Consider the following 113,321-nt stretch of genomic DNA (forward strand, 5'->3'; position numbering starts at 1 on the left):
ATTGTCTCCAGCATCCGGTATCGCACTACGCCGGCGAACTCTTCTCGTGTGAGAATCGACTTATCCAGTAGCTCGGCAAGCAGGTCAAGTACGTCGTCCGCGGCGATCTCGCCGCCGGTGCATACTTCCTGAACCGCCTCGAGGTCGCACGATCCGGAGAACACCGACAGTCGAGCCCACAAGATCTGCTCTTCTTGCGAGCATTGCTCATGACTCCAGTCGATGGCTGCTCGCAAGGTCTGATGCCGCGGCAGCGCGGCGCGGCGTTTGCCGACCAGTAGCTGAAAGCGATCCTCCAGTCGCGTGAGGATCTGCTCGACGGACAGCGCCCGCAACCGCACTGCGGCCAGTTCGATCGCCAATGGAATGCCGTCGAGCTGTTGACACAGTCGAGCCACCGTCGTGCAGTTATCGGGCGTAAGCGTAAAAGACGGAGCAGCGGTCGCTGCTCGCTCAACAAAAAGTTGAACCGCCTCGTATTTGCGGGCCTGCCCTACCGTAAGATGGTGGTTCGTCTCCGGTACTGACAAGGGGGGCACCTGGAAGACGAACTCGCCCTTGATGTTAAGAATCTGCCGACTGGTCGCCAGAATTCGCAGCCGCGGAGCCGCCGTAAGCAACTTCTTGGTCAGGATGGCGCAGTCGCGAAGTAGATGCTCGCAATTATCTAGCACCAGACAAAGGTGCTTGTCTTCGAGATGCTCCTCCAGCATGGCCATCGGAGATCGGGTTGAATCCTCCCGCAGCCCAAGAGCCGCCGCGACCGATCGCGCCAGCAGACCGCCATCCTGGAGCGGCGCAAGATCGATAACCCACGTGCCGTCCGCGAACGCCCTCCGCCTCTCATTCGCGATCTGGAGGGCCAGCCGTGTCTTCCCCACGCCACCAGGCCCGGTCAACGTCACCAGGCGAGTCGCGGAGAGCCTCCGTATGACCTCTGACATCTCGCGCGGACGGCCCACGAAGCTGGTCAGGTCACATGGCAGCTTTCCGGTCTTCCGCATTCCGGCGGCCATACCTCACACTACGCCGCCGTACCGGCCGGCGCCGCAGTACGCGGGCTAGGTGTTCCGCGCCGTGAAAGAGCGGTGAAAGCACCTTGGTCCGACCTGGCCAAGGGGGTTAGCTTCGTCGATTGCCCGGAAAACGCTTTCCTCGTCGGTCGGAAGAGGAGAACCTCGATGGGACGTCCACGAAGCACGCGACAACGCCCAGGGCGGCGGGCCGGAGCGGTCGCGATCGCCCTCGCCGCCGGGACGGCGATCGCGGGTGGTGTGCAACTGCCCCGGCACGACGCGCTGGCGGTGACCGCGCGTCAGGTGGAGAAACTGAACCGCGGCCTGGTCAGCGTACGGTCCGGCAGCGGCAACTTCGTCAGCTGGCGGCTGCTCGGCACCGATCCGTCGGGGGTGGCGTTCAACCTCTACCGCGGCTCGACGAAGGTGAACTCCAGCCCGATCACGAACTCGACGAACTACTACGACGCCGGAGCGGATGCGGCGGCGTCGTACACGGTGCGGCCCGTGGTGAACGGCACGGAGCAGTCGCCGTCGGAGTCGTCGCTGCGGTTCGGCAACGGCTACCTCGATGTGCCGATCCAGCCGCCCGCCGGGGGCACGACCCCCGACGGCGTCTCCTACACCTACAGCGCCAACGACGCGAGCGTCGGCGACGTCGACGGCGACGGGCAGTACGAGATCATCCTGAAATGGGATCCGTCCAACTCGAAGGACAACTCCCAGTCCGGCTACACCGGCGACGTGTACGTGGACGCGTACCGGCTGAACGGCACCCGGCTGTGGCGGATCGACCTCGGCCGCAACATCCGGGCGGGCGCGCACTACACGCAGTTCCAGGTGTACGACTACGACGGCGACGGCAAGGCCGAGGTCGCCATGAAGACCGCCGACGGCACCAAGGACGGCACCGGAAAGGTCATCGGCGACGCCTCCGCCGACTACCGCAACTCCAGCGGGTACATCCTGTCCGGGCCGGAGTACCTCACGATGTTCAACGGGCAGACCGGCGCGGCGATGCAGACCGTCGACTACGTCCCCGCGCGTGGCACCGTCTCCAGTTGGGGTGACGGCTACGGCAACCGGGTCGACCGGTTCCTGGCCGGCACCGCGTACGTCGACGGGCAGCGGCCGAGCCTGATCGAGGCGCGCGGCTACTACACCCGTACGGTGATCACCGCCTGGGACTGGCGGAACGGCGCGTTCACCCGCCGCTGGACCTTCGACACCAACAGCTCCACCAACTCCGGCAAGGGCTACGACGGCCAGGGGGACCACCAGCTGTCGGTGGCCGACGTGGACGGCGACGGCAAGGACGAGATCGTCTACGGCGCGATGTGCGTCGACGACAACGGCGCCGGCCTGTGGACCACCAAGAACGGCCACGGCGACGCGATGCACGTCGGCGACCTCGACCCGAGCCGTCCCGGCCTGGAGGAGTTCAAGGTAGACGAGAACTCGTCCGCGCCGAGCTCCTGGTTCGCCGACGCCCGTACCGGCCAGGTCATCTGGAAGACCGATCCGAACGGGGACAACGGACGCGGCGTCTCCGGCGACATCTGGGCGGGCAGCCCCGGCGCCGAGTCCTGGTCGGCGCGCGCCGACGGCCTGCGCGACACCCACGGCAACGTCATCGGCCGCAAGCCCTCCTCGATCAACTTCCTCGTCTGGTGGGACGCCGACCCCGTACGGGAACTGCTCGACGGCACGCACATCGACAAGTACGGGACGAGCTCCGACACGCGCCTGCTGACCGGCTCCGGCGTGGCGTCCAACAACAGCACGAAGGCCACTCCCGCCCTGTCCGGCGACATCCTCGGCGACTGGCGCGAGGAGGTCATCTGGCGGACCACCGACAGCACCGCCCTGCGGATCTACACGACGACGGCGGTCACCGACCGGCGCATCGTCACGCTCATGCACGACACGCAGTACCGCACGGCCATCGCCTGGCAGAACACCGCCTACAACCAGCCGCCGCACCCGAGCTTCTTCATCGGGAACGGCATGGCCGAGCCCGCCCGCCCGAACATCTACACCCCCTGACGGGAGCTCCCATGGACCACATCAGCCGAAGGACCGCGCTCAAGGCGGCCGGCGCCGGCGCGGCGGCGCTGGCACTGCCGTCCCTGCTCCCGGCCACGCCCGCGTCGGCGGCGACGTTCGTCAAGGGCGCCGACGTCAGCTGGCTGCCGCAGATGGAGGCGAACGGCTACACCTTCTACGACAGCAGCGGCGTCCAGCGCGACCTGCTCACCATCCTCAAAGGCTACGGAATCAACGCGATCCGGCTGCGGACCTGGGTCAACCCGTCGAGCGATCCGAGCAACGGCCACTGCTCGATCGACGAGACCGCCGCGATGGCCAAACGGTGCAAGAGCGCCGGCCTGCCGGTCGACATCGACTTCCACTTCGGCGACACGTGGAACTCCGCCGGGGTGCAGAACCCGCCCGCCGCCTGGGCGAGCATGTCCTACAGCCAGATGCTGCAGGCAATGTACGACTACGTCTATCACTCGATGAACGTCATCAAGGCCAACGGCGTGACGCCCGGCTGGGTGCAGATCGGCAACGAGACCAACGGCGGCATCTGCCACCCGGTCGGCAGCGTCAGCAAGCCCGCGCAGATGACGGGGCTGCTCAACGCGGCCTACGACATGGTGAAAGAGGTCTTCCCGAGCACTCCGGTCCTCGTCCACCTGGCTCAGCCGCAGAACCTGAACAGCGTCTACGGCTTCCTCGACGCCTACAAGAGCAACGGCGGCAAATGGGACATCACGGCGCTGTCCTCGTACGCCAGCGGCTCGAACGTCACCGGCGTTCTGTCCAACATGGCGGCGATCCAGTCGAAGTACGGGAAGCCGGTGATGCAGGTGGAGTTCGGCGGGCGCTACGACCGGCCGGACCGGACCCGCACCGACATGCAGACCTTCATCACCGGCCTGAAGAACTTCGGCGGGCTGGGGCTGTTCTACTGGGAGCCCGAGGTGTACTCCCCGTTCAACTCCTACGCGTCGGGGGCGTGGGATCCGGCCACCCGGCGTCCCACGACCGCGCTGAACGGCTTCCTCAACGCCTGACCGGGCCGATGAACCCGGCCCGACGAACGGCCGTGGCGGGGATGCCCGCCACGGCCGTTCGCCCCGCGTCCGGTCGGGTCAGATCTTGCCGACGCCCGCGCCCGCGGTGACGGTCGACTTCACCGACGAGGCGGCCTCGGCGGAGTAGGAGTAGGGGATGCTCGCGACGCTGGAGGCGTTGCGGGTGGTGACGCTGCCCGAGCCCACCAGGTAGTTGCCGTCCGCCTTCAGGTTGCCGTCCGGCGAGTCACCGGTCTGGATGACCGTCGGATTCGAGACGTTGTCGAAGTAGTTCTTCTCGACGAACACGCCGGCGTTGCAGGTGGAGGCGACACCGTAGCTGGTGACGGCGCCGTAGTAGTTGTTGAAGACGTGCACCGGGTTGCCGAAGCGGACCCGCGGGTGCCGCTGGGTCGTCCCGTCGAACCAGTTGTGCACGTAGGTCACCCGCAGGTGGCCGATGTCCTCGGACCCGTTGCTGTCGGAGTGGCCGAGCAGCGCGGTCTTGTCGTGGTTGTGGTAGTGGTTCCACGACACGGTGACGTAGTCGGACGCCCGCTTGATGTCGGTCAGGCCGTCGTAGGCGTTCGACAGGTCGTTGTGGTCGATCCACACGTTCGTGGAGTACTGCACGTTGATCGCGTCGTCGGCCGAGCCGGTGAACGTCAGATTCCGGATGATCACGTTCTTGGCGCTGGCGACGTTGAGTCCGTATCCCGTGATCTTCCCGGCGGTGCCGACGCCGATGATCGTCTTGTTCGAGGTGACCTTCGTCATCGACGACAGCGAGATCGAGCCGTTGACCTTGATGACGAAGGAGCCGCTGCGCGAGGCGTAGTCGGTCAGCTGCGACGCGGTGGTCACGGTGACCGTCGTGCCGCCGGCGCCGCCGGTCGTGCCGCCGTTCAGGCTCGCGAACCCGACCGGGCTGGACTCGTACGCCGCGGCGGCGGCCGGTGCCGCCGTGCCGGTCGTAGCGGTCGCTCCCGTGCCGGTCAGCGCACCGGTACCGAGTGCGAGACCGAGGGCGGCGGCCACGCTCAGGGGGCCGAGCGGAAGCCGCCGGGTCCGGGCCGTTCCTTGCGAGTTCCCCATGGTGGACCTCCTCCAGGGGTAGGTGGTGCGGTGGGAGCGCCGGAAAAGCTTTTCCTAACCGTCAGGGTCGCGCCGTCATCACCGAACCGTCAACGACGGGCGCGCGGAGCGGTGTGCACCGATCGGCTCGGTGGTCACGCGGGCATCCCCGGCATCGGGTCACCAGGGGAGACGCGGTGCGGAAGACCGGCGCGCGGCGGGCGGCCACCATGAAAGTTTCACCGGTGGTCCGGCCGGGGGGCGTGCGCCCGCCGGGAGTGCGAGGTCTCCGTCGATCCGAACGGGCCGCCCCTTGCGGCGGAGGATGGCGCTGCGGACGCCAAATTGTCGCTAATGGTCCGTTAAGTGGAACGTGCCGGGTTGAGGTGGAATGCGATCTGAAGTGAGATGGTTGTGCGAGCTAACGGCCGGCCGCTCCTCTCGGGAGGGCCGGTCTCGCGCTGCCGGGAGAAAGGGACACCCACGTGACGACGACAAGGCCCCCGTCGATGGCAGAGGGAGTGGGCCTGCGATCCGAACGGGGACCCGTGCTCGCCGCGCTCATGCTCAGCACCGGGCTCGTCGCACTGGACAGCACGATCATCGCGACCGCGGTGCCGTCCGTGGTCCACGACCTCGGCGGCTTCACGCAGTTCCCGTGGCTGTTCTCGATCTACCTGCTGACCCAGGCGGTCACCGTGCCGCTGTACGGGAAGCTGGCCGACGTCTTCGGCCGCAAGCCGATCATGTTCTTCGGGATTGGAGCGTTCCTCCTCGGCTCCGTGCTGTGCGGGGCGGCCTGGAGCATGGTCAGCCTCATCGTGTTCCGCGCCGTGCAGGGAATCGGCGCGGGCGCCGTCCAGCCGATGAGCATGACGATGGTGGGCGACATGTACACCGTCGAGGAACGCGCCCGGGTGCAGGGGTACATCGCCAGCGTCTGGGGCGTGTCCTCGGTCGTCGGCCCGACGCTCGGCGGCGTGTTCGCCGACTACCTGTCGTGGCGCTGGATCTTCTTCGTCAACCTTCCGCTGGGGGCGCTGGCCGCCTTCATGCTCGCGCGGCGGTTCAACGAGGCCGTCGAGCGGCGCTCGCACCGCATCGACTACCCCGGTGCCGTCCTGCTCACGGCCGGGTGCTCCCTGATCATCCTGGGCCTGCTCGAAGGTGGGGTGGAGTGGGGCTGGGCGTCGGCGCCGAGCCTTCTGATCTTCGCGGTCGGCGTGGTCGCCCTCGTGGTCTTCCTCCTGCTGGAAGGGCGCGCGGCCGAACCGATCCTGCCGCTCTGGGTCTTCCGCCACCGCATCCTGACCGGAGGGAATCTCACGGCCGTCACCGTGGGCGCGGTGCTGATCGGGCTCAGTTCGTACGTGCCGACGTACGCCCAGGGAGTGCTGGGCACCAGCGCGCTGGTGGCGGGGTTCGCGCTCGCCGCGCTCACGGTGGGCTGGCCGATCTCCGCCTCGCAGTCCGGACGCCTCTACCTGCGCATCGGATTCCGTGACACCTCACTGATCGGCAGTGTCGTGGTGGTGGCCGGGACGCTCCTGTGCGTTCCCTTCGGCACGGACACGAAGCTCTGGCAGGTCGGCGGCGCGTGCTTCGTGATCGGCGTCGGCCTGGGCTTCACCTCGAGTCCGACCCTGGTCGCCGTGCAGTCCGTCGTCGGCTGGGAACGCCGTGGCGTCGTCACCGGGACCAACATGTTCGGCCGCTCGCTCGGCAGCGCGGTCGGCGCGGCGGTGTTCGGCGCGATCGCCAACGGGACCCTCGCGAGCCGGTTGGCCCATCCTCCGGCCGCGCTCGTCGGCCGGCTGGGCAAGAACGCCGACGCCGCCAGCCTGGTGTCGGCCGGCCGGGGCGGCGCGCGGGACGGGGCGACCACGGCGTTCGTCCGGTCCTCGCTCTCCCACGCGGCCCACAACGTCTTCCTCACCCTCGTCGTGCTGGCCGTCCTCGGCGTCATGGCGGTCGCCGTGATGCCGCGCCGGGCCGAGCCGCTCGCCCTCGACTGAGGAGCCATGGGCGTGCCGGCCTCACCCGGGCGGATTCACGGCCGCGACTCATTGGGCGAGGGTGGGCGCCTTCCGTGACCAGCGGCGTTCTTCCAGCTCGCGGACGACGAAGCGGGCGAGGTCGGTGCGGGCGATCATCCGGCCTCGCGGCGGGGTGACGCCCTCGCCGACGCGGTACTCCTCGGTGGCGGGAGTGTCCGTCAGCCGGGTGGGACGGACGAATGTCCAGTCCAGAGGACTCTCGCGGATGATCGTCTCCATGCGGCGCATGTCGCCGTAGAGCTCTTTGAGCAGCGTGTGAGCGACGGCGCGGTACCACAGCGGGAAGCCCGGGTCGTCGTCGCGGACTCCGGCGGAGGAGATGGTGAGCAGCCGGCGCACGCCCGTCGCCGTCATCGCGGCGACGAGCGATCGGGCGGCGCCGGAGTACAGGCCATGCGCACTGCGGCCGGCCGGCCCGATCGCGGAGACGACGGCGTCGTGGCCGGCCAGAGCGGCACGGGCCTCGTCCGGATCGAGCACGTCCGCACGGGCCACCGAAACGCGTCTCGCGGCCTCCACCGGCAACTCGGGGCTGAAACGGCCAGGGTCGCGTACGGCCGCGGTGACGGTGTGACCGGCGTGCAGCGCTTCGCGGACGATGACCTCCCCGGTGCGTCCGGCGGCACCGAAGACGATGAGACGGCTCATGACGCCCTTTCTTCCGTGTGAGCGATCGTGGCGGCGCTCGGGCCGCGAGGGCGGCGCCCCAGGAACAGAACGTACAGTAACAGTAAGAATCCTGTGGCTATAAAAATATAGTGGCGGTACTTCTGTTACCGTGGTTCCGGCCGCGTACCGGTGACGAGGAGGAGATGGGGTGGCGGAAGGGCTGCGGGAGCGCAAGAAGCGCCAGACCCGGCAGCAGATCTCCGACACCGCGACGGCCCTGTTCTTCGAGCGGGGGTTCGACGCGGTGCGGGTCGTCGACGTGGCGGCCGCCTGCGGGGTGTCGGAGAAGACCGTCTACAACTACTTCCCGACCAAGGAATCCCTGCTCCTGGACCGCGAAGCCCACCTCTCCGACATGCTGCGTGAGGCGTTGGGCCCGGCCGCGCCCATCGCGTCGCCGATCGAGGCCGTGAAACAGGCGTTCATCGCTGAGATCGGCGCCTTCTTCGATCGCCCGGGGACCGCGGGGGGCGACTTCCGGCAGGTGCTGCGCCTGGCCGAGGTCATCGAGTCGTCACCGTCGCTGCGGGCGGCCCAGCGCGACATGATGGACCGCCTCGCTCAGGTCGCCGCCGAGGCGATGGCCCGGCGGGCCGGACTGGACCCCCTCGACCCGGCACCGCAGATCGCCGCCAACGCCATCACCGGCCTGTGGGCGGTCGCCTTCCGCGCCCTACGGCGCGAGGCGGAGACCGCGACGGATGCCGCCGGCGCCCGTGCCGCGGTCGTCGCCGACATCGAACAGGCGGCGAGCCTGCTGGAGACCGGACTGTGGTCCTTCGCCCTGCTGGTGCAGGGGCAGGACGACCCTGATCATCTCGCCGGCGCGGCGCGGGCCTGTGATCGGTCGCGGGAGCACGTGCTGACCCGCATGCGCCGTGCCCGCGACGCCTGGGCGGGGGCGCGGCAGGCCGACGCGCCCGGCTCTTCCGGGCGGTGAGCCGTCCGGTTCCGCCGCGCGATCCCCGCTCTGACCCGGCCGCCGTCCACCGGGGCGAGCTACCGGCGGCCTTCGGCGTCATGGCGATGGCCCCGGCGTCGCGTCGGCTAGACTGAGCGCTCAGAGGCGCGTCGCCGTCGCGTGTGACGGACGAGGGTCCGGCCGGCCGCGCCGGACCCGCATGCTCGATGACGCCTCGTCAGGCCGCCTTCGGGGGGATGCGACGCGTGACGTCGGCGCGGAGGGCGGCCAGGTCGACGCCGGCCTCCACGAGGGCGCGCACGGCCAGGCCGTCGCCCCCGCGGAGCAGGCCGAGCAGGAGGTGCCCGCTGCCGATGTACTTGTGCCCGAGGGCGAGGGATTCGCGCAACGAGAGTTCCAGCGTCTTCTTGGCGCGTTTGGTGAATGGGATGTGCCCCTTCGGCATCACCCGGCGCGCCTTCGGGTCGAGCGCCCCCGGGCCGAAGCTCGCCTCGGTCGCCTGGCGCACCTGGTCCAGGTCGATGCCGATGACGGCGAGTGCGTCCGGGTCGAGGGCGTCATCCGCCGGCGTGGTGATCCGGGTGATCCAGCCGTGCAGATCCGTCAGGGTGAGGCCGTGGCCGATCAGAGCCTGCGCGGCCGGGCCGTGTCCCTCGTCGAGGATGCCCAGCAGCAGGTGCTCGGTGCCGATCCACGGGTGGCGCAGGCGCCGTGCCTCCTCTTGGGCGAGCTTCACCACCTGGCGAGCGTCGTCGGTGAACCGTTCGAACATCGCTACCGCTCCTTTCCGAGGATCCGCCGGCCCCCGCCGTGCTTCTTGTGGACCGCCTGCCGGCTGACGCCGAGGCAGACGGCGATCTCCTGCCAGGACCATCCCTGGTCACGCGCGCTCTCGACCTGCAGCGTCTCCAGGCGCTCGGCGAGTTCGCGCAGCGCGCGTACCGCTCGCAACCCGATCGCCGGGTCGCGGCTGCTCGCCTCCTGGGCGAGCTGGACTCCATCGCTCATACCGTCAACATAGGTTGACAGCAGGGCGACTGTCAACCCAAGTTGACGCGTTACTGGAACGTGGCGTGCGTCGGGCGCATCACCAGGACCACCCGTCGGTCGGCGTCGGGCAGCGGCGGCTCGTAGGACAGCCCGTAGCGGCGGGCGAGGACGTCGAAGAACGTGCCTTCGGGGTCGGGCTCGACGCCCTCGACGACGCCGCGCACCTCCAGATAGCGGTACGGCCGGTCGGGATCATTGACGGAGATCGCGACGTCCGGCTCGCGCTGGACGTTCCGGCACTTCTGGCGATCGGTCGTCGTGGTGAACCGCAGGTGCTCGCCGTCCCAGAGCATCCACACCGGGGTGACCTGCGGGCGTCCGCCGGGCCCCGCCGTGGCCAGATGGGCGAACAGCGGGCGTTGGAGGAGGTCCCGATGGCTCTCGGGAATGGTGGTGGTCATCGATCGCTCCCGGTCAGGTGTCGGGCGAGCCGGTCGGCCGCATGGGGAAGCCAGGTCCATCGGGCGTTGGCCACCAGGTGGTCGCCCTCGGGGATCAGGAGGTACTCACCGCGCGGCGCGTGCCGGGCGAGGTCCGCGCCGTTGGTCGCGCCGGGGATGACGTCCCGGCCGCCGTCGACGACCAGGAGCGGCTGCTCAATGCGCTCGGGCACGCCGGTCGCGTCGACGCGGCGGGCGAACTCCCGGGCGGCGTCCACACTGCCGGTGCGCAGCGTGAGCGTCTCGGTGACGAACGGTGGGAGCGCGTCCCAGTCGAGCCGGGTCACGCCGCTGACCAGCACCCCGCTCCGGAGCCGCGGCTCGGCGGCCAGCGACAGTGCCCCGTAGAAGCCGCCGAGGCTGAGGGCGATCGCGCCGATCCGCCCGGTGTCCAGGTCGTCCCGGCCGTCGATCGCGTCGATCGCGGCGGAGGTGACCTTGTCGTAGTCGGGTCGTGGTGCGGTCCGGGGAGCGAGCTCGCCCTGGCCCGGCCCGTCGATGGCCAGCGTCGCCAGGCCCCGCCGCAGCAGCGCGTCGGCGATGGAGACGAACTCCTCCTTGCCGGAGTCCATCCCCGGGATCACGACCACGAGCGGCGGCGTCGGCACTCCGGCCGGCCGGCGCAGGGTCCCGACGAGGTCGCCGGCGTCGATCCGCTCCCAGGTGGGGTCCAGGCAGGTGAGCGCCCGGCGCATCGCGTCGGCGGACTCGCCGTGGCCGTTCCGGTCGGGGTGGGGGATCGTCGTGGCGAAGTGGAACCACAGCGCGGCGTCCCGGTAGGCCTCGCCCGCCGAGACGAGCCGGCCCTCGTTCTCGGCCCGTTCACCCGCCTCCAGGTGCTCCCGGCCGGCTCGGCGGAAGGCCGTCGGCCAGTCGCGCAGGGTGGTCAATGGCGCCGTGACGGCGTCGTACTCGCAGGCGTCCACGCCCGCGGACACCGCGCGTGAGCGGGCCGAGGCGATGAACGCCGGCAACGCCGCCGGATCGTCCAAGAAGGTCAACACGCACCTCCATGTCGTTCGGATGGGTACGGGGCTGAAACTTATCAAGGTCTTGATATCTGTCAAGACACGAATGATTGATCGGGTCTGTATGATCCGGGACATGGGCATGCCGTTGGACGAACGCCTCGGAATGGACCTCAAGCGGGTGGAGCAGGAGCTCATGGCGGCCAAGCACGCCGCCGTCAAGGTCGCCGGGCTGACCGTCCCGCAGTACGCCGCCCTGTACGTCCTCGCCGACAACCCCGGCATGTCAGGCGCCGCCCTGGCCCGCGCCTGCGTGGTCACCCCCCAGGCGATGACGGGCGTGCTGAAGAACCTCGAGGAGCGCGGCCTCGTCGAGCGCACCCCACACCAGTGGCACCGCAACGTGCTGGAGACGCGGCTCACCGAGGAGGGCCGGGCGGCGCTCGAGAAGGCGGACGCGCGGGCCTCGGCGATCGAGCGCCGCGTCTCCGAGGAGTTCACCCCCGAGGAGCGCGACACTCTCCGCGCCTTCCTCGCCCGGTTCGCCAAGGCCATCCAGGCCGAGGCGGCCGAGCAGGCGACCGAATGAGCCCCGGCGGGCGGCTGACCGAATGAGATTCGACTCACGGGCCCGGCGATCTTCCGCCGCGCCGGTGTGGTTGGCCATACTCGACGGACGGGGGCCCGGAGCCCTCGGTGACGGAGGGATGGGATGACGGTTCTCACCAGCGCGCTCGACACCGCCGGCCCGGCCTATGCCGCCCGGCGGGCGGCGATGCTGGCCAAGCTGGCGGAGCTGGACGCCGAGCACGCCAAGGCGGTCGCGGGCGGCGGTCCGAAGTACGTCGAACGGCACCGGAAGCGCGGCAAGCTGCTGGCCCGGGAGCGGATCGAGCTGCTGATCGACCCGGACTCGCCGTTCCTGGAGCTGTCGCCGCTGGCCGCCTGGGGCACGGACTTCACCGTCGGTGCGAGCGTGGTCGCCGGCATCGGCGTGGTGGAGGGCGTCGAGTGCGTGATCGGCGCCAGCGACCCGACCGTACGCGGCGGGTCCAGCAACCCGTGGACGATGCGCAAGTCGTTCCGGGCCGCCGAGATCGCGCTGCGCAACCGACTGCCGCTGATCAACCTGGTCGAGTCCGGCGGCGCGGACCTGCCGACGCAGAAGGAGATCTTCATCCCGGGCGGCCGCACCTTCCGCGACCTGACCCGGCTGTCGGCCGCCGGCATCCCGACGATCGCCCTCGTGTTCGGCAACTCCACCGCCGGCGGCGCGTACCTGCCCGGCATGAGCGACTACGTCGTCATGGTCAAGGACCGCGCCAAGGTCTTCCTCGGCGGCCCGCCGCTGGTCAAGATGGCCACCGGCGAGGAGTCCGACGACGAGAGCCTCGGCGGTGCCGAGATGCACGCCCGCACCAGCGGCCTGGCCGACTACATGGCCGCCGACGAGCACGACGCGCTGCGGATCGGCCGCCGCATCGTCGCCCGGCTCGACTGGCACAAGCAAGGACGCGAACCGCTGCCCGCGCGCCCGCCCGCGTACGACGAGGACGAACTGCTGGGCATCGTCCCGGACGACCTCAAGGTGCCCTTCGACCCGCGCGAGGTGGTCGCGCGGATCGTCGACGGCTCCGACTTCGACGAGTTCAAGCCGCTGTACGGCGACAGCCTCGTCACCGGCTGGGCGACGCTGCACGGCTACCCGATCGGGATCCTCGCCAACGCGCGCGGCGTGCTGTTCGGCGAAGAGGCGCAGAAGGCCGCGCAGTTCATCCAGCTGGCGAACCAGAGCGGCACGCCGCTGCTGTTCCTGCAGAACACCACCGGCTACATGGTCGGCGCCGAGTACGAGCAGGGCGGCATCATCAAGCACGGCGCGATGATGATCAACGCGGTGTCCAACAGCCGGGTACCGCACCTCACCGTGGTCATGGGAGCGTCGTACGGGGCGGGCAACTACGGCATGTGCGGCCGGGCGTACGACCCGCGCTTCCTGTTCACCTGGCCGAGCGCCAAGTCCGCCGTGATGGGCCCGGCGCAGCTGGCCGGCGTGCTGTCCATCGTCGGGCGCCAGGCCGCCCAGGCCCGCGGCCAGGCGTACGACGAGGAGGCGGACGTTCAGATGCGCGCGATGGTCGAGCAGCAGATCGAGGCCGAGTCACTGCCGTTCTTCCTGTCCGGGCGGCTGTACGACGACGGCGTGATCGACCCACGCGACACCCGCACCGTCCTCGGCCTCTGCCTGTCCGCGATCAACAGTGCCCCCGCCGCCGAGCCCGCGCAGGGCTTCGGCGTCTTCAGGATGTAGGCGATGATCTCACGACTGCTCGTCGCGAACCGTGGCGAGATCGCCCGCCGGGTGTTCCGCACCTGCCGCGATCTCGGCATCACCACGGTCGCCGTCTTCTCCGACCCCGACGCGTCGCTGCCGCACGCCGGCGAGGCCGACCTGGCGGTGCGCCTGCCCGGCGCGACCCCGGCCGAGACGTACCTCGACCAGAAGGCGATCATCGCGGCGGCCAAGGCCTCCGGCGCGGACGCGATCCACCCCGGCTACGGCTTCCTGTCGGAGAACGCCGCGTTCGCCGACGCGGTGGTCGCCGCCGGACTGACCTGGGTCGGTCCGTCCCCGGCGGCGATCGCCGCGATGGGCTCCAAGATCGAGGCCAAGCGGCTGATGAAAGCGGCGGGCGTGCCCGTCCTGCCGGAGCTGGACCCCGAGACGGTGACCGACTTCCCGGTCCTGGTCAAGGCGTCGGCGGGCGGCGGCGGCCGGGGCATGCGCGTCGTCCGGGCCGCCGAGGAGCTACCCGACGCCGTCGAGTCGGCGCGGCGGGAGGCGGCCTCGGCGTTCGGCGACCCCACGGTCTTCTGCGAGCCGCTGCTGACTGGCGCCCGCCACATCGAGGTGCAGGTCCTCGCGGACTCCCACGGCACGGTCTGGACGCTGGGGGAGCGGGAGTGCTCCATCCAGCGGCGCCACCAGAAGGTGATCGAAGAGGCCCCGTCCCCGGCCGTCGACACCGCCCTGCGGCAGCGCCTGTCGGAGGCGGCGTCCGCGGCGGCCCGCGCGATCGGGTACACCGGCGCGGGCACCGTGGAGTTCATGCTCGCCCCCGACGGCGGCTTCTACTTCCTCGAGGTGAACACCCGGCTGCAGGTCGAGCACCCCGTCACCGAGTGCGTGTACGGCGTGGACCTGGTCGCGCTGCAGATCGAGGTGGCCGAGGGCGCCGTGCTGCGCGACCCGCCCCGCCCGCGCGGCCACGCGATCGAGGCGCGGCTCTACGCCGAGGACCCCGCCGAGGGGTACCGGCCGCACAGCGGCCCGCTGCACGCGTTCGCGATCCCGGGTGTGGACGCCGAGTTCGCCGTCCCCTCGGGGTACGGGCTGCGGCTGGACTCCGGGGTCGTCTCCGGCAGCGTCGTCTCCACGCACTACGACCCGATGCTCGCCAAGGTCATCGCCTACGCGCCCACCCGCGCCGCGGCGGTGCGCCGCCTGGCCACCGCCCTGGCCGGTGCCCGCGTCCACGGCCTCGTCACCAACCGGGACCAGCTCGTCACCACGCTGCGGCACGAGGCCTTCCTCATCGGAGCGACCGACACCGGCTTCCTGGACCGCCATCCCACGACCGCGCCGCTCGCCGGCGAGGAGGCCGTACGCCTGTCGGCGCTCGCCGCCGCCCTCGCCCGGGCCGCCGCGAACCGCCGGGCGGCCCCGGTGCTGCGCGACCTGCCCGGCGGCTGGCGCAACGTCCCGTCCCAGCCGCAGCGCGCCGTCTTCGAGGAGGCGGAGGTCGCCTACCGCCTCACCCGCGACGGCCTGACCGCCGAGGGCCATCCAGGCGTCGCGCTGGTGTCCGCCGAGCCCGGCGAGGTCGTCCTCGACGAGGATGGCGTACGGCTCCGGTTCGCCGTGGCGTCGTACGACCGGCGCGTGCACGTGGACTCCGTCCTCGGGCCGGTGACCCTCACCGCGGTCGAGCGGCTGCCCGACCCGGCCGAGCAGGTCGCGCCGGGCACGCTGGTCGCCCCGATGCCCGGCTCGGTGGTCCGGGTCGCGGTGCGCGAGGGCGAGACCGTCGAGCGCGGGCAGCCGGTGCTGTGGCTCGAGGCGATGAAGATGGAGCACCAGATCCTCGCCCCGGCCGCCGGGATCGTCACGGCACTGCACGCCGAGGTCGGCCGCCAGGTCGAGACCGGCGCCGTCCTCGCCGTCGTCGCCGAGAGCTGAACCCGGGCGCCGAGGCGGCGCCCGGGGCGCCGGGGAGAAGCCGCCGCGGGAGAGGCCACTCCGGCGACGGGGGAACCCGTCGCCGGGACCGCCCCCGGTCCTCTCGACGCCGGGGCTTGACCCCGTCCTCACCGGAACCGTCCAGGCCCCTCGACGCCGGGGCGTGACCCGGTCCTCACTGTCGGCACGCCGCGGTCCGTGTACCCCGTGGCGCGCCCGGTCCGCCGATGCACCAGGATGTGATCCATGGAACCGCTCGTCCGTCTCACCGCCGAGGGCGGCGTCGCGACCGTCACCCTCGACTCGCCGCGGAACCGCAACGCGCTGTCCCGCCGGCTCGTCACGGAGCTGCGCGAGACGCTCGCCGCCGTCACCGCCGACGATGCCGTGCGCGTCGTCGTGCTCACGGGCACCGGGCCGGTGTTCTGCGCGGGCGCGGACCTGAAGGAGCAGTCGGCGGGCGAGCCTCCACCGGACGTCCCGGGGCTGCTGACGCTCGTCTGGGACAGCCCGAAGCCGGTGGTCGCGCGGCTCAACGGGCCCGCGCGGGCCGGCGGGCTCGGGCTGGTCACCGCCTGCGACATCGCGATCGCGCCCGACACGGCGACGTTCGCCTTCAGCGAGGTGCGGCTCGGCGTCGTGCCCGCCATGATCGCGGTGACCTGCCTGCGCCGCATGGATCAGCGTGCCGCCGCCGAGTACTTCCTGACCGGGGAGGTCTTCGACGCCCGGCGGGCGCAGGAGATCGGCCTGCTCAGCCGCGCCGTGCCGCCGGAGGAGCTCGACGCGACCGTCGCCCACTACACGGGGATGCTGCTGCGCGGAGCGCCGGAGGCCCTCGCCCTCGCCAAGCGGCTGCCGCGCACGGTGCCGGGCCCGTCGGTGGAGGAGGACTTCGCGCGGATGGCCGAGCTGTCCGCGGAGCGGTTCGCCTCGGAGGAGGCGCGGGAGGGCATCGCGGCGTTCCTGGAGAAGCGCGACCCGCGGTGGATCCCGTGACCGTCGCCGACGTCCGCGCCGAGCCGCTGAGCCGGCGGCTGCTCACCGCCGAGATCTGGGTCGTCTTCGCGGTCTCCCTCGGCGCGAGCGGCGTCCAGGCCCTGCTGCAGCTGATCGCCTCGCTCACCCGGCCGAAGGCGCTGTCGCACCAGAAGGCCCTGATCGTCGGCTCGTACGCGCCCGGACGGCCCTGGATCGACCTGACGTTCCAGCTGTTCGGTATCGCGAGCGCGCTGGCGCCGGTCGCGCTCGTCGCCTACCTGCTGGCCCGTTCGGGCGAGTCCCTCAGGACGCTGGGCGTGGACCGCCGCCGGCCGGTGCAGGACCTCCTGCGGGGCGCGGCGCTGGCCGCCGTGGTCGGGGGTACGGGCCTCGCGTTCTACCTCGCGGCGTACTACTCGGGGGCCAACCTCGCCGTCGTCCCGGCGCAGTTGCCGGCCGTGTGGTGGCGCATCCCGGTGCTGCTGCTGTCCGCCGCGCAGAACGGCATCCTCGAAGAGGTGATCGTCGCCGGGTACCTGCTGCACCGGCTGTCGCAGCTCGAGTGGTCGCCGGGCCGGGCCCTGACGCTGAGCGCCGTGCTGCGCGGCTCGTACCACCTCTACCAGGGGTTCGGCGGCTTCGCGGGGAATCTGATCATGGGGTTGCTGTTCGGTGTCCTGTACCGGCGATGGGGCCGCGCCATGCCGCTCATCGTCGCCCACACCCTGATCGACGCCGTCACGTTCGTGGGCTACACGCTCCTGCACGGACACGTGTCCTGGCTGCCCTGAACGCCACGTCTTTCTTCCCCTTTCATGGATTTTCACGGCGGATCAGCGGTCCGTCCGGACGGCTCCGCGGGCAACCCTCCTGCTCTGCCGCAGGGCCGGACGTGCGGTGATCGCCGCTAGGAAACTCCGCGTTTACACGGTTGATACATTCCTCTTGACAACCCTTTCGCGCGCCTTGGATGGTGGGAGCGCTCCCACACCCCCGCCACTCGAGCCGTTAGCGCTTGAAGGGAGTCATTTCCGTGAACGGAAGGGAACTCTCCGCACCCTCCTGCACCGCCGTCGAGACGCCGACGCTCGCCCACGTCGCCGCCCTCGCCGGAGTTTCACCCGCCACAGCGTCACGCGTCATCAACGGCACCGCCCGCGTCAGCCCGCGTGCCCGCTCCCGTGTCGAAGAGGCCGTGCAACGGCTCGGCTACGTGCGTCACCGCGCCGCCCCCGCGGATCGCCGTAGCGGGTCGATCGCGGCGGTCGTCTGCGAGGACGACGCGCGCGTCTTCACCGACCAGTTCTTCGCCCGGTTGTTCTCCGGCGTCCGGCGCGAGCTCGGCGACGAACGTGAGCTCGTCGTCCTGGTCGTCGGCCGCGCCGGTCGCTGGGGCACCGTCGCCGAGTACCTGCGCGGCGGCCGTGCCGACGGCGTGCTCCTCATCAGCGCGCACGGAGCCCCCGCCATGGCCCTCCGCCAGACCGGGGTCCCCGTCCTGCTGGCCGGGCGTCCCCTCTGGACGACGCCGCTGCCGTACGTCGACGCCGACAACCGCGGCGGCGCCCGTACGGCGGTCGACTACCTGCTCAAGTGCGGGCGCCAGACGATCGGCACGATCGCCGGGCCGCCCGACCGCGCCGTGGGGGTCGACCGTCTGGCCGGATACCGCGCTGCCGTCGGCGACGCCGGCCTGCCGACCTCCGGGTTGATCACCTATGGCGACCTGCACCAGGCGTCGGGCGAACACGCGATGAACCGCCTGCTGGACCGCAGGCCCGACATCGACGCCGTACTGGCCGCCTCCGACCAGATGGCCGTGGGCGCACTGCGCGCCCTGCGGCGCACCGGCCGGCGGGTGCCCGACGACGTGGCCGTCGTCGGCTTCGACGACTCGCCGATCGCCGGGCGCGTCCGTCCACGGCTGACGACCGTACGTCAGCCGATCGAGGACATGGGCGTCCGGATGGCCCGCGAGTTGCTCGGCCGCATCGCCGGGGACGCGTCCACCGGCCAGGGTGTCGTGCTCAACACCAAGTTGATCATCCGCGACTCCGCGTGACCCGGCCCGTACGGCCGACCCCCCAGCAGCCGGCCCAGCGGGCCGGTGGTGCCCCCCGTCAGGAGGAATTCCGCCCATGAAGAGACGGCAGAGGTGGCGACCGCTCATAGTCGTCCTGTCGCTCCTGGCCGGCGTGCTCGTCGCCGGCACCGGAGCGCACGCCGCCGATGTGCAGTGCAAGGTCGACTACTCGGTCAACGACTGGGGCTCGGGCTTCACCGCCAACATCACGATCACCAACCTCGGTCCGGCGATCAACGGCTGGACCCTGAAGTACTCCTACGCCGGAAACCAGACCCTGCAGCAGGGCTGGAGCGGCACCTGGTCGCAGTCCGGCAAGGACGTCACCGTCGCCAGCCTGAGCTACAACGGCGCGATCGCCACCAACGGCACCGTCAGCGTCGGCGGCAACTTCACCTACAGCGGAACGAACGCCAACCCGACGTCCTTCTCCCTCAACGGGACCACCTGCACGGGTGCGCACAAGGCCCCGACCGCGGAGCTGACCAGCCCGGCGGCCGGCTCGACGTACAGCTCGGGCGCGACGATCCCGCTCGCCGCCACGGCGAGCGCGAACGACGGCGCGACGATCAGCAAGGTCGAGTTCTACAACGACACGACGCTGCTCGGCACCGACACCTCCGCGCCGTACTCCTTCGACTGGGCGAGCGTGCCGGCCGGGGACTACTCGCTGTACGCCAAGGCCTATGACAGCCAGGGCGCCACCGCCGAGTCCACGCCGGTCGGCGTGCACGTCGCCAGCGGCCCCGCCGTCGTCGCGAGCCCGGCCGCGCTGGCGGTCCAGCAGGGCACGACCGGGACGTTCGGCGTGAAGCTGTCGAGCCAGCCGTCCGGCAACGTGACCGTCACGGTCGCGCGGGCGAGCGGCAACACCGGCCTCACGGTCTCCGCAGGCGGCACCCTGACCTTCACCTCGTCCAACTGGTCGACCGCGCAGAACGTCACGGTCACCGCGGACGCCTCGAGCACGGGCGCGGCCACCTTCACCGCCAAGGCGACCGGGTACGACTCGGCGAGCGTCACCGTCACCGAGACCAAGTCGAACGGCGCGTACGAGGACCGCTTCCTCACGCTCTACAACAAGATCACCGACCCGGCCAACGGCTACTTCAGCAAGGAGGGCATCCCGTACCACTCGGTGGAGACACTGATGGTCGAGGCGCCGGACCAGGGGCACGAGACCACCTCCGAGGCCTACAGCTACCTGATCTGGATGCAGGCGGTGTACGGGAAGGTCACCGGCGACTGGAGCAAGTTCAACAACGCGTGGGCGCTCATGGAGAAGTACATGATCCCCACCCACGCCGACCAGCCCACCAACAGCTTCTACAACGCGAGCAAGCCCGCGACGTACGCGGCCGAGCACGACCTGCCCGACCAGTACCCGTCGCAGATCGACTCCAGCGTCTCCGTCGGCCAGGACCCGATCGCCGCCGAGCTGAAGTCGGCGTACGGCACCGACGACGTGTACGGCATGCACTGGCTGCAGGACGTCGACAACACCTACGGCTACGGCGACACCCCCGGCGGCGGCTGCGAGGAGGGCCCGAAGACCAACGCGCCGTCCTACATCAACAGCTACCAGCGCGGGCCGCAGGAGTCGGTGTGGGAGACGATCCCGCAGCCGACCTGCGACAAGTTCGCCTACGGCGGCAAGAACGGCTACCTGGACCTGTTCATCAAGGACTCCAGCTACGCCAAGCAGTGGAAGTACACCGACGCCCCGGACGCCGACGCGCGCGCCATCCAGGCCGCGTACTGGGCCGACACCTGGGCCAAGCAGCAGGGCAAGGGCTCGGACGTGTCCGCCACGGTCGCCAAGGCGGGCAAGATGGGCGACTACCTGCGGTACTCCTTCTTCGACAAGTACTTCAAGAAGATCGGTAACTGCACCAGCCCGAGCTGCCCGGCCGGCACCGGCAAGGACAGCGAGCACTACCTGCTGTCGTGGTACTACGCCTGGGGCGGCGCGACCGACTCCAGTGCAGGCTGGGCGTGGCGGATCGGCGACGGCGCCTCCCACTCCGGCTACCAGAACCCGATGGCGGCGTACGCCCTCACCACCGACACGGCGATGCAGCCGAAGTCGGCGACCGGCGTCGACGACTGGAAGAAGAGCCTGCAGCGGCAGTTGGAGTTCTACCGCTGGCTGCAGTCCTCCGAAGGCGCGATCGCCGGCGGGGCGACCAACAGCTGGGGCGGGGCGTACGGCACGCCGCCGGCCGGCGACTCCACGTTCTACGGCATGGCCTACGACTGGGAGCCGGTCTACCACGACCCGCCGAGCAACCAGTGGTTCGGCTTCCAGGCGTGGTCGATGGAGCGGGTCGCCGAGTACTACTACGTCACCGGTGACAGCACCGCCAAGACCCTGCTGAGCAAGTGGGTGAGCTGGGCGACGGCCAACACCAAGCTGAACGCCGACGGGACCTACCAGATCCCCTCGACGCTGCACTGGAGCGGCCAGCCCGACACCTGGAACGCCTCCAGCCCGGGTACCAACGCGGGCCTGCACGTCACGATCGCCGACTACACCAACGACGTCGGCGTGACGGCGGCGTACGCCAAGACCCTGGCGTACTACGCGGCCAAGTCCGGCGACACCACCGCCAAGTCGACCGCGCAGACCCTGCTCGACGACATGTGGAGCAAGGACCAGGACGGGATCGGCATCTCGGTGCCCGAGACCCGTACGGACTACAACCGGTTCAACCAGGCCTACAGCACCTCCAACACCAACCACGACGGCGTCTACGTGCCGTCCGGCTGGACCGGGACGATGCCGAACGGCGACAAGATCGACAGCAGCGCGACGTTCCTGTCGATCCGCTCCTGGTACAAGCAGGATCCCGCCTGGTCGAAGGTCCAGTCGTACCTGAACGGCGGGGCGGCGCCGAGCTTCAACTACCACCGGTTCTGGGCGCAGTCGGACATCGCCATGGCGATGGCGACCTACGGCCAGCTGTTCGACCAGTGAACGAGCGCTCCGGGGACGCGGCCCGCGTCCCCGGGGCCCGGCTCGGCGGCCCCGATGGCCGCGGAGTCACGCAGATGGGAGCGCTCCCAAAACTCTCTGAGGAGGAAACATCCCGATGAAGGTCAACCCCCACCGTGGCCTGGCGCTGCGGATGGACCGGGCGGGCGTGGCGATCGCCGCGCTCCTGCTCGGCCTCGTATCCGTACTGTTCGGCATGGGCCGGGCACACGCGGCCGTCGGCTGTCAGGTCACCTACTCGGTGAACCAGTGGAGCAACGGCTTCACCGCCAGCGTCGGCATCACCAACCTCGGCGACCCGATCAGCTCCTGGACCCTGGAGTGGGACTTCGCCGGCAACCAGCAGATCAGCCAGGGCTGGAGCGGCACGTTCTCCCAGTCCGGCAAGCACGTCACGGTTCAGAGCCTGTCCTACAACGGCAGCCTCGGCACCAACGCGTCGACGTCGCTGGGCTTCAACGCCTCCTACTCCGGGACGAACGACGCCCCGACGTCGTTCAGCGTGAACGGCACCACCTGCAACGGGACCCCCGGCGGTGGCGGCGGCTCGACGCCCACGCCGCCACCGAGCGGATCTCATGTCGACAACCCGTTCGCCGGCGGCAAGGGCTACGTGAACCCCGAGTGGTCGGCCGAGGCCAAGGGCGACGGCGGCACCGCGATCGCCAACCAGCCGACCGCCGTCTGGCTGGACCGCATCGTCACCATCGCCGGGACGAGCAGCAGCATGGGCCTGCGCGCCCACCTCGACGCGGCGCTCTCCCAGGGCGCGAGCTACGCGCAGTTCGTCATCTACGACCTGCCTGGCCGCGACTGTGCCGCCCTGGCCTCCAACGGCGAGCTCGGCCCGACAGAGCTCAGCCGCTATGAGACCTCGTACATCGACCCCATCGCGTCGATCATGAGCGACTCGAAGTACGCGAACCTCAAGATCGTCACCTACATCGAGCCCGACTCGCTGCCGAACCTCATCACCAACGTCAGCGGCAACACCGCGACCAGCGAGTGCCAGACGATGCAGCAGAACGGCAACTACGTGAAGGGCGTCCAGTACGCCCTGAACAAGCTGCACGCGATCAGCAACGTCTACACCTACCTCGACGCCGCGCACCACGGCTGGCTCGGCTGGGACACCAACTTCGCCCCCGCCGCGCAGCAGTTCGCCACCGTCGCCAAGGGCACCACCGCCGGCGTGAACAGCGTTGACGGCTTCGTCATCAACACCGCCAACTACTCGGCGACCACCGAGCCGTACCTGACGGTCACCGACCAGACCCGCCAGTCGAAGTGGGTGGACTGGAACCGGTACGTCGACGAGTCGACCTACGGGACGTCGTTCCGCCAGCAGCTGATCTCGGACGGCTTCCCGTCGTCCATCGGCATGGTCATCGACACCTCCCGCAACGGCTGGGGCGGCGCGGCCCGCCCGACCGGGCCGAGCTCGGCCAGCGACATCAACACGCAGGTCAACGCCGAGCGCGTCGACCGCCGGCCGCACGTCGGCGACTGGTGCAACCAGTCCGGCGCGGGCCTCGGCGCACGGCCGACCGCCTCTCCGGCCGCCGGCTTCGACGCCTACGCGTGGGTCAAGCCGCCGGGGGAGTCCGACGGCTCCAGCAAGTCCATCCCGAACGACGAGGGAAAGGGCTTCGACCAGATGTGCGACCCGACCTACGGCGGGAACCCGCGCAACGGCAACAGCCCGACCGGTGCGCTGGCGGACGCGCCGCTGTCCGGCCACTGGTTCTCCGCGCAGTTCCACCAGCTCATGCAGAACGCCTACCCGCCGGTGTCGTAAGACGCCGGTGACCGTCACGCGGGTCTGACCCGCGCCACCGACGCCGGGCGGAGGTGCTGCCTCATGGCGCCTCCGCCCGGCCCTCCACGGGGGACCCGCTCCCCGCGGGGCGCGCCGCCTCGTCCCGCACTCGAACCGCCGGAGGGAGTCTCGTTGACCTCGCCGCTCAGACGCGTTCCCAGCGTCGTGACCACCATCGTCGCCCTGCTCGCCCTGGCCCTCGTACCCATCGTCGGACGGGCCGGCCCGGCGAGCGCCGCCGGCACCGGCTACTGGCACACCAGCGGCCGGCAGCTGCTCGACTCCCAGAACCAGCCCGTCCGGATGACCGGCATCAACTGGTTCGGCGCCGAGACCAGCACGTACGCGCCGCACGGCCTGTGGAGCCGCGGCTACAAGGAAATGCTCGACCAGATCAAGGGCCTGAAGTACAACACGCTGCGGCTGCCGTACTCCAACCAGCTCTTCGACTCCGGATCCACGCCGAACAGCATCGACTACAACAAGAACCCCGACCTGCAGGGGCTGGGCGGCCTGCAGATCCTCGACAAGATCATCGCCTATGCCGGGCAGATCGGACTGAAGGTCCTGCTCGACCGGCACCGGCCCGACTCCGGCAGCCAGTCCGCGCTCTGGTACACCAGCGCCTACCCCGAGTCGCGGTGGATCTCCGACTGGAAGATGCTCGCCCAGCGGTACGCGGGCAACAGCACGGTCGTCGGCGCGGACCTGCACAACGAGCCGCACAGCCCGGCCTGCTGGGGCTGCGGCGACCAGTCCACCGACTGGCGGCTCGCCGCCGAACGCGCCGGCAACGCCATCCTCGCGGTCAACCCCAACTGGCTGATCATCGTCGAGGGCGTCGACAGCTACAACGGGAACGGCTACTGGTGGGGCGGCAACCTCCAGGGCGCCGCCTCGGCCCCCGTGCGGCTGAACGTCGCGAACCGCCTCGTCTACTCCGCGCACGACTACGCGACCTCCGTCTACCCGCAGCCGTGGTTCTCCGACCCGAGCTTCCCGAACAACCTAGCCGGGATCTGGGACAAGAACTGGGGCTACCTGTACAAGAACAACGTCGCGCCGGTCCTCCTCGGGGAGTTCGGCACGACCCTGCAGGACCCGCGCGACCAGACCTGGCTCAAGACGCTGCTCGCCTACCTCGGCCAGGGCGCCGGCGGGATGAGCTTCACGTACTGGTGCTGGAACCCCAACTCCGGTGACACCGGCGGGATCCTGAACGACGACTGGACCACCGTCAACACCACGAAGCAGGCCTACCTCACCCCCTACCTGATCCCTCCGAGCTGACCGGAGGCCGGGGGCTCGCCTCTCGGGAACGGCGCGTCGCCGTCCCCAGGAGGCGACCGCCAGACGGGGCACCGGGGTCGACCCAACGGTGGGAGCGCCGCGATCCCGGTGCCCTTCCGGCATGTCCAAAAAATCGCGATCCGATGGCAACCTTCCGCGCACCTGGAACGACTGGACGAGTGGAACGCCGGGGCCACCACCGAACGGTGTGGGAGCGCCGGGCGGCCCCGGCGTCCCGTTCACGACCCGCTTGCCGCTGGGTCTGCGAGCCCAATGCGGAGCGGTGAGATTGAGACCGCGGCCCCTGGTACCGGTTCTTCCGGTCGCGAGAATGTGATCACATGAAGAATCTTCGGATCACCCGCACGGCGCTCGCGAGTCTGGCGATGACGGCCGGGCTGCTGGCCACCGTCTCCCCGGCCGCACACGCCGATCCGCATTGGCGCTGTGGCACATCGACGGCCAAGCAAGCCGGCGGCAAGATCTCCATGCACTACCACAACTGCGGTGACTTCACGATCGCGAAGGTGCCCATTAACACCAAGACCCTGAAGTTCGGCGGCAAGTGCCATTACGTGAAGCGCGGCAAGACGATCGCCTGGATCATCAAGGCCAACACCACGAAGTACTGGACGACGTACACCTGCACCCCCTGACGCCGAGACGGTGCGCCCGGACGGCGGTGCCGCGCTCCGCGCCTGACGGCGGCGGGCGGCACCGTCGTTCACCGCTCGTCGGGGCGGAGGTGGATCGCGAGGCCGCCGGCGCCGGCCGGCTCGAGGCCCGGCTTGAGCTCCATGCTCCGGGTGTAGTCGCCGCCCTTCAGCGGACGGTACGGCACCGGCTCGGTCGTGAAGAGGGTCCGGAGCCGCTCTCCGTAGGCGTCCGTCAGCCGCCCGAACCGCTCGTCGTCGACCGTGAGGGAGTCGAAGACGGCGAACGGCGGCAGCACGTCCATCCCCGTGTAGTAGAGGATGCCGTGCTGGATGGGGAACAGCAGGTCGTCCAGCCGCCCATGGACGCCGCGGGCCGAGAACGACGGCTCGTCCGCGCCGATCGTCAGCGAGAGCATCGCCCGCCGCCCGGCGAGCGTTCCGTCGCCGTACAGCGCGCGGCCGACCTTGCCCGTGCCGTACCCGAACCGGTAGGTGAGGACCCGGTCCGCCCAGCCCTTGAGGATCGCCGGCATCGAGAACCACCACATCGGGAACTGGAGGATCACGGCCTCGGCCCACAGGAGCTTGTCCTGTTCGGCGGCGATCTCCGGCGACAGGCGGCCCTCGGTGTAGGCGCGGCCGGAGGCGCCGATGACGTCGAGTCGTTCGCCCGGGTCGTGGTCGAGGAAGTCGTCCGCGTCGACGGCGGGCTTCCACTTCATGGCGTACAGATCGGAGACCAGTACCTCATGCCCCGCCCGCCGAAGCTCGTCGGCGGCGAACGCGGCGAGCGTGCCGTTGAGGGAACGGGGCTCGGGATGGGCGCTGACCACGAGGATGTTGCTCATGGTCACCGTTCTCCCGCACGCGGTCGGACGTCGCCAGAACCCTGTGCTTCCGGCGGATTCGCCATCCTGGTACTGACAGGGCCGGTTTCGGGCGTTCCCGGACGTGCATAGTGGTCGGTATGAACGACGACGGTCGGGAACTCGGGGCGTTCCTCCGCGCGCGCAGGGCACGGGTGAGCCCCGAGAGCATGGGACTTACCACCAGTCCGCGCCGCCGGGTCGCGGGGTTGCGCCGGGAGGAGCTGGCGCAGCTCGCGGCGATCAGCGTCGACTACTACGTACGGCTGGAGCAGGGACGCGCGACCCAGCCGTCGGATGAGGTGCTCGACGCCCTGGCCGACGTGCTGGACCTCGACGCCACCGAACGCGATCATCTCCGCCGTCTGGCCAGGACCCGGCGGGCGCGTCCCAGCCCTGTCTCCAGGCAGGAGCGGGTGAGCCCGGATCTGCGGCGCGTGCTCGACGGTATGACCGGCATGCCGGCCGTCATCATGGGAGGCCGGCTGGACCTGTTGGCGTGGAACCGGCTGGGCTCCGAGCTGTTCGGCGGGCTCGAGGACGGCGCGCGCGACCGTAACCAGGCCCGGTACCTGTTCCTCGATCCCCGGTCGAGCGAGACCTTCCCCGATCGTGAACAACGCGCCCGGGAGACCGTGGCCGTCCTGCGCCTGGCCGTGGGGCGGGACCCCGACGACCCGGGACTCGCGGAGCTGGTGGCAGAGCTGACGGCGCACAGCCGGGAATTCCGGTCCCTGTGGGCGGCCGGCGACGTCATGGTCTGCGAGAACGGGCTCAAGGGGTTCCGTCACCCGGCGGTGGGGGAGCTGTGGCTGCGGTACGAGACGCTGCACGTTCCCGCTCCGGACGGGCAGCCGGGCCGGCAGCTGGACGTCCACCTGCCGGAACAGGACGGCGACGCGGAGACCGCCCTGCGGCTCCTGGGCACCTGGACCGCACCGGCCGGAGACGAACGGCGGGCCGAGCGCGGGTAGCCCCCGTCAGATCAGGGACCCGCGCCGGACCCGGTCACCCAGTCCGGCAGGGGCTCGCGGGCCGCCAGCCAGGATTCCGGAATGCCGCCGGCGCCGGTGTGGGCGGCGACGATGCCGCCGGTGATGGCCGCCGTCGTGTCGATGTCCCCGCCGACGGCCACGCAGGTGCGCACCGCCTGCTCGTAGTCGGTGAGATGGCGCGCGGCGACCCACAGGCAGAACGGCACCGTGTCGTGCGCGAGGACCCGTGCGCCGTTGCCGAGCTCGTACGCCGCCTCCTCGCGGGTCCGGTCGAGCAGCCCGGCGGCCCGCTCCACGCCGTCACGCACGGTGCCGTTCGGAGTGTGCGCGAGGACGGCGTCCATCAGCCCGTCCGCGTCACCGCGCGTGACGTACGAGGCCGCGACCGCCACCGCGACGGCGCCGGCGATGCCCTCCGGGTGCGCGTGCGTGACGACGGCCGACGCCGCGGCCTCCAGCGCCACCCGTTCGAGGTCGCCGGGATAGTACGCGCCGAGCGGTGCGGCCCGCATCGCGGCGCCGTTGCCCATCGAACCGCGACCGCCGAACTGGGCGGGGGAGACCGCACGCCACGACTCTCCGTCGCGAAGCGCCCTCAGCAGGACCACCGTGCCCGGCCCATATCCGCGGTAGGGGTCGTAACGATCCGCGAACGCCGCGGCGAGGGCGTCGCGGTCCACCTCCCCGTGCCGATGCAGGACATCGACCAGATTGCAGGCCATCTCCGTGTCATCCGTCCACGGCCAGGGAGCGGGCGGCGTCGCCGTCTCGTCGGAGAGCAGCCGCCTGTTCTCGGTGGCGAAGAACTGGGCGCCGAACGCGTCACCGACGGAGAGCCCGGCAAGAGAGTCCAGAGCGGTCATCGCCCGCCACGGTAGCGGACGTCTCGCCGCTACCGTCTGCGGACGGCACCGCCGGCACGCCTTCCGAACGTTCCCGCCGTCAGGGCTTGCGGGCGACGCCGCCCATCGTCGCCACCTCGGCGGGAGGGCCGAACGGGTCGGGCTCCGGACGCCAGCGCTGGATCGGCACGATGCCGGGCTCGACCGGCTCCAGTCCGGCGAAGAAGCCGGTGATCTGCTCCGGTGTCCGCAGGTGGTAGGGCACCGCGCCGCTGTCCTTGTAGTTCCGGGCGGCCTCCTGGTGCGCGGCTCCGACGTTGATGCTGTCGGCGAGCGCCAGGAAGCTGCCGGAAGGCAGGGCGTCCATCAGCCGCCGAACGATCGACCGCGCTTCGTCGTAGTCGTCCATGTGGCCCAGTACGCCCATGAGCATCAGCCCGACGGGACGGGTCAGGTCGAGGGGCTCGGCCACCGCCTGAGCGATCTTCTCGGGTTCGCGCATGTCGGCGTCGATGTAGTCGGTCCGGCCCGCGGGCGAGCTGGTCAGCAGCGCGCGGGCGTGCGCGAGGACCAGCGGGTCGTTGTCGACGTAGACGATGCGGCACTCGGGCGCGACCCGCTGGGCGACCTCATGGGTGTTGTCGACCGTCGGCAGTCCCGTCCCCACGTCGAGGAACTGCCGGATGCCCTCTTCGCCGGCCAGATACCGGACGGAGCGGGCGAGGAAATGGCGGAACGCGCGGGCCGTGTCGATGATCCCGGGGAAGATCTCGCGGTACCGGTCACCGGCGGCCCGGTCGACCGGATAGTTGTCCTTCCCGCCCAGCCAGTAGTTCCACACGCGCGCCGAGTGCGGCACGGTGGTGTCGATCTCCGGCGTGGGGGCTGGTCCAGGGCTGGATGAGCTGTCGGTCACGGGGCCCTTCCTCGATGCCGTTCGACGGGCGGAGTCCCATCCTGCCGGTTCCTCCGCGTGTACCGCTATGCCGCCCTTGACGGCGGCGGGTCTCGAGCTCATTATGAACACACGTTCATGAACGTGTGTTCATATCGTTCGGAAGTGAGGGGGCCTCGATGGCTCAGATCGTCAACACCGCCCAGGCGGAGGCGTGGAACGGCTACGAGGGCGAGCACTGGGCGGGTCATGCCGACCGCTACGACGCCGTCAACGATGGGTTCAACCGGTTCATCCTCGACGCGGCCACGATCACCACGGAGGGGCAGGTGCTGGACATCGGCTGCGGCAACGGCCGGCTGACCCGGCTCGCCGCCCGCGCGGCCCGGTCCGGGCGAGCCCACGGGGTCGACCTGTCCGCGCCCATGCTCGCCACGGCGCGCGCCCGCGCGGCCGAGGAGGGCGTGGCCAACGTCACCTTCGAGCAGTCGGACGCCCAGGTCCACGCGTTCCCGGCGGGCGGTTTCGACGCGGCGATCAGTCGGTTCGGGGTCATGTTCTTCGCCGACCCGGTGGCCGCGTTCGCCAACATCGGCCGGGCTCTCCGGCCGGGCGGGCGGCTCGCGTTCGTGTGCATGACCCGGCTGGAAGGCACGGACCTGGGCGCCGTCTTCGGGGCGATGGCCGCCCATCTGCCGCAGCCGACGGGACCGGACGGCACCGGCCCGACGTCGTTCGCCGACCCCGCGCATGTCCGGGCGGTCCTGTCCGATGCGGGATTCGGCGAGGTCGGCTGCACGCGCGTCGAGGCGGATCAGGTCTGGGGCCGGGACGGCGCCGACGCGGCCGAGTTCATCGGCGGCTGGGGGCCCGTCAAGCACCACATGGACCAGGCGGGCCCGGAGGCGGCGGCCAGGGCCCGGGACGCGCTCACGGCCGCCCTCGGGTCCTTCGCCCGGCCCGACGGCGTCCGGCTGCGGGGGACGGCATGGCTGGTGACCGCGCGCCGCCCCGCCGGATCCTGACCCGGCGCTCCGCCCGTACGATGCCTGCTGATGTCACCGAGAAGAGCTGCGGTGCTCCGCGACGGCGGCGGCGAGCGGAGCCTGCGCGAGCATCTGATCGCCACCGCCGAACGCATGATCTCCGAACGCGGGACGATCGGGCTCACCGTACGAGGGATCGCGCGTGAGGCCGGGGTGGCGGACGGCGTGCTGTACAACCACTTCGCCGACAAAGAGGAGTTGCTGGCGCACGCCCTGCGGGCCCGGGTGCGGGCGGTCGAACGCGGCCTGCCGGCCCTCCCAGAGCCGGGCAGCGACACGATCGAGGCCAATCTGCGTGCCTACGTCACCCACGGAATGGCGCTGCACCGGACGATCCTGCCGGCCATGGCCGGGCTCCTCGCCCAGCCCGAGACCCTGACCAGGTTCGCGGACCTGGTCGGGTCGGGGGAGACCTGGCGGGGCCGGCTGATCGGTTATCTGCGGGCGGAGCGGGACCTGGGCCGCCTGGCCCCGGACGCGCAGGTCGACGCCGCGGCGAGGATGATCGTCGGTGTCTGCCATGAGGCGGTCCTGTCGCTCCTGTTCGGCGGCGGCCTCGTGCCGGAGGCGATGCCGGTCGAGCCGACGGAGGTCGACGCGCTGGTCGCCGCCGTGCTCGCCGGTATCGGCCGCTGACCTGCGCCGTTCCGGCTGAAACTTATTACGTAAAGGCGGGCGCTCGCGCTCCGGCGTCACCTCTGTCCCGCCACCGTGCGGCGACGCTGTGTCATGAATCTCCGTCTCGGGTCTTGACGGCGACGGTTTCCGGCCGGTTTCATACTCCTCACTTCCGTAAACGTTTACGGCTCCGGTGTGGGCCGTCTGTAAACGTTTACGGTGACTAGATCGACCTTCGTGAGCGCTTCGTCGTCTCACGCACGAGGCGGGGAGGACGCCGTGGCCCAGGTGCCGACGATCACGACGATCGCCACGCGTGCGGGCGTCTCGATCGCGTCGGTGTCACGCGTGCTGAACGGGCTGCCGACCCGCGAGGACACCGTGCGGAAGGTGCTGGCCGCGGCCGACGAGCTGGGCTACGTGCCGAACGCCGTGGCCCGCTCGCTGAAGTCCAACCGCACGCATCAGGTGGCGTTCGCGATGGCCGACATCGGCAACCCGACGTACGTCGCGATGGTGCGGGAGATCCAGCCCGTGCTGAAGACCGCCGGGTACCGGCTGGTCCTGCACTCGACCGGAGGCGACGTCGACGACGAGGTGGACGTGCTCCGGCGGCTGGGCGAGCGCTACGCCGACGGGCTCATCATCAGCCCGCTGCGCGGCATCACGGAGAAGCATCTCGACCTGCTGATCGCCGCACGGGCGCCGGTCGTCGTGATCGGCTCGATCCCCGAAGGGGCGCCGGTCGACAACGTACGGACCGACTCGCGGGCCGGCGTGCGGCTGGCCCTGGAACATCTGTACGGCCTCGGGCGGCGGAGCATCGGCTTCCTCAACGGCCCGCTCGACACGGTGCCGGGCGCGGCGCGGGCCGCCGCGTACGCCGACGCGCTCGACGGCCTCGGCCTGCCGTACGACCCGGACCTGGTGGAGGTCGGCGACTTCTACCGCGCCGAGGGCGCCGCGGCGGCGCATCGCCTCCTGGAACGGTCCCGGCCGGACGCCATCCTGTGCGCCAACGACCTGATCGCGCTCGGCGCACTCGACGTGCTGCGCGCGGAGCGCCTGCGCGTACCGGAGGACGTCGCGCTCGTCGGCATGGACGACACCGAGCTCGCGACCGCCGCGTGGCCGACGCTCACGAGCGTCGGGCTCGGGTCGGCCGAGCGCGGCCTGCGGGCCGCCGAGCTGCTGCTCGACCGGCTGGACAACGGCGTCGCCGAGCCCCGCATCGTCACGGTCGAGCCCACGCTCGCCGTGCGCGCCTCGACGGAGGGAGCCGCATGACCGCCACGCAGACCGCGGTCCGGCCGCCCCGGGCCGGGCGCCCGGCGCCTCGGGCGAACGCACGAGGTAGACGCGATGGGGGCACACTGCTCCTGCTGCTCCCCGCACTCGTCCCGGTTCTGGTGCTCAGCGTGGGGCCGCTGCTCTACGGCATCTACCTGTCGTTCACCGACGCGCAGGGCGGCCGGAACGCCGTCATCTCCTTCATCGGCCTCAAGAACTTCGGCGATGCCCTCACTGATACGGACTTCTGGTCCTCGTTCAAGATCGGCTTGACCTGGGCCGTCGGCGTCACCGTCCTGCAGTTCCTCGCCGCCCTCGGCCTGGCGCTGCTGCTCAACCAGAACCTCCGGCTCCGCGGGCTCGCCCGCGTGCTGGCGATGGCCCCGTGGGCGATGCCGCCGATCGTGATCGGGCTGATGTGGCGGCTCGTGTACCACCCCAACGCCGGCATCCTCAACGCGACGCTGCAGGACCTGCACCTGCTGGACCACAACGTCGACTGGCTGAACGAGTTCGGCACGGCCCTCCCGGCGATCATCGTCGTGGGCGTCTGGACCGGCATGCCGCAGACCACCGTGGTCCTGCTCGCCGGGCTGCAGGGCGTGCCGAAAGAGCTGACCGAGGCCGCCGCCGTCGACGGCGCGAGCGTGTGGCGGCGCTTCCGGAGTGTGACGCTGCCGCAGCTGCGGCCGGTGATCGTCGCCATCACCTCGCTGGACTTCGTCTGGAACATCAACCAGTTCGCGATGGTCTACGCGCTGACACAGGGCGGTCCCGGCGGCCGTACGCGCCTGCCGATGCTGTTCGCCTACGAGGAGGCGTTCCGCTACGGCTTCTTCGGGTACGCGGCCGCGCTCGGCGTCGCGATCACCCTCGTGGTGCTGGTGGTCCTCGGCTTCTATCTCTGGCGGCAGATGAGGGAGAGCGCCCGGTGAGAGCCACGCTGAAGTACGCCGCGCTGCTCGGCTACCTCGTCTTCCTGGCGTTCCCGCTGCTGTGGCTGGTGTCGACGGCGTTCAAGACGCCGCGCGAGATGGCGAACCTGCATCCGCGCTGGATCCCGCACCACCCGACGCTGCGGAACTTCAGCGACGCGTTCGCCGCGCAGGACCTGACCGGTGCGGCCATCCGCAGCCTGGTCGTCGCCGTCTCCGTCGCGGTGCTCACCGTGGTGATCGCGCTGCCGGCGGCGTACGCGCTGGCCCGGCGCCGCTCCGCGCTGAACCGGATCGCGATCGGATGGGTGCTGGTCAGCCAGGTCTTCCCGGTCGTGCTGACCATCATCCCGCTGTTCATCATCATGCGGCGGCTGGAGCTGGTGAACACCCTGCCCGGCCTGGTCCTCGTGCACACCACGTTCGTCCTGCCGTTCGCGCTGTGGATGCTGCTGGGCTACGTCCGGAACGTGCCACGCGAGCTGGAGGAGGCCGCCGCGGTCGACGGCGCCGGGCGAGTGAAGATCCTCGCCAACGTGATCGCGCCGCTGCTGGCGCCGGGGGTCGTCGCCACCCTGCTGTTCGCCTTCATCTCCTCATGGAACGAGTTCTTCTTCGCCCTGGTGATCCTCAAGGACCCGGACAAGGCGACCCTGCCGCTGACGCTGATGAGGTTCACCGGCGCGGAGCAGGCCGCCCGGCTGGGCCCCCTCGCCGCCGCGTCCCTGCTCGCCACCCTTCCCAGCCTCGTCTTCTTCGCCATCATCCAACGTCGGCTTCGCTCGGGCCTCACTGCCGGCGCCGTCAAGGGTTAACTAGGAGGTATCCATGCGTCGCGGTCCTCGCTCCGCGCTCGCGATCGCCGCTGCCACCGTCATCGGCCTGGCCGCCGGTTGTTCGGGGGGCGGCAACGCCAAGACCATCGAACTGAAGTTCCTCAGCCTGGCCTGGCAGAAGGAGTCCATCGCCGCCAACAAGAAGCTCGTCAGCGAGTGGAACTCGTACAACCCGAAGATCCAGGTGGAGTACGACCCGGGCAGCTGGGACACCGTCAACGACCAGTTGGTCACCTCGTTCGAGGGCGGCGACCCGCCGGACGTCATCCACAATGACTCCTCCGCGCTGGCGAGCTTCGCGGCCAAGGGATACCTCACGGACCTGACCAAGCTCATCCCCCCGGCGCTGAAGAGCGACATCCCGGATGCCGCCTGGGGCACCGCGACCTTCGACGGCCGGGGCGGGCAGGGGATCTACGGCGTGCCGTTCCTGCAGGAGTCGCAGGTCATCCTCGCCAACAAGACGATGCTCGACCAGGCGAAGGTGCGCATCCCCACCGCCGACAATCCGTGGACGTGGGACGAGTTCGAGCAGATCACCAAGAAGCTGACCGTCGGCAAGCGGTACGGCATCGCCTGGCCGCTCAAGGCCCCGGTGAACAAGGTGCTCAACCTCTCGCTGAACTTCGGCGGCACCTTCTTCCAGACCTCCGGTGGCAAGACCACCGTCAAGGTCGGCCCGCAGGAGAAGGAGGTCCTGCAGCGAATCCACGACCAGCTGTACAAGGACAAGACGGCCGACCCGTCGACGCTCGGCATGGGCACCACCGATCCGCTGCCCGGCTTCTACGCGGGCAAGTACGCGATGGTGCCCGCCGGGATCTATCTGCGCCAGAACGTCGTCGAGGAGGCGCCCAGCGGCTTCCAGTGGGTGACGATCCCGCCGCTGAAGGGCCAGACGGCCCAGCAGGGCGCGATCTCGCAGACGCTCTCCGTCGCCGCCGACAGCAAGCACCCCAAGGAGGCGATGCAGTTCATCTCCTGGTTCCTGAACGGGCGGCACCAGGCGGACCTCGCCAAGGGCGACTGGCTGATCCCGACGAGCAAGACGGCCGCGCAGGACCCGACGCTGACCGGTGACAAGTACGGCTGGAACGTCGCCACGGCCTCGGCCAAGAGCCTCATCCTGGCCCCGTACCTGAAGGTCAACGGGTTCGACGAGTTCAAGAGCAAGGTCGCCACGCCGGCACTGCAGTCCTACTTCGCCAACAAGATCAGCCTCGACGACCTGGCGAAGAAGCTGACCGACGACGGCAACAAGGTCCTGGAGCGCTACAACAAGTGAGCGAGGGGGAGTTCCGGGACCGTGCCCGGGGGTGTCTGCTCGGCCTGGCGGCCGGCGACGCCCTCGGGCGGCCCGCCGAGAACCTCACGCCCGAGGAGATCACGCGGCGCTGGGGCCGCCTCACCGAGCTCGAACCGGGGCCGGACGGCGGCCCGGCGGGCACCGACGACACCGAGTACGCCATCTTCGCGGCGACGCTGCTGCAGGCGCACGGCTCGGCGCTCACGTGCGAGGATGTCGTCGCCGCCTACCGGGAGCACGTCCTGCCGATCGACGGGCCGATGAAGGGCGCGGGCTTCTCCGAGCTGGGTACGGCCCAGGCCCTGCGGCAGGGTCTGCTTCCGCCGCTGACCGGCCGCTGGCACCAGCACGGCTGGTCCGACGGACTGGCGATGCGCGCCGCGCCGTACGGGATCTTCGCCGCGGGTGACCCTGCCGAGGCGGCCCGCCTCGTGGCCGTCGACGGCGCTGTAAGCCACAGCGGCGAGGGAGTCCACGGCGGCCGGGCCGTCGCGGCGGCGGTCGCCGTCGCGATGACCGGCGCCGCGCCCGGCGAGGTCGTGGCCGCCGGTCTGGCCGTCGTCCCGGACGACTCCTGGACCGCCCGCAGTGTCCGTGCGGCCGTGCGGATCGCGGCGGACCCCGACCGGCACCGGCTCGCGGCGGACCTGCACGAAGCCGTGGTCGTGCGCCACTACCCCTGGACCGACCTGGCACCCGAGGCGGTCGCCCTGGCGTTCGCCGCGTACCTGGCGGGCGGCGGTGATGTGGAGGAGTCCGCGGTGACGGCGGTGAGCCTGGGCCGTGACGCCGACACCACCGCCGCCATCGCCGGGGCGCTGGCGGGCGCGGGGCGGGGCGAGGGCGGCGTACCGGAGCGCTGGGCGCGGGCGATCGGCCCGGTCCGGGGCGCCTGCCTGCCGTTCGTGGCGGGCCGGGACGTCCGCGAGGTCGCCGACGCCCTGGCGGACGCCCGCGAGACCACCGCATCACCGGACGCCCGCGGGGCCGCCGCATCACCGGACGCTCGCGAGGCTGGCGCATCGCCGGAGACCCGGCAGGCCGCCGACGCGTCGGCGGACGCCGACACGCGGAACGGCTAGGGGAGGAGGACACAGATGTCATCGGGGGACCGACGCGATCGGATTCGCGGGGCCTTCGCCGGCCTGGCCATCGGCGACGCCGCCGGCTGGCCCGCCGCACGCCACCGATGGGCGCTGCTGGCGCCGTGGACCCGCCGGCTCGGCCGCGAGCTCGATGGCTTCGCCGAGGACCATCGGGTCACGACCCTGCCGGTGCCATTCGCGCTGAACCAGCCGGTCGCCGCCCTCGCCGTAGGCCCGTCCGACGACGCCGAGTGGCTCGCCTGGACCGCGCGCACGCTGGGCACCGACCGCCGCGCGGCGTTCGCGGCGCTGGGCGAGGACGTACGGGCCAGGATCTCGGTGCGCACCGCGCTGGACAACCTGGCGCGCGGCGTCGGCCCGCCCGCCAGCGGCCACGACAACCCACACTTCTTCGACGACGCCGCCGCCGTGCGGGCGGTCGCGTTCGGGGCCGCGCACCCGGGAGATCCGGATGCGGCGGCCCGGGCCGCCCGCGCCGACGCGGAGATCACCAACGCCGAGGACGGGGTGCACGGGGCCGGGGCGATGGCCGCGGCGATCGCCGTCGCGGTGGCGGGAGCGCCGGTGGGCGACGCCGTCGAGGCCGCGCTCGCGGAGCTGCCCGAGGGCACCGCGATCCACCGGGCGGCGGCCCTCGCGCTCGATCTGCCCGGTGACGCGTTCGCGCTCGTCCCGAGCCTGGACGCGGCCCTTCAGGACCACGTGTACAGCTACGGCGTCGCGGCCGCGCAGACCGTGCCGGTGGCGCTCGCCCTGGCCCGCGCGGCGGGCGGCGACCTGGCCGAGGCCGTGCCGGCCGCCGCCTGCCTCGCCGCGCTCGCCGACTCGGCGCCCGCGCTGACCGGCGCGCTGACGGGAGCGGCCACCGGCTGGGCCGACCTGCCGGAGACCTGGCGGGAGCGCGCCCGGCATCTGGCGGGCTGCTGCCTGCCGGAGCTGCGGGGCGCCGATCTCGTCACCATCGCCGACGGACTCAGCGGCCCGTTCGGGGCCGCTCACCAGGAGGGATCGCAATGACTCCGTTGCAGGACAGGGCCGTCGGCGCGCTCGTGGGCGCCGCGGTCGGGGACGCGCTCGGCGGGGCGACGGAGGGATGGACCCCCGAGCAGATCCGGGAGCGCTACGACGGCTGGGTGACCGGGATCGTGCCGCCGTACTTCGCCGACTGGCGCAACGCGCGCCCGATCGCGCCGTACCACAAGGGCGACGGGCACGTCACCGACGACACCCTCATGACGCACGCCCTGGTCCGGGTGTACGAGCGGGCGGGCGGCCATCTGGACGCGTACTCGGCCGCGGAGTACCTAGTGCCGGAGATGATGGGGGAGAAGCGCTGGATCCCCGAGCTCGAGGCGGAGGCGCTGCCGCTGCAGCGGGTGTTCCTCGCCGAGAAGTGGCTGGCGCTGCGGCTGCACTACGGCCACGTCGACCCGCGCGAGGCGGGCGTCGGCAACATCGTCAACTGCGGGGCGGCGATGTACATGGCCCCGGTCGGCATCGTGAACGCGGCCGATCCTGACGGCGCGTACGCCGAGGCGATCGACCTGGCCGGGGCGCACCAGTCGAGCTACGGCCGGGAGGCGGCGGGGGTGCTCGCGGCGGCCGTGGCGGAGGCGATGCGGCCCGGGGCGACGCCGGACTCCGTCGTCGCGACGGCGGTGCGGCTGGCCAAGGACGGCACCAGGGCGGCGATCGAGGCCGCGTGCGAGCGGGCGCGCGGCTACGCGCAGTGGGAGGGCTCGTTCGAGGGCCTGCGCGACGCGGTCCGGCCGTTCGACACGGTCGCCGACACCTACCGCGACCAGGGCCTGGGCGCACGGCGGCCCAGCCGCACGCACAGCATCGAGGAGCTGCCGCTCGCCCTCGCCTTCCTGCTCATCGCGGGAGGCGGATACCGCGACACCGTGCTCGGGGCGGTCAACTACGGCCGCGACGCCGACTCGATCGCCAGCATGGGCGGCGCGATCGCCGGGGCGCTGGGCGGCGCGGTCGCCGTCCCGGCCGACTGGCGGAACGACGTCGCCGTCGCCAGCCGCCTCGATCTGGAGGCGCCCGGCCTGGCGATCGCGGCCGTGGCGGAGCGCGTGCACAAGGCCGACGTGGCCCGGCGGCGCGCGCACGAGCAGGCGTTCGCGGAGCTGCTGTCATGAGGCTGACCTGGGTCCAGCCCGAGGACCTGATCGGGCACGAGCTCCGCCAGGCCGCACAGGACGGCCGGGACGTCGCCGAGATCGCGGCGCGCTGGCACGCGGCCGGCGGTCACGACGCGCCGCCGCGCGCCGGCGCCTCGCCGGAACCGGCGTCACCGCAGCTGCGCGCCCTGGCCGAGCAGCTGCTCGACGAGCTCGCGGCGGTGCCGTCGCCGTACGACGAGCCGACCGAACTGGCGGAGATCGTCGCCGCGTGCCCGGACTGGCCCGCGGGCGACCCGCGGCCGGCCGCGTACGACCGGATGCACGGGGCGTGGCTCGGCCGCGCCGCCGGGTGCGTGCTCGGCAAGCCCGTGGAGAAGATCCCGCGCGAGGGCATCCGGGAGATCGCCGAGGCGACCGGGAACTGGCCGATCCGTGGCTGGTTCACCGCCCAGGGCCTGGCCGCGGAGGTCGCCGAGCGCTGGCCGTGGAACCGCCGCAGCGCGGCCAACAGCCTCGCCGAGAACCTCGACGGGACCCCGGAGGACGACGACCTCAACTTCCCGATGCTCGCCCTGGCCGTCCTCGAGCGGTACGGGCGCGGGTTCACGACCGACGACGTCGCGCAGGCCTGGCTGGACGAGCTGCCGGGCGGGCGGGTGTTCACCGCCGAGCGGGTCGCCTACCGCAACCTGCTGCTCGGTGTCGCACCGCCTCGGACCGCGTCGTACCGGAACCCCTTCCGGGAGTGGATCGGCGCGCAGATCCGCGCCGACGTGTACGGCTGGGTGAACCCCGGCGACCCGGCGGCCGCCGCGTCGATGGCGCACCGGGACGCGCGGCTCAGCCACACTGCCAATGGCGTGTACGGCGCGATGTTCGCCGCCGCGATGTGCGCGACCGCCCTCGTCGCCGGCACCGTCGACGAGGTGATCGAGGCGGGCCTGGCGGTGGTCCCGCCCCGCTCCCGCCTGGCCCGGGCCGTACGGGAGGCCGTCGCGTCCGCCCGTAAGGAGGACGACTTCGAGCGGGTCGCCGACGGGCTGCACGAACGCCACGGTGACCTGCACTGGGTGCACTCGATCAACAACGCCGCCCTGGTCGCCGCCGCCCTCGTGCACGGCGGCGGGGACTTCACCCGGTCGATCGCGGCGGCGGTGGCGGGCGGCTGGGACACCGACTCCGACGGCGCGACCGTCGGGTCGGTCGCCGGGGCCCTGCTCGGCGCCGGACGCCTGCCCGATCAGTGGACGCGGCCGCTGCGCGACCGCGTGGCCAGCAGCCTGACCGGCTTCGACGGCGTGCGCCTCAGCGACCTCGCCGCCCGTACGGCCGCGCTCGCGGAGCCGCGATCATGACCCGCCCGCTGGACGGAGTCCGCGTCCTGGACCTGGCGACGCTGTTCGCCGGGCCGATGGCCGCGATGTTCCTCGGCGACTTCGGCGCCGAGGTCGTCAAGGTCGAGCACCCCAGCAGGCCCGACCCCGCGCGGGGGCACGGCGCGGCCAAGGACGGCATCGGCCTGTGGTGGAAGATGCTCGGCCGCAACAAGCACACGATCACCCTCGACCTGTCCGCGCCCGAGGGCCAGGAGGTCCTGCTCCGCCTGGTCCGCGACGCCGACGTCGTGATCGAGAACTTCCGGCCCGGCACCCTCGAACGCTGGAACCTGCCGTACGAGCGGCTCCAGGAGGCCAACCCGGGTCTCGTGCTTGCCCGGGTGACCGGATTCGGCCAGTTCGGCCCGTACGCCCGGCGCCCGGGGTTCGGCACGCTCGCCGAGGCGATGAGCGGGTTCGCCGCGATGACGGGCGAGCCGGACGGGCCGCCGACGCTGCCGCCGTTCGGGCTGGCCGACGGCATCGCGGCGATCGCCACGGCGTACGCGGTGATGACGGCGCTGCGGGCCCGCGATCTCACCGGCAACGGCCAGGTCGTCGATCTGTCCATCCTCGAGCCGATCCTGACGGTGCTCGGCGGCCAGCCGACCGGGTACGACCAGCTCGGCCTCGTCCCGCCGCGCACCGGGAACCGCTCGGTCAACAACGCGCCGCGCAACACCTACCGGTGCGCGGACGGGTCCTGGGTCGCCGTCTCCACCTCCGCGCAGAGCATCGCCGAGCGCGTCATGCGGCTCGTCGGCCGCCCCGAGCTCGTCGACGAGCCGTGGTTCGCCACCGGCGCCGGCCGGGCGCAGCACGCCGACGAACTGGACGCGGCGGTCGCCGCGTGGGTGGGCGAGCGGACCCGGGAGGAGGTCCTCGCCGAGTTCGAGAAGGCCGAGGCGGCGGTCGCGCCCATCTACGACGTGCGCGACATCATGGCCGACCCGCAGCTCGCCGCGCTGGAGGCGATCACGACCGTGGACGACCCGGACCTCGGGCCGCTGCGCATGCAGAACGTCCTGTTCCGCCTGTCGGCCACGCCGGGGGCGCTGCGGTGGACCGGGCGCGCGCACGGCGCCGACACCGACCGCGTCCTCGCCGAGACCGGCCTGACCACCGGCGAGATCGACACGCTGCGCGCCCGCGGGGTGATCTGAGGTGCCGCTGCGCCGTGGGCTCGGGAGTGAGCCGAGATGCCGACCCTGCCGTGTCATCGAGGGGCAGACCGCGCTGCGGGACCGGGGGTGAGCTGAGGTGCCGACCCTGCTGTACGTCCCGGCGGACCGGCCCGACCGGGTGGCCAAGGCGCTCGCCACCGACGCCGACGTGGTGATCCTCGACCTGGAGGACGCCGTCGCGCCCGCGCACAAGGACCAGGCCCGGGAGCACGTCGCCGGGCTGCTGGCGGACCCGCCGCGCCCGGTCCAGGTCCGCGTCAACGACGTCCGGACCCCGTGGGGCCGCGCCGACCTGGCGGTCCTGCGTGACCTGCTCCCGGCGACGAAAGGCGTCCGCCTGCCGAAGGTCGAATCCGTGGAGCAGGTACGGGAGATCGCGGCCCTCGTCCCCGGCACCGCCCTCCACCTGCTGCTGGAGTCAGCGCTGGGCGTCGAGCGGGCCCATGAGCTGGCGACCGCCGATCCCGCGGTGGCGAGCGTCGGGCTCGGCGAGGCGGACCTGAAGGCGGACCTCGGCGTGACCGACGAGGGCGGCCTGGCCTGGGCACGGTCGCGGATCGTCGTCGCCGCACGGGCGGCCGGCCTGCCGGCCCCGGTCCAGTCCGTCCATCCCGACGTGCGGGACCTCGACGGGCTCGCGGCCTCCTGCCGGCTCGGCCGTGCCCTGGGCTTCCGCGGCCGGGCCGCGATCCACCCCGCCCAGCTACCGGTGATCGCCGAGGTGTACCGCCCGACCTCGGAGGAGGTGGCCGCCGCCCGGCGGATCGTCGCCGCCTACGAGGAGGGCGAAGCGGCGGGGACCGGGGCCGTCGCCCTGCCCGACGGCGGATTCGTCGATGTCGCCGTCGTTCGCCAGGCGAGAGCCGTGTTGGCCGAAGATGACCGCTTTGTGAACGGCGGGCGACACACCGCCTCGACGGTTGGATAGCGTGCGGGCCATGAGACTGGGTGTCCTGGACGTCGGATCGAACACGGTCCATCTACTGGTGGTCGACGCGCACCACGGAGCCGCGCCGCTGCCGGCCTTCTCCCACAAGGAGGAGATGCGGCTCGCCGCGCATCTGGAGGACGGCGACCGGCTGTCCGAGCAGGGGGCGGCGCTGCTGGGGCGTTTCGTCGACGAGGCCATGCGGATCGCCGAGGACAAGGGCGTCGAGCGGCTCATCGGGTTCGCCACCTCGGCCGTGCGCGAGGCGGCCAACGGCGAGGACGTCCTCGCCAAGGTACGCGCCGACAGCGGTGTCGACCTTCAGGTGCTGTCCGGGGATGAGGAGTCGCGGCTGACCTTCCTGGCGGCCCGGCGGTGGTTCGGCTGGTCGTCCGGGCGCCTGCTCGTCCTGGACATCGGAGGCGGCTCCCTGGAGATCGCCGCGGGCGCCGATGAGGACCCGGACTTCTCCACCTCGGTGCCGCTGGGCGCGGGGCGGCTGACCCGGGACTGGTTCACCGCCGACCCGCCGCCGGCCGACGAGGTCCGTGCCCTGCGCAAGTACGTCCGTGCCACGATCGCCCGGCAGGTGTCCGGGGTGACCCGGCGTGGCACGCCGGACCACGCGGTGGCGACCTCCAAGACGTTCAAGCAACTCGCGCGGATCGCCGGCGCAGCCCCGACCGGCCAGGGCTCTCTGGTCCAGCGGGTGCTCAGTCACCGCGACCTGACCGAGTGGGCAGGGCGGCTCGCCGAGATGAGCGTGGAGGAGCGCACGCAGCTGCCGGGGGTGTCGGAGGGGCGGGCGCCGCAGCTCCCGGCGGGCGCGATCGTCGCGGACGCCGCGATGGATCTGTTCGACCTGCCGGAGGCCGTCATCTGCCCGTGGGCGCTGCGCGAGGGCGTGATCCTGCGCCACCTGAGCACCCTCCCCGACCCGGACTGACCCGGCCGCCGTTGTGGCTCAGCTCGGGGCCATCTCGGCGACACGGCCGTTGGTGACGTGGAGACGGCGGGTGGTGTGCACTGCGTTGATCATCCGGCGATCGTGGGTCACCAGCAGGAGGGTCCCGGGAAAGGAGTCGAGCGCGGACTCCAGCTGTTCGATCGCCGCCAGGTCGAGATGGTTGGTCGGCTCGTCCAGAACGAGGAGGTTCACGCCCCGCGCCTGAAGCAACGCCAGGGCCGCCCGGGTGCGCTCACCAGGGGACAACGTCGCCGCGGGGCGGGTCACGTGCGCGGCGCGCAGGCCGAACTTCGCCAGCAGGGTACGGATCTCCGCCGGCGACAAGTCGGGAACCTCCGCGCCGAAGGCACTGAGAAGGGAACCCTCCCCGAGGAACAGCGCTCGCGCCTGGTCGACCTCACCGATGACCACGCCCGGACCGAGCGCGGCGTGGCCTTCGGTGAGAACGGCCCGGCCCAGCAACGCCGACAGCAGCGTCGACTTGCCCGCCCCGTTGGCTCCGGTGATCGCGACCCGTTCGGCCCAGCCGATCTGCAGGTCGACGGGGCCCAGAGTGAAGTCGCCGAGCCGCAGCACCGCGGAGTTCAGGGTCGCCACTACGGCACCGGCGCGTGGCGCGACGGCGATCTCCATCCGCAGCTCCCACTCCTTGCGGGGCTCCTCGACCACGTCGAGGCGTTCGAGCGCGCGCTCGGTCTGGCGGACCTTGGAGGCCTGCTTCTCACTCGCGTCGGCGCGGAAGTTCCGGCCGACCTTGTCGTTGTCCCCGCCGTTGGCGCCCCGGGCCTTCTTCCTGGCGTTCCGGACGCCCTTGGCGGCCCAGTCCCGTTGCGTCCGGCCCCGCTGCTCCAGCGCGGCGACCTTACCCGCGTACTCCTCATAGTCGGCGCGGGCATGCCTGCGGGCGACCTCACGCTCGGCCAGGTACGCGGCGTAGCCGCCGCCGTAGACGTTCACCTGCTGCTGGGCCAGGTCCAGCTCCACCACCCGGGTGACCGTTCGGTCCAGGAACTCGCGGTCATGGCTGACCAGCACCGTGCCGGCCCGCAGGCTCGTGACGAACCGCTCCAGCCGCTCCAGCCCGTCCAGATCCAGGTCGTTCGTGGGCTCGTCGAGCAGGAAGATGTCATAGCGGCTGAGCAGCAGCGACGCCATCCCCGCGCGGGCCGCCTGCCCGCCGGACAGCGAGGTCATCCGCTGGTCGAGGTCGGCCGCCAGCCCCAGCTCGGCGGCCACCTCCCCGGCCCGGTCCTCGAGATCGGCGCCTCCCAGGGCCAGCCATCGCTCCAAGGCGGAGGCGTATTCGTCCTCGGCCCCCTCACGCTCACCGACCAGGCCCTCGGTCGCGGCGTCCAGCTCCCGCTGAGCCCGCGCCACCCCGGTACGCCGGGCAAGGAAGCCGATCACGGTCTCGCCGTCGCGCCGCTCCGGCTCCTGCGGCAGGTAGCCGACGACCGCCGACGACGGGCTGAGCGCCACGGAACCGCCCTCGGGGGTGAGCAGCCCCCCGAGAGTCCGCAGCAGGGTGGACTTCCCCGCGCCATTGACCCCGACCAGCCCGATGACCTCTCCAGTGGAGACGACCAGGTCGAGCCCGGAGAACAAGGCACGGTCGCCGTGCCCGGCGGCGAGATCTTTCGCGACAAGGGTTGCTGTCATAGAACGCCAACGCTATCCGCCGCCCGGCGTCCGGGCGCACTGACCGGGCATCGCCACTATTCCGCCCGCAGCCGGGTGTATATCGTCCGAGGGGTCCGCCAAGGAGGTCAGGGTGACCGTGTCAGCAGAGCGTGCTGAGATCCACCAGTGGTGGGCGCGACGATCCGGTCTCACGGACCAGGCGGCGGCCTTCCGGATCGCCGGGAGCGCCTACGATCAGGTCACCCCCGCCGGTGTCGACAACCCGTACTGGGAGATCGTCCGGCAGCTGCCGTCGGTGCGTGAAGCCGGGCAGGGGATCTGTCCCGACGGTTTCGCCCGCGGGCTTCCCGTCGGGCATCACCTGCTGACCAAGCGCTACTCATGGGCGATCCCCTCACCTGGCGATATCGCCTGGCTCGCCCGGATCCTCCGCGGGCGCGGTCTGGTCGAGATCGGTGCGGGCTCGGGGTATTGGGTGTGGCAGGCGATACAAGCCGGCATCGACGCCATCGCCTATGAGCCTGTCAGCTCCTCCGCCAACACCTACACCGACGGAACCGAATACTCCGTCATCCGGCGAGACGGCCCGACCGCCGCCCGGCGCCATCCGGACCGGGCGCTGCTGCTGTGCTGGCCGTCTCACGGCGACCCGTGGGCGAACAAGGCCCTCCACGCCTACACGGGCGACCTGCTGATCTACATCGGGCAAGGTGCGGGCGGCCGCTGTGCCGATGACGACTTCTTTCGGCGTCTCGCCCGGGCATGGACGCCGATCGGTTCCAGCAGCCACCACGTCACCTGGCGGCACATCCACAGCGCGATGACGGCCTACAGCCGCAGGACGGATGCGCCGCCGCAATGATCGCGGCCCGAGCGGAAGACCACCCGGCACGCGTGGGATCGACAACCGCCGCGGGCATGCCCGCGGCGGCAGCAAGAGTCGGCGCGGCGCTACGTCTCTGCTGGTAGCGCCGGCCGTCTCACAACTTGACGAGCTTGGCGTAGGGCGTCGGGATTCGTTCCGTCTGCGAACCGAAATCCACGGTCACCGCGATGCCTTCCTCGACATCGATGACCACACCGAGGCCGTACTTGTCGTGGCTCACCTTGTCCTGCAAGGCGAACTGCTCAACAGGCGGCGGGGCGGCAGGGGCTTTGAAGGGACTGGTGGGCAAGTGGCGCCGAGCGGCGGAGTGGGAGCTTTTCATTTACCTACCAGTATGCGCCATGTTCGCCGATCATGGCCGTGCTTTCGCCTACCTCATCAGCACGAACTCCCAGGTCGGCATCCTGATGACCGCAGCCTCGCCGGCGAATCGGCGGGCCGGGCGAGCGTCGCAGCCACGGTCCGCGCGATGCTGCCGATGTCGCCCGTCGTCCGGGTGGCGTACCGCTGGTGCCCGTGAGCCCAGGCGTCGTCGATCGCGAACCAGTCGATGGACTTCGGGGCGCGTCCGGCGGTGAGGGCGGCGTCGAGTTCGCCGAAGTAGGTCTTCCAGCGCTGCCGGTACAGTCCGCCGATCAGGCCGGCCCATTCACGGTTGGCGTACTCGTGCAGGCCCTGCTCGCTGCTGTCGCGGCCTCCCCAGGTCGTGATGATCGAGCGGGCGTCGTACTCCAGCCGGTCCTTTTCGGCGGTGGTCGATCCGGCCGCGCGGGCGGCGGTGAGCCAGCGGCCCAGCAGGTGCTGCCCGTCCGTCGCGACCACCTGGTCCATCAGCGTCATCCAGCGCAGCTCCCGGCGGGCGCGATCGTCGCCGACGCCGCGATGGACCTGTTCGAGCTGCCGGGGGTCGTCATCTGCCCGTGGGTGCTGCGCGAGGGTGTGATCCTGAGCCGAAAGATCTATGTATTACAACTATGAATCTACCGCAGCAAGCATTTCATCATGCCCCATGGAGGTTCTAGTGTGAAGACCACGGTCGCGTAGAAATTCTCCGGAGCGGCAGGCCCCCAGGTGTAAGCCAGGTTGCTTATGACCCCATGAACCCCGAAGTCTGTGCACTGCCAGGGAGTGCCATGACCTTTAATCGTGGTGTCGAGTCACTCGATGCAAACTGCTCAGGTCAACGTCCGCACTCCATCCGGTGATGAATTCCGGAATCCAATCCAACGACATAGAGGGGGCATATCGTGTCCATCATCTCATGCGATATGCGCGAAGGCCGCAGTGATGAGCAGAAACGTAAGCTGGCCACCGGGCTGATCGAGGCCGTCCGGAGGGCGACCAACGAGCCGATCAGTGAGTTGTTCCTGGTAATTCGTGAGGGTCGCGGCATAAACTTCGTCGAAGCCGGCGAACACCTTCCTGACTTCGTGCCCGGCAATCTCAACGACGGAGCACTTCTGGAGAACCTGCCTCGTCGGCGGTAACCCCGGTATCCCAGACAGACCAGCTCGGCGCCATCGGCGGCCGAGGCGTCAGCGAGGAGACGTTCCTGATGCCGTTTATCCAGATCAGTATCCCGATGAGGCTCGAGGACGACGCAAAAACCCGGCTCATCCAAGAGGTGATCGATCGAACCCACGAGGCCGTGGGATCGGATCCGGCGATCATCAACGTCGTGGTCCATGAGCTCCCGCAGAGCAATATGTCCGTTTCCGGGAAGATATTCGCCGACTGACCATCGCTGCTAGGCACTCAGTCGAGGGGATCCGATGTCTGATTCGTACATGGTCGATGAGCTCGGCCGGTTCGTTGTCTCGGCGAATATTGATGACATGTCCGATAGCGCCCGTAGTGCCCTCAAGCGCAACGTGCTTGACTCGCTGGGTTGCGCGCTGGCGGCGCTCGACGGCGAAATGGCCACCTCGGTCCGTGACCACGCCGAATCAATGGGGACCCGAGGGGACGCCACTCTGATCGGCGGTGGGCGGGCCGGCATTGACCAGGCCGCGCTGGTCAACTCGGTACTAGTGCGCTATGTCGATCTGCTCGACACCTACTTGACCCCCGGCGGGTTGTGTCATCCGGCCGACAATTTCGGTGCGGTTCTCGCCGTTGCAGAACGTCAACGTGTCAGCGGGCAGGAGTTCCTTCTGGCGCTGGCCCTGGCGTACGAGATTCAGTGCCGCTTCAGCGCGCAAGTGCCGGTGATGGCCCGAGGCCTGAATCACGCACTGCAACTTTCGATTTCCATCGCCGCAGCAGTATCACGGCTGCTAGGGCTGGATGCCGAGCGCACTGCGCACGCTATCGCGATCGCGGCAGTGGACAACGTCTCGCTCGCGGCGGTGCACTCGGAGCCGGTATCCAACTGGAAAGGCATCTCCCCGGGCATTACCGCGCAGCGTGCTGTGTACACCACCGAACTGGCCGAGCGGGGCATCACCGGGCCACGGGGACTCTTCGAGGGACCGAACGGACTGAATCGGCTATTCGATCAGAGTATTGATCTCAATCTATCCGACCGTTCACTCGTTGTCGTTGAGCAGACTCATTTGAAGAAATACTGTTCGCTCATTCACGGCCAGCCAGTAATCGAGGCGGTTCTCCATCTGGTGAGCGAGCACAATTTGGACTACCGGATCATCGCCGGTGTCCAACTTGAGGTGTTTCAGACCGCCTACGACATTGCTGGCGGTGGTGCTTTCGGGGATAAGGAGGTTGTGCGCACCAAAGAACAAGCCGACTACAACCTCAAATACCTTGCTTCGGTTGCTCTGATCGACGGTCGGGTGGGCCCCGAGCAGCTGCGCGAAGATCGGATCACCCGTGACGACGTTCAGGCGCTGCTGCGGCGGGTAGAGGTCGGTCCAGATGATGGGTTGACCGCCGGCTACCCGCAGATGACGCCGGTCCGGGTGCATATCCGGCTCGACAATGGGCAGCGACTTTCACGCGAACAGGTCGACTTCGAGGGAGCTCGCAGCCGTCCTCTTTCCTGGCAACGGGTGGTGGAGAAATTTCATTGGCTTAGCGAACCATATACCGATGCCACCTTGCGCAACGACATCGTTGCAGTGGTAGGCGAACTGGACACCCAGCCCTTAAGTATGCTGACTGACCTGCTCGGCCTGGTCAGCGCCAAACCGCGGCGGGCTCGTACCCGCCGCTTCGTCTAGTCGGCGAGCAGACTCGAATTAAATCGGAAGGTTCGGGAGGTAGGGTATGCCGTTGTTGCAGTTCCATCTGGTGAGAGGCCGCAGGCCAGAGGAAGTTAGAAGCCTACTCCAATCTGCCCATGCCGCGGTAGTCGAATCGTTTGGCGTCCCGGAGCGTGACTGCTATCACGTGGTGGACAACCATAGCCCCGATGAGGTTATTGCTCTGGACACGGACCTTGGGATCGAGCGGACGGATCGCTTGGTCATCATTCACGTCATAAGCCGGCATCGTACGCGGGAGCAGAAACAGAGGCTCTACGAGTCGCTGGCGACCCGGTTGCAACATGATTGTGGGCTCGCGCCGAGTGATCTAATCGTCTCTATCACCGAGAATGGAGACGAGGACTGGTCCTTCGGACATGGCCGTGCCCAGTTCCTGACCGGTGAGTTGCAGTGACGCAAGGGAATCCCGATGGGAAGAAGACATGTCATGGCTTCCCCACTGACCGCTCTCGGGGCGAGCGCCCCGATTCTGGCCGCGCCGATGGCGGGCGGCCCCAGCACGCCGGCCCTGGTCACCGCGGCGGCCCGGGCGAACGGCCTCGGGTTCCTCGCCGGCGGCTACAAGACCGCTGACGTACTGGCCGGGCAGATCGCCACGGTCCGCTCTGACGGCGTCGGCTTCGGGGTCAACCTGTTCGCGCCCAACCCCGTCCCGGTTGATCCGGATGCCTTCCGCCGCTACGCCCGCACTATCGCGCCTGAGGCCCAGGCCTACGACATCGATCCACTGGCAGCTGAACCCGTCGAAGACGATGACCATTGGTCGGACAAGATCGACCTGCTGCTGTCCGACCCGGTGCCGGTCGTCAGTTTCACCTTCGCCATCCCGGAGACGGCCGTGATCGCCGCGCTGCGCGCCGCTGGAACCCTGGTCATCCAGACGGTCACCTCGCCCGCTGAGGCTCGCTCGGCCGTGGAAGCGGGCGCCGACATGCTGGCCGTGCAGGCCTCTGCCGCGGGAGGGCACTCCGGAACGGTCACCCCGCAGCACATTCCGGCGTCCATCCCCCTGACCGACCTGCTGGGCCAGGTGAGCCAGGCGGTATCGCTGCCGCTCGTCGCCGCGGGCGGGCTGGCCACCCCGGCCGCCGTGACCGGGGCGGTACGTGCCGGAGCCGCTGCGGTCATGGTCGGCACCGTCCTGCTACGTGCGGACGAGGCCGGCACCTCACGTCCCTACCGGGCCGCGCTGGCCGACCCGGAACGACGCGAGACGGTAGTGACCCGGGCGTTCACAGGGCGGCCCGCGCGGGCACTGCGCAACCACTTCACCGACCGCTACACCGACCTCGCCCCGGCCGGCTATCCCGCGCTGCACCACCTGACCAGCCCGATACGCAAGGCCGCCGCTGCCGCGGACGACTCTGAACGAATCAATCTGTGGGCCGGCACCGGGCATCGCAATGCCACCGCCGAGCCCGCCGCGCAGATCCTGCGGCGGCTGTCCTCCCAACTCTGACATGCACCCCGCACACCTGGCGAAACTGGCTCATCTCAACCGGATGCGCGGTCGAGATGAGCCATTCGCCGAGGCCTGGGTTCAGTTTCCGGTGACGCTGAGGTGGTGGAACTGGGCCATGCCGCGGGTGCCGGTCCAGCCGTTGGCGGCGGTCATGAACACCCCGGCGTCCTGCGTCGCGGTCGCGCCGGCGACGGTGACCGTTCCGAGGGTCCGCCACGTCGTTCCGTCGGTGCCGCACTGAGCGGTGTACTCCGCGCCCTTGCGGGCCAGCCGTAGGTAGGCCGGGGCGGCGAAGGACGTGTCCTGCTTCACCGAGTCGAGCCGGCCGTCGCCGTCGGAGTCCCAGGACAGGACGCAGCCGTTGTCCGGGGTCACCGCGAGGTTCAGGTAGCCCGCCGCACCGTTCTGTGTCAGGTCATCGCGGACGATGATCCCGGCGCGGGCCCAGCCGCCGGTCCGGTCCTGAGTGACGACCTTCGTGGTGACGGTGCCGTCCGTGCCGAGGGAGTCGTCGAGGTAGGCCGCTCCGAACTCGTTGGTGCCGCTCCACAGGTCGGCCCCGGCGCCCTCGATCGCGAGATCGTCGCCGGCCTGCCCGAAGACCGCGTCGTTGAACGAGACCGTCTTCAGCGGCGGTCGTACGCCGGTGGCCGCCATGACCTTCGCCGCCCCCGACGTCGAGCCGTTGGTTCCGCCCGTGGTGTAGGTGGCGGTGACCGGCAGGGCCTCGACCACCTCGTCGCCGGCGCCGGTCAGGGTGACCTTCCAACGGGCGGTGAACGTCTCACCGGGCCCGACCGAGGCCGTTGTGACCGCGCCGAGCGGTTCGGCGGTCATCCCGGCCGGGAGGGCCGGCGACAGCTTCACGTTCCGGGCCGCGGCGAAGCCATCACGGTCGGTGAAGGACGCGGTCAGCGTGACCGACTGCCCGGCGGCGACGGCCGTCCGGTCGGCGGACGCGGTCAGCGTCGTCTGGTGCGGGTCCCGGGCGAGCGTCGCAGCCACGGTCCGCGCGATGCTGCCGATGTCGCCCGTCGTCCGGGTGGCGTACCGCTGGTGCCCGTGAGCCCAGGCGTCGTCGATCGCGAACCAGTCGATGGACTTCGGGGCGCGTCCGGCGGTGAGGGCGGCGTCGAGTTCGCCGAAGTAGGTCTTCCAGCGCTGCCGGTACAGTCCGCCGATCAGGCCGGCCCATTCACGGTTGGCGTACTCGTGCAGGCCCTGCTCGCTGCTGTCGCGGCCTCCCCAGGTCGTGATGATCGAGCGGGCGTCGTACTCCAGCCGGTCCTTTTCGGCGGTGGTCGATCCGGCCGCGCGGGCGGCGGTGAGCCAGCGGCCCAGCAGGTGCTGCCCGTCCGTCGCGACCACCTGGTCCATCAGCGTCATCGAGCGCAGCCAGACCGAGGTCAGCTCCTCGAACCGCCGGCGATCCCCCGCGTCGTACGCCGCTTTGAGCTGCGGCAGCAGCAGGCGGCTGCGATTCGACAGCACCTGCCGTGTGACGTCCATGAGGTCGTACCGGTAGGCCGAGCTGTTCCGCAGCGCCGGCGCGACCTGCAGCAGTTCGGTGAGCGCCCGGTCGAACGCGGTGGGGTCGTAGCGCATCTGCTGCGGCGAGTACGCGGCGGCGGTCGTGGCGCTCAGGCTCGGCCGTGCCGCGAACAGGCCGTCCTGGCCCTCGCTCCAGGAGTCGGCGCGCGTGGTGCCGTACGCGGTCCGGCGCAGCACCTGCCAGGCGGCCGCGGCGTGCGGGTCGTCGCCGCCGTACCGCGCCCTGGCGTAGCCGGCGAACCAGGCGTCCAGCCCGATCGTGCCGGGCGTCCAGGCCAGCTCGGTGAACAGCGCCATCGCCGCTGGGTTGTTGTCGGCGCCCTCGGGCATCATCGCGATCCCCGCCAGCTTGCTGCCCGCTTTGTCGCGCCACTGTGGGTACAGGCTCACCCAGTCAGGGGTGTTCGCGCCGAGGGTGGTGTGGCCGCCGAAGTTCCAGATGCTGCCGAAGGCGTACGGCGTGCCCTGCCAGTCCTTCTCCCGGTCGGTGACGGACGGGAACCGGTCCGACAGCCCGTCGACGATGAACACCTTGCTCCGGTCGACCGCGGACAGGATGTCGGGGCGCGGGTTGGACTGCCAGCCGAGCAGGGTCCAGATCGCTCCGGGGTGCGCCTTCTCCAGTGCCGCCTGCACCGCCCGCGCGGCGTCCCCGACCGGGACGTCACCGGGCTGGCCGCCTTCGTGCAGGAGGTCCATCTTGTACATGGTGCTGTCGCCGTACCGCTCGCTCTGGTGCCGGTAGAAGTCCGCGGCGACCTGGGCGAACAACGGGTTGCGCGGGTCCAGCCAGTCGGGGCGGGTGAAGGCGCCCCAGGTGCCCTGGGGGACGACCCGGGCACCGGGGTTCTTGGCGACGAAGCCCGGTGGCACGGTGCCGTAGTAGCCGGGAAGCACCGGCGTCATGCCGAGTTCGCGCAGCCGTCCGATGATCTTCTTGGCGAGGGCGGCGCGTCGCTCGATCAGGCTCTTGGAGATGGGGCCGCCGAAGCCGGACATGTTCTGCAGCAGCCACCACGGCTGGTGCGCCGGGGCCGGGATCCACGCGCGGATCTCGGCGTCGGAGTAGCCGAAGTCGCGGAGAGTGTCGTAGTACGTCGCGTCGGCGCCGGTGTAGACGAGCACCTCGTTGATGCCGTGCAGGGCCAGCACGTCGATCTCGCGCTGCCAGTCCGTCCAGGTCCGGTACGGCCCGGTGTAGCCGTCGTCGGTGTCGTTGAGCGCGAACCGGTGGGGGACGTTCGCCGCGCGGGTGACCGGCGCGGACGGCGCGGGCAGCACGGCTGGCAGATTCAGCTGCTCGCCGTTCCAGGAGATGTCGGCGTGCGCGACGTTCTTGAGGTACCAGCCGAAGCCGGTGAGCAGGACGGCGGAACCGGTGCCCTCGATCACGACGTGCCCGGCCCGGCCGGAGACGCGGAAGGCGTCCTCGGCGCCGCGAGCCATGGGGACGAGTTCGACCTGCCGGTCGCGCCCGGGGATGAGGCGGGCCAGCGCGGCGCGGGCGGGACCGACGTCGAACGAGCCGCCGGCGGGCGTCGCGGACGTGCGTCCGGGCGGCGGTGCGGCGCGCGCTGCGGGAGACACGACTCCGAGGAGCAGTGCGAGCAGGGCGGTGAGGACGACGGCGGTCGGCGACGGGGACGGTGAGGCACGCATCGAAGCTCCTGTGGAGTCTCAGGGCGCGGCCCCCCGTCGCCGTGCTCATATGTGATTGATAGAGCGCCGTATCGCGCACGATCGTACGCCGCAGAGCAGTCATGCCGTCAACCGTGAAGAACCTTGAATCGGCATATTTGGCGCTTTTTAGGAGGTGAGCGGCATAAACGAGCCGCTGACGGAGGCCGACGCTCCGGTGAGGGGTGTTGACATGTGCTCGCTTGGATCCAAGTATGAGCAGAAAAAATCATGACCTTGCACGGGCCGGGTTTCGGGGTGCCAGCCCTGCTGAACCCTCACGAGGAGGCATCGGGTGCTGTCATGGCATGATCGAATGGTGAGGTTCGGCCTCGCCCTCACGGCGCCGGCGCTCGGCGCGCTCGTCGCCGTATCACCCGCGCAGGCCGCGGCCGGATCGGCCGGCGGCCCGCGCGTCACCCACGACTCCCACTCCGTGACCGTGACCGTGCCCGCGTCGTCCGGGGCGCCGGGCTACTCGGTCGACATCGCCACCGCGTCCCTGACCATCACGACCGCGCGCCGCGGGCGTACGGTGCTCGCCACGGCCGGCGGCGCCACCGGCGGCCTCCGCTTCCACGCGGGCGGCGCCTGGCAGCGGGCGACCAAGGTCACCGGCTGGACCTGGAAGAAGGGTGTTCTGCGCCTCCACGCGGCCACCACGCAGAACGGCGTCACGGCCGAGGCGCTGCTCACCCCGAAGGCCGACCGGTACGCCCTTTCCTGGAGCGTCAAGGGCGGCAGCCCCGATCAGCTCGGATTGGCGTACGACCTGAAGTCGGGCGGGCACTGGTACGGCCACGGCGAGACGGCCACCCCGCAGGGCGGCCCCGGCACCGACCAGCCCTGGCCGCTGGAGACCGGGCACGTGCACGACAACGCGTTCGGCCCCGCCTCGTACGAGATGGTCGATCCGTTCTGGTACACCTCGAGTGCCACGGGTCTGCTCGTCGACACCGGCGAGGTCATGGACGTGGCCATCAACGACGGCAGCGACGGCCTCGGCCGCTTCACGATCGACTCGGGCGGCACGTACAACGCGACGGTGTTCGTCGAGGCGAACCCCCGCGACGTGTACCGCGACCACACCGGCGTCGTCGGCAAGCCCGCGAAGAGCGACGCCCCCTACGAGCAGTACGTCAAGCCGCTGTGGAACTCCTGGGCGCAGTTCTACACGAAGGTCGACCAGAACAAGATCCTCGACTGGGCCCAGAAGCTGCACGACAACCGCATCCCCGGACACACGATCCAGCTCGACGACAAGTGGGAGTCCAACTACGGCAACCTGACCTTCGACCCGAAGACCTTCCCCGACGCCCGGGCGATGTCGGACAAGATCCATGCGATGGGCTACGACTTCGGCATCTGGGTCACGCTCTGGATCAACCTGGACTCCACGAACTACCAGTACGCCGTCGACCACGGCTACCTGCTGAAGGACAAGACCGACGGCACGAAGCCCTGCAAGGTGACCTGGTGGAACGGCACGGCCGGCATCGTCGACCTGGCCAACCCCGACGCCAAGGCGTGGTATGTCGCGAACCTCAAGAAGCTGATGAGCACCTACCGGGTGGACGGCTTCAAGTTCGACACCCGCTTCTTCGACGACAGCTGCGCGCCCGACAAGGGCTACAAGCGCGCCGACTACCAGCGGCTCGGGGCCGAACTGGCCGACGGCTTCGACCTGCAGGGCGCGGGCATCCGGACGCACTGGAGCGGGTCGCAGAAGACCGGCTTCGTCATCCGCCAGATCGACAAGGGAACGGGCTGGAACTCCCTCGCCGCCTCCGTCACCCAGAACCTCGCCATCTCCACGATCGGCTACCCGTTCGTCGAGACCGACATGATCGGTGGTTCCGGCGGCCAGCCCGCGCCGAAGAAGGACGTCCTCATCCGCTGGGCGCAGTCGGCCGCGCTGATGCCGCTGATGTACTCCTCCGCGTCGCCGGCCGGCACCAACGACGTGAAGACCGGCAAACCCGTCTCGTACGACCAGGAGACGATCGACCGCTACCGCGACGCCGTCCAGACGCACGGCCGGCTCGCCCCCTACATCTGGGACCAGGTGAAGCACAGCGTCGCCACCGGCGACCCGATCATGCGCCCGCTGTTCTTCGACTTCCCGAAGGACGCCCGGGCCTACACGGTGAACGACGAGTGGATGCTCGGCCCGGCCGTGCTGGCGGCGCCCCAGCTGACCAGCGGTACGACCCGGGACGTGTTCCTGCCGTCCGGAAAGTGGTTCGACGTGAACCACGGCACCGTCATCCAGGGCCCGAAGACGCTCCACGGCTACCGGACGCCGCTGGACGTCACCCCGGCGTTCGTCGATCTGAAGGCGGAGGGGGCGCAAAAGGCGATCAGCGCCCTCAAACGCACGCGCACGGCACCAGCGGCGAACTGAGACCGACCTGCCCGGCCGGTGACCTCGGTCACCGGCCGGGCGGCCTTCGTGGAGCCCGGCTCACGGCGACCAGCGGTCATGCCGGGGATGGAACCGTGATCCCGCGATCACCTTCTGGATCGGCGACTCCTGTTGTACGTTCGGCATCGCGCGCCGTGTACACGGCGGTTCGGGGCGGATGTCGCTGAAAGCGCAGGGATGCCGCGAAGAGCGGTGACGAGCGGAAGAGGAACATGGCGTATCTGGTCGAGTTGCCCGTGACGGTGAACGGCGAATCGGCGGAAGTGGTCAAGGTTCAGATCGCCGAGTCCGCCGACGGCCTGGTCAAGGCCGCCCGGCCGGGCCAGGTCGTCGCACGGGCCACGCGCTCGCTCGGCGAGATGCTCGCCGGCATCCGGCCCGTCGCGGAGGACTTCGTCAGCAGCTTCCGGGAGATGGTCGACGCCCCGGATGAGATCGGCGTCGAGTTCGGCATCTCCCTGTCCGCGGAGGCCGACGTGGTGATCACCAGTACGGCGGCGGAGGCCGCCTTCTCGGTGTCGCTGAAGTGGAGACCCGCAGCCAACGACTCTGGTGACCCGGCCGCGTTCTCCTCATGACCCCCGCGGGGCCGGAGGCGGCCGCCGGGCTGGGGCCTGCGGCCCTGGACACGGCGATGCTCCGGATCCACGACGCGAGCGGTGAGCCGGTCGGCGGCGGCTTCCTGGTCACCCCCGAGCTCGCGCTGACCTGCGCCCATGTCGTCTCGGCCGCCCTCGGCGCCGATCGTGGGACGCGGCCCGACGCGTCCGCCCGCCTCCGGCTGGACCTGCCGCTGCTGCCGTCCGCGCCGTCGGTCGAGGCGAGCGTCGAGCACTGGGTGCCGCCGGCGGCCGGCGCGGAGACCCTCGGCGACGTCGCCGTGCTCCGGCTCCACGAATCCCCGCCCGGCGCCCGGCCGATCCGCCTGGTGGAGGCCCGGGACCTGTGGGGACATCCGGCGCGGGCCTTCGGCTTTCCCCTGGGGCGTTCCGGCGGAGTGTGGCACTCGGGCGTACTGCGGTCGCGGCAGGCCGACGGCTGGGTGCAGGTCGACCTCACCGGGGCCGGCTACCGGGTCTCCGGGGGCTTCAGCGGCGGCCCGGTGTGGGACGAGAACCTCGCCGGCGCGGTCGGCATGATGGCGGTCGCCGAAGCGGGTGATCCGCCGGTGAGCTACCTCATCCCGACCGAGGCCCTGATGGCGGCCTGGCCGCCGCTTCGCGGGCTCGTCCTCCCCTCGTCGCCGTTCCGGGGCCTGGCGGCGTTCCAGGAGGCCGACGCCGGGGTGTTCCACGGCCGGGAGAAGGAGAGCGACGAGCTCGCGGCCATGGTGCGCGCCGAACGCCGCGTATGCCTGGTCGGTCCGTCCGGTTCCGGCAAGTCCTCGCTGGCGCTGGCGGGCGTCGTACCGCGGCTGAGGGCGGAGGGCTTCGCGGTGGCCGTGCTGCGGCCGGGTTCCGGCAGCAGTCCGTTGTCCGCGCTGGCGTCCGCGCTCCTGGCGTTGCTGGAGCCCGACCTGGGCGCCACCGAACGTCTCCTGCGGCTCCCGGGCCTCAGGGACGCGCTGGCCGACGGCGGCCTGGGTGATCTGGTCCCGCAGGTGCTGCGGAACGAGGGACGGGATCGGCTGCTGATCGTGGTCGACCAGTTCGAGGAACTGCTCGCCCAGGAGACCGAGGCGGTGGACGCGCTGGCCGGCGTGCTGTTCACCGACGCGCCGCCGGACGCCGTCCGCGTGCTCACCACCCTGCGCGCCGACTTCCTGGAGACCGCGCTGGCCCATCCCCGGATCGCCCCCGTCGTACGGCGTCCGGTCTACGTCCTCGGCGCGATGTCCGAGGAGGATCTTCGGCGGGTCGTCACCGCACCGGTCGCGGCGATCTCCGGAGTCGGCTATGAGGACCGCCTCGTCGACCGCATCCTCGCCGACACCGGCGCCGAGCCCGGAGCCCTCTCCCTGCTCGGCTTCACCCTCGACCTGCTGTGGCGGCAGCAGAGCGGTGGCCTGCTCACCCACGCCGCCTACGACGAGCTCGGCGGAGTGCCCGGAGCGCTGAGCGCGTACGCCGAGAGGGTATGGGCCGAGAGCGTTCCCTCGTCCGAGGAACCCGACGCCAAGCGGTTATTCACTCGGCTCATCAGCCTTCCGGTCGGCTCCACCACCGCGACGCGCAGGACCGCCCTGCGCTCCGAGATGAGTGCGGAGGAGTGGGACATCGCCCGGCGGCTCGCCGCGACCCGGCTTCTCGTGACCGACCGGGACGGCGAGGGCGTCGAGACGGTGGAGCTGGCCCACGAGGCGCTGATCGGCGGCTGGGACCGGCTGAGCGCCTGGGTCGCCGACGACCGCTCGTTCCTTGCCTGGCGTGGATCGCTCCAGCATGACCTGGACCGCTGGAACGACGCCGGCCGGACACCGGACCTGCTGCCGACCTCGTCCACTCTCGAGCTCGCCGATCGCTGGCCGGCCGAACGCTCGACCTACCTGAGCGACGCCGAACGCGACTATCTGCGCCAAGGCCGACTCCATCGGCGTGCGCGCGCCCGCCGGCGCCAGGTGATCCTGTCCGGACTGGCGGGTCTGGTCGCGCTGGCTCTGGTCCTGGGGTCGCTGTTCGCCTACCAGCGGCATGTCAGCGCCGGACTCGACGCGTTGGCCGACTCGCGGGCGCTGGTGCAGTCCTCGGCCGACGAGGCCTACCTGGACCCGGCGCAGTCGGTGATGCTCGCCCTCGCCGCCTACCGGGCCTCTCCCACGCAGGAGGCGCGCAACGCGCTGCTGCGGGCGTACCTCAAGTACTCCTGGTCGGACCGCACCCTTTCCGGGCTGCTCGGGCAGGTCGCCAGGATCCAGGCGAGCCGCAACGGCGACGTCCTGCTGGCGCGCACCGTCCAGGGCACGGCGACGCTGTTCACCCACGCCGCCGACGGCCGCATGCGGCAGCGGCGGCTGGACTCCGACACTCAGGTGGACTTCCCGGTGGTCGCCCCCGACGGCGAGCGGGTCGCGTTCGTCAACATCGACGGCTCCGTGGAGTGGTACGACGTGCGCGACGCCGACCGCGGCCTGGTCGGCGCGCCGCATCGGCTGCCCGCGGCGCCCGAGGTCGCCGAGAACTCGTTCGCCGACAACCGGGCGGACCTGTCGGAGGACGGCGCGCTGCTCGCCTCGGAGTCCAGCGCCCACGTCGTCTGGTGGAACCTGCGGACGGGCGGCGCGCCCCGGCGCGTGCCCGCCCCGAAGGACAACGACGGCACGGTGTGGTTCGGTCCCGACGACCGGACGGTGCTGACCGGCGTGTACCGCTCCGGTCCGTCGCATACCGAGGACGTCGTCGCCGTCGACCTGGCGACGGGCGCGAAGCGCACCGTTGCGACCGATGTCAGCGGCTTCGGGGTGTCCGGCGACGGGAACGTGGTGTCGTTCTGCCGGACCGGGGACGGCGGGGCGGCGGTGGCCGCACGGCGCGTCGCCGACGGAGCACCGGTGGGCCGGCCGTACACGCAGAAGGGCGAGAACGTCTGCCAGTTGGCCGCCACCGACGTGACCGGGCACCACGTCGCGGTCGGCGGGGCGTCCTCGATGAGCCTCATCGACCTGGACCAGGGCAGGCAGGTCTCGCAGACCCACCTGCCCGACGGGGTGGTCTCCTCCTACTACCCGCGCCTGGCGGCGACCGGCGGCGGGCCCGTGCTCATCGGCACCGCCGACACGCAGATCACCTACACGCGCCTGTCCTCCGGGCCGGGGAACATCGATGTCGGCGGCGCCGCGCTCACGCCCGACGGCGGCCGCGTCGTCTACGTCGCCAAGGACGGGTCCCGCCTGCAACTGCGCACCACCGATGGAACCGGAAGGCCGCTGGCCGAAGCCGTGCGGCCGAAGCCGTACCTCGTCCCCGACAAGGCCGACGTCCCCCGGTTCGACCGGACCGGAAGGCTGCTGGCGGAGCGGGAGGGCGAATCCCTCATCGCCGTACGCGATGCCGCCTCGCTGCGGCCGACGGCGCAGATCACCGTCCCGCCACCGCCGGTCGACACCACGTCCTCGAGCACCCTGACGTACTTCTTCGACCGGGCGGATCACCTGGTCACCGTGTCCGGCACCCGGATCCAGCTGTGGGACCCCCGGGACGGGCGGCGACTGGCCGAGTTCGATGCCACGGCGCTGCACCCGACGGTCGCCGGGGGCGTTCCGCAGCTCTACGTCAGCGAGTACACGACCGGCGACGAGGTGATCGTCCTCGCCGGCGGTGACCGGGTCGTCCACGTCCTTGACCTGCGGACCGGCCGGCTCAGGCCCGACATGACGACCGGCACCGACACGATCGCGCTCGTCTACGACCCCAGCGGACGCTACTTCGCCCTGCTCCGCCACGGCAGCGTGGTCGAACTGTGGCGGCGCCACCCCCTCCGCAGGGAACTCGGCCCACTGCCCAGCCTGGGCAATGACACCTTCGTCGCCAAGTTCCTCGACGCGCACGGCCACTTCCTGCTGGCCTCCAACGAGGCCGTGCGCGTCTACCGGGTCGGAGCCCGCGCCTACCAGCAGTCGTACGACTTCGGCGACGCGTCGGACACCATCTCGGCCACGCATTACCAGTTCCTCGACGCGTCGAGGAACGGCAGGACGGTGGTGTACGCCGACGGCGACGACGCCGGAGCGCTCGTTCTCGATCCCGGGGCGTGGGCCCGGCAGCTGTGCCGGATCATCGGTTACCGCGACTTCACCCCTGATGAGCGCGCGGGCCTGCCGGTGCGAGTGCCCGGCGGGCCCACGTGCTCGGATACGAGTCATTGATCCGCCGACGTCAGCTCGCGGGGGACCAGTAGTCACCGGCCATGACGATGTAGACGAGCATCTTGATCGTCTCGCCGTAGTACGTGTCGCCGTACGGGTTGGTGGCCAGGAAGTTCCACAGCTTGTCCGTCCAGGCCTGGTCGCCGGCGGCCATGGCGGCCACGCCGACCGGGTCGTTGGCGGCCTCGGACTGGTCGTCGGTCTGGGTCGGGCTGCCGTCGAGCTTGGTGTGCGGGTAGATCTTCGCCGGGTCGCCGCCCGCGTGGCTCTTGTAGCTCGCCGACTCCTTCGTGGCGACGCCGACGCTCACCGACGACCCGTACAGCAGGGCGTCGGTTCCCATGTGCCACGGCACGCGCACGGAGTTGTAGCCGACGATGTTGTCCGGCTGGCTCTCCTGGTAGTCGGCGGGCGCCGGCTGCGGGCTGCTGGTGTTGGCCTTCACCACGAAGTCCGACAGGAGGTTCGCGGTGGGGGAGTACTTCGCGGTGAACGCCTTGATGACCGCCTCGGTGCGCGTGACGACCTTGTTCCAGTCGTGGGCGGTGTCGTAGGCGGCGAAGGCGCGCAGGTGGTCGAGCATGTGGTCGGACGGGCGGGTGTCGGTGTTCGGCCCGTCGTCCTCGCACTTGAGGTGCCCGTCGGAGGCGACGTCGGCGGCGTAGAGCTTGGCCAGCCAGTCGTTGGCCGCGCTGGTGTAGCCGCCCCACTGCTTGTCGGCGAGGATCAGGCCGTACCCGACGTCCAGGTCGCCGTCCGTGGCGCCGTCGGGCGTGCCCGAGTCGGCGTACTTGCAGGAACTGCCGTCGATCTTCCACTCCATCATGCCCTGGGAGTCGCGGTGGGTGGACACCACGTGCCACAGCCCGTCGAACTCCGTCTTGGCGTCGGCGTCGTAGCCGGCCATGAGCGGCACGATGTTCATGCCGTAGCCCTGCGCCTCGGAGACAGTGCCCTTGTTCGGGGCGTCCCCGGTGGCGTAGACGAGGTAGCCGCCGCAGGCGGCGCGCAGGTACTTGCTCTTCCAGGAGCCGTACTGCTTCGTGACGGCGGCGTCGCGCGCGGACTGGCTCGCGGACGGCATGACGCCCGTCTTGTACGTCACATGCGTCGGGAACGGGTGGGCGGGGGTCGCGGCCGCGACGGCCTGCTGGGCCGTGGCCGCCGGAGCGGCGCCGGCCTGGCCGGTCGCGGCGACGAGGGGGAGTGAGATGACGGCGACCGCGGTCGCGAGGGCAGTCGACCGGCCCCTTCTGTGGGACATGCGGGCCTCCTCGGCGGGGGACTGCGCCGCCGGGTCGGCACGCCGACATCCGACGGATGTTAGGAAGGTTTCCTAACAAGCTCCGAGGATGAGTCCACTTCGCGCGCGCGTCAAGAGGAGTCGGCGAATCGGTTGAGAGGAGGAAGGGGCCGGCCGGGGCCTCCGGCCGGCGACATCCCGTCAGTGGTGGCGGTGGTGCACCACGACATGGTGGACGACGTGGTGATGCACCACGTGGTGATGAGAGTGACCGCAGGCCGACAGCGTCAGCAACGCGGGGGTGAGCGCCACGACCGCCACCGCTGCCAGTCGGATCCGCCGAACCATCACGTCATTCCTCCGAGGGTCGTACTTCAGGCTCTATCCAGCTTTTCCGGATGAAGCCTTCCATGAACGACAAGGTAGACGCGAGGCGGGGTGGATCGGTTCCCGCGAACTTCGGTTCAGAGTCCCATACAGGCCAGAGCCCGCTGGAAGGCGGCCTTCTGCCCGTCGGCCTGCCCCGCGGCCCCGAGCAGTTCCGCCAGGTCGAACCACGCGCGGGCGGCGGGCCGGTGCGCCTCCATCTTCTCCAGGTACTCCACCGCCTGGGAGAACGCGGCGACCCCTTCCTCGCGGAGCCCGAGGCGCACCTGCGCGTCACCCAGGACGGTGTAGGCCTCGGCGATGGCCATTCCGGCGGTCTCGCTGAGCATGTCGGTCGCCCGCCGCGCCAGCGCCGCGGCCTCGATCGGCCGCCCGAGCGCGATCTCGGCTCGCGCCTGGTACATGAGGCACCACGCGATGTCGACCGTGCTGGCCGAACCGGAGACCATCTCACCCTCGGCCTGGTCCAGCAGCTCCCGGGCGTGCTCGGCCTGTTCGGGGTGGGCGCGCAGCATGAAGTAGGCGTACGCCATCCGCAGCCGGGGCAGGTTGCGCGGATCGTTCTCCTCGCCGAGCAGGGCGATCGCGCGTTCGGACAGCTTGAGCGCCTCCTGGGCGTCGCTGCGCAGATCCGCGACCCACGCGGCGTTCCAGTACGCGGCCATCAGCGCGCGCGGGCTGCCGATGGCCTCCGCGCGCTCGATGAGGATCTCCGCGAGCTGTCTCGCGTACGCCAGATCGCCGCGCATCTCGTAGCCGGCCAGGATGGTGGAGCCGAGCATCACCATCGTGTCGGTCCACGGACCGCCGGCCGCGGTCAGCCGCTCGAGGGCGTCCTCGCCGACCTGGATGCTGAGGGCCAGATCCCCGCGCTCGCGGTGGCAGCGGCTCAGCGCGGTGTGGACCTCGGCCCATCGCTCGGGTTCCGACAGCGGGGAGAGCGTCTCGGTCGCGAGCTCGAGGTCGGTGATCGCCTCCTCGAGCGCTCCGGTCGCCTCGAGGGCCAGCGCGTGACCCCAGCGGGCATCGTGCGCGAGCGCGGGCAGGTCGGCGAGGGCGGGGTCGGCGAGGACCTCGGAGAAGCGGATGCGTGCCTCGGCGGCGGCGCCGTTCTGCAGGGCGATCTGCGCGTACCCCAGCGTCTCGCGGAGCCCGCTGATGGTCTCCTCGGTGACCCCGGTGAGCAGGTACGACTCGGAGCAGCCGAGCTTGCGGGCCAGGAGTGCCACCATGCTCGGCGCGGGGCTGCGCTTGCCGCTTTCGATGAGTGACACGTAGCTGTCGGAGAGTTCCGGCCAGGCCAGCTGGGCCTGCGAAAGTTGCTTGCGCAACCGCAAGTTACGAACCCGTTCCCCGAGCGATTCTTGACCTGGCATCCCGTCCGCCTCTACAAGAAAATGACAGAACCACACGAAAGGATAGAAAACAATGTCACACCTTCGCAGGGTCATCGCCCTGTTCGTGTTGGCTATAGTCACTTCACTCGTCGGTGTACAGGCGGTCGGCACCGTCTCCGCGTCCGCGGACACGGCGTCGCCGGGTGACGCGTTCAGCCGGTGCTGCTGACCGACCTTCCGGCTCCGCAGACGCGCCGGTAAGCGCGCGTCTGCAACCGGTCCGGCGATGACTCTCGAGGAGCTGCGCATCCCAGGCACCCCCGGTATGACCGGGGACCCGGGCTGTGAGGCCGAGAGTCGTGGCCATCATCGCCGGACCGTTCGTGTCGGCGCGCCATCGGAATTACCGGCGTGCCTCCTCTGTTGTGCTGGGGGCGGGTGGCCTGATAGGACCCGTTGACCCCGACACCGAGGAGCTGTGACATGGCGACGACGACGCTGACCGCCGAGAATTTCGACAAGACCGCGAGCGGCGACGGCATCGTGCTGGTCGACTTCTGGGCCAGCTGGTGTGGGCCGTGCAAGATGTTCGCGCCCATCTACGAGGAGGCGTCCGCCACGCACGAGGACATCGTCTTCGGCAAGGTCGACACCGAGGCCGAACAGGACCTGGCGATGCGCTTCGACATCCGGTCCATCCCGACGATCATGGCGGTCCGCGACGGGGTGATCGTGTTCTCCCAGCCCGGCGCGCTCCCCGCCGAGTCCCTCGAGAGCCTCATCGAGCAGGTACGCGCCCTCGACATGGACGACGTGCGCAGCCGCCTGGCCAAGAAGGCCTGACCGCTCCCGCCGGTCCCGCCCGGCACCGCCACCGACCGCGGACCGGCGTCACCGCCGGTCCGTCCTGATCGGGACAGGATCGGGATCAGGCCAGGATCGGGATCAGGCAGAGCCCGAAGACGGCGTAGAAACCGGCCGCCAGAGTCAGGGTCCGGGCGTTGAAGCGGCCCGTCCTGAGCATCGCCAGCAGGAACACCATGGCCGCCATCGTGACCACTCCGGACAGGAGCAGGGCGCCGTCGAACCGCCACGGCGTGAACAGGATGCCCAGCCCGGACGGCACGGTCGCCTGGATCATCATCGCGCCGCTGATGTTGGCCAGGGCAAGCGGAGTCTTGCCCTGGCGGACCCAGATCACGGCGTTCATGATCTCGGGCAGCTCGGTGGCGATGGGGGAGAGCAGCAGCGCGGTGACCGCCGCGGGCAGGCCGATCATCGGGCCGATCGCGTCGAGCTGGTGCACGAACAGCTGTGACGCGAAGAAGATGATCACAAGGGTGACGACGCTCTGCGTGACGACGGCCCACGTCGCCGGCGTCTCGCGGCGGCGCTGCAGGAGCAGCGGCTCCAGGTCCGCGCCGTCGCCGTGCTCGCCGCCGTCGCGCAGCTCCCGCCAGAAGTAGACCGCGTACGCGGCGAAGAAGAGCAGGCCGAGCCAGGGCTTGAACGCGAAGGCCACCAGGCCCAGCGCCACCTTCACCACGAAGATGGCGAGGAACCACCGCTGGTCGCGCGCGAGCTTGCCGGTGTCGCCCAGGTCGTCGCCCGGCGTGCCGACCGTCGTGTCCTCGGTGGCCGCGCCGGATCCGCCGCCGACGGGGGCGGCCGTACGGGCGGCGGCCTGGAGCTTCCGGCGGGTGGTCAGCATCATGAAGCCGGTCACGCCGTACGCGACGGTGGCCAGGGCGAGGGGGCCGCCCATCGCGGCTCCGACACCGATGTCCTTCTGCGCCTCGCCGGAGCCGAAAACCACGGCGACGAACGTCACAACGCTCTCCGGAAGCGCCGTGCCGAACGCGGCGAGCAGGGTCCCGACGGCGAGCGGTCCGACCTTCAACCGGACGCCCAGCCATTCCACGGCGTTGACGAACCACTCGCAGGACAAGTAGATCGCGACGGCGCATGCCAGCAGGATCACGACGTGCAGCATGAGTTCCTCATCGATCGGGACACCGTGAGACAAGAAAAGAGACCTCGGCTCACGGTGAACAGCGGTCACCGACAGCCGAAGGTCTCGTCCACCCCTGTCATGGGGCCCGGGCACCGGGAGCGCTGAGCGCTCCAGTATGTCGACGACCGGCCGGCGGGACTACTCCCCTTCGCCGCGTCCAGCTTACTCGACGGTCCGGCGTCCCGCTTCCGGGCACGGACAGGTCCGGCGTTCCGCGATACTCAATTCGTTCCCACTCATCCGCGCCGATCACGGGAGTGTCCGCCGCATGTCCAACGAACCGTCCGCATCCGGAGCTCCGCTATTCGGACCCGATCGGCGGCGGTTCTTCCTGGTCGGTGCCGTTGCCGCGGCCGGGCTGGGCACGGGCATCGGCCTGCTCTCCGAGAGCAACACGCGCGCGTCGGTGAACCGCCACGGCGCCGCGGCGCCGGGAACGCTCGCGGCCCGCTCCCGCTATCTGCAGATCGTCGCCCACGAGGACGACGACCTGCTGTTCATGACGCCGGACCTGTCGGAGTCGCTGCGCGCCGGATCGCCGCACCTGACCGTCTACCTCAGCGCGGGGGAGAGCAAGGCCGGCGTCCCGCCCGACACCCATGACGTGAACGCCTACGTCGCCGAACGCGAGACCGGCCTGCGGACGGCCTACGCCCTCATGCTCGGTGTCCGCGACCGGTGGCGGCAGGAGACCCTCACGGCCGGCTCGATGCGGCTGCAGTCGTACACCCTCGTCGACCGGCCCGACATCCGGCTGGTGTTCATGCTCGTGCCGGACGGGCGCGACCCGCGCGCCAGCCTGAGCTGGCACACCCTGGGCAAGCTGTGGAGCGCCGCCGACCATCCGGAGCTGTGCGGCTGGACCCAGGCGCCCGAGGGCTCGCCGTACCGGCGCTGCCTGACCCGGGAGGACATCCTCACCGCGCTCACCGACCTGATGCAGAGCTTCCGGCCGACCGTCGTACGCTCCCAGGACATCGCGCCCGACGAGCGGTACAGCGCGGACCACCCCGATCACATCGCCGCCGCCCACTTCGCCGGCGAGGCCGTGCGCCGCTACGCCGCACGCCACTCCGACCGGCTCGTGCTGCAGGTCAACTACCGCGACTACAACATCCGCAACCTGGCGGTGAACCTCAGCGAGGCCGACAACAAGTTCAAGCAGCGCGTGTTCGCGGCGTACTCCGCGCACGACTACCGCATCAACGCCGAGAACCCCCACTGGGACGCCTACGAGGCGCGGATGGTCTACCGGTGGCCGCGCGGCACCGGGTTCACCGCGATGGACACCGTGTACGCGGTCGGCGGGGGCCGCCTGGTCGCCTGGCGGCGTACGGGCGGCCGCTGGTCGAGCCCCCGGTTCCTCGGCGATCCGGGCGGCCCGCTGGCGCCGGCGGTGGCCGCCGCCGGGCCGGTGGTGCTCGGCCTGCGCTCCGACACCGGGGAGGTCGTCGCGTTCGACCAGGGGGGCTGGCGGTCCCTCGGCCGCCCGGACCCGGCGAAGATCCGCAACCAGGCCGGCGCCCCGGTGGCCGTGGTCGACGGCTCGGGGATGGTCGCGGTGTTCGTCCGCAACGGGCGCGGGGGCGTCAGCGCACGGTTCCTCGGCGCGGGCGGCTGGAGCCACAAGTGGACGGACCTGCCGGGCATCGACATGCGACAGGTCGTCTCCCCCGAGCCGAAGAAGAAGCACCTGCGGTATGGCGACGTCCAGGACGGCCTGGCGGCGGTCGTCACCGACGGCGGGCTGATCGAGCTGTTCGCCGCGACCCGCTCGCAGGTCCTGTGGTGGCGCCAGCACGCGCAGGGCAAGCCTCTCGTCTTCGCGGGCACCCTCCCGGTGGCCGGGGCGATCGCGCCGCTCGCCGCCGAGCTGGCCGGTGGCCGGATCAGGGTCCTGTTCCGCGAGCCGTGGACCGCGCGGACAATGACGATCTCCCGTCAGGTCGCGGCCAAGCTCTGGGACACTCCGGCGGTCGTCAACGCCGCGCGGGGCCTCGACGGCGAGCCGCCGGTCACCGGGCGGCCGCCGCGGATGCAATTGGTCGGGGTTCCCGCGCCACTGCCGGTCAGCGGGGAGCTGTGCGCTCTGGGCGCCGACGGGCGGCTGCACGTCGCCGCGCGCGCTCACGGCGAGAAAGCCGCGTGGCGGGCCATCGGCCGCTGATATACCCTGAGCGCATGGCGGCCATATTCGAGACGACGACGCCGGGCGAGCCCCGGCGCGACGGCTGCCTGCACTGACTTGACGGCCGAGGCCCCGGGAGCGATCCCGGGGCCTCGCTGCTTCCCGGCTCGCTCCCGCCACACGAGAGGAGCGATCATGGAGCCGATGGCGTCCGCCGGACCCGCACAGTCGATAGCATCTGAAGCTGATATCCCTGACCATCAAGGAGTTTCCGTGTCTGAGCTGCGCATCACCCTCGGCGGAAGCGAGCGTGTGGTGGCGGCCGGCACCACCGCCGGAGAAGCGCTCGACGCCGACGGCCGCACCGTGATCGCCGCCCGCGTCGGAGGCCAGGCCCGCGACCTGGCGTACGCCCTGCATGATGGCGACGTCGTCGAGCCGATCCAGATCGACTCGCCCGAGGGCCGTGCCATCATGCGTCACTCCGCCGCGCACGTCATGGCGCAGGCGGTGCAGGAGCTGTTCCCCGAGGCCAAGCTCGGCATCGGCCCGCCCGTCGAGAACGGCTTCTACTACGACTTCGACGTCGCCGAGCCGTTCCAGCCCGACGACCTCAAGCGCATCGAGAAGAAGATGCGCGAGATCGTCAAGCAGGGGCAGCGGTTCTCGCGCCGGGTCGTCGCCGACGACGACGCCCGCGAGGAGCTCGCCGCCGAGCCGTACAAGCTGGAGCTCATCGGTCTCAAGGGCGCCGCCGCGGACGAGGAGAGCGTGGAGGTCGGCGGCGGCGAGCTGACCATCTACGACAACCTCGACGCCAAGTCCGGCGACCTGCGCTGGAAGGACCTGTGCCGCGGCCCGCACCTGCCGTCCACCCGGGTCATCCCCGCGTTCAAGCTGATGCGGGCCGGCGGCGCGTACTGGCGGGGCAGCGAGAAGAACCCACAGCTTCAGCGCATCTACGGCACCGCGTGGGAGTCCCGGGAGAAGCAGGACGAGTACCTGAGCTTCCTGGAGGAGGCCGAGAAGCGCGACCACCGCAAGCTCGGCGCCGAGCTGGACCTGTTCTCCTTCCCGCCCGAGCTGGGCAGCGGGCTGCCCGTCTTCCACCCCAAGGGCGGCATCGTCCGTAAGGAGATGGAGGACTACATGCGGCGGCGGCAGCAGGAGGCGGGCTACGAGTTCGTCAACACCCCGCACATCACCAAGTCGTCGCTCTTCGAGATCTCCGGCCACCTGCCGTACTACGGCGACGACATGTTCTCGCCGTTCGAGGTGGACGAGGTCGAGTACCGGGTCAAGCCGATGAACTGCCCGATGCACAACCTGATCTTCCGGGCGCGCGGGCGGTCCTACCGCGAGCTGCCGCTGCGGATGTGCGAGTTCGGCTCGGTGTACCGGTACGAGAAGTCGGGCGTGGTGCACGGCCTCACCCGCGTGCGCGGCATGACCCAGGACGACTCGCACATCTACACCACCAAGGAGCAGATGGGCGACGAGATCAAGTCGCTGCTGGGCTTCGTGCTCAGCGTGCTGCGCGACTTCGGTCTCTCCGAGTTCTTCCTGGAGCTTTCCACCAAGGACGACTCCGACAAGTTCATCGGCGACGACGCGGACTGGGCGGAGGCGACCGAGGCGCTGCGCCAGGCGGCCGAGGAGTCCGGGCTGGATCTGGTGGACGACCCGGGCGGGGCCGCGTTCTACGGTCCGAAGATCTCCGTGCAGGCCAAGGACGCCATCGGCCGGACCTGGCAGCTGTCGACCATCCAGCTCGACTTCAACCAGCCCAAGCGCTTCGGCCTGGAGTACCAGGCGGCCGACGGCACCCGGCAGACCCCGGTGATGATCCACCGCGCGCTGTTCGGGTCGATCGAGCGGTTCTTCGGCGTGCTCCTCGAGCACTACGCGGGCGCGCTCCCGCCGTGGCTGGCCCCGGTGCAGGCGGTCGGCATCCCCATCTCCGACGACCACGTCCCACACCTGCAGAAGATCGCTTCCAAGCTGCGCGACCGGGGCATCCGGGTGGAGGTCGACACCTCCAGCGACCGGATGCAGAAGAAGATCCGCAACGCGCAGAAGCAGAAGGTGCCGTACATGCTGCTGGCCGGCGACGACGACGTCGCCAAGGACGCCGTGTCGTTCCGCTACCGCAACGGCGAGCAGAAGAACGGCATCCCCATCGACGAGGCCGTCGAGGAGATCGTCAAGGCCGTCGAGAGCCGCGTCCAGATCTGAGCCGTCCATGATCCCTGGCGCGTGCTCTGGACTCGGCCACAGCACGCGCTAGGGATCACCTCTACGGTCAGCCGTCATGTGGCCAATCGTCCTCGCCGTTCTCCAGGTCGTTGCAGCCGACGTGGAGGGCGATGCGGCCGTCGCTGTTCCAGCGAAGGTGATGACCGACATAACTGTCCTTGACCGAGATCGGCTCGCCCGCCCATGCCACGGTCACCCATGGGGAGGCCAGCAGCGGATCCGCCAGTGCGGGTACTGACGCCGCCATGGCGGCCCAGTCCAGTGTCAGCGTCCGGGGCGCGGACTCGTCGGGACGAGGCAGGGTGCCTTCGTCGATCGCCTCTCTGATGGCATCGAGTTCGTCCTCTGCCGTCTCCGCACCGTCCGGATCCTCGTCGATTCGGTCGTGCAACGCGAACACCCGGCCCAGCAGCGGCAGAGTCGGGGGCGCGTCCCAGTCGTTCGCCTCGATGACGGCGTCCACGTCGTCCCAGATCTCCTCGGCGCGCTCGTCGTCCTTGTCGCGCTCCTGGAGGGCGATGACCCGGGCCAGCGTCCGGCCGACTCCACGTCCATGAACCGCCTCCACCGCATGATCGAATGAGATGCCGGGGAGGGTAACAGCGCCCGCCGACGGATGATCGACCTTCAGATCAGCGCCGCGACGGCGGTGTCGACGTCGGCTTCCGTCGTGTAGAGGTGGAAGGCGAGGCGTGCCGCGCCGGCACGGACGGACGCGCGGATGCCGGCCGCCGCGAGCCGCTCGGCCGCGCCGGGGCGGGTGACGCTCACGATCGCGCTGTCGCCGGGCGGCATGCCGAGGCCGGTCCGGAACCGGTTGGCCAGCCGTACGTCATGGTCGTGGATCGGGCCGATGCCGACGTCCAGGAGCAGCTCCAGCGTGGGGGCGGCCGCGACATAGGAGAACCAGGGGGCGGCGATGTCGAATCGCCGGGCGTCCTTCGCCAGCCGCAGCGGCGGGCCGTACGAGGCGTCGCCGTCACCGGCGTACCAGTTGGCGGCGATCGGCCGGATGCGGTCGCGCACGGCCGGGCTCACGTAGCAGAAGGCGGTGCCGCGCGGGCACATCAGCCACTTGTACGCGGAGACGGCGAGGACGTCGAAGGGCGTCGCGTCGATCGGCAGCCAGCCGACCGCCTGGGTGGCGTCGGCGACGACGAGCGCGCCGTGCGCCCGCGCCGCCGTGACGACCTCGTCCGCGGCGGCGACCTCACCCGTCGCGGACTGGACCAGGCTGAAGGCGACCGCGTCCGTGCGCTCGTCGATCGCGCCGGGCAGGTCGGCGGGCGGCACCGTGCGCACGTCGAGATCGTGCACGAGCCAGGGGAACAGGTTCGACGTCTGCTCGATGTCGGGGACGACGACGCGCGAGCCGGGCGGCAGCGAGGCCGCGACCGGCGCCAGCACCTGCGAGGCGGAGGCGCCCACGGCCACGTCGTCGGCCGCGACGCCGACCAGACGCGCGAACGCGCCGCGCGCGCGATCGGTGGACCGGTCCCACTTGTCCCAGCCGTTCGCCCCGCGACGCCACTCGGCCAGCGCGCTCTGCAACGCCTCGAACGCCGGCTCCGGCGGTATGCCGTAGCTCGCCGTGTTCAGCCACCCCGGCTCCGGGTCCCAGAGCCGTACCGCCTCGTCAAGATTCATTCTGGCGACCCTAATGGCGACCCTCGGCAACCGAGCGCTCGTTCGGCACCCGTACGCGGTCCTGCGGGGGACTCGGCCCTATGCTGCTGGCATGACCGAGTCCGACCATGAGGAACAGTACGGAGTCGGGGATCCCGACCAGTTCCAGCGGCTGTGGACGCCTCACCGGATGGCCTACATCAAGGGTGAGAGCAAGCCCACCGGCGCTGGAGCGGAGGACGGCTGCCCGTTCTGCGAGATTCCGAAGATGAGCGATGAGGACGGCCTGATCGTCCGGCGCGGGGAGAGCGTCTTCGCCGTCCTGAACCTCTACCCGTACAACTCCGGTCACCTCATGGTGTGCCCCTACCGGCACGTCGCGGACTACACCGAGCTGGACGAGGCGGAGACCGCCGAGCTGGCCCAGCTCACCCAGTGCGCCATCACCGCGCTGCGCAAGGCGAGCGGCGCCCACGGGTTCAACGTCGGCATGAACCTCGGCACGGTCGCCGGCGCGGGCATCGCCGCGCACCTTCACCAGCACGTCGTCCCCCGCTGGGGCGGGGACACCAACTTCATGCCGGTCATCGGCCAGACGAAGGTGCTGCCCCAGCTCCTGCGCGAGACCCGCCAGATCATCGCCGACGCCTGGCCCCAGGACTGATCGTCGAGCCGTGCCGGTCGACCGCCCGGGGCTGACCGGCACGACTCCGGGAGGGGCCTACCAGGCGACGTCGTAGTAGTACGGCTTCGAAGAACGGTGCAGCCAGGAGAACCGGCCGTTGTCCACCCGCGGGATCCGGCCCCCTTCACCGCTGAGGAAGTGCTCGCCGGACGAATCGACGCGCACGTAGAACCCGAGCGCCGACGACGGGAACCAGTCGGCACGGCCGGTGGGCACGCCCGCTGCCGTGAGCCGGACCAACCCGAACTGGTCGTCGCCGGAGGAGTGGTTCGTCCGCTGGACGACGGCGGTGAGGGAGCCGTCCGGGTTGAAGACGAACGATTCGATCTGACCGTCTTCGAAGCGACCGTTTCTGAGGTTCTTCGTCATGTCCTGAGGCCGCAGCACCCGAGATGCCGCGAGAAGGTCCCCGGCCGGCGCGTGATCCGTGTCGAGCAGCCGGAGTTCGCCGTTCGGCGGCGCGTGGTACCGGAAGCCGATCGTGCGGCCGTCCGGCGCCCATGTCGGTTGCTTCACCCCACGATCGGCCGGGTCGCCGGTCTGCGAGGTCCAGACCCGCTGTTGGCCCGTCTCCGTGTCGACGACGACGAGACGCCCGAGATCCCCGCAGTCTCCGCCGAACGCGACGCGCCGCCCGTCCGGACTCGCGGCGAGATCCTGGCCCATTCCGCCGTCCGCGGGCACCGGCGCTCCGGGAAGCGCCACGGGCGCGGTCACCGAGCCGTCACCCCGGACGCGGACCCGGTAGACACGGGTGGCGCAGTCGCCCTCCTTCGCGGTGAGGAAGAAGGTGCGCCGATCACCGGCGGCGGCCACCGATCCGAACAGGTACGCCCCGGGAATCGCCGCGACCTGGCGGCCGGTCGCGGTGCTCAGCACCACCGCGCGGGACGGTATGTCCTCACCCTTGTCGACGAGGGCGACGGCGTACGCCGGGGCGCCCGCCGCCGCGGCCGGATCGGTGCGGTACTTCTGTTCCTCGTTTCCCAGCAGGACGGCACCGGCCACGATGAGCGCCACGGCGGCGGCCACGGCGACCGGAATCGCCCACAGCGGCTTCGCGCGCCGAGCCGGGGGAGCGGTGAGGGGGCGGAGGGCCTCGGGCCGTACGGTGCTCGTCGCGGCCTCGTACGCGTCGCGGAGCCGGTTCTCGATCTCCGTCATGGGGTGCCTCCGAGTTTCCCGGCGAGCGCGGCGAGCGCCCGCGAGGTGGTCGACTTGACGGTGCCGCGGCTGACGCCCATCACCTCGGCGGTCTCGGCCTCGCTCAGGTCGAGGAAGTAGCGCAGCGCGAGGGCCTCCCGCTGGCGGCGCGGCAGTGTGCGCAGCGCGGCGAACACCTCACGCCGGTCCTCGCTGAGCAGGACGGCGGCCTCCGCGGACCAGACCGCGGGCTCCGGTTCGGGGCGGAACCGGCTCGCCAGCTTCCGCCGCCGGAGCACCATCCGGCAGCCGTTCAGCACGGACGCGCGGACATAGGGCAGGAGACGGACGTCCGCGCCGAGCCGGGGCAACCGGCGGTGCAGGGCCGTGAAGGCGTCCTGGACGACGTCCTCGGCCGTGGGCCGGTCGCCGACCATGAGCAGGGCGAGACGCACCAATCCGGCGTGGTGTTCCCGGAAGAGCGCGGTGAGGTCCGCCGGCGGATGGGCGGGTTCCGGAGGGTCGGCCGACCGGCCGGTCAGGACGCTCACGATGTTGGTTTCCACGTTCTTTGAATGCGCGAGCGGCCGATCGGTTGCCTCGGCGGACAGTCCTACGGTCCCCGAGGCCCCTGGTACCGGATAAGTTTTCGGGTGGCGGGCAACCAAACCGGCGCCCATTACATGTAAAAGATATGGGATCAAAGATCGCGGAGGAGTGCGGCGTCTCGCCGGCCTGGTACGGGCCGCCCGGCGGTTCCGGCGGCATGGCGGAGGACGTCGTGCCGGCAGCTGACTCGGAGGGCGCCGTGGAGGCCGCGGACCACGGCCCGGCCGTGATCTTGACCACGATCTTCCGCGAGCATCACCTCGAGCTCATCCGGATGGCGTTGTTCATCGTCGGTGACCAGCCCACCGCCGAGGACGTCGTCCAGGACGCCTTCGCGGCGGTGCACCGCCGGTTCGACCGGCTCCGCGATCCCCGCAACGCGCTGCCGTACATCCGTGCCGCGGTGCTCAACGGCTGCCGGGGCGTGCTGCGCAGGCGAGCGATCGCGCGGCGCTTCGGCGGCGCGTACGAGCCGCCCATCTGGTCCGCTGAATCGGCGGCGCTCCTCGGCGAGGACCGCCGTGAGGTCTTTCTCGCCCTTCGCTCGCTGCCGCGACGGCAGCGCGAGGCCCTGGTGCTGCGCTACTACCTCGACCTGTCCGAGGCCGAGATCGCCGAGGTGATGGGCGTCAGCCGCGGCACCGTCAAGTCGACCACCTCCCGGGCGCTCGCCGCGCTCGCCGGCAGGCTGGGGGAGGACTCATGACCGGGACCGAACGGCGCCTCCGGGACGCGTTCGCCCAAGGGGCCCGCACGGTACGGCCCGAGTCGGTGCGCCCGCTGATCCTTCCGGCGCGCGGCAGGCGAGTGCGCTGGCTGCTGCCGATGATCGCCGCGGCCGCGGTGGCCGTCTCGGTCACCCTGACGGCGTTGGTCGGCGGGGCCCCGCCTTCGGGGCCGCCGACCACGAGGGGAGCCCCGGCGTTCGTCGTGGCGACGACGGGGTTCGGAACGTCTTCGGCGGGCGGGTCCCGGGTGGAGGTCCGCGACCCGAAGACCGGCCGGGTGTACGACACGAGAGCCGCGTCACACGGTCTGGCCTTCCAGTACGTCGCCGCCGCCACGGACAGGATGTTCTTCGTCCTGGCGGCGCCGGCCCACCGGACGGCCTGCGACACCCTCTGGATCTACCGCATGAAGGTGTCCGGTAAGGGGAGGATCACGGCCTTCTCCGCGCTCGGCACGCGCATCCAGGGCGCGACGGCGGGCAAGGAGGGGGCACCCGGCGGGCTGGCGTCCGCACCGGACGGCACCAAGGTCGCGTACGCGGTGCGCCGCTGTGGTGGTCCCGCGGACCGGACGTACTACAAGCTCGGCGTGGTCGACACGGTGACGGGCACGCTGCGCGAGTGGACGGACCCGCAGGAGAGCATCGTCTCCAGCCTCTCGTGGACGTCCGACGCCCGCCAGGTCGCCTTCCTGCTCCGCGAGCCGGTCCACACACCGGCGGACGGTCCGGTCCTGCCGTCGAGGAACGGCGTCGTCCGGCTCCTGAGCATCGGATCGAAGCGGTCCACGGACCTGAGCGCCGGCAAGGTCCTGCTGCGCCGGTCTCGGGAGCTCACGAACCTCTGGGCGGCTGTGATCAACGGTGACGGGACGCGGGTGGCCGTGGTGGCGGAGTACTCCCGGGCGGGCGGTGCGCTGGCGGTCTGTCAGGTCTCCCTCGCCGACGGGCGCGTGCTCCGGATGCTGCACCGGGAGGGGTCCGACAGCGACGCGATCGCCGCCGTGCCCGGCCTGGGCCCCGGTGTCGCCCTGCGAAGCGACGCCTCAGGGCGTCACCTGCTCTACCACGACGCGAGCCTCGCCGACGCGCCACCTGAGCTGGGCGGATACGGCCGTATCGACGACGGGCGCTTCCACGCGATCCCCGTTTCCAGCGGGGGCGGGGACACCTACGACCTCGCCTGGTGAAGGTCCGCCCGTGATCTTCATCGCATGGGGGAAGCACACGGGCGCGGGCGCGGTTGTGCCATGCGGGAGGATGGGATCATGAAGCGACCGACTCTGGTGTACGACGGGGACTGCGGTATCTGCACGAAGGCCGTACGGCTCATAGGGGACAAGGCCGAGGGCCGGCCGCGGGTCCCCACCGACGCCGAGGTGGTCGCGTTCCAGTTCGCGGACCTGGCGGCGCTCGGCACCACCGCCGAACGCGCCGAGTACGAACTGCTGTGGGTCGAGGACGGGCGGGTCTACGGCGGGGCGCAGGCGGTGGCCAAGCTGCTGATCGGCGCCGGCGGGTTCTGGCGGCCGCTGGGCCTCATCACGAGGGTCCCGCCGTTCCGGTGGATCGCGCACGGGATGTACCGCCTCATCGCCAACAACCGGCACCGGCTGCCCGGCGGCACCCCGGCCTGCGCACTGCCCGCGGCCGAGCGGCCCGGCGCCCAGGCCGCGTCCGGCTGATCCCGGCCGCGGCGCGCGCGCCCCGTGCGCGGGCCTATCCGGATGAGACGGCGGCGGCGTCGGGCGACGGCGTCCGCCCGTCGGGTTCCGCGACGTGTGCACCGCCGCGCACCAGGCGCTCGGTGGGCAGGAAGCAGAAGATCAGGCAGAGCACGTGCGGCCAGAACATGATCGTGACGGTGGCGAGCACCGACAGGTGGAACAGCACGAAGCCCACGACCATCGGGTACTGATACCGGGGCCTGACAAAGAGGATCACCGGTGAGGCGAACTCGAACGCCATGATGCCCCACTGCGCCCAGTGCAACAGCTCGGCGTGGTGCAGGAGCGGATCGGCGATGAACGTCCCGCGCCGCAGCACGGCGCGGACGAGCGTCGCGCTGTTCACCCACCCCCAGCCGCCGAACCGCACCTTGGCCCACGCGGCGAGGAAGTAGGTGACCACCACCCCGATCTGCACGCAGCGCATCGCCCAGCCGGCCGCCTCCGACGGCGTGCGGTCCCGAAACGCCGCCTTGCCGACCGTGGGCAGCACCGCGAGCGCGACCAGATAGGCGAACCGGTCGTGGTCCACCTTCCCGAAGGAGAAGGCGATGATGATCCACTCGAAGTACAGCAGCGCCACGGTCGCGCCGAGCAGCCGGGGCAGCCGGCCGGTCGCCGCCGCCACCGACAGGATCAGCAGCGCCCACCGGAGCACGTCGATGAGCCCGGCCGTCGGGTGCGGCAGGTGCAGCAGCTTGCCCACGATCAGCGGCTGGTACAGCGACGTGGCCGAGGCGTGCGCGCTGCTGACCGGGCGCAGGACGAGCACGTCGAGCGGGATGAACAGGTAGGCCGCCGTGCGGAACACCGCGATACGGGCCTTCGGGACGGGACTGAACCACCAGCTCAGGAAGGCGTTCGCCGCCACCTTGCCGGCGCCCTGCCGGGCGGTCATGAGCGGGTCCATTCGGCGATCGTGAACTCCCGCTTGCCAACGTACAGGCGGTTCCGGAGCATGTAGTACTGCTGGATCAGCCGGACGCCGGTCCAGCGCGGTTCGCGGGGCCGCAGGCGGTCGTGCGCGTCGAGCAACTGCTTCAGCAGCTCCGGATGGGCCTGGAACCTCGGCGCCTGCCCTTCGGCCTCGGCGCGGGTGAGGCCGACGACCGGGGCGTCCAGCGTCGCCGGTTTCCAGGTGCCGTCCGGCAGCCGGGCGGCGAGCGCGAGGACGTGGACGTCGCCGTTGATGGGAGTGCTCGTCGAGTACATCCGGAACGGCCCGAAGGGGAAGGCGTCATCGTCGCCGAACGCGGTGCCGGTCAGCAGCAGCGTCACGGCGGCCGCGGTGACCAGGAGGCGGGCGGCGCGCGAGCCGGGGCGCAGGCGTTCGTGCCATGCGACCGGCGGGTCCGGGGGTGTGTTCATTGTCAGGTCGCCGAATCGGTGGAGGGGGCGGCGGGTGCCGCCGGTTCAGCGGACACGTTACGGCTCCGCGCCGCCTCGATCAGTCGTTCCCAGGGCGTGAACGCCGCCACGAGGCAGATCACCTGTGGCATGAAGTGGATCGACATCAGGATCTCGGTCGTCAGGTGGAACCCCAGGAAGAACACGATCCCGGCCAGTTGCACCCGGCCTCGCGTGAACAGCAGCAGCGGCGAGGCGGTCTCGGCGACCAGCGTCACCCACTGGCTCGCGTGCAACAGCCACCGCTGGTCGGCGATGTCCCGGCCGATCAGCGTCCCGCGCCGGACCAGCGCCCATTCGAGGGTCTCGCCGTTGGCCCAGCCCCAGCCGCCCCATCGCATCTTGGCCCACGCGGACAGGAAGTACGCCGAGACGACCGCGATCCGGATGGACTGGATCGTCCATCCGGCGGCCTCGGACCGGTCGGGGTCGCGGAACCTCGCCCGGCCGGCCGTGGGCAGGACGATGAGGGCCACCACCAGGGCGAGGTGATCGTGGTCGACCTTGCCGTAGGACATGCTGATCAGCACCCAGGGCAGGTAGCCCACGGCGACGACGGCCCCGGCGAGCCGCGGAAGGCGGCCGGTGGCCGCGATCAGGCCGCCGACGATGAGGACGACGCGCAGCGTCTCCATCGCCCACGGCACCGGTGCCGGAATGTGCAGCAGCCTGGCCATGAGGACCGGCTGGTAGAGGTCCGCGGGCAGGTACGCGTGGACGACGGCGCTGTTGGTGAGGAACAGCACGTCGATCGGCACGAACAGGTAGACGATCGCCCGCATCACGGCGATGCGAGCCGTCGGCATGGGGGCGTACCACCAGCGTCCCCACGGGGTGGCCGCCGTGCCGGCGATCTCGCTCACCGGACGTTCCAGGTGACGACCGTCTGTACGGTGTCGCCCGCCGGCCGGCCGTGGTCCAATTTGGTCACCTTCATGATCACGTAGAGCCTCGAGAACGCCGGTTGCCCGGGATGCAGCCGCCGCTGGGCGTCGGCGATGCCCTGAAGCAGCGACGGGTCGCGGACGAACCGGCCCATCTGCCCTTCGACCTCCGCGCGCTTGAGACCGGCGCCGAGTGCGGACATCGACAGCTTGATGTGGGCTCCGGTCGTCGTGTCGGCCTCCAGCCAGTGCGAGCGGATCTCGCCCGCCGGCGGGACGGAGAAGGCGAACTGCACCATGGGCCCGACCGGGAAGTCGTCGTCGTTCCCGTACGCGCTGGCGATCAGCAGCAGCGCGATGACGGCCGCCGCGCTGAGGGACCGCCAGAACCGGCCGGGCCGGGAAAGCCGGGTCGCCTGGGCGGACATGGTGCGCCCTCCTGGCCCAGATGACGTGTTCGTTCTGATCGTCGCCATTTTCCTGTTGTGTAATGGGTTCGCCGGCGAGGTCGCCGCGAGCCGCCCTACCCGTTCATCAGGTCCCTTGCGACGCCGGCGCGGCCTTGGCGGCGATGAGATCCGAGACCGTGACGAACTCGAAGCCCTTGGTCTTCAGGCGCTTGATCATCTCCGGGAGCGCACGGGCGAGGGTCAACCGCGATCGGCCGCCTCCGGCGTCATGGCCGAGGACGATCGAGCCGGGCAGCGCGGAATCCACGACGAAGTCGATGAGGCCTTTCGGGTCGTGCGGATGGGAGCGGTCGGTGATCAGCAGGGACCACAGCGCGACGTCGTACCCCAGCCGCCCGGCCACCTGGAGGGTGGTGCCCCCCAACTGGCCCCACGGCGGTCGCAGAAGCCGGGGTTCCTTGCCGGTCACGCCCACGATCATTTCATGGGCGCGTTTGACCGACCGATAGGCCGTGCCCAGGCTCAGCGGGGACAGGTTCGTGTGCGCCCACGTGTGGTTGCCGACCTCGTGCCGGTCCATCCGCCCGTGCAGGAGACGGGCGTGCTGCTCGACGCGCTTGCCCACCAGGAAGAACGTCGCGGGGATCTTCGCCTCGTCGAGGGCGTCGTGCACGAGCGGGGTGTAGTTCGGCAGCGGCCCGTCGTCGAATGTCAGCGCGACGACCTTCTGCTGCGTGTTGACCGCCCAGAAGACGTCCACGTGGCCCGCCGGAGGCCGCCAGTGGGCCCCGGGCGGGGTGCCCGGCGCCGACGACGGAATGCGCGTGGACGCGTCCGCGTCGTCGATGGCCGCTCCCATGGCGACACCGGCCACGGCACTCGCCCCGCCGACCGTCAGCGCGCGGAGAAGCGCACGTCTCCCCTTGCCGTCCGTTCCCTTGCCGTCCGCCCCCGGTTCATCCATAAGGAGATCATCCCAAACAGCGGGTTAACGAAGCGTCATCCCCCAGGATGATCGCTCCTCGGCCTTGAGCACGGCCGTGTCACCCGGGACGCCCCGGCGCCCGGGTGACACGGCACGGACCGCTACTCCTTCGTCTCGGCGGCGACCTTCTCGGCCAGGTGCGACGGCAGCGGCTCGTAGCGCAGGAACGAGCGGCTGAACGTTCCCGTGCCGTGCGACATCGACCGCAGGTCGATCGCGTACCGCGTGATCTCCAGCTGCGGGACCTCCGCCTTGATCAGCGAGCGACCGCCCGCGACGGTCTCGGTGCCCAGGACCCGCCCGCGCCGCGACGACAGATCCGACATCACCGCGCCGACGTAGTCGTCGGCCACGAGCACCGACACCTCGTCGACGGGTTCGAGCAGCAGGACCTGCGTCTTGGTCGCGGCGTCCTTGAGCGCCAGCTGCCCGGCCGTCTGGAAGGCCATGTCGGAGGAGTCCACCGAGTGCGCCTTGCCGTCGCGGAGGGTGACCCGGATGTCGACGAGCGGGTAGCCGGCCAGGACCCCCCGCTCCATCTGCTGTCGCAGGCCCTTCTCCACCGACGGGATGAACTGCCGGGGGACCACGCCACCGACGATCTTGTCGACGAACTCGAAACCCGCGCCCGACGGCAGCGGCTCGACGTCGACGTGGCAGATGCCGTACTGCCCGTGCCCGCCGCTCTGCTTGACGTGCCGGCCGAGGCCCGGCGCAGGGCCGCCGAACGTCTCGCGCAGCGGGACCCGCAGGGGCACGGTCTCCACCTCGACGCCGTACCGGCTGTGCAGCCGGTCCAGCAGCACGTCGGCGTGGGCCTCGCCCATGTTCCACAGCACCAGCTGGCGGGTCTCCGAGTTATTCTCCAGCCGCAGCGTCGGGTCCTCGGCCACGAGCCGGGCCAGCGCCTGGGACAGCTTGTCCTCGTCGGCCTTCGACTTGGCGCGGATCGCCGCCGGCAGCAGCGGATCCGGCATCGACCAGGGCGCCATCAGCAGCGGGGCGTCCTTCGCGGAGATCGTGTCACCGGTCTCGGCGTGGGTCAGCTTGGCGACCGCGCAGATGTCCCCGGCGATGCAGGACGACGTCGTGCGCTGGGCCTTGCCCAGCGGAGCGGTGATAGCGCCGACCCGCTCGTCGACGTCATGGTCCTCGTGGCCGCGATCCTCCAGGCCGTGCCCGGAGACGTGCACGGTGTCGTCGGGCCGGAGCGTGCCGCTGAACACCCGGACGAGCGAGATCCGGCCGACGTACGGATCGGACGTGGTCTTGACGACCTCGGCCACCAGCGGCCCGCCCGGGTCGCAGGCCAGGTCGCCCGCCGGCGAGCCGTCGACCTTCGTGACCGCCGGGATGCCGTGCTCCAGCGGCGACGGGAACGCCTGGGTCATCACCTCGAGCAGCTCCCGCATGCCGATCACCGGCCCGGGATGGTCCCCGTGCGGGACCGACGTGGCCAGGACCGGGTAGAAGCTGCCGCGCGCCACCGCCTTCTCCAGGTCCTCGATCAGGACCTTCACGTCGATCTGCTCTCCGGAGAGGTAGCGCTCCATGAGCGTCTCGTCCTCGCTCTCCTGGATGACCCCCTCGATGAGGGCGCCGCGCTGTTCCGCGAGGCGGTCCAGGAACTCCTGGTCCGGGTCGCGCTCGACGCGCTCGCCGGAGGAGTAGTCGAAGCACTTCCTGGTGAGCAGGCCGATCAGCCCGGACTCGCACGGGAAGTAGCAGGGCAGGACGGCCTCGCCGAAGGCGTCCTGGCAGGCGGTGAGAACCTCGTCGAAGTCGCCGCGCTGCTGGTCGATCTTGGTGATGACGACGGCGCGCGGCATGCCGACCAGCGCGCACTCCTCCCAGAGCATCCGGGTGAGGCCGTCGACGCCGTCCACTGCGGAGACGACGAACAGGGCCGCGTCGGCGGCCCGCAGGCCCGCCCGCAGGTCGCCGACGAAGTCGGCGTAGCCCGGGGTGTCGAGCAGGTTGACCTTGATCCCGGCGTGGAGGAACGAGGCGAGCGAGAGGTTCACCGAGCGCTGCTGGCGAATCTCGACCTCGTCGTGGTCACTGACCGTCGAGCCGTCCTCGACGCGACCGGGGCGCTGGATCGTACCGGTCGCAGCGAGCAGCGCCTCGACGAGCGTCGTCTTGCCCGCTCCGGAGTGGCCGACCAGCGCGATGTTGCGAACGCTCTGGGGCTGGTCGACCGCCGGTGCCCTGCCGGCGGCTTGGGGAGCTGACTTGTCCGCCACGTGCCCACCTCCAAAGGACAATGGGTGTGACGGGTGCCACACCCGTGGTCACCACCATTACCAAGACGGCCTCATATCACAAGGGGTGACCGGCAACGGGTTGAGGCCTGTCTGATATCTGCCGTTCCCACCTGCGCCGACGTCACGCACTACGATTGGCCCGCCCGGGGGATGGCGTGGCCACGGCCACGGGGCGATGAAATCGCGGCCAAACACGATCAGAGGATGGCAATGCTCAACCAGTTGCGGCCGGCGCTCTCGCGTGTGATCACGCCGGTGGGCCGGGCGCTGGCCCGCACGGGTCTCACCCCGAACGCGATCACCATCATCGGCACGTTCGGGGTCGTCGGCGGGGCGCTCGGCTTCTACCCGCGCGGCGAGTTCTTCTGGGGAACGGTCGTGATCACGATCTTCGTGTTCTTCGACATGTTCGACGGCGCCGTTGCCCGGGTCACGGGGAAGACGAGCCGGTTCGGGGCCTTCCTCGACTCCAACATGGACCGGCTGTCCGACGCGGCGATCTTCTCGGGGCTGATCCTCCGGTTCGCCCGGCAGGACCACCAGGACCTGCTGATCGTCGGCCTCGCGCTGTTCTGCCTGGTGTCCGGCGCGCTCGTGTCGTACGCGCGGGCGCGCGCCGAGGGGATCGGCGTCGGCGCCACCGTCGGCATCGCCGAGCGCGGCGAGCGGCTGATCGTCAGCCTGGTCGCGATCGGCCTCGACGGGCTCGGCGTCCCGTACGTCCTCGTGATCGGACTGTGGGTGCTGGCGCTGGCCAGCGCGATCACGGTCGTCCAGCGGTTCGTCGCGGTGCGCAAACAGCTCGAGGTCAGCGAGCAGCCGTGAGGGACGAGGCGGCGGACGCCGCGTACGCGCTGGGCTGGGCGGCGGTCCGGCGGATGCCCGAGGCGGTCGCGCACGAGATCTTCATGCTGATCGCCGAGCGCACGTGGCGCAAGCACGGCCGCGGCGTGCGGCAGTTGGAGAAGAATCTCCGCCGCGTCGTCGGCCCGGAGGTCTCCGAGCAGGCGCTGCGCGACCTGAGCCGCCAGGGCATGCGCTCGTACATGCGCTACTGGATGGAGGCGTTCCGGCTGCCCGCGATGAGCCGCGAGCGCATCGACTCGGGCATGCGCATCACCGGGATCGAGCACCTGCGGGCCGACCTCGACGAGGGGCGCGGCGTCGTCGTGGCGCTCCCGCACATGGGCAACTACGACCACGCGGGCGCCTGGATCGCGCTGTCCGGGGTGCCGTTCACGACGGTGATGGAGCGCCTGCGGCCCGAGTCGCTGTACGACCGGTTCGTCGCCTACCGGGCGGGCCTCGGGATGGAGGTGCTGCCCGCCACCGGCGGCGACGGTGACGTCTTCCGCACCCTCGCCGCGCGGCTGCGCGACGCCCGGCTGGTCTGCCTGGTCGCCGACCGCGACCTCACCGCGAGCGGCGTCGAGGTCGAGTTCTTCGGCCGTACCGCGAAGATGCCCGCCGGGCCCGCCGCGCTGGCGATCGAGACGGGCGCCGCGCTCCGGCCGGCCACCCTGTGGTACGAAGGACGCGAGTGGGGTGTTCGCGTCCACGAGGAGATCCGCGTGCCCGACGAGGGGGAGCGCCAGGACAAGGTCCAGGCGATGACGCAGTCCCTCGCGCACGTGTTCGCCGACGGCATCGCCGCCCACCCCGAGGACTGGCACATGCTCCAGCGCGTCTGGGTCGAGGACCTCGGGTGACCTGAGGTGAGCACGACGACCGAGGCGGCGGAAAGGACGGGCGATCGGTGAAGGTCGGCATCGTCTGCCCGTACACCTGGGACGTTCCCGGCGGCGTGCAGCAGCACGTCCGTGACCTCGCCGAGGCGCTGTTCGCCCTCGGCCACGAGGTGTCGGTGATCGCGCCCGCCGACGACGACACCCCGCTGCCCTGGTACGTCGTCCCCGCCGGGCGCGCCGTCCCGGTGCCCTTCAACGGCTCCGTGGCGCGGCTGGCGTTCGGGTTCCTGTCCGCGAGCCGCGTGCGCCGCTGGATCCGGGAGGGCGGGTTCGACGTGCTCCACGTCCACGAGCCGGCCGCGCCGTCGCTCGGCCTGCTGGCCTGCTGGGCCGCCGACGGGCCCATCGTCGGCACCTTCCACGCGTCGTTCGAGCGGTCCCGGGCGCTGTCGGCGGCCGGCCCGATCCTGCAGAGCGCCATGGAGAAGATCACCGCGCGGATCGCGGTGTCGGAGAAGGCGCGCAAGACGCTCGTCGAGTACCTCGGCGGCGACGCCGTGCTCATCCCGAACGGCGTGACCACCGAGCGCTACGCCATGGCCGAGCCGCTGCCCGGCTGGCCTGGGGACGACGGCGCGCTCGGCTTCCTCGGCCGCATGGACGAGCAGCGCAAGGGCCTGCCGATCCTGCTGTCCGCCTTCGAGATCCTGGGGCGGCGGCGTCCTGGCCTCCGGCTGCTGCTCGCCGGTCCCGGCGACAACGAGGAGATCCTGGCCAGGGTGTCGCCGGAGCTGCGCGACCGGGTCGTCCTCCTCGGCATGGTCAGCGAGGCCGAGAAGGTCCGGGCGCTGCACTCCGTGGACGTGTTCGTCGCGCCGAACACCGGCGGGGAGAGCTTCGGGATCGTGCTCGCCGAGGCGATGTCGGCCGGCGCGCCGATCCTCGCCAGCGACATCGAGGCCTTCCGGCGCGTGCTGCTCGACGGCCGGGCCGGGGCGCTGTTCCCCGTCGGCGACGCCGAGGCCCTCGCGGCCGCGGCGGGCGATCTGCTGGACGACGCGCCCCGCCGCAAGCAGCTGTCCGCGGAGGCCAAGGCCGCCGTGCGCGCCTACGACTGGTCGACGGTCGCCCGCGACGTCGTGCGGGTGTACGAGACCGTGGCCGGGGACGCCACCGTCGTCGAGACGTCCGTGATCTGACGATGTACCAGACGCTGCTGAACATCGCGCTCGTCTCCGCGGTCGTCGTCCTGCTCGGCGTGTACGTCTCGTGGCGAGCCACCCGCATCGACCGGCTGCACGTCCGCCTGGAGACCGCACGGGCCGGGCTCGACGTCGCGCTGGTCCGGCGCGCCGCGGTCGCCCTCGAGCTCGCCGCGTCCCGCCTGCTCGACCCGGCCACCAGCCTGCTGCTGGCCGCCGCCGCCCACGAGGCCCGCATCGCCGACGCCGACAACCGGGAGTTCGCCGAGAGCGACCTGTCCCGCGCCCTGCGGGCCGTCGTCGGGCAGCCCGGCTTCCGCGACACCCTCGTCGGCCGCGGGGATGGCGCGGCGCTGCTCGAGGAGCTCGACGCCGCCGTACGGAAGGTGGCGTACGCCCGCAGCTTCTACAACAACGCGGTGACCGCGACCCGCGCGGCGCGGCGCAAGCTCCTGCCCCGCGCGTTGCACCTGGCCGGCCGGGCACCGCTCCCGGAGTTCTTCGAGATCGACGACGCCCCGCCCGAGACGTCCGCGGACACCGTCCGGTCCGGCTGACCCGCTACGCTCGCGAGTTAGGAACACCTTCCGATTTGGTGGGAGAGGACGCCTTATGTCCGATCTCCAGTTGCATAGCAGGCCGTACGCCGCCGTCCTGAGCGCCGCCGCGCTCGGCGCCCTTGCGCTTTCGGCGTGCTCGGGCGAGAAGAACGCCGCGGCCCCGCCGAGGACCGCGGACACTCCGGTGGCGTCGGCGACGTCCTCCCCGAGCCCGACGACGGGCCACCCCTTCACCGGGCGCCCCGGGCGGAACGGGCCGGTCCTGGCCGTGAAGATCGACAACACGCGGTCGGCCAAGCCGCAGCGCGGCTTGCTGTCGGCCGACATCGTCTACGTCGAGCAGGTCGAAGGCGGCCTGTCCCGCGTCATGGCGGTCTTCTCCTCGGCCCTTCCGCCGCTGGTCGGGCCGGTCCGCAGCGCCCGGATCTCCGACCTGCACATCCTGCCGCAGTTCGGCCGTCCCGCCTTCGCGTACTCCGGCGTCCAGGGCAAGATGAAGCCCTACCTCGCCCGGGCCCCGCTGATCGACGTCTCCCCGGACACCACGGGCGGCGCCTACACCCGGCGCGGGCCCAACCCGGCGCCGTACAACCTGTACGCGTCGCCGAAGCAGCTGCTCGCCAAGGCGACGTCGGCCACCAAGGCCCGCGACATCGGCTTCTGCTTCGGCCCCGCCCCGTCCGGCGGCACCCCGACGACGTCCTTCACCGCGCGCTTCCCCTCGACGTCGTTCGTCTTCCGCTGGTCGGCGAAGGAACGGCGCTGGCTCGCGTCCCAGGACGGCCGTCCGGACCGCGCGGCCGAAGGCGGACAGCTGGGCGGTCAGACGATCGTCGTCCAGCGGGCCCAGACCACGAGGTCGCCGTTCCACGACTTCCTCGGCAACTACACCCCGCTGATCCACACGGTCGGCACCGGTACCGCGACGGTGCTACGCGACGGCAAGGCGTACGACGCCCGCTGGTCCCGTCCCTCCGAGACCCAGGGCACCACCTTCACCACCCCGTCGGGGCAGCCGATGACGTTCGCGCCCGGCCAGGTGTGGATCGTCATCGTCAACGCGGGCCGCCCCATGGTCCCGTGAGTGGACCACTGAAGGAGCGGACATGAGGGGCCAAACCCGTCCTACCTCGAACTACCATGGACAGCGACAAGCGTGATCGATTCTCCGAAGAGGTAGCCCGTGTCCACTGCCACTCCCGCCCAGCCCACCGCCACTCCGGAGACCGGCACCGGCCGCGTCAAGCGGGGAATGGCGGAGATGCTCAAGGGCGGCGTGATCATGGATGTCGTCACTCCGGAACAGGCCAAGATCGCCGAAGACGCCGGCGCGGTCGCGGTCATGGCCCTGGAGCGCGTGCCCGCCGACATCCGGGCCGAGGGCGGCGTCTCGCGGATGAGCGACCCGGACATGATCGAGGGCATCATCGGCGCGGTGTCGATCCCCGTCATGGCCAAGGCGCGCATCGGGCACTTCGTCGAGGCCCAGGTCCTGCAGGCGCTGGGCGTCGACTACATCGACGAGTCCGAGGTTCTGACCCCGGCCGACTATGAGAACCACATCGACAAGTGGGCGTTCACCGTCCCGTTCGTCTGCGGCGCCACCAACCTCGGCGAGGCGCTCCGCCGCATCACCGAGGGCGCGGCCATGATCCGCTCCAAGGGCGAGGCGGGCACCGGTGACGTCTCCAACGCGACGACGCACATGCGCCGGCTGCGTCAGGACATCCGGCGGCTCGGCTCCCTGCCCGAGGACGAGCTCTTCGTCGCGGCCAAGGAACTGCAGGCGCCCTACGAACTGGTCAAGGAGGTCGCCACGGCCGGCAAGCTGCCCGTCGTGATGTTCACCGCGGGCGGCATCGCCACCCCGGCGGACGCCGCGATGATGATGCAGCTCGGTGCCGAGGGCGTGTTCGTCGGCTCGGGCATCTTCAAGTCCGGTGACCCGGCCAAGCGCGCCGAGGCGATCGTCAAGGCCACCACCTTCTACGACGACCCCGATGTCATCGCCAAGGTCTCCCGGGGACTCGGTGAGGCGATGGTGGGCATCAACGTCTCGACGCTGTCGGAGTCTGACCGTCTTGCCGGGCGCGGCTGGTAGGGATCCAGGAGTACCCCGCGCCGCCCGTCCGCCGGGCGGCCGGGGGAGGATCCGGGTCGCCTCGGGCCTCCCCAGCCCGGCGTGGGCGGGCTACCCTGTCGGGGGCCCGGCGGCGTGGCGCTACCGCGGGCGGACCGGTGCAGTGGCCGCAGGAGGGGACGAAACCCATGGCGTGGTCTATCGCGCTGGCGTGCGCGAGCGTTGACGATCCGGTCAACGCCTTTCGGCAGGGCCTGATCCCGGACCCGGACGCCGCCGCCGACCTGGCGCGGCGTCTCTACCCGGACTCGGCCGTCGTCGAGAGCGGCGACACGGTCCTGGACTTCGCGCTCTGGCCCTACGAGGACGAGTTGTTCGTCGGAGCGTACGGCGACGCGCTGATCGTCTGCGACCGCCGACTGTACGACGTCGACGACGCCGCCCGCACCCTCGCCGACCAGATCGCGGCGGCGCTGCCCGGCGCCCACTGCGGCGTGTTGGTCCTGCACAGCGTGGTGTCCGGGTGCTGGTTCCGGTGGTACGAACGCAACCAGCCCAAGCGGGACATCTTCGTCACCGCCGAGGACGGCGTCGTCGTCGACCTCGGCGAGCGGCTTCCGGCGGAGCAGCCCTTCTGGAAGGCGATCGACGAGGGCGCGTCCGACGTGCCCCTGCCGTTCGACTACGAGGAGTACGGCCTGGCGCTGGCCCGTGAGCAGCTGTTCGGCCGGGGCCTCAGCGAGCGCGGCCGGGACGGGTTCCTGCCCCTCGAGCTGTCGCTCCGGCGGTTCAAGATCCGTTCACTGACCCGGATGGGCGGAAATCCGCACTGACCCGCGCGCGACCCCTGGTCTGCCGAGTCCGTACTGACCGGCGTGGCCCCTGGTCTGCCGAGTCCGTCGTATCGGGTTTAAGGATGTCCGGCGCGGAAATTCGGGTCTTAGCCTGAAATCGGGTTAGCAAGCGCCGCGGCACCAGGGGGTGCGGAACAGTGACCGAGCCTGACAACATCGGCGACCGGCTCAGGTCGCTTCGCGATGAGCGTTCCATGACCCGCCATGAGCTGGCCGACGACTCCGGAGTGGACGTCGACCTGATCGAGAAGCTCGAGCAGGGCCGGCGCCAGACCGCGCGCCTCACCTCACTCACGAGGCTCGCCGACGCGCTGGGCGTCCGCGTCTCGCGGTTGATCGGCGGCCGGCTCGACGACCGGACCGCGCGCGACGCTGTCGGCGACGCCGTCATGTCGGCCGACTCGATGCCCGGCGTGGACGCCGACGACGCCGGCGAGACACCCGACCTCGCCGAGCTGGACGCCGCCGTCGACGCCGCCTGGCGCGACTACCGGTCCGGCGAGATGTTGCGTCTCGCCGGGAACCTCCCAGGTCTGATCGGCGAGGCCCGCCTCGCGGCCGGCGAGATCGGGGTCATGGCGGCCGGGCCGCTCGCCGAAGCCCATCAGCTCGCCGCCCGCCTGTTCGTGCACTACGGCAGGTACGACCTCGCGGAGATCGCCGCCGAACGCGCGATCCAAGCGGCGGAGGGCGGCGGCGACGAGCTGGAGTGGGAGATGCTGCACGGCACCTACTCGTGGACCCTGCTCCGCGAGGGCCACGTCCGCGCGTCGGAGGACCACGCGGTGTGGATCGCCGAGCGGACCGAACCGTCGATGGGCGAGGCCACCCTGCGCGACCTGACGGTGTGGGGCGACCTGATGATGGCCGCCATGGCGGCGGCCTGCGCGGCGAACCGCTGCGCTCCCGCGACCGAGTACCTCGGACTCGCCGGATCGGCCGCGTGCCGGTTCGAGCACGACCAGGTCGATCATCACGTGGGGTTCGGCCCGTCCCGGGTCGCGACCGAGGCGACGCGCGCGTACGCGGCGCTGCACGAGCCGGGTCTGGCGCTGCGGTCGGCCGGTGAGGTGCACGCCGACGAGCTGTCGCCGACGGCGTACGGCCGCCACCTGATCGACGTGGCACGGGCGCAGACGGAGATCCGGGACCTGCGGGCCGCGGTGGAGACCCTCCGCGCGGCGGAGAGCCTGTGCGCGCGGTCGTTCCGGCCCGGCGGGCCGGCGTGTTCCGTCGTCACCGACGTGGTGATCGACGTCGGTGACCTGACACCGGAGCTGCGGCACATGGCGCGGGCCGTCGCGGTCGAGGCGTAGAAACAGCGGGTGCGGGAGCCGCGCTCCGGCCGGGGCCGGGAACGGGATGGACGGGCGGGGAAGATCACTGCCCGCTGCCGGTGTTATGACAGGCACTAGGCTCATTGTCCGTACATCTCATTTCTGAAGGGCTGATTCGTGGCTGCTGTCCCGACGATCGGTGTGCTCGCACTGCAGGGAGACGTCCGCGAGCACCGGCGCGCGCTGGAGTCCTGCGGAGCGTCGACGGAGGCCGTGCGGCGCCCGGAGGAGCTCGAGCGGGTCGACGCGCTCGTGATCCCCGGCGGGGAGTCCACGACGATGTGGCGGCTCGCGCGCTCGTTCGAGCTGCTGGAGCCGTTGCGCAAGCGGATCGAGCAGGGCATGCCGGCCTACGGCTCGTGCGCCGGCATGATCATGCTGGCCGACCGGATCGCCGACGGCGCCACGGGGCAGGAGACGATCGGCGGCATCGACATGCTCGTCCGCCGCAACGCGTTCGGCCGCCAGGTCGACTCCTTCGAGGGCGATGTCCACGTCGCCGGTCTCGACACGCCGTTCCACGCCGTGTTCATCCGGGCGCCGTGGGTCGAATCGGTCGGCGGCGACGCCGAGGTCCTCGGGCGTGCCGAGTCCGGCGACGCCGCCGGTAGGATCGTTGCGGTCCGGCAGGGTCACTTGCTCGCGACGTCATTCCATCCGGAGCTCACCGGCGACGCGCGGATCCACCGGCTCTTCCTCGACATGGTGAAGGGAACGCAATGAGCGGCCACTCCAAGTGGGCGACGACGAAGCACAAGAAGGCTGCCCTCGACGCCAAGCGGGGCAAACTCTTCGCGAAGCTCATCAAGAACATCGAGGTGGCCGCCCGGACCGGCGGAGGCGACCCGGACGGCAACCCGACGCTTTACGACGCGGTTCAGAAGGCCCGGAAGAACTCCGTGCCGCTCGACAACATCGAGCGGGCCCGCAAACGCGGGGCGGGGGAGGAGGCCGGCGGCGCCGACTGGCAGACGATCATGTACGAGGGCTATGCCCCCGGCGGCGTGGCCGTCCTGATCGAGTGCCTCACCGACAACCGCAACCGCGCCGCCTCGGACGTGCGGACCGCCCTGACCCGCAACGGCGGCTCGCTCGCCGACCCGGGCTCGGTGTCCTACCTCTTCAACCGCAAGGGCGTCATCATCGTCCCCAAGGAGGGCACCTCCGAGGACGACGTCATGCTGGCCGTCCTCGACGCGGGCGCCGAAGAGGTCAACGACATCGGCGAGTCGTTCGAGGTGATCAGCGAGGCCGGTGACCTCGTCGGGGTCCGCAAGGCCCTGCAGGACGCCGGCGTCGACTACGAGTCCGCGGAGGCCAACTTCCTGCCGAGCGTCAGCGTCCCCGTCGACGAGGACGCCGCCAAGAAGGTCTTCCGTCTCCTCGAGGCGCTGGAGGACAGCGACGACGTCCAGAACGTCTTCGCCAACTTCGACGTCTCCGACGAGATCATGGAGAAGATCGAAGCCTGATCCGCCGAGGTGAGAGCGGCGCCCGGCCGAGGCATGGGCGCCTCTGGCGATGCCGTAGCGTGCTCTCGTGGACATTCGCGCGCTCGCCCCGGAGGACCTCGACGCCGCCTATGACCTGAGAGTTCGCGCCTTCGGGCCGGGCGACCAGGCGGGTTGGCTCCGTCACTGCCGCCTCGCCGTGCGGCGGGGAGAGGTCCTCGGGGTCTACGACGGCGACCGCCTCGTCGCCTCCGGCCGCTATCACCGGTTCGAGCAGTGGTGGCACGGTCGTGCGGTGCCGATGGGCGGCGTCGCCAGCGTGTACGTCGCTCCCGAAGAGCGCGGCCGCGGGATAGGCCGTCGCCTCGCCCAGGGCCTGCTGGAGTTCATGGACGGCCTGCCGCTCACGGCGCTCTACCCGGCCACCGCGCCGGTCTACCGCTCCGCCGGGTACGAGCACGCGGGCGCGCAGCACTTCGTCACCGTCCCGGCCGAGGCGCTGCGCACGCTCGCCACCGGCCCGGTGAAGGTCCGCCGGGCGGGGCCGGGCGACGCCCCGGAGATCGTCGGCGTGCTGCGCCGCATGCACGCCGAGGCGCGGGACAACGGGCCGATCGACCGCGGCGAGGACTGGTTCCGTGAGCTGCTGGACGGCGACGACGTCTTCGCCTACCTCGCCGATGACGGCTTCCTCGCCTACGGCTGGAGCGCGGACGGCCGGGACCTCGTCGTTCACCGCTGTGTGGCCGGTTCCGCCGAGACGGCCAGGGCTTTGTGGGCGCTGGTCGGATCGGGCTCGTCGGTCGCGCGGAGCGTCCGCGCCTGCGTCGCCCCGGACGATCCCCTCTTCTGGCTGCTGCGTGACCGCTCCGCCGAGGACGTCAGGCGCGTCTCGTGGATGCTGCGGGTGCTCGACGCGCCGGCGGCCGTCGCCGCCCGCGGCTTCCCCGCCGGCCTGTCGGCGGAGGTCCCCTTGACGATCACCGACGAGGCGCGGCCGGGCAACGCCGGGGCCTGGCGGCTGAGCGTCGACGGCGGCCGGGGGACCCTCACGCGTACGGACGACGCACCGGACGCCCTCCGGCTGCCCGCCCGGGCGCTGGCGGCCCTCTACGCGGGCGTCCCGCTGACCCGGCTGCGCCGCTCCGGCCTGGCCGAGGGCGATGCGTCCACCGACGCGATCCTCGACGCGGCCTTCGGCGGGACGCCGTACATGCTCGACTACTTCTGATTCCCCTGCGACACGCCGGGGCCTGGGCGGCCCGAAGTCGTACGCGGCGAGTAGCCTCGCTGCGAACTGATGTTCGGAACGGAGAGGAGTCGCCGTGCGGGTACTCGGCGTCGACCCCGGCCTGACCCGGTGCGGTGTGGGCGTGGTGGACGGCGCGCCGGGCACGCAGCTGCGGCTCGTGACCGTCGACGTCATCCGCACCAGCCCCGACGACGACATCGGGACCCGGCTGATCGGCCTCGAGCGCGGCCTGGAGAAGCTGCTGGACGCCTACCGGCCCGACGCGGTGGCGGTCGAGCGCGTCTTCAGCCAGCACAACGTCTCCACCGTCATGGGGACGGCGCAGGCCGGGGCCATCGCCATCGCCTGCGGGGCACGGCGCGGCCTGCCGGTCGCGCTGCACACCCCGAGCGAGGCCAAGGCCGCCGTCACCGGCAACGGCCGTGCCGACAAGGCCCAGGTGACCAGCATGGTGACCCGGCTGCTGCGGCTGGACACGCCGCCCAAGCCCGCCGACGCGGCCGACGCGCTGGCGCTCGCGATCTGCCACGTCTGGCGTGGCGGCGCGCAGGCGCGCATCCAGGCGGCGAGGATGAGACAGTACGGAGTCGACAGGTGAGCGGAGACCAGAGCGTGCCACCGGTGGGCGGCTCCACGGTGCGCGGAGGGACAGGGCAGTGATCGCATTCGTCAGCGGGAAGGTCGCCGGTGCGGGGCCGGACGGCGCCGTCATCGACGTCGGCGGCGTCGGCCTGTCGGTGCAGTGCACCCCGGCCACGCTCGCCGGCCTGCGGGTGGGCGACCAGGCCCACGTCCCCACTTCGCTCATCGTCCGCGAGGACTCCCTCACGCTGTACGGCTTCGCCGACGACGACGAACGCTCGATCTTCGAGTTGCTGCAGACCGCCAGCGGCGTCGGGCCCCGGCTGGCGCTGGCCATGCTCGCCGTCCACCCGCCGAACGCCCTGCGCCGCGCCGTCGCCACCGAGGACGTGAACGCGCTGACCAAGGTGCCGGGCATCGGCAAGAAGGGCGCCCAGCGCATCGTGCTGGAGCTCAAGGACCGCCTCGGCACGCCCGTCGACGACGACACGGATGTGCCCGTGTTCACGACCCGCGCACTGCCCTGGCGCGACCAGGTCCACGCGGGCCTCACCAACCTCGGCTGGACCGGCAAGGACGCCGACGCCGCCGTCGACGCGGTGGCCGCCGAGATCGACGGGCAGGACACCCCTGACATCGCCGCCCTGCTCAAGATGGCCATGCGGAGGCTGAGCCGATGAGCCTCAGGGGGGTCGCGTGAGCGACGAGCGCTTCGTCTCGCCGGTCGCGGACGGCGAGGAGAAGGTCATCGAGGCGGCGCTGCGGCCCAAGCGCCTGGACGAGTTCATCGGCCAGGCACGGGTCCGCGAGCAGCTCTCCCTCGTCCTGCACAGCGCCCTGCGGCGCGGCCGCCCGCCGGACCACCTGCTGATGTCCGGGCCGCCCGGCCTCGGCAAGACCACCCTCGCCATGATCATCTCGAGCGAGCTCGGCATGCCGTTGCGGATCTCCTCCGGCCCGGCGATCGAGCGCGCCGGCGACCTCGCGGCCGTGCTGTCCACCCTCTCCGAGGGCGAGGTGCTGTTCCTCGACGAGATCCACCGGATGGCCCGCCCCGCCGAGGAGATGCTGTACGTCGCGATGGAGGACTTCCGGGTCGACGTCGTCGTCGGCAAAGGGCCGGGCGCGACCGCGATCCCGCTCGACATCGCGCCGTTCACCCTCGTGGGCGCGACGACCCGGGCCGGGCTGCTGCCCGCGCCGCTGCGCGACCGGTTCGGCTTCGTCGCCCACATGGACTTCTACGAGCCGGCCGATCTGGAGCGGATCATCCACCGGTCGGCCCGGCTGCTCGACGTGCGGATGGACGACGACGGCGGGGCCGAGATCGCCCGGCGGGCCCGGGGCACGCCCCGGATCGCCAACCGGCTGCTGCGTCGCGTCCGTGACTACGCCGAGGTGCGCGCCGACGGCGTGATCACCGAGGAGGTCGCACGGCAGGCGCTCACGTTGTACGAGGTGGACGCCGACGGGCTGGACCGGCTCGACCGGTCGGTGCTGGACGCGCTGCTGACGAAGTTCGGCGGCGGCCCCGTCGGCCTGTCGACCCTCGCCGTGGCGGTCGGCGAAGAGCCGGAGACGGTCGAGGTCGTCGCCGAGCCCTTTCTCGTACGAAAAGGCCTTATCGCCCGGACCCCGCGGGGGCGGATCGCGACACCGGCCGCCTGGCGGCACCTCGGACTCGCACCGCCGCCCACGGCGGAAGGTACGCTTTTCGAAGTGGAGGAGGAGTGACGGGAACTTCTCGGTGTACGGGTTCGTCACGTCGTTGCCGGGGTTTCAGGTACTCCTTTACACTCCGGAGCTTGGTCGCCGTCAGTAGATGACGCGCCTTCGCGGCGCGAAATAGCCGGCGGCTAGCTCAACACATCACATCGGAAGGATGCCCCGGTGCAGGGCAACACAACACTCACAGCGCTCACTCATGTCGCCGCGGCGAAGAGCGGCAGCAATCCATTGGTGTCGCTGCTGCCTCTGATCCTCATCGTCGTGGTCTTCTATTTCCTGCTGATCCGCCCGCAGCGCAAGCGGCAGCAGCAGCAGGCCCAGCTGCAGAACCAGATCGAGCCGGGCCAGCGGGTCATGACGACCGCGGGAATGATCGCGACGGTCGCCGCCGTGGAGGACGACGCGATCGTCCTGGAGATCGCCCCGGGCGTCGAGGCCCGTTTCGTCAAGCAGGCCGTCGGCCAGGTGATCGACGACCCCTCCGATGAGGAAGAGGAGGAGGAAGAGACCGACGAGGTCGAGGAGACCGAGGCGGCCGCCGAGGAGCAGAAGGACGGCGCCGACGCGGAGGTCGCGCAGGACGACATCGAGCCGAAGACCGAGGCGAAGACCGTCGTCGACGACACCAAGCCCGCAGAAACGGTGAAGGACGACGAGCAGAAGGCCGACAAGAAGCCGTCGGCTTGACCTACACCTGACCCGCAGATAAAGGACGAAAGACGACCGTGGCTCCGCCTAGCAGAAACGTTCCAAGACCTGGGCGCACTCTTCTCGCGCTGTTCGTGATCGTCGCAGCCCTGGTGGGCGTGATGTTCTGGCAGGGCCAAAAGACGCCCAAACTGGCTCTTGACCTCGCCGGTGGCACCACCGTGACACTGACGGCGGAGCCTACGAAGCCCGGTGCCAAGATCGGCGCGGGTGAGATGGGTCAGGCGCTCAACATCATGCGTGAGCGCGTGAACAGCCTGGGTGTCTCCGAGGCGGAGGTCACCAAGCAGGGCAGCAACGTCATCGTCGTCCAGGTCCCCGGCAAGGGCCAGGAGCGTGTCGCCAAGCTCGTCGGCACCACGGCCAAGCTGGAGTTCCGCCAGGTGCTCGTGGCCGAGCCGGTGGGCGTCCCGAAGTCGACGCCGACGCCCACGCCCAGCCCGACGAGCACGGGCAAGACCAAGGGCGGCGCCAAGCCCTCCGGGAGCGCGAAGCCCTCTGGCAGCGCGAAGCCGTCCGGCAGCGCCAGCCCGTCGGGTTCGGCCAGTGCCACGCCCAAGGGCCGGGCGCTCGCCCAGGCCCTCACCAAGGCGACGCCGAAGCCGTCGACGTCGGGCAAGGCCGGCGCGAGCCCGAAGGCGACCCAGTCGCTCAGCCCGCAGCAGCTCCAGCAGTTGCAGCAACAGCTCCAGCAGCAGCAACAGCAGCAGACGGGCGAGGACTTCTCCGGCGTCGACCCGGCCGTCAAGGCGCAGTTCGACAAGCTGACCTGCACCGGCGCCGACGTGGGTCAGGGGCAGACGCTCGACGCCAACAAGCAGGCGGCGATCTGCGCCCGGCCCGACCCCAAGACCCAAAAGGTCGACTACAAGTTCATCCTGAGCCCGGCCAAGATCTCCGGAGACCAGGTCACCAAGGCGCAGGCGCTGCCGCCGGACCCGCAGAACGGCCGGATGCAGTGGACCGTCAACCTCGATCTCAACGGCCAGGCGACCGGCGCGTTCGCCAAGTTCACGCAGCAGGCCGCCGCGCTCGGGGAGAACAACACCCGTAACCACTTCGCGATCGTCCTCGACGGCACGGTGTACTCCTGGCCGGGCGTCAAGGAGGCGATCACCTCCGGCAACGCGCAGATCGAGGGCCAGTTCAACCAGGCGGACGCCACCGACCTGGCCAACGTGCTGAAGTTCGGCGCGCTGCCGCTGAAGTTCAAGCAAGGCTCGCTGGAGTCGGTCTCGGCGACGCTCGGCAAGGACCAGCTGTCCGCCGGTCTCATCGCCGGCGCGATCGGCCTGGGCCTGGTCGTGCTCTACTGCCTGATGTACTACCGCGGGCTCGGCTTCGTCGCGATCTCCAGCCTGGCGATCGCGGGGATCATCACGTACGAGTCGATCGTGCTGCTCGGCAAGTTCATCGACTTCCGGATGTCCCTGGCCGGCATCGCCGGTGCGATCGTGGCGGTCGGTATCACTGCGGACTCCTTCGTCGTGTTCTTCGAACGACTACGGGACGAGGTTCGTGAGGGCCGCACCCTCCGGACCGCCGTCGAACGCGGCTGGGTGCGCGCCCGGCGCACGATCATCGTCGCCGACGCGGTGTCGTTCATCGCGGCCCTGCTGCTGTACTGGTTCGCCATCGGCGGGGTGAAGGGCTTCGCGTTCACGCTCGGGCTCACTACGCTGATCGACGTGGTCGTGGTGTTCTTCTTCACCAAGCCGCTCGTCACGCTGCTGGCCCGGACGAAGTTCTTCGGTCGCGGCCATCGATGGTCCGGCCTCGATCCGACGACGCTGGGCATGAAGAAGCGCGTCACCGCCCGTCCCGCCAGCACCAAGGAGGCCTGATGTCACGGCTGGGCAACATCGGCGGCCGCCTTCACCGCGGTGAGGTCTCACTCGACTTCGTCGGGCGGCAGAAGACCTGGTACGCCATCTCCGGGCTCATCCTGCTCGTCAGCGTCGTGTCGCTGCTCACGCTCGGCCTGAACTTCGGCGTGGAGTTCAAGGGCGGCACGGTCTTCCAGTTCCCGACGAGGTCCGGCGTGACGACCTCGGACGCCCGCGCGGCGGTCAAGGACTCCGGGGTCGTCAAGGAGGACCCCATCGTCCAGAAGACCGGCACCGGCTGGCGCGTCCAGACCGAGAGCCTGGGTTCGGAGGACATCGCCAAGGTGCAGAGCTCGGTGCAGCAGAAGCTGCATCTGGCCAAGGTCGATGACGTCAGCCCGCAGAGCGTCGGCGCGAGCTGGGGGAAGGACATCTCCCAGAAGGCGCTCCAGGGCCTGCTGATCTTCCTGGTCGCGATCATCATCTACCTGTCGGTCGCCTTCGAATGGCGGATGGCGGTCGCGGCGATCATCGCGCTGGCACACGACATCCTCATCACGGTCGGCGTCTACTCGCTCGTGCAGTTCGAGGTGACGCCCTCCTCGGTCGTCGGCCTGCTGACCATCCTCGGGTACTCCCTGTACGACACGGTCGTCGTGTTCGACAAGGTCCGGGAGAACACCCGGTCGCTGACCACCTCGAACACCATGACCTATAGCCAGGCGGCGAACCTCGCGGTCAACCAGACCCTGGTCCGGTCGATCAACACCTCGGTCATCGCGCTGCTGCCGGTGGCGGGCCTGCTGTTCATCGGCGCGGGCGTCCTCGGCGCCGGCACGCTGAAGGACCTGGCCCTCGTCCTGTTCGTCGGCATGATGGCCGGTGCGTACTCCTCCATCTGCATCGCGACGCCGATCGTCGCCGACCTGCAGGAGCGGCAGGAGAAGTACAAGACGCTGGCCAAGCGGGTAGCGGCCAAGGCCAACAGCCCGAAGCGCAAGGCCAAGCCGGACGTCGAGGTCGCGGAGCTGCCCGACGGCGACGCCGAGGACGAGGACGAGGGCGAGGCATCCTCTGTCGGGGCCGGTGTCCGGGTCGTGCAGAATGGTCCGCGGCAACAGCCCCGCCGGGGCGGCGCGAAGGGCCGACCCAGCGGCAAGAAGAAGCGCTGAGTCCATCCCGCGACGGATCGTGTGATCCGTCGCGGGATGGCGTCTTTGAGGAGGAACGTGACCTCGCGACCGGTCGACCTGACGAAACTGATCAACGAGCGGATCCGCGAGGTTCCCGACTACCCCAAGCCCGGGGTGATCTTCAAGGACATCAGCCCGCTGCTGGCCGACCACACCGCGTTCGCGGCCGTCGTCGACGCCATCGTGGCCTACTACGGGCGGGGCACCATCGACAAGGTCGTCGGGATCGAGGCCCGCGGCTTCATCCTGGCGGCCCCGGTCGCCTACCACTTCGGTGCCGGGTTCGTGCCGGTCCGCAAGAAGGGCAAGCTGCCGGCCGCGACGTACGACGAGAGCTACGACCTCGAGTACGGCAGCGAGACCATCGAGGTCCACCAGGACGCCCTCGCACCGGGCGAGCAGGTGCTGATCGTCGACGACGTACTGGCCACGGGCGGCACGGCCGCGGCGACCGTCGAGCTCGTCCGCCGTTCGGGGGCCGAGGTCGCGGGCCTGTCCGTGCTCATCGAGCTCGGCTTCCTCCAGGGCCGGGACCGGCTGACCGGCCTGGACGTCCACGCCCTCATCCAGGGCTGACCCTCTCTCACGAGCCCGTACGGCGCCTCAGGCACCGTACGGGCTTCTCCGTGCCCCGAGCGCCATCCACGTCTCCTACGGGCTTGTCCGTGTCCGTCGGCGGCCGCCGGGCGACGTGCGGGTTCGCGCCGGCCCGGCGGGCGTCAGAGCACCTTGAGGGCCTGGACCATGCGGGTGGCGATCGGCCCGGCGGCGTCGGCACCGAAGCCGCTGCCCTCGGTGACCACCGCGAACGCGATCTTCGGGTCGTCGGCGGGCGCGAACCCGGCGAACCACCGTTCGTTGTACGGCAGGCCGGTCTCCGCGGTGCCGGTCTTGCCGGCGATGCCGGTCGGCACCTTGCCGCGCGCGGTGCCGGTCTGGACGACCTCCCGCATCATGTCCTGCAGCTGGCTCGCCGTCTGTGAACTCGTCGCCCGGAACAACTCCCGGGGAGACGCGGCCTCGATCTCGGACTGGTCGGGCGAGACGACCCGCTGGATGAGGTACGGCTTCATCACGACGCCCCCGTGGGCGACGGCGGCGGCCGCGAGGGCCATCTGCAGCGGCGTCGCCGAGACGCTGCCCTGGCCGATGCCGCTGCGCCCGACGTCGTCGCCGCCCATGTTCTTCGGGTAGACGCTCGCGGCGCTGCTCAGGGCGTTCTCGATCGGGATGCGCTGCCCGAAGCCGAAGCCCGTGGCCTCGGCACCGAGATTTCGCTGGCCCATGTCCAGGGCGAGCTTGCCGAACGTGCTGTTGCACGACTGCGCGAAGGCCTCGATGAGCGGTAGCTGTCCGCCGTTGCACGGCCCGGAGTCGGCGTCGTTGTGCAGCGGGTTCCCGGAGGGGAGGGTGAGCACGCCAGGAGTGTCGACGGGACTGTCCTTGGTCAGGCCCTGCTTGTCCATCCCCGCGGCCGACGTGATGATCTTGAATGTCGAGCCCGGCGCGAAACTTTCATCGATCGCCTTGTCGATGAGCGGGCTGCCGGACGCCTTCAGCAGCCGGTTGTACGCCCGCGTCGACGCGGTGGTGTCGTGCACCGCGACCGTGTTGGCGTCGAATGACGGATAGGACGCCATCACCTTGATCGCGCCGGTCCGTACGTCGATGGCGATCGCGGCGGCGCGGCGCGAGGTGCTCGAACGCAGGGCGTCGTAGGTGGTGCGCTGGGCGTCCGGGTCGATGGTCGTCTGCACGGTGGCGCCCCGCGGCGTCTTGCCGACGATCGCGTCGAACCAGTGCTGGACGGTCAGTCTCGGGTCGGTTCCGGCCAGCAGGCCGTCGGCCGCGGCCTCGACGCCGGTCACGGAGCCGCTCGGCGCGAAGTAGCCGGTGACCGGCGCGAAGATCTCCGAGTCCGGATACACGCGCTGGTACTTGAAGTCCTTGTTGCCGGTGTCGCGGGACCGGGCGATGATCGTGCCGCCCGCCATGATCAGCCCGCGGTTCCGGTCGAACTGCGCGAGGAAGTGCCGGGCGTTCAGCGGGTCGTCGCGGAGCTTCTGCTCCTGCGAGCCCTGGATGTAGGTGACGTTCACCATGAGCGCGAGGATCATCAGCAGCGAGAAGATCGTCGCCCTGCGGAGTGTCTTGTTCATCGGCCCCCAACCTTCGCCGGTGCCCTCCCAGCATCCTCTCCTTCCCCGACCGGCGGTCCTATGCCATGACCGGAATGGGTGATGGGCACCGACTGGAAAACGACTACGGATAAACTGTGGTTCCGACGTATGAATGGGGAGGCTGGGTGCCCGGTGAGGTGGTCTCGTCCGACGCGGTGGCAGATGCCGCGCTGACCCCGCAGGCCCAGGCAGAGGCCTCTTCGCCGACGGCGCCGGTGGGTGCCCCCGAACCGGTGCCGGATGACGGCGACGCGACGCCGTCGGGCGCGACCGCGCCGTCCGCCGCCCGGGTCCGCAGAAGGCTCGCTCGGCTAGGCGCCCAGCGTGGTCCAACGATGAATCCCGTACTCGAACCGCTGATCAAGACGCTCCGGAACACTCATCCCAAGGCGGATGTGCGTATCGTCGAGCGCGCCTACGACGTCGCCGCCCACCATCATCGTGACCAGAAGCGCAAGAGCGGCGACCCCTACATCACCCATCCGCTCGCCGTGGCGACGATCCTCGCCGAGCTGGGGATGAACACCGAGACGCTGTGCGCGGCGCTGCTGCACGACACCGTCGAGGACACGACCTACACCCTCGACCAGCTCCGCGCCGACTTCGGCGACGTGATCGCCGCCCTGGTGGACGGCGTCACCAAGCTCGACAAGGTCAAGTACGGCGACGCGGCGGAGGCCGAGACCGTCCGCAAGATGGTCGTGGCCATGTCCCGCGACATCCGGGTGCTGGTCATCAAGCTGTCGGACCGGCTCCACAACATGCGCACGCTGCGCTACCTGCCCCGGCCGAAGCAGGAGCGCAAGGCCCGCGAGACGCTGGAGATCTTCGCGCCGCTCGCGCACCGCCTCGGCATGAACACGCTCAAGTGGGAGCTGGAGGACCTCGCCTTCCAGACGCTGTATCCCAAGCGGTTCGACGAGATCGCCCGCCTGGTCTCCGAGCGAGCGCCCCGGCGCGACGTCTACCTCCAGGAAGTGATCGAGAACGTCGCGGGCGACCTGCGCGAGGCCAAGATCAAGGCGACGGTCAAGGGACGCCCGAAGCACTACTACTCGATCTACCAGAAGATGATCGCCCGCGAGGTCGGCTTCGAGGAGATCTACGACCTCGTCGGCATCCGCGTCCTCGTCGACACCGTCCGCGACTGCTACGCCGCCCTCGGCACGATCCACGCGCGATGGAACCCGGTCCCCGGCCGGTTCAAGGACTACATCGCGATGCCGAAGTTCAACATGTACCAGTCGCTGCACACGACGGTGATCGGCCCGGAGGGCAAGCCGGTCGAGCTGCAGATCCGCACCCGCGCGATGCACAACCGCGCGGAGTACGGCATCGCCGCGCACTGGAAGTACAAGGAGGAGACGGTCGGCGCCGGGTCGCCCGGCAAGGCGAACGACATGGCCTGGCTCCGGCAGCTCCTCGACTGGCAGAAGGAGACCACCGACCCGGCGGAGTTCCTCGAGTCGCTGCGCTTCGACCTGTCGGTCTCGGAGGTCTTCGTCTTCACCCCGAAGGGCCAGGTCCTGGCCCTTCCGCAGGGCGCCACCCCGGTCGACTTCGCCTACGCCATCCACACCGAGGTCGGGCACCGTACGATCGGTGCCCGGGTCAACGGCCGGCTCGTGCCGCTGGAGTCGACGCTCGACAACGGCGACACGGTGGAGATCTTCACCTCCAAGTCGCCCGAGGCCGGGCCCAGCCGCGACTGGCTGAACTTCGTCAAGAGCGCCCGCGCCCGCAACAAGATCAAGCACTGGTTCTCCAAGGAGCGCCGCGAGACCGCCATCGAGCAGGGCAAGGAGGCCCTCGCCCGCGCGATGCGCAAGCAGAACCTCCCGTTGCAGCGCATGCTCTCCGGAGAGGCCCTCGTCGCGCTGGCCCACGACCTGCGCTACTCCGACGTCTCGGCGCTGTACGCCGCGATCGGCGAGAGCCACGTCTCCGCGCAGAGCGTCGTGCAGAAGCTCGTCGACTCCCTCGGCGGGGTCGAGAGCGCGGCCGAGGACCTCGACGAGACCGTCATCCCCAGCAAGAAGCGGCGGTCGCGGCCCGCGGGCGACCCGGGCGTGGTCGTCGCCGGCGACCCCGACGTGTGGGTGCGCCTGTCCCGGTGCTGCACGCCGGTGCCCGGCGACGAGATCGTCGGGTTCGTGACGCGCGGCAACGGCGTCTCGGTGCACCGGGCCGACTGCGTCAACGTGGCGAACCTCCGCACCCAGCCGGACCGCATGGTCGACGTCAAGTGGTCGCCGGGGGAGGACTCGGTCTTCCTGGTGGCCATCCAGGTCGAGGCGCTCGACCGCACCCGCCTGCTGTCGGACATCACCCGGGTGCTGTCCGACCAGCACGTGAACATCCTGTCGGCGTCCGTCGCCACCAATCGCGACCGGGTCGCGATCAGCAGGTTCAGCTTCGAGATGGGGGATCCGAAGCACCTGGGCCACGTGCTCAAGGCGGTCCGTAACGTCGACGGCGTCTACGACGTCTACCGCGTCACCAACTGACCCGTTAAATGATCGTCGGCCCGGCCCCCGCGGGGACCGGGCCGACGATCATGGTCAGGAGAACTCGGTGAGCGTGCGCTCGGCCTCTTCCAGCCATGCGCGGCGCGCCGTCAGCGCCTCTTCGGCGTCCTTGACGTCCTTGTCGCGTCCGCCGCGCTGGGCCTTCTCCAGGCGCGCCTCGAGCTGCTGGATCGATGCGCGCAGCTGCGTCACCGTCGCCTCGGCGCGCGCCCGGGCCTCCGGGTTGGTGCGCCGCCACTCCGACTCCTCGGCGGAGCGTACGGCCTCCTCGATCCGGCGCAGCCGGCCTTCGAGATGCTCCCGGGAGTCGCGCGGCACCATCCCGATGGACTCCCAGCGCTCCTGGATCGTCCGCAGGGCCTGACGGGCGGCGCGCACGTCCCGGATGGGGAGCAGCCGCTCAGCGTCCTCGAGGACCTTCTCCTTGAGCTCGGCGTTCTGCCGGAACTCGGCGTCGCGCTCGGCGAAGGCCGCGGAGCGGGCGGCGAAGAAGACGTCCTGCGCGCCCTTGAACCGCGCCCACAGCTCGTCCTCGACCTCACGGGACGCGCGTCCGGCCATCTTCCAGCGCCGCATCAGGTCGCGGTAGGCGGCGGCCGTGGGCCCCCAGTCGGTCGAGTTGCTCAGCGCCTCGGCCTCGGCGACCAGGTGGTCCTTCTCCGCACGGGAGTGCTCGCGCTCCTCCTCCAGGTTGGAGAAGTACGCCTTGCGGCGCTTGGTGAAGGCGTTGCGCGCGGCCGACAGCCGCTTCCACAGCGCCGTCTCGGTGGGCCGGTCGACGCGCTCGGCGGCCTTCCACTCATCGACGAGCTGACGAAGGCGCTCACCGCCGTTCTTCCAGTGCGTCTCCTCGGTCGCGATCCGCTCGGCCTCGGCGACGATGCGCTCCTTGACCTCCCGCGCGTGGCCGCGGGCCTGGTCGCGGGCGACCTTCATCTCCTCCCGGCGGCGGCCGAGCAGCCCGGTGAGGCCGTCCAGCCGCCGTGCCAGGCTGTCGAGGTCGCCGACCGCGTGGGCCTCGGTCACGGACTCCCGCAGCCGGGTGATGCTGTGCTCGGCCTGTGAGGGGGCCAGGTCCGTCGTCTTGATCCGCTGCTCCAGCAGATCGATCTCGGTGACCAGCGCGTCGTACTTGCGCCGGAAATAGGCGAGCGCCTCTTCCGGAGCACCGGCCTGCCAGGAGCCGACGGTGCGTTCGCCTTCGGCGGTCTTGACGTAGACGGTCCCGTTCTCGTCGACGCGGCCCCAGGGATCAATGGTCACCGTCGGCCTCCCGGTCGTGGAGCGGGCCTGCCGTGAGCGGCTGGACGGCCCGGACGGAGCCGTCTCCGCCTCCCCGGCGCCGGATTCCCCAAGGATCGGTGGCGCTGGACACCGTTGCCTCCTGTATCAAGGCCCGGGCCGCTCGTCGGGCGCCGGGCCCACCGTGACGACCTCGGGAGCTTCGCTCCCGCAGGCCACCCTAACCTTGCGCATTACCCCATCTTCGTGACGGTGAGGTGTTTTATTTCAATTTTCTTCTTTGGCGCGGTCATCCCGGACTGGGGGTCGGGAGCGGTCGCGCCGGCCTTGGCGACCGAGTCGACGACGTCCAGGCCCTGGGTGATCTCGCCGAAGACCGTGTAGTCGGCGGGCAGCTGCGCGTCGCCGTACATGATGAAGAACTGGCTGCCGTTGCTGTTCGGCTGGCTACTGTGCGCCATGGCGATCATGCCCCGCTTGTAGGTCGCCTGCCCGGAGGCGTTGCCCTTGGGGACGTTCTCGTTGCCGAAGCCGTACTTCGGGCCGCCGCTGCCGGTGGCGCTCGGGTCGCCGCACTGCAGCACCTTGATGCCGGTGTCGAGCCGGTGGCACTTGGTGTTGTCGAAGAACTTCTTCGAGGCGAGGTAATTGAAGGAGTTGACGGTGCACGCGGCCTTCGTGCCGTCGAGCTTCGCGACGATCTTGCCCTGGCTGGTGTCGATCGACATCTCGTACGTGCCCTTGACCGGCTTGACCGGCGGCGTGCCGACGTCCTTGGCGTTCTGCGAATCCGTCAGCGGCTGGTAGGCGCATTCGCCGGGCTTCGCCGTGACGGTCGGCTGCGCACTGGGCGTTTTGGACGCCGAGGCCGTCGTCGTCGACTTCTTGTCTGACGTGTTCATGGCGAACGCGATGGCACCGCCGCCGCCGGCGATCACTGCCACGGCGGCCACCGTGCCGATGATCTTTATCCTGCGTGCTTGCGCCTGCCGGGCCGCACGGCGCTGCATCTGGCGCTCGTAGCGCTGCCGGGCCAGCTGCTTCTTGCGGTCTTTACCCGCCACCGGTGTCGCACCTCTTGATTCGCGTCATGAACAGGGAAACGTGCTGCGCATCGTAGCGGTCCTGGCCGGTATTTTTCTGCGTGGCCCTCAGAGGCTCGCAAATCCCGCCAAGACCGGACACCCTGCGGCGCTCCCGCGTATGTCGTTCGCGGTTGGCCGCGTGCCGCCGGTACGCTCAAGCTGCCGGAAGCAGGCGCCTTCAGAGAGGACGATCGTGCTCATCGCCGGGTTCCCCGCCGGGTCATTCGCCACGAACTGTTACGTCGTGGCACCGGCCGCGGGGGAGGAATGCGTGATCATCGACCCTGGCCAGGACGCCGAGTCCGGGGTCGACGAGTTGCTCCGCGAGCACCGGCTCAAGCCGGTCGCCGTCGTGCTCACGCACGGCCATATCGACCACATCTGGTCGGTGGCCCCGGTCTGCGGCGCGCGCGACGTCCCCGCGTACATCCACCCGGCCGACCGGGACCTGCTGTCCGATCCGGCCAAGGGGTTCCCGCTCGGCGTCGGACAGCAGCTGCTGGGCGGGCTGACGTTCGGCGAGCCGGACGACGTGCGCGAGCTCGCCGACGGCGCGACGCTGACGCTCGCAGGCCTGGAGCTGATCGTCGATCACGCCCCGGGCCATACGAGCGGGTCGGTGACGTTCCGGCTCGCGGACACGCAGGTGATGTTCTCCGGAGACCTGCTGTTCGCCGGCTCGATCGGCCGCACCGACCTGCCGGGCGGTGACCACGCGACGATCCTGGAGAGCCTGGCCCGCGTATGCCTGCCGCTCCCGGACGAGACCACCGTGCTGCCCGGCCACGGCACGCAGACCACGATCGGCCGCGAACGGGCGACCAATCCGTTCCTCAAGGACATCGCTCCGGTCGACGGCCCGCACAGGGGACTCTAGAAAACGACACCATGAGCTCGAACTTCCAGGCCCCCAAGGGGGTCAAAGAGTATTTCCCGCCGCAGTCGGCGACGTTCCTCGCCGCCCGCGACGCGTTCGCGGCCGCCGCGACGCGGGCCGGCTACTCCTATCTCGAACTTCCGGTCTTCGAGGACACCGGCCTGTTCGCGCGGGGCGTCGGCGAGTCGACCGACGTCGTGTCCAAGGAGATGTACACCTTCGAGGACCGCGGCGAGCGTTCGCTCACGCTGCGGCCGGAGTTCACCGTCGGCGTGCTGCGGTCGGTGCTCCAGCACGGCCTGAACAGGGGCGAGCTGCCGGTCAAGGTCTGGGCCACCGGGCCGGCGTTCCGCTACGAGCGCGCGCAGAAGGGCCGGTACCGCCAGTTCTACCAGGTCGACCTCGAGGCGATCGGCTCCGAGGACCCGGCGGTCGACGTCGAGACCATCGCTCTCGCCTGGGACTTCTACCGCGACCTCGGCCTCACCCGCGTATCCCTGAAGCTGAACTCCCTGGGCTGCCGGGAGTGCCGTCCGGTCTACCGCGCCGCGCTGCAGGAGTTCCTGCGCGGCCTCGACCTCGATGAGGACACCCGGGCCCGTGTCGAGATCAACCCGCTGCGGGTGCTGGACGACAAGCGGCCGGAGGTCCAGGCCCAGCTGGCGGACGCCCCGCTCGTCACCGACCACCTGTGCGGCGCGTGCAAGGCCCACCACGACCGGGTCCGCGAGCTGCTGGTCGACCTGTCCGTCCCCTGGGTGGACGACCCGCGGCTCGTGCGCGGCCTCGACTACTACACCCGGACGACGTACGAGTTCGACCACCCGCTGCTCGGCGCGCAGTCCGGCATCGGCGGCGGTGGCCGCTACGACGGCCTCTCGGAGGACATCGGCGGCCCGTCGCTGCCCGGCATCGGGTTCGGCCTCGGCCTCGACCGTACGGTCCTGGCGATGGAGGCCGAGGAGGTCGCCGCCGTGACGCAGCCGACGGTCGATGTGTACGGCGTGCCACTGGGCGAGGACGCCGAGCGTACGATCTTTGGTCTGATCGCCGAGCTTCGCCGCGCGGGCGTCGCCGCCGACATGTCCTACGACGGCAAGAAGCTCAAGGGCGCCATGCGGGGTGCCGGGCGGTCCGGGGCGGCCTACGCCGTGATCATCGGCGAGCGAGATATCGCCGCCGGGTCCGCGCAGGTGAAGGACCTGGCAAGCGGCGACCAGGTCGCCGTTCCGCTCGCAGAGCTCGTGACGACGTTGAAAGAAAGGCTTGCTCAAAGATGATCCGCACACACGAGGCGGGCTCGCTGCGCCGGGAACACGCCGGGCAGCAGGTCGTACTGGCCGGCTGGGTGGCGCGCCGCCGTGACCACGGGGGCGTCACCTTCATCGACCTGCGCGACGCCTCCGGGATCGCCCAGGTCGTCTTCCGCGAAGAGGACACCGCGCACGACCTGCGCTCCGAGTTCTGCGTCAAGATCACCGGCGAGGTTCGCGTACGGCCCGAGGGCAACGAGAACCCAGAGCTGCCGACCGGCGACATCGAGGTCGTCGCCTCCGAGATCGACGTGCTGAGCGAGGCCGCGCCGCTGCCCTTCCCGGTCGAGACGGACGCCAACGTCAACGAGGAGGTGCGCCTCAAGCACCGCTACCTCGACATCCGGCGCGAGTCCCTCGCCCGGGCGCTGCGGATCCGCTCCCAGGCGTCCTACCTCGTCCACGACGTGATGCGCGAGCACCGGTTCGTCAACGTGGAGACGCCGACGCTCACCCGGTCCACGCCGGAGGGCGCCCGCGACTTCCTCGTCCCCGTGCGCCTCAAGCCCGGCCACTGGTACGCCCTGCCGCAGTCGCCACAGCTGTTCAAGCAGCTGCTGATGGTGTCGGGCCTGGAGCGCTACTACCAGCTCGCCCGCTGCTACCGCGACGAGGACTTCCGCGCCGACCGGCAGCCGGAGTTCACCCAGATCGACATCGAGATGAGCTTCGTCGAGCAGGAGGACATCCTCCAGGTCGCCGAGGACCTCGTCGGCCGGCTCTGGAAGGAGATCGTCGGCTACGAGATCTCGCGCCCGATTCCGCGGATGACCTACGCCGACGCCCTCAGCCGGTACGGCTCGGACAAGCCGGACCTGCGCTTCGGCAACGAGCTCGTCGACATGACCGAGTTCTTCTCCGACACCCCGTTCCGGGTGTTCCAGGCCCCGTACGTCGGAGCGGTCGTCATGCCGGGCGGCGCCTCCCAGACCCGCAAGGAGCTGGACGGCTGGCAGGACTGGGCCAAGTCGCGCGGCGCGCGCGGCCTCGCGTACGTCCTCGTGCAGGAGGACGGCACGCTCGGCGGCCCGGTCGCCAAGAACCTCTCGGAGCAGGAGCGGGAGGGCCTGGCGGCCAAGGCCGGCGCCAAGCCCGGCGACGCCGTCTTCTTCGGCGCCGGTAAGCCGCACGCCACACAGGAGCTGCTCGGCGCGGCCCGCCTGGAGATCGGCCGTCGCTGCGACCTGATCGACGAGTCCGAGTGGGCGTTCACCTGGGTCGTCGACGCGCCCATGTTCGAGGAGACCGACGAAGGCGGCTGGACGGCCGTGCACCACCCGTTCACCTCGCCCAAGCCCGAGTGGGTCGACTCCTTCCAGGACAAGCCGGGCGAGGCGCTCGCCAACGCGTACGACATCGTCTGCAACGGCAACGAGATCGGCGGCGGCTCGATCCGTATCCACCGCGGCGACGTCCAGGAGCGGGTCTTCGAGACCCTCGGCCTGAGCCGCGAGGAGGCCCAGGAGAAGTTCGGCTTCCTCCTCGATGCGTTCAAGTACGGCCCGCCGCCGCACGGCGGCATCGCGTTCGGCTGGGACCGGATCGTCATGCTGCTGGCCGGCCGCGACACGATCCGCGACGTCATCGCCTTCCCGAAGGCCGCCTCCGGCTACGACGCGCTGACCGGCGCGCCCACGCCGATCACCGAGGCGCAGCGCAAGGAAGCGGGCATCGACGTCCGCCCGGAGGACGAGAAGCCGACCGAGCCCAACGAGCCCGGCCACATCGTCCGCCCCTCCACCGAGAAGTACTGACGGCCTCGACGGCGGGGATTCCGGCTCGGGATCCCCGCCGTCGAGAAGCGCATGATCGAGATCCTGCCGTCAGGCGAACAAGCGGCCGGTGCTGTGTCTCGTCGGAGCGCGGCGTTGCCCGTCCGGTCGTCGGATCGGGAGGATGATCGACATGAGACGTTTCGCGAGTCTTGCCGAGTTCGCCGCCGCCAAGGGTGAGCATCTGGGCCACAGCCCTTGGCGAGAGGTCACGCAGCAGCAGATCGACCTGTTCGCGGAGGCGACCGGCGACCATCAGTGGATCCACGTGGACCCTGAGCGAGCGGCCGACGGACCGTTCGGAGCCACCATCGCGCACGGCTATCTCACGCTGTCGCTGGTGAACGCGTTCATGCCGGAGATCTTCTGGATCGACGGGCCGAAGATGGGCGTCAACATCGGGCTGAACAAGGTGCGCTTCCCCGCACCGGTCAAGGTCGGCTCCCGGGTACGCGGCGGCGCGGAGCTGGTCGACCTGAAGAACTCCCCGGCGGGCAAGCTGTCGACGGTACGGGTCACCATCGAGATCGAGGGCGAGAGGCGCCCCGCCTGCGTCGCCGAGACCCTGTCGCTGTACGTCACCTGACGGACGACCGGATCAAGGTCGTCCAGCGGGCCTTTTCCGAGCGCTGCGCCCTAGAACTGAGGCTTCAGTCCGCAGCGACGACCACGGCGACCTCTACACACTCACCGCTCGCGCTGCTATGGCTGCTCGTACGCCACGTGGTGTTGAAAGCGTCTTGTTCGCTCATGATCTGCGGCCAGAGAAGATCACAACGACTTCGACACATGCCCCGTTGCCGCTGCTGCGGGTGCTTTTACGCCAGGGGGCGCGAGACAGGTCGGCGGGGTTCATGGTTCCGCACTCCTTCGTCTACCCATCCTCCGCGAGCTCGGTGATGAGTCCGATCGAGCCCTCAGGGCTCAGCGCGATCGCGCTGAGGTGTTCAAAGGTCACGGTATACCGCTCTATGTCCGCGGGTCCGTCCAAGAAGAGATCACCGGCCATCGAGTCGATGTAGACGACATCCGGGAGTTCGTCCTGTGCGAACCAGAGCACATGAAACGACCCGAGCATTCCAGGATGCGCCCCTGCGCCGAAGGTGAGTACGTGCAGAGTGATGTTCGGCTCGTCTGCGGCTTCGGCCAAATGCATCATCTGACGCCGCATGGGCACGGCGACTCGCCGTGGATCATCGGCCCGATCGCGGACGTCCACGGCACGGCCCGGTGGATAGCCGGCGGCGTGCCGATCGGGCCGCTGGACTTCGCCGAGGGCGGGCGCGGCCTGCACATCGTCCGGATGCTCGCCGCCGACTCGGGCGTCAGCGGTGATACGACGGGTCGAACCGTGTGGTTCGAGGTCACCTTCTGACCGAAGCGAAAATCGGTTGATCGGGCCGTGGGCGGCCGAGATCGTGAGCTTCCATGCGGACGCACGAGATCAGAGCCGATCACGACCGGACGTCGATCGTCGTCTACCAGGCGTACCGGCCGGAGATCGGACGGCCGGCAGCCGAGCACGGCCGCTTTGTGCCGCCGTTCTCGAGGACACGGATGACGTGGATCAAGCCGTCGTTCCTGTGGCTCATGGCGCGCAGCGGCTGGGCGCGCAAGCCTGGCCAGGAGGTGATCCTCGCCGTCCGCATCAGCCGCGAGGGCTGGGAGGAGGCCCTGTCGCAGGCGGTCCTGACGCACGTCGACCGCCGCATCTACCGCGACAGCCAGGAATGGCGCGCCGCGTTCAAGCACGCCCGGGTCCACGTCCAGTGGGATCCGGAGCGGACGCTGCGCGGGCAACCGCTGGACGCCCGCAGCATCCAGGTCGGTCTCAGCCGGCACGTCATCGACCGGTACGCCGATGAGTGGGTCCTGGGCATCCAGGACATGACCCCGCTCGTCCGAAAGATCCACCGGCTGGTCCACGACGGCGAGACCGCCAAGGCCAAGGCCCTGCTGCCCCGCGAGCGCGTCTACCCTCTCGACCCGCCGGTCGCTCGGCGTATCGGCGTGGATGCCTGATCAGTTGCCGCGTCGGTCCAGGCGATCTCGTAGTACTTGACGCGGTCGTCCTCGCCGACCTGCCGCATGCCCGCGGCCATCATGACGCGCTGCGAGGCGATGTTGTCGAGGTCGGCGTCGCCCTTCACGTTGGCGACGCCGTTCGCCTCGGCGAACGCCAGGAGGCCGCGAAGTGCCTCGGCGGCGTAGCCCTGACCGCGCACGGACGGGATCAGGCCATAACCGATCGTGACCGTGCCGTTCTGGTCGGGTGGCCGGTGGAAGCCGATGCCGCCGATCGCACACCCGTCCGCACGGCGCCGGATCTCGTACGCGCCGAACGGCTGAGGATCACCGGCGGACGCGCATTGGGCGAGATGGTCCGTCGCACCTTTGACGTCGCCCTCGGTCGGATAGTCGGGCGCCCATCGGTCCGCGTCGTCCGGCCTGCCCGCCGCGATGCGTTCGGCCTCTTCCTGGTTCAGTGGATGCAATACGAGCCGCTCCGTCACAAGGTCGTTCATCGTGGCTTGGGGTATCACGAGATGACGTCGGCCCGCATCCGAATAACCGTCGGGGCGGTGGGTCGCTCGGGCCCGGACATGTGCTCTCCGCGCCTTCGGTGTGGCTGAAAGAACTTCAGCCACACCGAAGGCGCGGAGCGAAGCCGGAGCCCGGGTCGCGTCCAGAGGAGGTCGCCGATCGATGCGCCGAGCATTCGCGCACGATGCGGTCGTGGTCATGGAGGCGGGTGGCGATGTCCGCGCGCCGGGAGCAGCGATCACGGTGGCCTTGTGCGGGCACTGGGAGCACGAGCCCCCGTGTCCGCTGGCACCGCATCAGACCGTCGCCGAGCGGGCGGGCGATCAGGTGCGGCTGCGGGTCCTCTTCGCGACCGAGCCCACGGCCGAGACCGAGGTCCGGGACCGGATCGTGGAGGCCCTGTCACGGTCGCGGCTCGACGGCCCGGACGGCGCCACTACGCGCTGGCGGCTCCTGAGCGCCCGGCCCGGCTCCGTCCGGGAGGACGAGCGCGAGCAGGCCGAGCGACTCGTGCAGAGCTGAGTCCGCTTCACCGGGTCGGGAGGCGGCCGCTGGTGCGGACCTCGTTCCGGGTGAAGCCCAGCCGGTCGTACAGCCGCATGGCGGCCGTGTTCTCGGCGTAGACGCCCAGGCCCACGCCGTCGCAGCGCTCGGCGAACAGCTGCCGCATCGCCCACGCCGTGATCGACGCGCCCAGTGCCCGCCGGCGGGCCTCGGGCCGTACGGCGATCGCCGCGACCTGGCCGATCTCCGGGGAGCTCGTCATGTCGGCGAGGCAGGCCGAGAGCCCGCTGTCGCCGTCCCGCACGCCGGCCCAGCGGCGGGCGTGACCGTCACCCGGCCACACCGACCAGTCGGGACTCGTGCGCTTCAGCAGTTCCGTGATCGCGTCACTGTCGGCGGACCATCCGACCAGGTCCTCCGCCGGCTGGGGTGGCGGCGTCTCGTACGCGACCCGGTAGACCCAGTCGACGGGGTCCTCGAGAGGAAGCGGGGTGCCGTGCGGCACGTTCGCGTAGACGTCCGGCGGCAGTTCGCCCCGCAGCGAGGTCAGCAGGTCGGCGACCGCGCCGGCCGGGCCGAGCCCCACGACGCGCCAGATCGTACGGTCCCGGTTCAGGTTGAGGAAGGCGGCGGCCTCGCCGCCGCGCC

Annotated in this window: 106 protein-coding genes (2 of these 106 only partly in view); 70 read left to right on the forward strand and 36 right to left on the reverse strand. The window is 70.6% G+C overall.

Annotation, left to right across the window (positions count from 1 at the left end):
• A protein-coding gene (locus tag ACQP2O_RS21615) for an ATP-binding protein (RefSeq protein WP_433187968.1) crosses the window boundary here: on the reverse strand, positions 1-1,016 show its 5' end (the start). Its footprint begins 1,333 nt before the window's first position; only the first 1,016 of its 2,349 coding nucleotides appear in the window; it begins with the start codon at positions 1,014-1,016; the stop codon falls past the left edge of the window.
• A gap of 165 nt (positions 1,017-1,181) precedes the next feature.
• On the opposite strand from ACQP2O_RS21615, the gene ACQP2O_RS21620 reads away from it, so the two are divergent.
• Both ACQP2O_RS21620 and ACQP2O_RS21625 read left to right on the forward strand, forming a co-directional pair.
• Positions 1,182-3,062, forward strand: coding sequence for a rhamnogalacturonan lyase (locus ACQP2O_RS21620; protein ID WP_433187971.1), 1,881 nt, complete (start codon positions 1,182-1,184; stop codon positions 3,060-3,062).
• An 11-nt stretch (positions 3,063-3,073) separates the two neighbouring features.
• Positions 3,074-4,096, forward strand: coding sequence for a glycosyl hydrolase 53 family protein (locus tag ACQP2O_RS21625; RefSeq protein WP_433187974.1), 1,023 nt, complete (start codon positions 3,074-3,076; stop codon positions 4,094-4,096).
• A 78-nt stretch (positions 4,097-4,174) separates the two neighbouring features.
• Here the strand turns inward: ACQP2O_RS21625 and ACQP2O_RS21630 are convergent, their stop codons facing one another.
• Positions 4,175-5,191 (reverse strand): pectate lyase family protein, encoded by a 1,017-nt coding sequence (locus tag ACQP2O_RS21630; protein WP_433187977.1) that lies wholly within the window; start codon positions 5,189-5,191, stop codon positions 4,175-4,177.
• A gap of 488 nt (positions 5,192-5,679) precedes the next feature.
• On the opposite strand from ACQP2O_RS21630, the gene ACQP2O_RS21635 reads away from it, so the two are divergent.
• A complete protein-coding gene (locus ACQP2O_RS21635) occupies positions 5,680-7,185 on the forward strand; it encodes an MDR family MFS transporter (protein WP_433187980.1) in 1,506 nt (501 codons plus the stop codon).
• 48 nt (positions 7,186-7,233) lie between these two features.
• Here ACQP2O_RS21635 and ACQP2O_RS21640 read toward each other — a convergent pair whose 3' ends face one another.
• Positions 7,234-7,875, reverse strand: a complete 642-nt coding sequence (locus ACQP2O_RS21640; RefSeq protein WP_433187983.1) for an NAD(P)-dependent oxidoreductase — start codon at positions 7,873-7,875, stop codon at positions 7,234-7,236.
• A 169-nt stretch (positions 7,876-8,044) separates the two neighbouring features.
• On the opposite strand from ACQP2O_RS21640, the gene ACQP2O_RS21645 reads away from it, so the two are divergent.
• Complete coding sequence (locus ACQP2O_RS21645; protein ID WP_433187986.1) at positions 8,045-8,836, forward strand: TetR/AcrR family transcriptional regulator; 792 nt, start codon at positions 8,045-8,047, stop codon at positions 8,834-8,836.
• Positions 8,837-9,035: 199 nt separating this feature from the next.
• On the opposite strand, the gene ACQP2O_RS21650 is transcribed toward ACQP2O_RS21645, so the two are convergent.
• The 4 genes from ACQP2O_RS21650 to ACQP2O_RS21665 are packed head-to-tail and all read right to left on the reverse strand — an operon-like array spanning position 9,036 to position 11,312.
• Complete coding sequence (locus ACQP2O_RS21650; protein WP_433187988.1) at positions 9,036-9,590, reverse strand: Clp protease N-terminal domain-containing protein; 555 nt, start codon at positions 9,588-9,590, stop codon at positions 9,036-9,038.
• 2 nt (positions 9,591-9,592) lie between these two features.
• Complete coding sequence (locus ACQP2O_RS21655) at positions 9,593-9,826, reverse strand: RNA polymerase subunit sigma-70 (RefSeq protein WP_433187991.1); 234 nt, start codon at positions 9,824-9,826, stop codon at positions 9,593-9,595.
• Positions 9,827-9,876: 50 nt separating this feature from the next.
• Positions 9,877-10,269 carry a PPOX class F420-dependent oxidoreductase gene (locus ACQP2O_RS21660; RefSeq protein WP_433187993.1) on the reverse strand — a complete coding sequence of 131 codons (393 nt, stop codon included), beginning with the start codon at positions 10,267-10,269 and terminating at the stop codon, positions 9,877-9,879.
• A complete protein-coding gene (locus ACQP2O_RS21665) occupies positions 10,266-11,312 on the reverse strand; it encodes an alpha/beta hydrolase family protein (protein WP_433187996.1) in 1,047 nt (348 codons plus the stop codon). Before ACQP2O_RS21665 ends, ACQP2O_RS21660 begins: the two co-directional genes overlap by 4 nt.
• Before the next feature lie 100 nt (positions 11,313-11,412).
• Between ACQP2O_RS21665 and ACQP2O_RS21670 the strand changes: the two genes are divergently transcribed.
• The 10 genes from ACQP2O_RS21670 to ACQP2O_RS21715 all read left to right on the forward strand — a co-directional run bounded on the left by ACQP2O_RS21670 (position 11,413) and on the right by ACQP2O_RS21715 (position 25,340).
• Positions 11,413-11,865: a MarR family winged helix-turn-helix transcriptional regulator gene (locus ACQP2O_RS21670; protein WP_433187999.1), complete on the forward strand. Its 453-nt coding sequence runs from the start codon at positions 11,413-11,415 to the stop codon at positions 11,863-11,865.
• A gap of 123 nt (positions 11,866-11,988) precedes the next feature.
• Positions 11,989-13,587 (forward strand): acyl-CoA carboxylase subunit beta, encoded by a 1,599-nt coding sequence (locus tag ACQP2O_RS21675; RefSeq protein WP_433188002.1) that lies wholly within the window; start codon positions 11,989-11,991, stop codon positions 13,585-13,587.
• Between the two features lie 3 nt (positions 13,588-13,590).
• Complete coding sequence (locus tag ACQP2O_RS21680; RefSeq protein ID WP_433188005.1) at positions 13,591-15,516, forward strand: biotin carboxylase N-terminal domain-containing protein; 1,926 nt, start codon at positions 13,591-13,593, stop codon at positions 15,514-15,516.
• A 246-nt stretch (positions 15,517-15,762) separates the two neighbouring features.
• Positions 15,763-16,515 (forward strand): enoyl-CoA hydratase-related protein, encoded by a 753-nt coding sequence (locus tag ACQP2O_RS21685; protein WP_433188008.1) that lies wholly within the window; start codon positions 15,763-15,765, stop codon positions 16,513-16,515.
• Entirely contained in the window at positions 16,503-17,288 is a 786-nt protein-coding gene (locus tag ACQP2O_RS21690; RefSeq protein ID WP_433188011.1) for a CPBP family intramembrane glutamic endopeptidase, read from the forward strand. The genes ACQP2O_RS21685 and ACQP2O_RS21690 overlap by 13 nt, the downstream gene beginning before the upstream one ends.
• 242 nt (positions 17,289-17,530) lie before the next feature.
• On the forward strand, positions 17,531-18,559 hold the full coding sequence (locus ACQP2O_RS21695; protein ID WP_433188013.1) for a LacI family DNA-binding transcriptional regulator: 1,029 nt from the start codon (positions 17,531-17,533) through the stop codon (positions 18,557-18,559).
• Between the two features lie 76 nt (positions 18,560-18,635).
• The gene (locus tag ACQP2O_RS21700; protein ID WP_433188016.1) at positions 18,636-21,557 is read left to right on the forward strand and encodes a glycoside hydrolase family 48 protein; all 2,922 of its coding nucleotides are present in this window, start codon (positions 18,636-18,638) and stop codon (positions 21,555-21,557) included.
• A gap of 115 nt (positions 21,558-21,672) precedes the next feature.
• Positions 21,673-23,373, forward strand: a complete 1,701-nt coding sequence (locus tag ACQP2O_RS21705) for a glycoside hydrolase family 6 protein (RefSeq protein WP_433188019.1) — start codon at positions 21,673-21,675, stop codon at positions 23,371-23,373.
• A 153-nt stretch (positions 23,374-23,526) separates the two neighbouring features.
• Positions 23,527-24,684 carry a glycoside hydrolase family 5 protein gene (locus ACQP2O_RS21710; protein WP_433188021.1) on the forward strand — a complete coding sequence of 386 codons (1,158 nt, stop codon included), beginning with the start codon at positions 23,527-23,529 and terminating at the stop codon, positions 24,682-24,684.
• Between the two features lie 341 nt (positions 24,685-25,025).
• Entirely contained in the window at positions 25,026-25,340 is a 315-nt protein-coding gene (locus ACQP2O_RS21715) for a hypothetical protein (protein WP_433188024.1), read from the forward strand.
• Between the two features lie 68 nt (positions 25,341-25,408).
• Here the strand turns inward: ACQP2O_RS21715 and ACQP2O_RS21720 are convergent, their stop codons facing one another.
• Complete coding sequence (locus tag ACQP2O_RS21720) at positions 25,409-26,188, reverse strand: NAD(P)H-dependent oxidoreductase (protein WP_433188027.1); 780 nt, start codon at positions 26,186-26,188, stop codon at positions 25,409-25,411.
• 119 nt (positions 26,189-26,307) lie between these two features.
• Between ACQP2O_RS21720 and ACQP2O_RS21725 the strand changes: the two genes are divergently transcribed.
• Positions 26,308-27,180 (forward strand): helix-turn-helix transcriptional regulator, encoded by an 873-nt coding sequence (locus ACQP2O_RS21725; RefSeq protein ID WP_433188029.1) that lies wholly within the window; start codon positions 26,308-26,310, stop codon positions 27,178-27,180.
• A gap of 11 nt (positions 27,181-27,191) precedes the next feature.
• Here the strand turns inward: ACQP2O_RS21725 and ACQP2O_RS21730 are convergent, their stop codons facing one another.
• On the reverse strand, positions 27,192-28,064 hold the full coding sequence (locus ACQP2O_RS21730) for an ADP-ribosylglycohydrolase family protein (RefSeq protein ID WP_433188031.1): 873 nt from the start codon (positions 28,062-28,064) through the stop codon (positions 27,192-27,194).
• Positions 28,065-28,143: 79 nt separating this feature from the next.
• Entirely contained in the window at positions 28,144-28,959 is an 816-nt protein-coding gene (locus tag ACQP2O_RS21735; protein WP_433188034.1) for an SAM-dependent methyltransferase, read from the reverse strand.
• A 158-nt stretch (positions 28,960-29,117) separates the two neighbouring features.
• On the opposite strand from ACQP2O_RS21735, the gene ACQP2O_RS21740 reads away from it, so the two are divergent.
• The 13 genes from ACQP2O_RS21740 to ACQP2O_RS21800 all read left to right on the forward strand — a co-directional run bounded on the left by ACQP2O_RS21740 (position 29,118) and on the right by ACQP2O_RS21800 (position 42,644).
• A complete protein-coding gene (locus ACQP2O_RS21740; RefSeq protein ID WP_433188037.1) occupies positions 29,118-29,963 on the forward strand; it encodes a class I SAM-dependent methyltransferase in 846 nt (281 codons plus the stop codon).
• 30 nt (positions 29,964-29,993) lie between these two features.
• Entirely contained in the window at positions 29,994-30,620 is a 627-nt protein-coding gene (locus ACQP2O_RS21745; protein WP_433188040.1) for a TetR/AcrR family transcriptional regulator, read from the forward strand.
• 261 nt (positions 30,621-30,881) lie between these two features.
• A complete protein-coding gene (locus ACQP2O_RS21750) occupies positions 30,882-31,889 on the forward strand; it encodes a LacI family DNA-binding transcriptional regulator (protein WP_433188043.1) in 1,008 nt (335 codons plus the stop codon).
• On the forward strand, positions 31,886-32,827 hold the full coding sequence (locus tag ACQP2O_RS21755) for a carbohydrate ABC transporter permease (protein ID WP_433188046.1): 942 nt from the start codon (positions 31,886-31,888) through the stop codon (positions 32,825-32,827). Before ACQP2O_RS21750 ends, ACQP2O_RS21755 begins: the two co-directional genes overlap by 4 nt.
• Entirely contained in the window at positions 32,824-33,642 is an 819-nt protein-coding gene (locus tag ACQP2O_RS21760) for a carbohydrate ABC transporter permease (protein ID WP_433188048.1), read from the forward strand. The genes ACQP2O_RS21755 and ACQP2O_RS21760 overlap by 4 nt, the downstream gene beginning before the upstream one ends.
• 13 nt (positions 33,643-33,655) lie before the next feature.
• The gene (locus tag ACQP2O_RS21765; protein ID WP_433188051.1) at positions 33,656-34,948 is read left to right on the forward strand and encodes an ABC transporter substrate-binding protein; all 1,293 of its coding nucleotides are present in this window, start codon (positions 33,656-33,658) and stop codon (positions 34,946-34,948) included.
• The gene (locus ACQP2O_RS21770) at positions 34,945-36,051 is read left to right on the forward strand and encodes an ADP-ribosylglycohydrolase family protein (protein WP_433188053.1); all 1,107 of its coding nucleotides are present in this window, start codon (positions 34,945-34,947) and stop codon (positions 36,049-36,051) included. Before ACQP2O_RS21765 ends, ACQP2O_RS21770 begins: the two co-directional genes overlap by 4 nt.
• A 15-nt stretch (positions 36,052-36,066) precedes the next feature.
• Complete coding sequence (locus tag ACQP2O_RS21775) at positions 36,067-37,092, forward strand: ADP-ribosylglycohydrolase family protein (protein ID WP_433188056.1); 1,026 nt, start codon at positions 36,067-36,069, stop codon at positions 37,090-37,092.
• The gene (locus ACQP2O_RS21780; protein ID WP_433188059.1) at positions 37,089-38,225 is read left to right on the forward strand and encodes an ADP-ribosylglycohydrolase family protein; all 1,137 of its coding nucleotides are present in this window, start codon (positions 37,089-37,091) and stop codon (positions 38,223-38,225) included. The genes ACQP2O_RS21775 and ACQP2O_RS21780 overlap by 4 nt, the downstream gene beginning before the upstream one ends.
• Entirely contained in the window at positions 38,222-39,565 is a 1,344-nt protein-coding gene (locus ACQP2O_RS21785; protein WP_433188062.1) for an ADP-ribosylglycohydrolase family protein, read from the forward strand. The genes ACQP2O_RS21780 and ACQP2O_RS21785 overlap by 4 nt, the downstream gene beginning before the upstream one ends.
• Positions 39,562-40,749, forward strand: a complete 1,188-nt coding sequence (locus ACQP2O_RS21790) for a CaiB/BaiF CoA transferase family protein (protein ID WP_433188065.1) — start codon at positions 39,562-39,564, stop codon at positions 40,747-40,749. Before ACQP2O_RS21785 ends, ACQP2O_RS21790 begins: the two co-directional genes overlap by 4 nt.
• A 97-nt stretch (positions 40,750-40,846) precedes the next feature.
• Positions 40,847-41,698: an HpcH/HpaI aldolase/citrate lyase family protein gene (locus tag ACQP2O_RS21795; RefSeq protein ID WP_433188068.1), complete on the forward strand. Its 852-nt coding sequence runs from the start codon at positions 40,847-40,849 to the stop codon at positions 41,696-41,698.
• 10 nt (positions 41,699-41,708) lie between these two features.
• Complete coding sequence (locus tag ACQP2O_RS21800; RefSeq protein WP_433188071.1) at positions 41,709-42,644, forward strand: Ppx/GppA family phosphatase; 936 nt, start codon at positions 41,709-41,711, stop codon at positions 42,642-42,644.
• An 18-nt stretch (positions 42,645-42,662) separates the two neighbouring features.
• Here ACQP2O_RS21800 and ACQP2O_RS21805 read toward each other — a convergent pair whose 3' ends face one another.
• Positions 42,663-44,324 carry an ABC-F family ATP-binding cassette domain-containing protein gene (locus ACQP2O_RS21805; protein ID WP_433188074.1) on the reverse strand — a complete coding sequence of 554 codons (1,662 nt, stop codon included), beginning with the start codon at positions 44,322-44,324 and terminating at the stop codon, positions 42,663-42,665.
• A 112-nt stretch (positions 44,325-44,436) separates the two neighbouring features.
• Between ACQP2O_RS21805 and ACQP2O_RS21810 the strand changes: the two genes are divergently transcribed.
• Positions 44,437-45,168, forward strand: a complete 732-nt coding sequence (locus ACQP2O_RS21810; protein ID WP_433188077.1) for a hypothetical protein — start codon at positions 44,437-44,439, stop codon at positions 45,166-45,168.
• A 118-nt stretch (positions 45,169-45,286) separates the two neighbouring features.
• Here ACQP2O_RS21810 and ACQP2O_RS21815 read toward each other — a convergent pair whose 3' ends face one another.
• Positions 45,287-45,514 carry a hypothetical protein gene (locus ACQP2O_RS21815; protein WP_433188080.1) on the reverse strand — a complete coding sequence of 76 codons (228 nt, stop codon included), beginning with the start codon at positions 45,512-45,514 and terminating at the stop codon, positions 45,287-45,289.
• Between the two features lie 56 nt (positions 45,515-45,570).
• Positions 45,571-46,032 carry an alpha-N-acetylglucosaminidase C-terminal domain-containing protein gene (locus ACQP2O_RS21820; RefSeq protein ID WP_433188083.1) on the reverse strand — a complete coding sequence of 154 codons (462 nt, stop codon included), beginning with the start codon at positions 46,030-46,032 and terminating at the stop codon, positions 45,571-45,573.
• A gap of 407 nt (positions 46,033-46,439) precedes the next feature.
• Here ACQP2O_RS21820 and ACQP2O_RS21825 point away from each other — a divergent pair, with 407 nt between their 5' ends.
• The 5 genes from ACQP2O_RS21825 (at position 46,440) to ACQP2O_RS21845 (ending at position 49,875) form a co-directional block, all read left to right on the forward strand.
• Positions 46,440-46,679 (forward strand): tautomerase family protein, encoded by a 240-nt coding sequence (locus ACQP2O_RS21825; RefSeq protein ID WP_433188086.1) that lies wholly within the window; start codon positions 46,440-46,442, stop codon positions 46,677-46,679.
• 68 nt (positions 46,680-46,747) lie between these two features.
• Positions 46,748-46,930, forward strand: a complete 183-nt coding sequence (locus ACQP2O_RS21830; protein ID WP_433188089.1) for a tautomerase family protein — start codon at positions 46,748-46,750, stop codon at positions 46,928-46,930.
• A gap of 49 nt (positions 46,931-46,979) precedes the next feature.
• The gene (locus ACQP2O_RS21835) at positions 46,980-48,371 is read left to right on the forward strand and encodes an MmgE/PrpD family protein (RefSeq protein ID WP_433188092.1); all 1,392 of its coding nucleotides are present in this window, start codon (positions 46,980-46,982) and stop codon (positions 48,369-48,371) included.
• A 46-nt stretch (positions 48,372-48,417) separates the two neighbouring features.
• Positions 48,418-48,810, forward strand: coding sequence for a tautomerase family protein (locus tag ACQP2O_RS21840; protein WP_433188095.1), 393 nt, complete (start codon positions 48,418-48,420; stop codon positions 48,808-48,810).
• Between the two features lie 33 nt (positions 48,811-48,843).
• Complete coding sequence (locus ACQP2O_RS21845) at positions 48,844-49,875, forward strand: nitronate monooxygenase (protein ID WP_433188098.1); 1,032 nt, start codon at positions 48,844-48,846, stop codon at positions 49,873-49,875.
• Positions 49,876-49,956: 81 nt separating this feature from the next.
• On the opposite strand, the gene ACQP2O_RS21850 is transcribed toward ACQP2O_RS21845, so the two are convergent.
• Positions 49,957-53,088, reverse strand: coding sequence for an alpha-N-acetylglucosaminidase TIM-barrel domain-containing protein (locus tag ACQP2O_RS21850; RefSeq protein ID WP_433188101.1), 3,132 nt, complete (start codon positions 53,086-53,088; stop codon positions 49,957-49,959).
• Positions 53,089-53,422: 334 nt separating this feature from the next.
• On the opposite strand from ACQP2O_RS21850, the gene ACQP2O_RS21855 reads away from it, so the two are divergent.
• The 3 genes from ACQP2O_RS21855 (at position 53,423) to ACQP2O_RS21865 (ending at position 60,332) form a co-directional block, all read left to right on the forward strand.
• Complete coding sequence (locus ACQP2O_RS21855) at positions 53,423-55,510, forward strand: glycoside hydrolase family 31 protein (RefSeq protein WP_433188104.1); 2,088 nt, start codon at positions 53,423-53,425, stop codon at positions 55,508-55,510.
• A gap of 233 nt (positions 55,511-55,743) precedes the next feature.
• The gene (locus ACQP2O_RS21860; RefSeq protein WP_433188107.1) at positions 55,744-56,109 is read left to right on the forward strand and encodes a CU044_2847 family protein; all 366 of its coding nucleotides are present in this window, start codon (positions 55,744-55,746) and stop codon (positions 56,107-56,109) included.
• On the forward strand, positions 56,106-60,332 hold the full coding sequence (locus tag ACQP2O_RS21865) for a trypsin-like peptidase domain-containing protein (RefSeq protein WP_433188109.1): 4,227 nt from the start codon (positions 56,106-56,108) through the stop codon (positions 60,330-60,332). Before ACQP2O_RS21860 ends, ACQP2O_RS21865 begins: the two co-directional genes overlap by 4 nt.
• Before the next feature lie 10 nt (positions 60,333-60,342).
• On the opposite strand, the gene ACQP2O_RS21870 is transcribed toward ACQP2O_RS21865, so the two are convergent.
• The 3 genes from ACQP2O_RS21870 to ACQP2O_RS21880 form a co-directional block, all read right to left on the reverse strand.
• Positions 60,343-61,596: a glycosyl hydrolase family 8 gene (locus ACQP2O_RS21870; protein WP_433188112.1), complete on the reverse strand. Its 1,254-nt coding sequence runs from the start codon at positions 61,594-61,596 to the stop codon at positions 60,343-60,345.
• Between the two features lie 180 nt (positions 61,597-61,776).
• Positions 61,777-61,923 (reverse strand): hypothetical protein, encoded by a 147-nt coding sequence (locus ACQP2O_RS21875; protein ID WP_433188115.1) that lies wholly within the window; start codon positions 61,921-61,923, stop codon positions 61,777-61,779.
• A gap of 116 nt (positions 61,924-62,039) precedes the next feature.
• On the reverse strand, positions 62,040-63,338 hold the full coding sequence (locus tag ACQP2O_RS21880; protein WP_433188117.1) for a helix-turn-helix domain-containing protein: 1,299 nt from the start codon (positions 63,336-63,338) through the stop codon (positions 62,040-62,042).
• 444 nt (positions 63,339-63,782) lie between these two features.
• Here ACQP2O_RS21880 and trxA point away from each other — a divergent pair, with 444 nt between their 5' ends.
• A complete protein-coding gene (trxA, locus tag ACQP2O_RS21885; RefSeq protein WP_433188120.1) occupies positions 63,783-64,142 on the forward strand; it encodes a thioredoxin in 360 nt (119 codons plus the stop codon).
• Between the two features lie 85 nt (positions 64,143-64,227).
• Here the strand turns inward: trxA and ACQP2O_RS21890 are convergent, their stop codons facing one another.
• The gene (locus tag ACQP2O_RS21890) at positions 64,228-65,292 is read right to left on the reverse strand and encodes a sodium:calcium antiporter (RefSeq protein ID WP_433188123.1); all 1,065 of its coding nucleotides are present in this window, start codon (positions 65,290-65,292) and stop codon (positions 64,228-64,230) included.
• Positions 65,293-65,581: 289 nt separating this feature from the next.
• On the opposite strand from ACQP2O_RS21890, the gene ACQP2O_RS21895 reads away from it, so the two are divergent.
• A complete protein-coding gene (locus tag ACQP2O_RS21895; protein WP_433188125.1) occupies positions 65,582-67,480 on the forward strand; it encodes a PIG-L family deacetylase in 1,899 nt (632 codons plus the stop codon).
• 234 nt (positions 67,481-67,714) lie between these two features.
• Complete coding sequence (gene thrS / locus ACQP2O_RS21900) at positions 67,715-69,676, forward strand: threonine--tRNA ligase (RefSeq protein WP_433188128.1); 1,962 nt, start codon at positions 67,715-67,717, stop codon at positions 69,674-69,676.
• A gap of 67 nt (positions 69,677-69,743) precedes the next feature.
• Here the strand turns inward: thrS and ACQP2O_RS21905 are convergent, their stop codons facing one another.
• The gene (locus tag ACQP2O_RS21905) at positions 69,744-70,265 is read right to left on the reverse strand and encodes a hypothetical protein (RefSeq protein ID WP_433188130.1); all 522 of its coding nucleotides are present in this window, start codon (positions 70,263-70,265) and stop codon (positions 69,744-69,746) included.
• Between the two features lie 59 nt (positions 70,266-70,324).
• The gene (locus ACQP2O_RS21910; protein WP_433188133.1) at positions 70,325-71,344 is read right to left on the reverse strand and encodes an aminotransferase class V-fold PLP-dependent enzyme; all 1,020 of its coding nucleotides are present in this window, start codon (positions 71,342-71,344) and stop codon (positions 70,325-70,327) included.
• A 91-nt stretch (positions 71,345-71,435) separates the two neighbouring features.
• On the opposite strand from ACQP2O_RS21910, the gene ACQP2O_RS21915 reads away from it, so the two are divergent.
• Positions 71,436-71,987, forward strand: a complete 552-nt coding sequence (locus tag ACQP2O_RS21915) for an HIT family protein (RefSeq protein WP_433188136.1) — start codon at positions 71,436-71,438, stop codon at positions 71,985-71,987.
• Between the two features lie 57 nt (positions 71,988-72,044).
• Here the strand turns inward: ACQP2O_RS21915 and ACQP2O_RS21920 are convergent, their stop codons facing one another.
• Together ACQP2O_RS21920 and ACQP2O_RS21925 are read right to left on the reverse strand one after the other, a co-directional pair.
• A complete protein-coding gene (locus tag ACQP2O_RS21920; protein WP_433188139.1) occupies positions 72,045-73,172 on the reverse strand; it encodes a TolB family protein in 1,128 nt (375 codons plus the stop codon).
• The gene (locus ACQP2O_RS21925; RefSeq protein WP_433188142.1) at positions 73,169-73,717 is read right to left on the reverse strand and encodes an RNA polymerase sigma factor; all 549 of its coding nucleotides are present in this window, start codon (positions 73,715-73,717) and stop codon (positions 73,169-73,171) included. Before ACQP2O_RS21925 ends, ACQP2O_RS21920 begins: the two co-directional genes overlap by 4 nt.
• 128 nt (positions 73,718-73,845) lie before the next feature.
• On the opposite strand from ACQP2O_RS21925, the gene ACQP2O_RS21930 reads away from it, so the two are divergent.
• The 3 genes from ACQP2O_RS21930 (at position 73,846) to ACQP2O_RS21940 (ending at position 76,172) form a co-directional block, all read left to right on the forward strand.
• A complete protein-coding gene (locus tag ACQP2O_RS21930; RefSeq protein WP_433188145.1) occupies positions 73,846-74,466 on the forward strand; it encodes a SigE family RNA polymerase sigma factor in 621 nt (206 codons plus the stop codon).
• The gene (locus ACQP2O_RS21935; RefSeq protein WP_433188148.1) at positions 74,463-75,677 is read left to right on the forward strand and encodes a hypothetical protein; all 1,215 of its coding nucleotides are present in this window, start codon (positions 74,463-74,465) and stop codon (positions 75,675-75,677) included. The genes ACQP2O_RS21930 and ACQP2O_RS21935 overlap by 4 nt, the downstream gene beginning before the upstream one ends.
• 78 nt (positions 75,678-75,755) lie before the next feature.
• A complete protein-coding gene (locus ACQP2O_RS21940) occupies positions 75,756-76,172 on the forward strand; it encodes a thiol-disulfide oxidoreductase DCC family protein (protein WP_433188151.1) in 417 nt (138 codons plus the stop codon).
• 34 nt (positions 76,173-76,206) lie between these two features.
• On the opposite strand, the gene ACQP2O_RS21945 is transcribed toward ACQP2O_RS21940, so the two are convergent.
• From ACQP2O_RS21945 to ACQP2O_RS21970, 6 genes are all read right to left on the reverse strand, one after another.
• The gene (locus tag ACQP2O_RS21945) at positions 76,207-77,124 is read right to left on the reverse strand and encodes a hypothetical protein (RefSeq protein WP_433188154.1); all 918 of its coding nucleotides are present in this window, start codon (positions 77,122-77,124) and stop codon (positions 76,207-76,209) included.
• Positions 77,109-77,582, reverse strand: a complete 474-nt coding sequence (locus ACQP2O_RS21950; RefSeq protein WP_433188157.1) for a hypothetical protein — start codon at positions 77,580-77,582, stop codon at positions 77,109-77,111. Before ACQP2O_RS21950 ends, ACQP2O_RS21945 begins: the two co-directional genes overlap by 16 nt.
• A gap of 2 nt (positions 77,583-77,584) precedes the next feature.
• Complete coding sequence (locus ACQP2O_RS21955) at positions 77,585-78,484, reverse strand: HTTM domain-containing protein (protein WP_433188160.1); 900 nt, start codon at positions 78,482-78,484, stop codon at positions 77,585-77,587.
• On the reverse strand, positions 78,481-78,933 hold the full coding sequence (locus ACQP2O_RS21960) for a hypothetical protein (RefSeq protein ID WP_433188163.1): 453 nt from the start codon (positions 78,931-78,933) through the stop codon (positions 78,481-78,483). Before ACQP2O_RS21960 ends, ACQP2O_RS21955 begins: the two co-directional genes overlap by 4 nt.
• A gap of 106 nt (positions 78,934-79,039) precedes the next feature.
• Positions 79,040-79,879: a polysaccharide deacetylase family protein gene (locus ACQP2O_RS21965; protein WP_433188166.1), complete on the reverse strand. Its 840-nt coding sequence runs from the start codon at positions 79,877-79,879 to the stop codon at positions 79,040-79,042.
• A 122-nt stretch (positions 79,880-80,001) separates the two neighbouring features.
• On the reverse strand, positions 80,002-82,146 hold the full coding sequence (locus ACQP2O_RS21970) for an elongation factor G-like protein EF-G2 (protein WP_433188169.1): 2,145 nt from the start codon (positions 82,144-82,146) through the stop codon (positions 80,002-80,004).
• A 231-nt stretch (positions 82,147-82,377) separates the two neighbouring features.
• Here ACQP2O_RS21970 and pgsA point away from each other — a divergent pair, with 231 nt between their 5' ends.
• The 18 genes from pgsA to ACQP2O_RS22060 all read left to right on the forward strand — a co-directional run bounded on the left by pgsA (position 82,378) and on the right by ACQP2O_RS22060 (position 99,204).
• A complete protein-coding gene (gene pgsA / locus ACQP2O_RS21975; RefSeq protein ID WP_433191106.1) occupies positions 82,378-82,992 on the forward strand; it encodes a phosphatidylinositol phosphate synthase in 615 nt (204 codons plus the stop codon).
• Complete coding sequence (locus tag ACQP2O_RS21980) at positions 82,989-83,876, forward strand: phosphatidylinositol mannoside acyltransferase (protein ID WP_433188172.1); 888 nt, start codon at positions 82,989-82,991, stop codon at positions 83,874-83,876. Before pgsA ends, ACQP2O_RS21980 begins: the two co-directional genes overlap by 4 nt.
• 47 nt (positions 83,877-83,923) lie before the next feature.
• A complete protein-coding gene (locus tag ACQP2O_RS21985; protein WP_433188175.1) occupies positions 83,924-85,054 on the forward strand; it encodes a glycosyltransferase family 4 protein in 1,131 nt (376 codons plus the stop codon).
• Positions 85,055-85,056: 2 nt separating this feature from the next.
• On the forward strand, positions 85,057-85,614 hold the full coding sequence (locus ACQP2O_RS21990) for a hypothetical protein (RefSeq protein WP_433188177.1): 558 nt from the start codon (positions 85,057-85,059) through the stop codon (positions 85,612-85,614).
• A 55-nt stretch (positions 85,615-85,669) separates the two neighbouring features.
• Positions 85,670-86,701: a DUF3048 domain-containing protein gene (locus ACQP2O_RS21995; protein WP_433188180.1), complete on the forward strand. Its 1,032-nt coding sequence runs from the start codon at positions 85,670-85,672 to the stop codon at positions 86,699-86,701.
• A 99-nt stretch (positions 86,702-86,800) separates the two neighbouring features.
• A complete protein-coding gene (gene pdxS / locus ACQP2O_RS22000) occupies positions 86,801-87,718 on the forward strand; it encodes a pyridoxal 5'-phosphate synthase lyase subunit PdxS (RefSeq protein ID WP_433188183.1) in 918 nt (305 codons plus the stop codon).
• A gap of 167 nt (positions 87,719-87,885) precedes the next feature.
• Positions 87,886-88,530 carry a DUF6928 family protein gene (locus tag ACQP2O_RS22005; protein ID WP_433188186.1) on the forward strand — a complete coding sequence of 215 codons (645 nt, stop codon included), beginning with the start codon at positions 87,886-87,888 and terminating at the stop codon, positions 88,528-88,530.
• Positions 88,531-88,688: 158 nt separating this feature from the next.
• Complete coding sequence (locus ACQP2O_RS22010; RefSeq protein WP_433188189.1) at positions 88,689-89,867, forward strand: helix-turn-helix domain-containing protein; 1,179 nt, start codon at positions 88,689-88,691, stop codon at positions 89,865-89,867.
• Between the two features lie 138 nt (positions 89,868-90,005).
• On the forward strand, positions 90,006-90,611 hold the full coding sequence (gene pdxT, locus ACQP2O_RS22015; protein ID WP_433188192.1) for a pyridoxal 5'-phosphate synthase glutaminase subunit PdxT: 606 nt from the start codon (positions 90,006-90,008) through the stop codon (positions 90,609-90,611).
• On the forward strand, positions 90,608-91,360 hold the full coding sequence (locus ACQP2O_RS22020; protein ID WP_433188195.1) for a YebC/PmpR family DNA-binding transcriptional regulator: 753 nt from the start codon (positions 90,608-90,610) through the stop codon (positions 91,358-91,360). The genes pdxT and ACQP2O_RS22020 overlap by 4 nt, the downstream gene beginning before the upstream one ends.
• A gap of 67 nt (positions 91,361-91,427) precedes the next feature.
• Complete coding sequence (locus ACQP2O_RS22025) at positions 91,428-92,570, forward strand: GNAT family N-acetyltransferase (protein WP_433188198.1); 1,143 nt, start codon at positions 91,428-91,430, stop codon at positions 92,568-92,570.
• 94 nt (positions 92,571-92,664) lie between these two features.
• Positions 92,665-93,189 (forward strand): crossover junction endodeoxyribonuclease RuvC, encoded by a 525-nt coding sequence (gene ruvC, locus ACQP2O_RS22030; RefSeq protein WP_360886271.1) that lies wholly within the window; start codon positions 92,665-92,667, stop codon positions 93,187-93,189.
• 58 nt (positions 93,190-93,247) lie between these two features.
• Complete coding sequence (gene ruvA / locus ACQP2O_RS22035; protein WP_433188201.1) at positions 93,248-93,853, forward strand: Holliday junction branch migration protein RuvA; 606 nt, start codon at positions 93,248-93,250, stop codon at positions 93,851-93,853.
• Between the two features lie 16 nt (positions 93,854-93,869).
• Positions 93,870-94,907: a Holliday junction branch migration DNA helicase RuvB gene (ruvB, locus tag ACQP2O_RS22040; RefSeq protein ID WP_433188204.1), complete on the forward strand. Its 1,038-nt coding sequence runs from the start codon at positions 93,870-93,872 to the stop codon at positions 94,905-94,907.
• Positions 94,908-95,063: 156 nt separating this feature from the next.
• Positions 95,064-95,588, forward strand: coding sequence for a preprotein translocase subunit YajC (yajC, locus tag ACQP2O_RS22045; protein WP_433188206.1), 525 nt, complete (start codon positions 95,064-95,066; stop codon positions 95,586-95,588).
• Positions 95,589-95,683: 95 nt separating this feature from the next.
• A complete protein-coding gene (gene secD, locus ACQP2O_RS22050) occupies positions 95,684-97,453 on the forward strand; it encodes a protein translocase subunit SecD (RefSeq protein ID WP_433188209.1) in 1,770 nt (589 codons plus the stop codon).
• Positions 97,453-98,607 carry a protein translocase subunit SecF gene (gene secF, locus ACQP2O_RS22055; RefSeq protein WP_433188212.1) on the forward strand — a complete coding sequence of 385 codons (1,155 nt, stop codon included), beginning with the start codon at positions 97,453-97,455 and terminating at the stop codon, positions 98,605-98,607. Before secD ends, secF begins: the two co-directional genes overlap by 1 nt.
• A 36-nt stretch (positions 98,608-98,643) precedes the next feature.
• Positions 98,644-99,204: an adenine phosphoribosyltransferase gene (locus ACQP2O_RS22060; protein WP_433188214.1), complete on the forward strand. Its 561-nt coding sequence runs from the start codon at positions 98,644-98,646 to the stop codon at positions 99,202-99,204.
• A 143-nt stretch (positions 99,205-99,347) separates the two neighbouring features.
• Here the strand turns inward: ACQP2O_RS22060 and ACQP2O_RS22065 are convergent, their stop codons facing one another.
• Positions 99,348-100,787 carry a peptidoglycan D,D-transpeptidase FtsI family protein gene (locus tag ACQP2O_RS22065; protein ID WP_433188217.1) on the reverse strand — a complete coding sequence of 480 codons (1,440 nt, stop codon included), beginning with the start codon at positions 100,785-100,787 and terminating at the stop codon, positions 99,348-99,350.
• 356 nt (positions 100,788-101,143) lie between these two features.
• On the opposite strand from ACQP2O_RS22065, the gene ACQP2O_RS22070 reads away from it, so the two are divergent.
• Positions 101,144-103,315: a RelA/SpoT family protein gene (locus tag ACQP2O_RS22070; RefSeq protein WP_433191108.1), complete on the forward strand. Its 2,172-nt coding sequence runs from the start codon at positions 101,144-101,146 to the stop codon at positions 103,313-103,315.
• 54 nt (positions 103,316-103,369) lie between these two features.
• On the opposite strand, the gene ACQP2O_RS22075 is transcribed toward ACQP2O_RS22070, so the two are convergent.
• Both ACQP2O_RS22075 and ACQP2O_RS22080 read right to left on the reverse strand, forming a co-directional pair.
• Positions 103,370-104,599 carry a DUF349 domain-containing protein gene (locus tag ACQP2O_RS22075; protein ID WP_433188220.1) on the reverse strand — a complete coding sequence of 410 codons (1,230 nt, stop codon included), beginning with the start codon at positions 104,597-104,599 and terminating at the stop codon, positions 103,370-103,372.
• A gap of 212 nt (positions 104,600-104,811) precedes the next feature.
• Positions 104,812-105,642, reverse strand: coding sequence for a peptidylprolyl isomerase (locus ACQP2O_RS22080; RefSeq protein WP_433188223.1), 831 nt, complete (start codon positions 105,640-105,642; stop codon positions 104,812-104,814).
• Positions 105,643-105,856: 214 nt separating this feature from the next.
• On the opposite strand from ACQP2O_RS22080, the gene ACQP2O_RS22085 reads away from it, so the two are divergent.
• The 4 genes from ACQP2O_RS22085 (at position 105,857) to ACQP2O_RS22100 (ending at position 110,211) form a co-directional block, all read left to right on the forward strand.
• Complete coding sequence (locus tag ACQP2O_RS22085; protein ID WP_433188226.1) at positions 105,857-106,540, forward strand: MBL fold metallo-hydrolase; 684 nt, start codon at positions 105,857-105,859, stop codon at positions 106,538-106,540.
• Positions 106,541-106,551: 11 nt separating this feature from the next.
• Positions 106,552-107,820: a histidine--tRNA ligase gene (gene hisS, locus ACQP2O_RS22090; RefSeq protein WP_433188229.1), complete on the forward strand. Its 1,269-nt coding sequence runs from the start codon at positions 106,552-106,554 to the stop codon at positions 107,818-107,820.
• Complete coding sequence (aspS, locus tag ACQP2O_RS22095; RefSeq protein WP_433188232.1) at positions 107,817-109,607, forward strand: aspartate--tRNA ligase; 1,791 nt, start codon at positions 107,817-107,819, stop codon at positions 109,605-109,607. The genes hisS and aspS overlap by 4 nt, the downstream gene beginning before the upstream one ends.
• A gap of 151 nt (positions 109,608-109,758) precedes the next feature.
• Positions 109,759-110,211 carry a MaoC family dehydratase gene (locus ACQP2O_RS22100; protein ID WP_433188235.1) on the forward strand — a complete coding sequence of 151 codons (453 nt, stop codon included), beginning with the start codon at positions 109,759-109,761 and terminating at the stop codon, positions 110,209-110,211.
• A gap of 64 nt (positions 110,212-110,275) precedes the next feature.
• Here ACQP2O_RS22100 and ACQP2O_RS22105 read toward each other — a convergent pair whose 3' ends face one another.
• From ACQP2O_RS22105 to ACQP2O_RS22115, 3 genes are read right to left on the reverse strand one after another with little or no spacing between them, the layout of a single operon-like run.
• A complete protein-coding gene (locus ACQP2O_RS22105; RefSeq protein ID WP_433188238.1) occupies positions 110,276-110,416 on the reverse strand; it encodes a DUF397 domain-containing protein in 141 nt (46 codons plus the stop codon).
• Positions 110,374-110,481 (reverse strand): DUF397 domain-containing protein, encoded by a 108-nt coding sequence (locus tag ACQP2O_RS22110; protein WP_433188241.1) that lies wholly within the window; start codon positions 110,479-110,481, stop codon positions 110,374-110,376. Before ACQP2O_RS22110 ends, ACQP2O_RS22105 begins: the two co-directional genes overlap by 43 nt.
• Positions 110,482-110,499: 18 nt before the next feature.
• On the reverse strand, positions 110,500-110,775 hold the full coding sequence (locus ACQP2O_RS22115) for a Scr1 family TA system antitoxin-like transcriptional regulator (RefSeq protein ID WP_433188244.1): 276 nt from the start codon (positions 110,773-110,775) through the stop codon (positions 110,500-110,502).
• Between ACQP2O_RS22115 and ACQP2O_RS22120 the strand changes: the two genes are divergently transcribed.
• Complete coding sequence (locus tag ACQP2O_RS22120; protein ID WP_433188246.1) at positions 110,776-111,000, forward strand: hypothetical protein; 225 nt, start codon at positions 110,776-110,778, stop codon at positions 110,998-111,000.
• A gap of 53 nt (positions 111,001-111,053) precedes the next feature.
• Positions 111,054-111,647, forward strand: coding sequence for a DUF4291 domain-containing protein (locus ACQP2O_RS22125; protein WP_433188249.1), 594 nt, complete (start codon positions 111,054-111,056; stop codon positions 111,645-111,647).
• Here ACQP2O_RS22125 and ACQP2O_RS22130 read toward each other — a convergent pair.
• Positions 111,599-112,150: a GNAT family N-acetyltransferase gene (locus ACQP2O_RS22130; RefSeq protein ID WP_433188252.1), complete on the reverse strand. Its 552-nt coding sequence runs from the start codon at positions 112,148-112,150 to the stop codon at positions 111,599-111,601. The two genes, ACQP2O_RS22125 and ACQP2O_RS22130, sit on opposite strands and share 49 nt — an antisense overlap.
• A gap of 181 nt (positions 112,151-112,331) precedes the next feature.
• On the opposite strand from ACQP2O_RS22130, the gene ACQP2O_RS22135 reads away from it, so the two are divergent.
• The gene (locus tag ACQP2O_RS22135) at positions 112,332-112,691 is read left to right on the forward strand and encodes a hypothetical protein (protein WP_433188255.1); all 360 of its coding nucleotides are present in this window, start codon (positions 112,332-112,334) and stop codon (positions 112,689-112,691) included.
• Between the two features lie 7 nt (positions 112,692-112,698).
• Here the strand turns inward: ACQP2O_RS22135 and ACQP2O_RS22140 are convergent, their stop codons facing one another.
• Positions 112,699-113,321, reverse strand: the 3' portion of a protein-coding gene (locus tag ACQP2O_RS22140) for a GNAT family N-acetyltransferase (RefSeq protein WP_433188258.1). It continues 28 nt past the right edge of the window; only the last 623 of its 651 coding nucleotides appear in the window; its start codon lies off the right edge, out of view — the gene reads right to left on this strand; the stop codon is at positions 112,699-112,701.

Origin of the sequence: Actinoallomurus sp. CA-150999 (assembly GCF_050942425.1) — a bacterium.
Classification (GTDB): Bacteria; Actinomycetota; Actinomycetes; order Streptosporangiales; family Streptosporangiaceae; genus Actinoallomurus.

Coding starts and splice junctions, on each gene's coding strand:
- ACQP2O_RS21755 (WP_433188046.1), top strand. CDS start 31,886: ATGACCGCCACGCAGACCGCGGTCCGGCCGCCCCGGGCCGGGCGCCCG.
- ACQP2O_RS21940 (WP_433188151.1), top strand. CDS start 75,756: ATGAAGCGACCGACTCTGGTGTACGACGGGGACTGCGGTATCTGCACG.
- ACQP2O_RS22105 (WP_433188238.1), bottom strand. CDS start 110,416: ATGTGTCGAAGTCGTTGTGATCTTCTCTGGCCGCAGATCATGAGCGAA.
- ACQP2O_RS21630 (WP_433187977.1), bottom strand. CDS start 5,191: ATGGGGAACTCGCAAGGAACGGCCCGGACCCGGCGGCTTCCGCTCGGC.
- ACQP2O_RS21650 (WP_433187988.1), bottom strand. CDS start 9,590: ATGTTCGAACGGTTCACCGACGACGCTCGCCAGGTGGTGAAGCTCGCC.
- ACQP2O_RS21640 (WP_433187983.1), bottom strand. CDS start 7,875: ATGAGCCGTCTCATCGTCTTCGGTGCCGCCGGACGCACCGGGGAGGTC.
- ACQP2O_RS21850 (WP_433188101.1), bottom strand. CDS start 53,088: ATGCGTGCCTCACCGTCCCCGTCGCCGACCGCCGTCGTCCTCACCGCC.
- pgsA (WP_433191106.1), top strand. CDS start 82,378: ATGCTCAACCAGTTGCGGCCGGCGCTCTCGCGTGTGATCACGCCGGTG.
- ACQP2O_RS22120 (WP_433188246.1), top strand. CDS start 110,776: ATGCATCATCTGACGCCGCATGGGCACGGCGACTCGCCGTGGATCATC.
- ACQP2O_RS22130 (WP_433188252.1), bottom strand. CDS start 112,150: ATGAACGACCTTGTGACGGAGCGGCTCGTATTGCATCCACTGAACCAG.
- ACQP2O_RS21700 (WP_433188016.1), top strand. CDS start 18,636: ATGAAGAGACGGCAGAGGTGGCGACCGCTCATAGTCGTCCTGTCGCTC.
- ACQP2O_RS21865 (WP_433188109.1), top strand. CDS start 56,106: ATGACCCCCGCGGGGCCGGAGGCGGCCGCCGGGCTGGGGCCTGCGGCC.
- ACQP2O_RS22020 (WP_433188195.1), top strand. CDS start 90,608: ATGAGCGGCCACTCCAAGTGGGCGACGACGAAGCACAAGAAGGCTGCC.
- ACQP2O_RS21720 (WP_433188027.1), bottom strand. CDS start 26,188: ATGAGCAACATCCTCGTGGTCAGCGCCCATCCCGAGCCCCGTTCCCTC.
- ACQP2O_RS21740 (WP_433188037.1), top strand. CDS start 29,118: ATGGCTCAGATCGTCAACACCGCCCAGGCGGAGGCGTGGAACGGCTAC.
- ACQP2O_RS21895 (WP_433188125.1), top strand. CDS start 65,582: ATGTCCAACGAACCGTCCGCATCCGGAGCTCCGCTATTCGGACCCGAT.
- ACQP2O_RS22110 (WP_433188241.1), bottom strand. CDS start 110,481: ATGAACCCCGCCGACCTGTCTCGCGCCCCCTGGCGTAAAAGCACCCGC.
- ACQP2O_RS21880 (WP_433188117.1), bottom strand. CDS start 63,338: ATGCCAGGTCAAGAATCGCTCGGGGAACGGGTTCGTAACTTGCGGTTG.
- ACQP2O_RS21840 (WP_433188095.1), top strand. CDS start 48,418: ATGCCGTTGTTGCAGTTCCATCTGGTGAGAGGCCGCAGGCCAGAGGAA.
- ACQP2O_RS22060 (WP_433188214.1), top strand. CDS start 98,644: ATGGCGTCTTTGAGGAGGAACGTGACCTCGCGACCGGTCGACCTGACG.
- ACQP2O_RS21965 (WP_433188166.1), bottom strand. CDS start 79,879: ATGGATGAACCGGGGGCGGACGGCAAGGGAACGGACGGCAAGGGGAGA.
- hisS (WP_433188229.1), top strand. CDS start 106,552: ATGAGCTCGAACTTCCAGGCCCCCAAGGGGGTCAAAGAGTATTTCCCG.
- ACQP2O_RS21820 (WP_433188083.1), bottom strand. CDS start 46,032: ATGACGCTGATGGACCAGGTGGTCGCGACGGACGGGCAGCACCTGCTG.
- ACQP2O_RS21960 (WP_433188163.1), bottom strand. CDS start 78,933: ATGTCCGCCCAGGCGACCCGGCTTTCCCGGCCCGGCCGGTTCTGGCGG.
- ACQP2O_RS21775 (WP_433188056.1), top strand. CDS start 36,067: ATGTCATCGGGGGACCGACGCGATCGGATTCGCGGGGCCTTCGCCGGC.
- aspS (WP_433188232.1), top strand. CDS start 107,817: ATGATCCGCACACACGAGGCGGGCTCGCTGCGCCGGGAACACGCCGGG.
- ACQP2O_RS21860 (WP_433188107.1), top strand. CDS start 55,744: ATGGCGTATCTGGTCGAGTTGCCCGTGACGGTGAACGGCGAATCGGCG.
- ACQP2O_RS21950 (WP_433188157.1), bottom strand. CDS start 77,582: ATGAACACACCCCCGGACCCGCCGGTCGCATGGCACGAACGCCTGCGC.
- ACQP2O_RS22005 (WP_433188186.1), top strand. CDS start 87,886: ATGGCGTGGTCTATCGCGCTGGCGTGCGCGAGCGTTGACGATCCGGTC.
- ACQP2O_RS22065 (WP_433188217.1), bottom strand. CDS start 100,787: ATGAACAAGACACTCCGCAGGGCGACGATCTTCTCGCTGCTGATGATC.
- secF (WP_433188212.1), top strand. CDS start 97,453: ATGTCACGGCTGGGCAACATCGGCGGCCGCCTTCACCGCGGTGAGGTC.
- ACQP2O_RS21990 (WP_433188177.1), top strand. CDS start 85,057: ATGTACCAGACGCTGCTGAACATCGCGCTCGTCTCCGCGGTCGTCGTC.
- ACQP2O_RS21835 (WP_433188092.1), top strand. CDS start 46,980: ATGGTCGATGAGCTCGGCCGGTTCGTTGTCTCGGCGAATATTGATGAC.
- ACQP2O_RS21945 (WP_433188154.1), bottom strand. CDS start 77,124: ATGGACCCGCTCATGACCGCCCGGCAGGGCGCCGGCAAGGTGGCGGCG.
- ACQP2O_RS21800 (WP_433188071.1), top strand. CDS start 41,709: ATGAGACTGGGTGTCCTGGACGTCGGATCGAACACGGTCCATCTACTG.
- ACQP2O_RS21870 (WP_433188112.1), bottom strand. CDS start 61,596: ATGTCCCACAGAAGGGGCCGGTCGACTGCCCTCGCGACCGCGGTCGCC.
- ACQP2O_RS21725 (WP_433188029.1), top strand. CDS start 26,308: ATGAACGACGACGGTCGGGAACTCGGGGCGTTCCTCCGCGCGCGCAGG.
- ACQP2O_RS21715 (WP_433188024.1), top strand. CDS start 25,026: ATGAAGAATCTTCGGATCACCCGCACGGCGCTCGCGAGTCTGGCGATG.
- ACQP2O_RS21780 (WP_433188059.1), top strand. CDS start 37,089: ATGACTCCGTTGCAGGACAGGGCCGTCGGCGCGCTCGTGGGCGCCGCG.
- ACQP2O_RS21920 (WP_433188139.1), bottom strand. CDS start 73,172: ATGACGGAGATCGAGAACCGGCTCCGCGACGCGTACGAGGCCGCGACG.
- ACQP2O_RS21765 (WP_433188051.1), top strand. CDS start 33,656: ATGCGTCGCGGTCCTCGCTCCGCGCTCGCGATCGCCGCTGCCACCGTC.
- ACQP2O_RS21635 (WP_433187980.1), top strand. CDS start 5,680: ATGGCAGAGGGAGTGGGCCTGCGATCCGAACGGGGACCCGTGCTCGCC.
- ACQP2O_RS21995 (WP_433188180.1), top strand. CDS start 85,670: ATGTCCGATCTCCAGTTGCATAGCAGGCCGTACGCCGCCGTCCTGAGC.
- ACQP2O_RS21660 (WP_433187993.1), bottom strand. CDS start 10,269: ATGACCACCACCATTCCCGAGAGCCATCGGGACCTCCTCCAACGCCCG.
- ACQP2O_RS21790 (WP_433188065.1), top strand. CDS start 39,562: ATGACCCGCCCGCTGGACGGAGTCCGCGTCCTGGACCTGGCGACGCTG.
- ACQP2O_RS21875 (WP_433188115.1), bottom strand. CDS start 61,923: ATGGTTCGGCGGATCCGACTGGCAGCGGTGGCGGTCGTGGCGCTCACC.
- ACQP2O_RS21855 (WP_433188104.1), top strand. CDS start 53,423: ATGGTGAGGTTCGGCCTCGCCCTCACGGCGCCGGCGCTCGGCGCGCTC.
- ACQP2O_RS21930 (WP_433188145.1), top strand. CDS start 73,846: ATGGGATCAAAGATCGCGGAGGAGTGCGGCGTCTCGCCGGCCTGGTAC.
- ACQP2O_RS22135 (WP_433188255.1), top strand. CDS start 112,332: ATGCGCCGAGCATTCGCGCACGATGCGGTCGTGGTCATGGAGGCGGGT.
- ACQP2O_RS21915 (WP_433188136.1), top strand. CDS start 71,436: ATGACCGAGTCCGACCATGAGGAACAGTACGGAGTCGGGGATCCCGAC.
- ACQP2O_RS21680 (WP_433188005.1), top strand. CDS start 13,591: ATGATCTCACGACTGCTCGTCGCGAACCGTGGCGAGATCGCCCGCCGG.
- ACQP2O_RS21685 (WP_433188008.1), top strand. CDS start 15,763: ATGGAACCGCTCGTCCGTCTCACCGCCGAGGGCGGCGTCGCGACCGTC.
- ACQP2O_RS21670 (WP_433187999.1), top strand. CDS start 11,413: ATGGGCATGCCGTTGGACGAACGCCTCGGAATGGACCTCAAGCGGGTG.
- ACQP2O_RS22070 (WP_433191108.1), top strand. CDS start 101,144: ATGAATCCCGTACTCGAACCGCTGATCAAGACGCTCCGGAACACTCAT.
- ACQP2O_RS22125 (WP_433188249.1), top strand. CDS start 111,054: ATGCGGACGCACGAGATCAGAGCCGATCACGACCGGACGTCGATCGTC.
- ACQP2O_RS21655 (WP_433187991.1), bottom strand. CDS start 9,826: ATGAGCGATGGAGTCCAGCTCGCCCAGGAGGCGAGCAGCCGCGACCCG.
- ACQP2O_RS21620 (WP_433187971.1), top strand. CDS start 1,182: ATGGGACGTCCACGAAGCACGCGACAACGCCCAGGGCGGCGGGCCGGA.
- ACQP2O_RS21935 (WP_433188148.1), top strand. CDS start 74,463: ATGACCGGGACCGAACGGCGCCTCCGGGACGCGTTCGCCCAAGGGGCC.
- ACQP2O_RS21910 (WP_433188133.1), bottom strand. CDS start 71,344: ATGAATCTTGACGAGGCGGTACGGCTCTGGGACCCGGAGCCGGGGTGG.
- ACQP2O_RS21815 (WP_433188080.1), bottom strand. CDS start 45,514: ATGAAAAGCTCCCACTCCGCCGCTCGGCGCCACTTGCCCACCAGTCCC.
- ACQP2O_RS21785 (WP_433188062.1), top strand. CDS start 38,222: ATGAGGCTGACCTGGGTCCAGCCCGAGGACCTGATCGGGCACGAGCTC.
- trxA (WP_433188120.1), top strand. CDS start 63,783: ATGGCGACGACGACGCTGACCGCCGAGAATTTCGACAAGACCGCGAGC.
- ACQP2O_RS21830 (WP_433188089.1), top strand. CDS start 46,748: ATGCCGTTTATCCAGATCAGTATCCCGATGAGGCTCGAGGACGACGCA.
- ACQP2O_RS21730 (WP_433188031.1), bottom strand. CDS start 28,064: ATGACCGCTCTGGACTCTCTTGCCGGGCTCTCCGTCGGTGACGCGTTC.
- ACQP2O_RS21705 (WP_433188019.1), top strand. CDS start 21,673: ATGAAGGTCAACCCCCACCGTGGCCTGGCGCTGCGGATGGACCGGGCG.
- ACQP2O_RS21890 (WP_433188123.1), bottom strand. CDS start 65,292: ATGCTGCACGTCGTGATCCTGCTGGCATGCGCCGTCGCGATCTACTTG.
- ACQP2O_RS22100 (WP_433188235.1), top strand. CDS start 109,759: ATGAGACGTTTCGCGAGTCTTGCCGAGTTCGCCGCCGCCAAGGGTGAG.
- ACQP2O_RS21675 (WP_433188002.1), top strand. CDS start 11,989: ATGACGGTTCTCACCAGCGCGCTCGACACCGCCGGCCCGGCCTATGCC.
- ACQP2O_RS21845 (WP_433188098.1), top strand. CDS start 48,844: ATGGCTTCCCCACTGACCGCTCTCGGGGCGAGCGCCCCGATTCTGGCC.
- ACQP2O_RS21745 (WP_433188040.1), top strand. CDS start 29,994: ATGTCACCGAGAAGAGCTGCGGTGCTCCGCGACGGCGGCGGCGAGCGG.
- ACQP2O_RS21805 (WP_433188074.1), bottom strand. CDS start 44,324: ATGACAGCAACCCTTGTCGCGAAAGATCTCGCCGCCGGGCACGGCGAC.
- ACQP2O_RS21625 (WP_433187974.1), top strand. CDS start 3,074: ATGGACCACATCAGCCGAAGGACCGCGCTCAAGGCGGCCGGCGCCGGC.